100 protein-coding genes, 4 tRNA genes and 1 pseudogene are annotated in these 113,693 nt (G+C 73.1%); 53 read left to right on the top strand and 52 right to left on the bottom strand.

Going from position 1 to position 113,693, the window contains the following annotated elements; genetic code table 11:
- Positions 1–27 precede the first annotated feature (27 nt).
- Both recO and ABT092_RS01765 read left to right on the top strand, forming a co-directional pair.
- Positions 28–777: a DNA repair protein RecO gene (recO, locus tag ABT092_RS01770; RefSeq protein ID WP_351238624.1), complete on the top strand. Its 750-nt coding sequence runs from the start codon at positions 28–30 to the stop codon at positions 775–777.
- 19 nt (positions 778–796) lie between these two features.
- Positions 797–1,627, top strand: a complete 831-nt coding sequence (locus ABT092_RS01765; protein WP_351238622.1) for an isoprenyl transferase — start codon at positions 797–799, stop codon at positions 1,625–1,627.
- Between the two features lie 36 nt (positions 1,628–1,663).
- Here ABT092_RS01765 and ABT092_RS01760 read toward each other — a convergent pair whose 3' ends face one another.
- From ABT092_RS01760 to ABT092_RS01745, 4 genes are all read right to left on the bottom strand, one after another.
- Positions 1,664–2,107, bottom strand: coding sequence for a Fur family transcriptional regulator (locus ABT092_RS01760; protein ID WP_351238620.1), 444 nt, complete (start codon positions 2,105–2,107; stop codon positions 1,664–1,666).
- Positions 2,108–2,224: 117 nt separating this feature from the next.
- Complete coding sequence (locus ABT092_RS01755) at positions 2,225–3,109, bottom strand: metal ABC transporter permease (protein ID WP_351238618.1); 885 nt, start codon at positions 3,107–3,109, stop codon at positions 2,225–2,227.
- 11 nt (positions 3,110–3,120) lie between these two features.
- Entirely contained in the window at positions 3,121–3,921 is an 801-nt protein-coding gene (locus tag ABT092_RS01750; RefSeq protein ID WP_351238616.1) for a metal ABC transporter ATP-binding protein, read from the bottom strand.
- The gene (locus ABT092_RS01745) at positions 3,918–4,976 is read right to left on the bottom strand and encodes a metal ABC transporter substrate-binding protein (RefSeq protein WP_351238614.1); all 1,059 of its coding nucleotides are present in this window, start codon (positions 4,974–4,976) and stop codon (positions 3,918–3,920) included. The genes ABT092_RS01750 and ABT092_RS01745 overlap by 4 nt, the downstream gene beginning before the upstream one ends.
- Positions 4,977–5,264: 288 nt before the next feature.
- Between ABT092_RS01745 and ABT092_RS01740 the strand changes: the two genes are divergently transcribed.
- Positions 5,265–6,647: a glycine--tRNA ligase gene (locus ABT092_RS01740; protein ID WP_351238612.1), complete on the top strand. Its 1,383-nt coding sequence runs from the start codon at positions 5,265–5,267 to the stop codon at positions 6,645–6,647.
- Between the two features lie 221 nt (positions 6,648–6,868).
- Here the strand turns inward: ABT092_RS01740 and ABT092_RS01735 are convergent, their stop codons facing one another.
- Positions 6,869–7,591 carry a polysaccharide deacetylase family protein gene (locus ABT092_RS01735; RefSeq protein ID WP_351238610.1) on the bottom strand — a complete coding sequence of 241 codons (723 nt, stop codon included), beginning with the start codon at positions 7,589–7,591 and terminating at the stop codon, positions 6,869–6,871.
- Between the two features lie 363 nt (positions 7,592–7,954).
- Between ABT092_RS01735 and ABT092_RS01730 the strand changes: the two genes are divergently transcribed.
- Positions 7,955–8,251 (top strand): hypothetical protein, encoded by a 297-nt coding sequence (locus ABT092_RS01730; RefSeq protein ID WP_351238608.1) that lies wholly within the window; start codon positions 7,955–7,957, stop codon positions 8,249–8,251.
- A 154-nt stretch (positions 8,252–8,405) separates the two neighbouring features.
- Positions 8,406–9,566 (top strand): tRNA dihydrouridine synthase DusB, encoded by a 1,161-nt coding sequence (gene dusB / locus ABT092_RS01725; RefSeq protein WP_351238606.1) that lies wholly within the window; start codon positions 8,406–8,408, stop codon positions 9,564–9,566.
- A gap of 15 nt (positions 9,567–9,581) precedes the next feature.
- Here dusB and ABT092_RS01720 read toward each other — a convergent pair whose 3' ends face one another.
- Positions 9,582–11,519, bottom strand: a complete 1,938-nt coding sequence (locus ABT092_RS01720; RefSeq protein ID WP_351238805.1) for an amylo-alpha-1,6-glucosidase — start codon at positions 11,517–11,519, stop codon at positions 9,582–9,584.
- A gap of 435 nt (positions 11,520–11,954) precedes the next feature.
- Here ABT092_RS01720 and ABT092_RS01715 point away from each other — a divergent pair, with 435 nt between their 5' ends.
- The 4 genes from ABT092_RS01715 (at position 11,955) to ABT092_RS01700 (ending at position 18,363) form a co-directional block, all read left to right on the top strand.
- Positions 11,955–13,316 (top strand): cytochrome P450, encoded by a 1,362-nt coding sequence (locus tag ABT092_RS01715; protein ID WP_351238604.1) that lies wholly within the window; start codon positions 11,955–11,957, stop codon positions 13,314–13,316.
- Positions 13,317–13,719: 403 nt separating this feature from the next.
- Positions 13,720–16,440, top strand: a complete 2,721-nt coding sequence (ppdK, locus tag ABT092_RS01710; protein WP_351238602.1) for a pyruvate, phosphate dikinase — start codon at positions 13,720–13,722, stop codon at positions 16,438–16,440.
- Between the two features lie 151 nt (positions 16,441–16,591).
- Entirely contained in the window at positions 16,592–17,545 is a 954-nt protein-coding gene (locus ABT092_RS01705) for an oxidoreductase (protein WP_351238600.1), read from the top strand.
- A gap of 158 nt (positions 17,546–17,703) precedes the next feature.
- Positions 17,704–18,363: a hypothetical protein gene (locus ABT092_RS01700; protein WP_351238598.1), complete on the top strand. Its 660-nt coding sequence runs from the start codon at positions 17,704–17,706 to the stop codon at positions 18,361–18,363.
- A gap of 38 nt (positions 18,364–18,401) precedes the next feature.
- Here the strand turns inward: ABT092_RS01700 and ABT092_RS01695 are convergent, their stop codons facing one another.
- A complete protein-coding gene (locus ABT092_RS01695) occupies positions 18,402–19,064 on the bottom strand; it encodes a class F sortase (protein WP_351238596.1) in 663 nt (220 codons plus the stop codon).
- Between the two features lie 115 nt (positions 19,065–19,179).
- Positions 19,180–19,704 carry a GVDTG sorting domain-containing protein gene (locus ABT092_RS01690; protein ID WP_351238594.1) on the bottom strand — a complete coding sequence of 175 codons (525 nt, stop codon included), beginning with the start codon at positions 19,702–19,704 and terminating at the stop codon, positions 19,180–19,182.
- Positions 19,705–20,051: 347 nt separating this feature from the next.
- On the opposite strand from ABT092_RS01690, the gene ABT092_RS01685 reads away from it, so the two are divergent.
- The 6 genes and pseudogenes from ABT092_RS01685 (at position 20,052) to ABT092_RS01660 (ending at position 27,349) form a co-directional block, all read left to right on the top strand.
- Positions 20,052–20,669 carry an NADPH-dependent FMN reductase gene (locus ABT092_RS01685; RefSeq protein WP_351238592.1) on the top strand — a complete coding sequence of 206 codons (618 nt, stop codon included), beginning with the start codon at positions 20,052–20,054 and terminating at the stop codon, positions 20,667–20,669.
- A gap of 88 nt (positions 20,670–20,757) precedes the next feature.
- Entirely contained in the window at positions 20,758–21,204 is a 447-nt protein-coding gene (locus ABT092_RS01680) for a gamma-glutamylcyclotransferase family protein (RefSeq protein WP_351238590.1), read from the top strand.
- Positions 21,205–21,249: 45 nt separating this feature from the next.
- Positions 21,250–22,575, top strand: a complete 1,326-nt coding sequence (locus tag ABT092_RS01675; RefSeq protein WP_351238588.1) for a deoxyguanosinetriphosphate triphosphohydrolase — start codon at positions 21,250–21,252, stop codon at positions 22,573–22,575.
- Between the two features lie 212 nt (positions 22,576–22,787).
- Entirely contained in the window at positions 22,788–24,062 is a 1,275-nt protein-coding gene (locus tag ABT092_RS01670; protein ID WP_351238586.1) for an NAD(P)/FAD-dependent oxidoreductase, read from the top strand.
- A 91-nt stretch (positions 24,063–24,153) separates the two neighbouring features.
- The gene (gene dnaG / locus ABT092_RS01665) at positions 24,154–26,064 is read left to right on the top strand and encodes a DNA primase (RefSeq protein ID WP_351238584.1); all 1,911 of its coding nucleotides are present in this window, start codon (positions 24,154–24,156) and stop codon (positions 26,062–26,064) included.
- Between the two features lie 105 nt (positions 26,065–26,169).
- Positions 26,170–27,349, top strand: a pseudogene (locus tag ABT092_RS01660) (RNA polymerase sigma factor).
- A gap of 57 nt (positions 27,350–27,406) precedes the next feature.
- On the opposite strand, the gene ABT092_RS01655 reads toward ABT092_RS01660, so the two are convergent.
- Positions 27,407–28,774, bottom strand: coding sequence for an esterase-like activity of phytase family protein (locus ABT092_RS01655; RefSeq protein ID WP_351238582.1), 1,368 nt, complete (start codon positions 28,772–28,774; stop codon positions 27,407–27,409).
- Between the two features lie 307 nt (positions 28,775–29,081).
- A complete protein-coding gene (locus ABT092_RS01650; protein WP_351238580.1) occupies positions 29,082–30,788 on the bottom strand; it encodes an NAD-dependent epimerase/dehydratase family protein in 1,707 nt (568 codons plus the stop codon).
- A gap of 234 nt (positions 30,789–31,022) precedes the next feature.
- Here ABT092_RS01650 and ABT092_RS01645 point away from each other — a divergent pair, with 234 nt between their 5' ends.
- On the top strand, positions 31,023–32,132 hold the full coding sequence (locus ABT092_RS01645) for an NAD-dependent epimerase/dehydratase family protein (RefSeq protein WP_351238578.1): 1,110 nt from the start codon (positions 31,023–31,025) through the stop codon (positions 32,130–32,132).
- 59 nt (positions 32,133–32,191) lie between these two features.
- Complete coding sequence (locus ABT092_RS01640) at positions 32,192–33,145, top strand: GHMP family kinase ATP-binding protein (protein ID WP_351238576.1); 954 nt, start codon at positions 32,192–32,194, stop codon at positions 33,143–33,145.
- Here the strand turns inward: ABT092_RS01640 and ABT092_RS01635 are convergent.
- The 4 genes from ABT092_RS01635 to ABT092_RS01620 form a co-directional block, all read right to left on the bottom strand.
- Positions 33,127–34,227, bottom strand: a complete 1,101-nt coding sequence (locus ABT092_RS01635) for a radical SAM protein (protein WP_351238574.1) — start codon at positions 34,225–34,227, stop codon at positions 33,127–33,129. The genes ABT092_RS01640 and ABT092_RS01635 overlap by 19 nt on opposite strands.
- A 143-nt stretch (positions 34,228–34,370) precedes the next feature.
- Entirely contained in the window at positions 34,371–35,225 is an 855-nt protein-coding gene (locus ABT092_RS01630) for a carbohydrate ABC transporter permease (RefSeq protein ID WP_351238572.1), read from the bottom strand.
- A complete protein-coding gene (locus tag ABT092_RS01625; protein WP_351238570.1) occupies positions 35,222–36,205 on the bottom strand; it encodes a carbohydrate ABC transporter permease in 984 nt (327 codons plus the stop codon). Before ABT092_RS01625 ends, ABT092_RS01630 begins: the two co-directional genes overlap by 4 nt.
- A 174-nt stretch (positions 36,206–36,379) precedes the next feature.
- The gene (locus ABT092_RS01620) at positions 36,380–37,672 is read right to left on the bottom strand and encodes an extracellular solute-binding protein (protein ID WP_351238568.1); all 1,293 of its coding nucleotides are present in this window, start codon (positions 37,670–37,672) and stop codon (positions 36,380–36,382) included.
- Between the two features lie 304 nt (positions 37,673–37,976).
- Between ABT092_RS01620 and ABT092_RS01615 the strand changes: the two genes are divergently transcribed.
- Positions 37,977–39,140, top strand: a complete 1,164-nt coding sequence (locus ABT092_RS01615; protein WP_351238566.1) for a serine/threonine protein kinase — start codon at positions 37,977–37,979, stop codon at positions 39,138–39,140.
- Positions 39,141–39,143: 3 nt separating this feature from the next.
- Complete coding sequence (locus ABT092_RS01610; RefSeq protein WP_351238564.1) at positions 39,144–39,863, top strand: HAD family hydrolase; 720 nt, start codon at positions 39,144–39,146, stop codon at positions 39,861–39,863.
- Here ABT092_RS01610 and ABT092_RS01605 read toward each other — a convergent pair.
- Positions 39,860–41,356, bottom strand: coding sequence for a N,N-dimethylformamidase beta subunit family domain-containing protein (locus tag ABT092_RS01605; RefSeq protein ID WP_351238562.1), 1,497 nt, complete (start codon positions 41,354–41,356; stop codon positions 39,860–39,862). The genes ABT092_RS01610 and ABT092_RS01605 overlap by 4 nt on opposite strands.
- Before the next feature lie 205 nt (positions 41,357–41,561).
- On the opposite strand from ABT092_RS01605, the gene ABT092_RS01600 reads away from it, so the two are divergent.
- Positions 41,562–42,407 (top strand): class I SAM-dependent methyltransferase, encoded by an 846-nt coding sequence (locus ABT092_RS01600; protein ID WP_351238560.1) that lies wholly within the window; start codon positions 41,562–41,564, stop codon positions 42,405–42,407.
- A 61-nt stretch (positions 42,408–42,468) separates the two neighbouring features.
- Positions 42,469–43,236: a GNAT family N-acetyltransferase gene (locus ABT092_RS01595; RefSeq protein ID WP_351238558.1), complete on the top strand. Its 768-nt coding sequence runs from the start codon at positions 42,469–42,471 to the stop codon at positions 43,234–43,236.
- On the opposite strand, the gene ABT092_RS01590 is transcribed toward ABT092_RS01595, so the two are convergent.
- Positions 43,205–44,314, bottom strand: coding sequence for a hypothetical protein (locus tag ABT092_RS01590; protein WP_351238557.1), 1,110 nt, complete (start codon positions 44,312–44,314; stop codon positions 43,205–43,207). The two genes, ABT092_RS01595 and ABT092_RS01590, sit on opposite strands and share 32 nt — an antisense overlap.
- A 166-nt stretch (positions 44,315–44,480) precedes the next feature.
- Entirely contained in the window at positions 44,481–45,140 is a 660-nt protein-coding gene (locus ABT092_RS01585; RefSeq protein WP_351238555.1) for a TetR/AcrR family transcriptional regulator, read from the bottom strand.
- A 200-nt stretch (positions 45,141–45,340) separates the two neighbouring features.
- On the opposite strand from ABT092_RS01585, the gene ABT092_RS01580 reads away from it, so the two are divergent.
- Positions 45,341–45,703: a DoxX family protein gene (locus ABT092_RS01580; RefSeq protein ID WP_351238553.1), complete on the top strand. Its 363-nt coding sequence runs from the start codon at positions 45,341–45,343 to the stop codon at positions 45,701–45,703.
- A gap of 404 nt (positions 45,704–46,107) precedes the next feature.
- Here ABT092_RS01580 and ABT092_RS01575 read toward each other — a convergent pair.
- From ABT092_RS01575 to ABT092_RS01565, 3 genes are all read right to left on the bottom strand, one after another.
- Positions 46,108–46,181: transfer RNA gene (locus ABT092_RS01575), tRNA-Ile, on the bottom strand.
- A gap of 167 nt (positions 46,182–46,348) precedes the next feature.
- Positions 46,349–46,421 (bottom strand) — tRNA-Asn (locus ABT092_RS01570).
- 5 nt (positions 46,422–46,426) lie between these two features.
- Positions 46,427–46,499, bottom strand: a tRNA-Asn gene (locus tag ABT092_RS01565).
- A gap of 143 nt (positions 46,500–46,642) precedes the next feature.
- On the opposite strand from ABT092_RS01565, the gene ABT092_RS01560 reads away from it, so the two are divergent.
- The 4 genes from ABT092_RS01560 (at position 46,643) to ABT092_RS01545 (ending at position 52,316) form a co-directional block, all read left to right on the top strand.
- The gene (locus ABT092_RS01560; RefSeq protein ID WP_351238551.1) at positions 46,643–46,954 is read left to right on the top strand and encodes a YtxH domain-containing protein; all 312 of its coding nucleotides are present in this window, start codon (positions 46,643–46,645) and stop codon (positions 46,952–46,954) included.
- Between the two features lie 63 nt (positions 46,955–47,017).
- Positions 47,018–48,484: an FGGY family carbohydrate kinase gene (locus ABT092_RS01555; protein ID WP_351238549.1), complete on the top strand. Its 1,467-nt coding sequence runs from the start codon at positions 47,018–47,020 to the stop codon at positions 48,482–48,484.
- Between the two features lie 167 nt (positions 48,485–48,651).
- Positions 48,652–50,388: an ABC transporter ATP-binding protein gene (locus tag ABT092_RS01550; protein WP_351238547.1), complete on the top strand. Its 1,737-nt coding sequence runs from the start codon at positions 48,652–48,654 to the stop codon at positions 50,386–50,388.
- On the top strand, positions 50,388–52,316 hold the full coding sequence (locus ABT092_RS01545; RefSeq protein ID WP_351238545.1) for an ABC transporter ATP-binding protein: 1,929 nt from the start codon (positions 50,388–50,390) through the stop codon (positions 52,314–52,316). Before ABT092_RS01550 ends, ABT092_RS01545 begins: the two co-directional genes overlap by 1 nt.
- 99 nt (positions 52,317–52,415) lie before the next feature.
- Here ABT092_RS01545 and ABT092_RS01540 read toward each other — a convergent pair whose 3' ends face one another.
- From ABT092_RS01540 to ABT092_RS01510, 7 genes are all read right to left on the bottom strand, one after another.
- Positions 52,416–53,141 carry a ScbR family autoregulator-binding transcription factor gene (locus ABT092_RS01540; RefSeq protein ID WP_351238543.1) on the bottom strand — a complete coding sequence of 242 codons (726 nt, stop codon included), beginning with the start codon at positions 53,139–53,141 and terminating at the stop codon, positions 52,416–52,418.
- 160 nt (positions 53,142–53,301) lie between these two features.
- On the bottom strand, positions 53,302–54,930 hold the full coding sequence (locus tag ABT092_RS01535; protein ID WP_351238541.1) for a GAF domain-containing protein: 1,629 nt from the start codon (positions 54,928–54,930) through the stop codon (positions 53,302–53,304).
- A gap of 58 nt (positions 54,931–54,988) precedes the next feature.
- A complete protein-coding gene (locus ABT092_RS01530) occupies positions 54,989–56,032 on the bottom strand; it encodes a rod shape-determining protein (protein WP_351238539.1) in 1,044 nt (347 codons plus the stop codon).
- A gap of 192 nt (positions 56,033–56,224) precedes the next feature.
- Positions 56,225–59,284, bottom strand: coding sequence for an SAV_2336 N-terminal domain-related protein (locus ABT092_RS01525; protein WP_351238537.1), 3,060 nt, complete (start codon positions 59,282–59,284; stop codon positions 56,225–56,227).
- Entirely contained in the window at positions 59,274–60,329 is a 1,056-nt protein-coding gene (locus ABT092_RS01520; protein ID WP_351238535.1) for an AAA family ATPase, read from the bottom strand. Before ABT092_RS01520 ends, ABT092_RS01525 begins: the two co-directional genes overlap by 11 nt.
- Before the next feature lie 37 nt (positions 60,330–60,366).
- Complete coding sequence (locus ABT092_RS01515; RefSeq protein ID WP_351238533.1) at positions 60,367–62,157, bottom strand: VMAP-C domain-containing protein; 1,791 nt, start codon at positions 62,155–62,157, stop codon at positions 60,367–60,369.
- A gap of 2 nt (positions 62,158–62,159) precedes the next feature.
- A complete protein-coding gene (locus ABT092_RS01510) occupies positions 62,160–62,540 on the bottom strand; it encodes a CU044_2847 family protein (RefSeq protein WP_351238531.1) in 381 nt (126 codons plus the stop codon).
- A 270-nt stretch (positions 62,541–62,810) separates the two neighbouring features.
- On the opposite strand from ABT092_RS01510, the gene ABT092_RS01505 reads away from it, so the two are divergent.
- The 5 genes from ABT092_RS01505 (at position 62,811) to ABT092_RS01485 (ending at position 66,028) form a co-directional block, all read left to right on the top strand.
- The gene (locus ABT092_RS01505) at positions 62,811–63,152 is read left to right on the top strand and encodes an ArsR/SmtB family transcription factor (RefSeq protein WP_351238529.1); all 342 of its coding nucleotides are present in this window, start codon (positions 62,811–62,813) and stop codon (positions 63,150–63,152) included.
- A 68-nt stretch (positions 63,153–63,220) separates the two neighbouring features.
- Positions 63,221–64,843: a SulP family inorganic anion transporter gene (locus ABT092_RS01500; RefSeq protein WP_351238803.1), complete on the top strand. Its 1,623-nt coding sequence runs from the start codon at positions 63,221–63,223 to the stop codon at positions 64,841–64,843.
- On the top strand, positions 64,840–65,265 hold the full coding sequence (locus ABT092_RS01495) for an ATP-binding protein (protein WP_351238527.1): 426 nt from the start codon (positions 64,840–64,842) through the stop codon (positions 65,263–65,265). The genes ABT092_RS01500 and ABT092_RS01495 overlap by 4 nt, the downstream gene beginning before the upstream one ends.
- Before the next feature lie 53 nt (positions 65,266–65,318).
- A complete protein-coding gene (locus ABT092_RS01490; protein ID WP_351238525.1) occupies positions 65,319–65,723 on the top strand; it encodes an STAS domain-containing protein in 405 nt (134 codons plus the stop codon).
- Between the two features lie 83 nt (positions 65,724–65,806).
- Complete coding sequence (locus tag ABT092_RS01485; protein WP_351238523.1) at positions 65,807–66,028, top strand: alkylphosphonate utilization protein; 222 nt, start codon at positions 65,807–65,809, stop codon at positions 66,026–66,028.
- Between the two features lie 55 nt (positions 66,029–66,083).
- Here the strand turns inward: ABT092_RS01485 and ABT092_RS01480 are convergent, their stop codons facing one another.
- Entirely contained in the window at positions 66,084–67,547 is a 1,464-nt protein-coding gene (locus ABT092_RS01480) for an acyl-CoA synthetase (RefSeq protein WP_351238521.1), read from the bottom strand.
- A gap of 127 nt (positions 67,548–67,674) precedes the next feature.
- Positions 67,675–68,319: a hypothetical protein gene (locus tag ABT092_RS01475; protein ID WP_502968369.1), complete on the bottom strand. Its 645-nt coding sequence runs from the start codon at positions 68,317–68,319 to the stop codon at positions 67,675–67,677.
- A gap of 68 nt (positions 68,320–68,387) precedes the next feature.
- Here ABT092_RS01475 and ABT092_RS01470 point away from each other — a divergent pair, with 68 nt between their 5' ends.
- The gene (locus ABT092_RS01470) at positions 68,388–69,182 is read left to right on the top strand and encodes an EI24 domain-containing protein (RefSeq protein ID WP_351238517.1); all 795 of its coding nucleotides are present in this window, start codon (positions 68,388–68,390) and stop codon (positions 69,180–69,182) included.
- A 58-nt stretch (positions 69,183–69,240) separates the two neighbouring features.
- On the opposite strand, the gene ABT092_RS01465 is transcribed toward ABT092_RS01470, so the two are convergent.
- Both ABT092_RS01465 and tnpA read right to left on the bottom strand, forming a co-directional pair.
- Positions 69,241–70,506 carry a pyroglutamyl-peptidase I gene (locus ABT092_RS01465; protein WP_351238515.1) on the bottom strand — a complete coding sequence of 422 codons (1,266 nt, stop codon included), beginning with the start codon at positions 70,504–70,506 and terminating at the stop codon, positions 69,241–69,243.
- 204 nt (positions 70,507–70,710) lie between these two features.
- Entirely contained in the window at positions 70,711–71,127 is a 417-nt protein-coding gene (gene tnpA / locus ABT092_RS01460) for an IS200/IS605 family transposase (protein ID WP_351238513.1), read from the bottom strand.
- A 25-nt stretch (positions 71,128–71,152) separates the two neighbouring features.
- Between tnpA and ABT092_RS01455 the strand changes: the two genes are divergently transcribed.
- Positions 71,153–72,361 (top strand): RNA-guided endonuclease InsQ/TnpB family protein, encoded by a 1,209-nt coding sequence (locus ABT092_RS01455; RefSeq protein WP_351238511.1) that lies wholly within the window; start codon positions 71,153–71,155, stop codon positions 72,359–72,361.
- Between the two features lie 34 nt (positions 72,362–72,395).
- Here the strand turns inward: ABT092_RS01455 and ABT092_RS01450 are convergent, their stop codons facing one another.
- On the bottom strand, positions 72,396–73,316 hold the full coding sequence (locus ABT092_RS01450; protein ID WP_351238509.1) for an SGNH/GDSL hydrolase family protein: 921 nt from the start codon (positions 73,314–73,316) through the stop codon (positions 72,396–72,398).
- A 417-nt stretch (positions 73,317–73,733) separates the two neighbouring features.
- On the opposite strand from ABT092_RS01450, the gene ABT092_RS01445 reads away from it, so the two are divergent.
- Positions 73,734–74,228 (top strand): DUF3145 domain-containing protein, encoded by a 495-nt coding sequence (locus ABT092_RS01445; protein WP_351238507.1) that lies wholly within the window; start codon positions 73,734–73,736, stop codon positions 74,226–74,228.
- A gap of 64 nt (positions 74,229–74,292) precedes the next feature.
- On the opposite strand, the gene fabF is transcribed toward ABT092_RS01445, so the two are convergent.
- The 5 genes from fabF to fasR all read right to left on the bottom strand — a co-directional run bounded on the left by fabF (position 74,293) and on the right by fasR (position 79,233).
- Positions 74,293–75,561 (bottom strand): beta-ketoacyl-ACP synthase II, encoded by a 1,269-nt coding sequence (gene fabF / locus ABT092_RS01440; RefSeq protein WP_351238505.1) that lies wholly within the window; start codon positions 75,559–75,561, stop codon positions 74,293–74,295.
- Between the two features lie 75 nt (positions 75,562–75,636).
- Complete coding sequence (locus ABT092_RS01435; RefSeq protein ID WP_351238503.1) at positions 75,637–75,885, bottom strand: acyl carrier protein; 249 nt, start codon at positions 75,883–75,885, stop codon at positions 75,637–75,639.
- A 73-nt stretch (positions 75,886–75,958) separates the two neighbouring features.
- On the bottom strand, positions 75,959–76,960 hold the full coding sequence (locus ABT092_RS01430) for a ketoacyl-ACP synthase III (protein ID WP_351238501.1): 1,002 nt from the start codon (positions 76,958–76,960) through the stop codon (positions 75,959–75,961).
- Positions 76,961–76,991: 31 nt separating this feature from the next.
- Positions 76,992–77,972, bottom strand: a complete 981-nt coding sequence (locus ABT092_RS01425) for an ACP S-malonyltransferase (RefSeq protein WP_351238499.1) — start codon at positions 77,970–77,972, stop codon at positions 76,992–76,994.
- Between the two features lie 91 nt (positions 77,973–78,063).
- Positions 78,064–79,233, bottom strand: coding sequence for a fatty acid biosynthesis transcriptional regulator FasR (gene fasR / locus ABT092_RS01420; protein ID WP_351238801.1), 1,170 nt, complete (start codon positions 79,231–79,233; stop codon positions 78,064–78,066).
- Positions 79,234–79,589: 356 nt separating this feature from the next.
- On the opposite strand from fasR, the gene ABT092_RS01415 reads away from it, so the two are divergent.
- The gene (locus ABT092_RS01415; RefSeq protein WP_351238799.1) at positions 79,590–80,267 is read left to right on the top strand and encodes a pirin family protein; all 678 of its coding nucleotides are present in this window, start codon (positions 79,590–79,592) and stop codon (positions 80,265–80,267) included.
- 20 nt (positions 80,268–80,287) lie between these two features.
- Here ABT092_RS01415 and ABT092_RS01410 read toward each other — a convergent pair whose 3' ends face one another.
- Positions 80,288–81,127 carry a serine hydrolase domain-containing protein gene (locus tag ABT092_RS01410; protein ID WP_351238497.1) on the bottom strand — a complete coding sequence of 280 codons (840 nt, stop codon included), beginning with the start codon at positions 81,125–81,127 and terminating at the stop codon, positions 80,288–80,290.
- A 126-nt stretch (positions 81,128–81,253) separates the two neighbouring features.
- On the opposite strand from ABT092_RS01410, the gene ABT092_RS01405 reads away from it, so the two are divergent.
- Both ABT092_RS01405 and ABT092_RS01400 read left to right on the top strand, forming a co-directional pair.
- Complete coding sequence (locus ABT092_RS01405) at positions 81,254–81,745, top strand: MerR family transcriptional regulator (RefSeq protein WP_351238495.1); 492 nt, start codon at positions 81,254–81,256, stop codon at positions 81,743–81,745.
- A gap of 65 nt (positions 81,746–81,810) precedes the next feature.
- Positions 81,811–82,752 (top strand): aldo/keto reductase, encoded by a 942-nt coding sequence (locus ABT092_RS01400; protein ID WP_351238797.1) that lies wholly within the window; start codon positions 81,811–81,813, stop codon positions 82,750–82,752.
- Between the two features lie 42 nt (positions 82,753–82,794).
- On the opposite strand, the gene ABT092_RS01395 is transcribed toward ABT092_RS01400, so the two are convergent.
- Together ABT092_RS01395 and ABT092_RS01390 are read right to left on the bottom strand one after the other, a co-directional pair.
- Positions 82,795–83,661, bottom strand: coding sequence for a DUF4429 domain-containing protein (locus ABT092_RS01395; protein ID WP_351238493.1), 867 nt, complete (start codon positions 83,659–83,661; stop codon positions 82,795–82,797).
- 65 nt (positions 83,662–83,726) lie between these two features.
- Entirely contained in the window at positions 83,727–84,947 is a 1,221-nt protein-coding gene (locus ABT092_RS01390; RefSeq protein ID WP_351238491.1) for an alpha/beta hydrolase, read from the bottom strand.
- Positions 84,948–85,330: 383 nt separating this feature from the next.
- On the opposite strand from ABT092_RS01390, the gene ABT092_RS01385 reads away from it, so the two are divergent.
- Positions 85,331–85,726: a peptidase inhibitor family I36 protein gene (locus ABT092_RS01385; RefSeq protein ID WP_502968373.1), complete on the top strand. Its 396-nt coding sequence runs from the start codon at positions 85,331–85,333 to the stop codon at positions 85,724–85,726.
- Between the two features lie 122 nt (positions 85,727–85,848).
- Here ABT092_RS01385 and aceE read toward each other — a convergent pair whose 3' ends face one another.
- Positions 85,849–88,596 (bottom strand): pyruvate dehydrogenase (acetyl-transferring), homodimeric type, encoded by a 2,748-nt coding sequence (gene aceE, locus ABT092_RS01380; protein ID WP_351238487.1) that lies wholly within the window; start codon positions 88,594–88,596, stop codon positions 85,849–85,851.
- 587 nt (positions 88,597–89,183) lie between these two features.
- Here aceE and ABT092_RS01375 point away from each other — a divergent pair.
- From ABT092_RS01375 to ABT092_RS01350, 6 genes are all read left to right on the top strand, one after another.
- Entirely contained in the window at positions 89,184–89,621 is a 438-nt protein-coding gene (locus ABT092_RS01375; RefSeq protein ID WP_351238485.1) for a DUF3052 domain-containing protein, read from the top strand.
- Between the two features lie 225 nt (positions 89,622–89,846).
- Entirely contained in the window at positions 89,847–90,305 is a 459-nt protein-coding gene (locus ABT092_RS01370) for a peroxiredoxin (protein ID WP_351238483.1), read from the top strand.
- A gap of 113 nt (positions 90,306–90,418) precedes the next feature.
- On the top strand, positions 90,419–90,994 hold the full coding sequence (locus ABT092_RS01365; protein WP_351238481.1) for a TerD family protein: 576 nt from the start codon (positions 90,419–90,421) through the stop codon (positions 90,992–90,994).
- Positions 90,995–91,150: 156 nt separating this feature from the next.
- On the top strand, positions 91,151–91,726 hold the full coding sequence (locus tag ABT092_RS01360) for a TerD family protein (protein ID WP_351238479.1): 576 nt from the start codon (positions 91,151–91,153) through the stop codon (positions 91,724–91,726).
- A 73-nt stretch (positions 91,727–91,799) separates the two neighbouring features.
- Entirely contained in the window at positions 91,800–92,942 is a 1,143-nt protein-coding gene (locus ABT092_RS01355; RefSeq protein WP_351238477.1) for a DUF475 domain-containing protein, read from the top strand.
- 158 nt (positions 92,943–93,100) lie between these two features.
- Entirely contained in the window at positions 93,101–93,841 is a 741-nt protein-coding gene (locus tag ABT092_RS01350; protein ID WP_351238475.1) for a TerD family protein, read from the top strand.
- A gap of 50 nt (positions 93,842–93,891) precedes the next feature.
- Here ABT092_RS01350 and ABT092_RS01345 read toward each other — a convergent pair whose 3' ends face one another.
- Positions 93,892–94,737 carry a TerD family protein gene (locus ABT092_RS01345; RefSeq protein WP_351238473.1) on the bottom strand — a complete coding sequence of 282 codons (846 nt, stop codon included), beginning with the start codon at positions 94,735–94,737 and terminating at the stop codon, positions 93,892–93,894.
- 198 nt (positions 94,738–94,935) lie between these two features.
- On the opposite strand from ABT092_RS01345, the gene ABT092_RS01340 reads away from it, so the two are divergent.
- The 3 genes from ABT092_RS01340 to ABT092_RS01330 are packed head-to-tail and all read left to right on the top strand — an operon-like array spanning position 94,936 to position 99,516.
- Entirely contained in the window at positions 94,936–96,102 is a 1,167-nt protein-coding gene (locus ABT092_RS01340) for an HpcH/HpaI aldolase/citrate lyase family protein (protein WP_351238471.1), read from the top strand.
- A 22-nt stretch (positions 96,103–96,124) separates the two neighbouring features.
- The gene (locus ABT092_RS01335; RefSeq protein ID WP_351238469.1) at positions 96,125–98,668 is read left to right on the top strand and encodes a phosphoribosyltransferase; all 2,544 of its coding nucleotides are present in this window, start codon (positions 96,125–96,127) and stop codon (positions 98,666–98,668) included.
- On the top strand, positions 98,665–99,516 hold the full coding sequence (locus ABT092_RS01330; protein ID WP_351238467.1) for an HAD family hydrolase: 852 nt from the start codon (positions 98,665–98,667) through the stop codon (positions 99,514–99,516). The genes ABT092_RS01335 and ABT092_RS01330 overlap by 4 nt, the downstream gene beginning before the upstream one ends.
- Here ABT092_RS01330 and ABT092_RS01325 read toward each other — a convergent pair.
- Positions 99,455–100,111, bottom strand: a complete 657-nt coding sequence (locus ABT092_RS01325; protein ID WP_351238465.1) for a DedA family protein — start codon at positions 100,109–100,111, stop codon at positions 99,455–99,457. The two genes, ABT092_RS01330 and ABT092_RS01325, sit on opposite strands and share 62 nt — an antisense overlap.
- 132 nt (positions 100,112–100,243) lie before the next feature.
- On the opposite strand from ABT092_RS01325, the gene ABT092_RS01320 reads away from it, so the two are divergent.
- Together ABT092_RS01320 and ABT092_RS01315 are read left to right on the top strand one after the other, a co-directional pair.
- Positions 100,244–101,398 carry a sensor histidine kinase gene (locus ABT092_RS01320; RefSeq protein ID WP_351238463.1) on the top strand — a complete coding sequence of 385 codons (1,155 nt, stop codon included), beginning with the start codon at positions 100,244–100,246 and terminating at the stop codon, positions 101,396–101,398.
- Positions 101,389–102,033, top strand: a complete 645-nt coding sequence (locus ABT092_RS01315; RefSeq protein WP_351238461.1) for a response regulator transcription factor — start codon at positions 101,389–101,391, stop codon at positions 102,031–102,033. Before ABT092_RS01320 ends, ABT092_RS01315 begins: the two co-directional genes overlap by 10 nt.
- Before the next feature lie 43 nt (positions 102,034–102,076).
- Here ABT092_RS01315 and ABT092_RS01310 read toward each other — a convergent pair whose 3' ends face one another.
- From ABT092_RS01310 to ABT092_RS01300, 3 genes are all read right to left on the bottom strand, one after another.
- On the bottom strand, positions 102,077–102,292 hold the full coding sequence (locus ABT092_RS01310) for an FmdB family zinc ribbon protein (protein ID WP_351238459.1): 216 nt from the start codon (positions 102,290–102,292) through the stop codon (positions 102,077–102,079).
- Positions 102,293–102,422: 130 nt separating this feature from the next.
- Positions 102,423–103,928, bottom strand: coding sequence for a hypothetical protein (locus ABT092_RS01305; RefSeq protein ID WP_502968368.1), 1,506 nt, complete (start codon positions 103,926–103,928; stop codon positions 102,423–102,425).
- Between the two features lie 74 nt (positions 103,929–104,002).
- A complete protein-coding gene (locus ABT092_RS01300) occupies positions 104,003–104,785 on the bottom strand; it encodes a DUF4097 family beta strand repeat-containing protein (protein ID WP_351238457.1) in 783 nt (260 codons plus the stop codon).
- A 236-nt stretch (positions 104,786–105,021) separates the two neighbouring features.
- Here ABT092_RS01300 and ABT092_RS01295 point away from each other — a divergent pair.
- Positions 105,022–105,093, top strand: a tRNA-Val gene (locus tag ABT092_RS01295).
- A 28-nt stretch (positions 105,094–105,121) separates the two neighbouring features.
- On the opposite strand, the gene ABT092_RS01290 is transcribed toward ABT092_RS01295, so the two are convergent.
- Positions 105,122–105,508, bottom strand: coding sequence for a DUF8825 domain-containing protein (locus tag ABT092_RS01290; RefSeq protein ID WP_351238455.1), 387 nt, complete (start codon positions 105,506–105,508; stop codon positions 105,122–105,124).
- Between the two features lie 76 nt (positions 105,509–105,584).
- Between ABT092_RS01290 and ABT092_RS01285 the strand changes: the two genes are divergently transcribed.
- Complete coding sequence (locus tag ABT092_RS01285; RefSeq protein WP_351238453.1) at positions 105,585–105,830, top strand: DUF2277 family protein; 246 nt, start codon at positions 105,585–105,587, stop codon at positions 105,828–105,830.
- A gap of 75 nt (positions 105,831–105,905) precedes the next feature.
- On the opposite strand, the gene ABT092_RS01280 is transcribed toward ABT092_RS01285, so the two are convergent.
- From ABT092_RS01280 to ABT092_RS01265, 4 genes are all read right to left on the bottom strand, one after another.
- Positions 105,906–106,529: a DedA family protein gene (locus ABT092_RS01280; protein ID WP_351238451.1), complete on the bottom strand. Its 624-nt coding sequence runs from the start codon at positions 106,527–106,529 to the stop codon at positions 105,906–105,908.
- A 284-nt stretch (positions 106,530–106,813) separates the two neighbouring features.
- Entirely contained in the window at positions 106,814–107,266 is a 453-nt protein-coding gene (locus ABT092_RS01275) for a DoxX family protein (RefSeq protein WP_351238449.1), read from the bottom strand.
- A gap of 227 nt (positions 107,267–107,493) precedes the next feature.
- Positions 107,494–109,182: an alkaline phosphatase D family protein gene (locus tag ABT092_RS01270; protein ID WP_351238447.1), complete on the bottom strand. Its 1,689-nt coding sequence runs from the start codon at positions 109,180–109,182 to the stop codon at positions 107,494–107,496.
- A gap of 84 nt (positions 109,183–109,266) precedes the next feature.
- The gene (locus ABT092_RS01265) at positions 109,267–109,947 is read right to left on the bottom strand and encodes an HNH endonuclease family protein (RefSeq protein ID WP_351238445.1); all 681 of its coding nucleotides are present in this window, start codon (positions 109,945–109,947) and stop codon (positions 109,267–109,269) included.
- A 555-nt stretch (positions 109,948–110,502) separates the two neighbouring features.
- Between ABT092_RS01265 and ABT092_RS01260 the strand changes: the two genes are divergently transcribed.
- Both ABT092_RS01260 and ABT092_RS01255 read left to right on the top strand, forming a co-directional pair.
- On the top strand, positions 110,503–111,084 hold the full coding sequence (locus ABT092_RS01260) for a TMEM165/GDT1 family protein (protein WP_351238443.1): 582 nt from the start codon (positions 110,503–110,505) through the stop codon (positions 111,082–111,084).
- Positions 111,085–111,411: 327 nt separating this feature from the next.
- Positions 111,412–112,080 (top strand): HAD-IA family hydrolase, encoded by a 669-nt coding sequence (locus tag ABT092_RS01255; protein ID WP_351238441.1) that lies wholly within the window; start codon positions 111,412–111,414, stop codon positions 112,078–112,080.
- A 35-nt stretch (positions 112,081–112,115) separates the two neighbouring features.
- Here the strand turns inward: ABT092_RS01255 and ABT092_RS01250 are convergent, their stop codons facing one another.
- Positions 112,116–113,495, bottom strand: coding sequence for a peptidoglycan-binding domain-containing protein (locus ABT092_RS01250; RefSeq protein WP_351238439.1), 1,380 nt, complete (start codon positions 113,493–113,495; stop codon positions 112,116–112,118).
- Positions 113,496–113,693: the final 198 nt, after the last annotated feature.

Raw genomic sequence — 113,693 nt, 5'->3', positions numbered from 1 at the left:
GGTCCCGGGGTGCGGGAGAATGGGGCCATGAGTCTGTTCCGGGACGACGGCGTCGTGCTGCGGACCCAGAAGCTCGGTGAGGCCGACCGGATCATCACCCTTCTGACCCGCGGCCACGGCAGGGTGCGCGCCGTCGCCCGGGGAGTGCGCCGCACCAAGTCCAAGTTCGGTGCCCGACTCGAACCGTTCTCCCACGTCGACGTGCAGTTCTTCGCCCGCGGCAGCGAACTGGTGGGCCGCAGCCTCCCGCTGTGCACCCAGAGCGAGACGATCGCCCCGTACGGCGGCGGCATCGTGGCCGACTACGCCCGCTACACCGCGGGCACGGCGATGCTGGAGACCGCGGAGCGGTTCACCGACCACGAGGGGGAGCCGGCCGTCCAGCAGTACCTGCTGCTCGTCGGGGCGCTGCGGACCCTGGCGCGGGGGGAGCACGAGCCGCACCTGGTGCTGGACGCGTTCCTGCTGCGGTCGCTCGCCGTCAACGGGTACGCGCCCAGCTTCGGCGACTGCGCCCGGTGCGGCCTGCCCGGCCCGAACCGCTTCTTCTCGGTGGCGGCCGGCGGCAGCGTCTGCGGGGACTGCCGGGTGCCCGGCAGCGTCGTACCCTCGCCGCAGGCCCTGGAACTCCTCGGGGCCCTGCTCACCGGCGACTGGCCCACCGCCGACGCCTGCGAACCGCGGCACGCCCGCGAGGGCAGCGGGCTGGTGTCGGCGTATCTGCACTGGCATCTGGAGCGCGGTCTGCGCTCCCTGCGTTACGTAGAGAAGTCCTAGGTAGGAGAGACGACCCCGCATGGCACGACGTGGATTCCTCGGCCGTTCCCGGCGCGAGTACAAGACCCCCGAGCCGCACCCGTCCGGTGCCCGTCCTCCCAAGCTCCCCGGCGAGCTGGTGCCCAAGCACGTGGCGGTGGTCATGGACGGCAACGGCCGCTGGGCCAAGGACCGCGGGCTGCCGCGCACCGAGGGCCACAAGGTGGGGGAGGGCGTCGTCCTCGACGTGTTGAAGGGCTGTCTGGAGCTGGGGGTGAAGAACCTCTCGCTGTACGCCTTCTCCACCGAGAACTGGAAGCGCTCGCCGGACGAGGTCCGCTTCCTGATGAACTTCAACCGGGACGTCATCCGCCGTCGCCGGGACGAGATGGACGAACTCGGCATCCGCATCCGCTGGGTGGGCCGGATGCCGAAGATGTGGAAGTCGGTCGTCCAGGAACTCCAGATCGCCCAGGAGCAGACCCGGGACAACGACGCCATGACGCTGTACTTCTGCGTCAACTACGGCGGGCGGGCCGAGGTCGCGGACGCGGCCCAGGCCATCGCCCGGGACGTGGCCGCCGGCAAGCTGGACCCGGCGAAGGTCAACGAGAAGACCTTCGCCAAGTACCTGTACTACCCGGACATGCCGGACGTGGACCTGTTCCTGCGGCCCAGCGGCGAGCAGCGCACGTCCAACTACCTGATCTGGCAGAGCAGTTACGCCGAGATGGTGTTCCAGGACGTGTTGTGGCCGGATTTCGACCGACGTGACCTGTGGCGGGCCTGCCTGGAGTACGCCTCCCGGGACCGGCGCTTCGGCGGGGCGATCCCCAACGAGCAGCAACTCCTCACGGGCGGCGCCGGCTGAGGTGCCGGCCGGGACGGGGCGGCCCCGGCGGGCCGCTCAGTCCTTGCCCGACTCCGCACACTCGGCGCAGGTGCCGAAGACCTCCACGGTGTGGGCCACGTTGACGAAGCCGTGTTCGGTGGCGATCGTCTCGGCCCACTTCTCCACCGCGGGCCCCTCCACCTCGACGGCCTTGCCGCAGGCGCGGCAGACCAGGTGGTGGTGGTGTTCGCCGGTGGAGCACCGGCGGTAGACGGCCTCGCCCTCGGAGGTGCGCAGGACGTCGACCTCGCCGGCGTCGGCGAGGGACTGGAGCGTGCGGTAGACCGTGGTGAGGCCGACCGAGTCGCCCTTGTGCTTGAGCATGTCGTGCAGTTCCTGAGCACTGCGGAACTCGTCCACCTCTTCGAGTGCTGCCGCCACTGCCGCACGCTGGCGGGTGGACCTGCCTCGAACCGGGGCTGTCACGATGGCCTCCTCGCTGGTCTCCTGCCCGGCCATTGTGCCAGGCGCCGACCCCCCGGTGCGGAGCGACGATCGGTCGTCCGCCGTGTCCCCCGATTCCCTCCCGTTCCTCCGCGTCGCGGTGGTTTCCTCCCTGTTGGCGGCCTTCGGGCGTCAGCGCGAGGTGGGCACCGCGCACTCCAGGGTGCTGCCCTCGGCGGACGCCTCCGCGGCGGCCCGGGCCCGGGCGCGGCGCCGTGCCAAGGGGGTGGCGAGGAGGGTCAGGGCGATGAAGACGCCGATGGTGAGCAGGACGATCGTCGCGCCGGGCGGAACGTCCTGGTAGTACGAGGTCACCGTGCCGCCGAGGGCCACCGAGACCCCGATGGCGACGGCCACCGCGAAGGTCGCGGCGAAGGAGCGGGTCAACTGCTGGGCCGCGGCCACCGGCACCACCATCAGCGCGCTGACCAGCAGCAGTCCGACGACCCGCATGGCCACGGTGACCGTGACCGCGGCCGTCACCGCCGTCAACAGGTTCAGCAGCCGCACCGGCAGCCCGGTGACCCGGGCGAACTCCTCGTCCTGGCTGACCGCGAAGAGTTGCCGCCGCAGGCCGACCGTCACCAGCACCACGAACCCGGCCAGCAGGCAGATCGCCGCCACGTCCTCGGAGGAGACCGTGGACAGCGAGCCGAACAGGTAGGAGTTCAGGTTGGCGTTGGAGCCGCCGGGCGCGAGGTTGATGAACATGACGCCGCCGGCCATGCCGCCGTAGAACAGCATGGCGAGGGCGATGTCCCCGCGGGTCTTGCCGTACCAGCGGATCAGCTCCATGATCACGGCGCCGAGCACGGAGACGGCCATCGCCATCCACACCGGGGACGCCGACAGCAGGAAGCCGAGGCCGACGCCGGTCATCGCGACGTGGCCGATGCCGTCGCCCATCAGCGACTGGCGCCGCTGGACCAGGTAGATGCCCACGGCCGGGGCGATGACGCCGACGAGCACGGCGGCGAGCAGCGCCCGCTGCATGAAGGCGTAGTCGAGAATCTCCATGGCCGTCGTCCTCAGCTCAGCAGTCCCGTGCGCAGCGGCTCGGGGCCGTCCGCGTGCGGGTGTACGTGGTCGTGGCCGGGGAGCGCGTGCTGTCCCACGGCCTTGGGGGGCGGTCCGTCGTGCAGGACGCAGCCGTCCCGCAGGACGACCGCCCGGTCGATCAGGGGCTCCAGCGGGCCCAGCTCGTGCAGCACCAGCAGCACCGAGACGCCCGCCGCGACCTGCTCGCGCAGGGTGGTCGCCAGCACCTCCTGGCTGGCCAGGTCGACGCCGGCCATCGGCTCGTCCATGATCAGGAGCTCGGGTTCGGCGGCCAGGGCGCGGGCGATCAGCACCCGCTGGTGCTGGCCGCCGGAGAGCGCGTCGACGGGGTCCTTGGCCCGGTCGGTCAGGCCGACCCGGTCCAGCGCTCCGCGCACCGCGGCCCGGTCGGCGCGGCCCAGCAGCCCGAACCGGGTGCGGGCCAACCGTCCGGAGGTGACGACCTCGGTGACGGTGGCCGGGACGCCGCTGGCCGCGGTGGTGCGCTGCGGCACGTAGCCGACGCGCGCCCAGTCGCGGAAGCGGTGGCGGGGGGTGCCGAACAGTTCGACGGTGCCGTCGTCGATCGGGACCTGGCCGATGATGGTGCGCACCGCGGTGGACTTGCCGGAGCCGTTGGCCCCGAGCAGCGCCACGACCTCGCCGCGGTGGACGGAGAGGTCGATCCCGCGCAGCACCGGGCGGGAGCCCAGGGAGGCCGTCACACCGCGCAGGGCGATGACCGGGTCGTCGTGCCCTCGGGTGTCGACGTGGTCGCGTGCGGTGGTCATTTCGCCCCCAGTGCGGTCCGCAGGGCGGTCAGGTTGGCCTCCATGACCTGGAAGTAGTCCTCGCCGCGGGAGTGGTCGGTGATCCCCTCGACCGGGTCGAGGACGTCGGTGCGCAGCCCGGTGTCGGCGGCGAGGGACTTCGCGGTGCGGTCGGAGACCAGGGTCTCGTAGAAGACGGTGGTCACGCCGTCGGCCTTCGCGACCTTCTGGAGGTCCTTGATCCGGGCGCCGCTCGGCTCGGTCTCGGGGTCGAGGCCGCTGATCGACTCCTCGGTCAGCCCGTAGCGGTCGGCGAGGTAGCCGAAGGCGGAGTGCGTGGTGATGAAGACCTTGGTGCGGGTGTTGCGCAGCCCGTCGGCGAACGCCTCGTGCAGCGAGTCCAGCCGCTTCACCAGGGCCTCGGTGCGGTCGCGGTAGACGGCGGAGTGGTCGGGGTCGGCCTTCGCCAGGGCCGCGCCGACCCCTTCGGCGACCTCGGCGTAGCGCACCGGGTCCAGCCAGACGTGGGGGTCGGGGCCCTCGTGGTCGTGGGCGTGGCCGTGGTCCTCGTGGGCGTCCTCGCCCTCGGTGCCGTGCTCCTCGGCGTGTGCGTCCGGCTCGCCGTGCTCGTCGCCGTCCTGGTGGGCGTGGCCCTCCTCGCCGTGTGCGGGCTCCTTCGCGGGGGCGTCCGGGCCGGTCTTCTCCAGGTCGGTGAGGGTGGTGGCGTCGACCTTGGCGCGGGCCTCGGACTGCTCGACCGCCTCGTCCACGGCGGGCTGGAGCCCCTTCAGGTACAGGACGAGGTCGGACTCCTCCATCGCGGCCCGCTGCCGGGCGCTGACCTCCAGGTCGTGCGGTTCCTGGCCGGGCTCGGTCAGGGTGGTCAGCCGCACCCGGTCGCCGCCGATCTCCTCGACCAGGTAGCCGAGCGGGTAGAACGACGCCGTGACGTCCAGCCCGGGCCCGCCGCGGTCCTCCCCGGACGCGTCGGCGGCTCCGCAGCCGGTGAGGGCGGCGAGGCCGAGGACCGCGGTGGTCGCGACGGCGGTGCCGGGTATCAGGCGTCGTACGTTCATGACACTCATTTTCAACAAAACTGGAAACGATTGTCAATAAACCGCTCTGTCGCCCAGATCACTCGAACGAGACCTTGAGGGCGCCCGTCACCCGTGATCCACTTCCGCCCGCCCCGGGCGCCCGGCCCCCGGGACGGGACCCGGACGCCGTCCGCGGTCCGGCCGGCGGACTTTGGCATTCGGAGTTGGCCCGGTCCGTGCCTGCGCCGTAACCTTGGGCATTCGCTCGGAAGCATTCGCTTCGCGCCGTCGTCACCCGTCGTCATCCGTCGTAATGAAGAGAGCACCGTGGCCGCCGACAAGATCGACACCATCGTCAGCCTGAGCAAGCGCCGTGGCTTCGTCTACCCGTGCAGCGAGATCTACGGGGGCCAGCGCGCCGCCTGGGACTACGGGCCGCTGGGCGTCGAGCTCAAGGAGAACATCAAGCGCCAGTGGTGGCGCTACATGGTCACGTCCCGCGAGGACGTCGTCGGCATCGACTCCTCGGTGATCCTCGCCACCGAGGTCTGGGAGGCGTCGGGCCACGTCGCCACCTTCACCGACCCGCTCACCGAGTGCACCTCCTGCCACAAGCGCTTCCGCGCCGACCACCTGGAAGAGGCGTACGAGGCGAAGCACGGCCGCCTCCCCGAGAACGGCCTCACCGACGTCAACTGCCCCAACTGCGGCAACAAGGGCCAGTTCACCGAGCCCAAGCAGTTCTCCGGCCTGCTCGCCACCCACCTCGGCCCGACCCAGGACAGCGGCTCCGTCGCCTACCTGCGCCCCGAGACCGCGCAGGGCATCTTCACCAACTTCTCCCAGGTCCAGCAGACCTCGCGGCGCAAGCCCCCGTTCGGCATCGCCCAGATGGGCAAGTCCTTCCGCAACGAGATCACGCCCGGCAACTTCATCTTCCGCACCCGCGAGTTCGAGCAGATGGAGATGGAGTTCTTCGTCAAGCCGGGCGAGGACGAGCAGTGGCAGGAGTACTGGATGGAGCAGCGCTGGAACTGGTACACCGGCCTGGGCCTGCGCGAGGAGAACATGCGCTGGTACGAGCACGCGCAGGAGAAGCTCTCCCACTACTCCAAGCGCACCGCCGACATCGAGTACCGCTTCCGCTTCGGCGGCAACGAGTGGGGCGAGTTGGAGGGCGTCGCCAACCGCACCGACTACGACCTGTCCGCGCACTCCAAGGCGTCCGGCCAGGACCTGTCGTACTTCGACCAGGAGGCCGGCGAGCGCTGGACCCCCTACGTCATCGAGCCCGCCGCGGGCGTCGGCCGCACCATGCTGGCCTTCCTCCTGGACGCCTACGTCGAGGACGAAGCCCCCAACGCCAAGGGCAAGTTGGAGAAGCGCGTCGTGCTGCGCCTCGACCCGCGCCTGGCGCCGGTCAAGGTCGCCGTGCTGCCGCTGTCCCGCAACCCGGAGCTGTCGCCCAAGGCCAAGGGCCTGGCCACCGCGCTGCGCCAGCACTGGAACATCGAGTTCGACGACGCCGGCGCCATCGGCCGTCGTTACCGCCGTCAGGACGAGATCGGCACCCCGTTCTGCGTCACCGTCGACTTCGACACCCTCGACGACAACGCGGTCACCGTCCGGGAGCGCGACTCGATGAAGCAGGAGCGGGTCTCCCTCGACCAGATCGAGGGCTACCTCGCCGCCCGCCTGATCGGCTGCTGAACCCGCCGCCACCGGGCCGGGGGACCCGGCCCGGTGGCGCACCCCCGGCCCCGGCCCCGCACGCGCGGGAACCGGGGCCGGGCTCGTGTGCGCCGGCGGTGCTCAGCCGGACGTGGTGGCGCTGGCCGCCGACGTCCTCGACGATCGAGGGCGGCAGTGCGGCGGCAGCGTGACGTCTTCGCCCGGTTGAAGCCCCGCCCGGACGGTCACCGCGGATCACCTCACCAGCGCGCCGCCCGGGCGTGGAAGGTCAGGCCCGGCCACGCCTGCACCGGCTCCGCCGAGCGCACGATGCGGCCCGCGCACAGCTTGCGCGCGGCGAGCCCGTCCACGATCCGCGGGATCGCCGCCAGGGTGTTCGGCAGTCCGTCGTGGAGCAGGACGATCCCGCCCGGCCGCACGGCCAGCGCGTTCGCCACCACCGCGTCGGTGGGGATGCCGCTCCAGTCGACGGTGTCGGTCGTCCAGATGACCTCGGTCATCCCCAGCCGTGCCGCGTCCTGCCGGGTCCGGGCGTCGGTGCTGCCGAACGGCGGACGGAAGAGCCGCGGCGCCCGGCCCGTCTGCTCCCTCACCAGCCGGCTGGTGTCGCGCAGTTCCGCGAACGCGGCGGCGGCGTCCAGGGCGACCAGGTTCGGGTGCGTGTACGAGTGGTTGCCGATGTGGTGGCCCGCCGCGGCGATCCGCCCGGTGCCCTCCGGACGCTCCCGGGCCGCCGCACCGGTCACGAAGAAGGTGGCCCTGACGTCGGCGTCCCGCAGCGCCTTCAGATACGCGGGGGTGGCGGCGGTCGGACCGTCGTCGAAGGTGAGGGCCACGTAACCGGCCGAGCAGTCCCGCTCGGGGTCGTCCTCGGCCCGGGCGGTCCCGGGCAGCAACGCCACCGTCACCAGGGCGGCCAGGGCGGCACCGAGCCAGGCCCGCGGCCTGCTGTGCTTCGTCATGTCGTGCGTACCGTTCCTCTCGATCGGACGGGTCGCCGTGGTCGGGGGCGACCCCGGACCGGGTCCGGGCCCGCGCTCCTGACACGTGCCGCCCGGGGACGGACGTCCGTCCCCTCACGTGTCCGCCCCCACCACGCGGCCGGGTCCGCACGCCCGTGCGTTCCCGACCGGGTGCCATTGAACTGGAGCCGGCGGCACGGCGGTACGAGAACCGGGGATTCCGCCCGGACCCGGAGCCCCGGGGTAACTTGGCCGGTGTGACTGCCCTGGCCATCGAAGAGGTCCGCCTCACCGCCTTCAAGAGCTTCCGCGGCGAGGCGCTCCCGTTGGCGCCCCTCACCGTGCTGATCGGGCGCAACGGCAGTGCCCACGGCGCCCACCCGCGGCGAACTCCTCGCGGCCTGCGGCCCCTTGGCGCCCCTGTTCGAGCGGGGACTGCGCCCGCACCCCGAGGGTTGGCGGCTGGGCTGCCACCCCGAGGACATGATCGACTCGGACGCCCGGCTGCTCGGGGACCACGGGGAGGTCTGGTCGGCCTCCGAGTGCCCCGCGCTGCTGCTGCACACCGGCCCGGTGATCGTCTCCGCCGGCCGTCCCCGCTCGCGACCGCCTTGCGTCGGACGGCCGCGGGCCCGCCCCCGCCGCGGTACCCGCAGGTGACGCAGGAGCGACGTTCGGGCACAGCGGGTCACCGGCCCGGGGCCGTCGGCCACCCGGGTGCGGTCGCGGACCCCAGCCCGGGGACGGGACGCTCCCGCGGTGCGCGACAATGGGAGTGCCCCCGTCCCCGCACCCCTCGATGGTCGACACCGCGATGACATCCCCCGAAACCCCCGCCACCGCCCCGGCGCCCGCCCTCGCCATCGGCCCGCACCCCGTGCACCCGCCGGTGGTGCTCGCCCCCATGGCGGGCATCACCAACGCGCCCTTCCGCACGCTGTGCCGGGAGTTCAGCGGGGGCAAGGGGCTGTTCGTCAGCGAGATGATCACCACCCGGGCCCTGGTCGAGCGCAACGAGAAGACCATGCAGCTCATCCGGTTCGACGCCAGCGAGACCCCGCGCTCGCTCCAGCTGTACGGAGTGGACCCGGCGACCGTGGGCAAGGCGGTGCGGATGATCGCCGAGGAGGGCCTCGCCGACCACATCGACCTGAACTTCGGCTGCCCCGTCCCCAAGGTCACCCGCAAGGGCGGCGGCTCCGCGCTCCCGTACAAGCGGAACCTGTTGCGGTCGATCCTGCGCGAGGCGGTGACCGGGGCCGGGGACCTCCCGGTGACCATGAAGATGCGCAAGGGCATCGACGAGGACCACCTCACCTACCTGGACGCCGGCCGGATCGCCGTCGAGGAGGGGGTCACCGCGATCGCCCTGCACGGGCGGACCGCCGCCCAGCACTACGGGGGCACCGCCGACTGGGACGCGATCGCCCGGCTCAAGGAGCACGTGCCGGAGGTCCCCGTCCTCGGCAACGGCGACATCTGGTGCGCCGAGGACGCGCTGCGGATGGTCCGCGAGACGGGCTGCGACGGCGTGGTGGTGGGCCGCGGCTGTCTGGGACGGCCCTGGCTCTTCGCCGACCTCGTCGCCGCCTTCGAGGGCACCGGCGGCCCGGCCGCGCCCCCGCTGGCCGAAGTGGTGCGGGTCATGGTGCGGCACGCGACCCTGCTGGGGGAGTGGCTGGGCGACGAGGCGCGGGGCGTCATCGACTTCCGCAAGCACGTCGCCTGGTACCTGAAGGGCTTCGCGGTCGGCTCCGAGATGCGCAAGCGGCTCGCCGTCACCTCCTCGCTCGCGGAACTGGCGGAGGGACTGGCGGAACTGGACCTCGACCAGTCCTGGCCCGCGGGCGCGGACGGCCCCCGCGGGCGCACCTCCGGCAACAACCGGGTGGTGCTGCCGGAGGGCTGGCTGAAGGACCCGTACGACTGCGCCGGTGTCGGCGAGGACGCGGAACTCGACACCTCCGGCGGCTGACGGCCCGCGCCGGCCTCAGCCGGCGCGGTCGCCCACCGCGGTGAGCAGGGCCAGCGGCGTCGCCGCGGAGCGCGACTGGCGCACCCCGGAGTGCGGGTGGGGCACCGGCACCGGATGGGTGTCGCGGGGATGGCCCGACAGGACCTCGGGCACCCGGTTGCCGCCCGCCCGGGCGGCGGCCAGCACCCCGCGCGCCACCGTGCGCGCCTCCGCGTGCAGCCCGTAGCGGGCCAGCCCCAGGGCGATCACCGCGTTGTCGTGCGGCCACACCGCGCCCCGGTGCGAGGAGAGCGGGTGGTAGGCGCCCTGCCCGGCGGCGAGGGTGCGCACGCCCCAGCCGGAGAAGAAGTCCGGGGCCAGCAGCCGCCGCCCCACCGCCCGGCCGTGCTCCTCGTCCAGCAGCCCGGACCACAACAGGTGCCCGGCGTCCGAGCCGAGGGCGTCCAGCGGCTTGCCGTGCTCGTCCAGGGCGAGGGCGGGGAAGTCGTGCTCGGCCATCCAGAAGTCCCCGGGGAACCGGGTCCGCAGCGCGGTCGCGGTCCGGTTCAGCCGGGCCGCGTACGCCGGGTCGGCCCAGGCGGTGCGGGCCAGGAAGGTGGCCCTGCGCAGGGCGTCGTACGCGTAGCCCTGGGCGCCCGCGGCCCGTACCGGGCCCGTCGCGGGGGTGCCGTCCGCGCGGCAGATCGCGCCGGGGGAGTCCTTCCAGCCCCGGCCGGCGGGCCCGGACCCGTCCGCGCGGTGGACCAGGTAGCCGTGTTCGGCGAGCCCGCCGTGGTCGAGCAACCAGTCGACGGCGGCCCGGGCGTGCGGCTCCAGGCGCCGGGCGAGCGTGCGGTCCCCGGTGGTCGCGGTGTAGGCGCCGAGCAGCACCAGGAACAGCGGGGTGGCGTCCACGGAGCCGTAGCAGCGGCCGTACGGCACCTGCCCGAAGTGGGCCAACTCCCCGTGCCGTACCTCGTGCACGATCTTCCCCGGCTCGGGGGCCTCGGCGCCGGCCTGGGTCGCGGCGAGCGCGGCGAGGGTGGCGGCGGCCAGCGCCGGCAGGTGCTCCACGCTGAACAACGAGGTCAGCAGGGCGTCCCGGGCGAGCATCGCGGAGAACCACGGGACGCCCGCGGCCGGTACCCGTACGTCCTCGCCGTCCGGGCCGGTGGCCGGCACCCGGAGCACGGCCAGATCGGCGAGGCCCTGGGCGCAGACGTCCGCCAGGCCCGGCCATTCGGGACGCGGGTCGAGTCGGGTGCGCGGGGTCAACTCGTCTTGCAGAGCCCGGAGTTCGCGGATCACCTCGCCGGGTGACCCGGGTACCCGGGCGGGGTGCGGGGCCCCGTGCGGATGGGCGGTGACCCTGAGCAGCAGTTCGACGGTGCCCTCCGGGGGCAGTTCCAGCGCCCACACCAGCCGGCGGGCCCCGGTGCCGGTCTCCTCGACGGCGTCCGGAGCGGGCGTGCACACGACTTCGGTGCGGGAGGCCCACTCCCCGCGGTGGTAGTCGAAGACCACCCCGTCCCCGGTGGCCCGGCGGGCGCGCACGGCACCGGTCTTGCAGTAAGTGCGGTGGTCGTGGCGGAGTTCGAACGGGTCGGCGAAGTCGGCGTCGACGGTCAGGGCCAGGCGCACCGCGGTGGGCACCGCCCGGTTGCCCACCACCCGCAGCGACTCCACCAACCCGTGCTCCGCGACCGCCTGTTCGCGCAGCACGGTGCAGGAGGGCGGCTCTTCGAGGCCGACCCGCGGCACCAGCACGCAACGGGCGGTGTCTCCGGGTTCCACCGGCACGAGCACCCACGGCACCGCACCGTCCACGGTGAGTTGCCAGCGGCTCAGGTGCCGGGCGTCCCGGACGAACAGCCCGTCCGGGGCGTGACCGGAGTGCGTCCCGGTGATCTCACCGCCGACCCCCACGGAGACGAACGTCCCGCCGTGCACCAGGACATGGCGCGGATCGGTCAACATCGGTGACTCCTTCGTCCCGTGGTCCGGCGGGTGCGCGGGCAGGCGGAGGCGGGGCGCCGGGGCGCCCCGGTGGTGCGCCTGCCGGGCGGGGCCGGGGTGGCGACCATTTAACAGGGTGCCCCGGCCCGGCGTGACGGTTACGGCGCGCGTCACACCCACCCGGTGCGCACGCCGGCGGTCGGGTCCCCATGCGCGTCGTCCGGGAGCACGACGGTGCGCCGTGCCGGGGCTCCCGGGCTCCGCGGCGGAGCGGGCCGTTCACCTGTCCGGTGGACCTGATTGCGGGCGTGACCCGGGCGGGGGTCGGGGCGTTGGGCTCCAGAGAGTCCGGGGGAGCATCCGGGCGCTGTCGGCGCTCCGGTGTCGAGACACCGGGCAGGTGCGCATCTTCGGGCGGGACCGGGGGCCGCCGTGTGAACGGAAGGATTTCCGATGACTCGTAGTGAATCGCGACTTCTCGCCCCCGCGCCGGAAGGCAGCGGGCTTTCGGGGGTGCAGGGAGATCCGGGTCCGCCGTACGTGGGGTACGCGCTGGCCATGATGCGTGACCCGGTCAGGCTCCACCGGGACCGGATGGAGCGCTACGGCCCGGTCTCCTGGGGCAACTTCCTGGGCCGCCCCTTGGTGACCGTCCAGGGGCCGGAGGCCGCCGAGGTCGTGCTGACCAACCAGGACCGGGCGTTCGCCTCCGGCCCCGCCTGGGACTTCTTCATCGGTCCGTTCTTCGACCGGGGGCTGATGCTGCTCGACTTCGAGGAGCACCTGGCCCACCGCCGGCTGATGCAACAGGCGTTCACCCGGGAGCGGATGGTCGCCTACCTCGACCGGGTCCACGACATCGCGGAGCGCGGCATCGGTTCCTGGCAGCCGGGCCGGCAGACCCTGCTGCCGTTGTTCCGCCGGCTGGCCACGGACATGGCGATCAGCGCCTTCGTGGGGCTGGAGTTGGGCAGCGGGGAGATCCGCCGGGTGGAGCGGGCCTTCACGGAGGCGGTGCGGGCCGGGCTCGCCGTGGTCCGGGTGCCGGTGCCCGGGCTGCGCTGGAGCCGGGGCCTGAAGGCCCGCCGTCAATTGGTGGACTTCTTCGTCCGGCACATCCCGCAGAAGCGGGCGAACGGGGGCGAGGACCTGTTCGCGGCGCTGTGCACCGCCGAGACGGAGGACGGGCAGCGCTTCAGCGACTCCGAGATCGCCAACCACATGATCTTCATGCTGATGGCCGCGCACGACACCTCCACGATCACCCTGATGACCATGGCGTACCACCTGGCCCGCCACCCGGCGTGGCAGGAGCGCTGCCGCGCGGAGTCGCTGGCGCTCGGTCCGGGGGCGGCCACGACGGCGGAGTTGGACTCGCTGCGCTCGATGGACCTGGTGATGCGGGAGTCGCTGCGGCTCTGCGCGCCGGTGCCGCTGCTGCCGCGGGTGGCGGTGCGCGACACGGCGGTCCTCGGCTACCACATCCCGGCCGGGTCCCTGGTCAGCCTCACCATCCACACCAACCACCACATGCCCGAGCACTGGCCCGACCCGGAGCGCTTCGACCCGGAGCGCTTCGCGCCCGAACGGCAGTCGGAGATCACCCACCCGTACTCCTGGTTCCCGTTCGGCGGGGGCATCCACACCTGCATGGGCCGGCACTTCTCCGGCTTCCAGGCCAAGGCGGTCATGCACTGCCTGTTGCGCTCGCGCGCCTGGTCGGTGCCCGGGGACTACACCTGGACGCTCGACTTCAGCACGCTGCCGGTGCCGCGGGACGGGCTGCCCGTGACGCTGACCGCACCGGCCGACTGACCGGATCGCAGGGGCGCCTCCGGCGTGCGCGGGCGCGTCCGGATCGTGGGACGCGCGGGCCGGAGCCTACGTGATCCTCGCCACCCCTGAGTGGGTGGCTGCTCAAATGAGCGAATGCACTTCTCCAAGGGGTGGCACCGGGTGCCACCCCATTTTCCTTCGGGCGTCGAAATCAAGTGGGTTGATATCCGCTCATCTGAGCGTTCCATGGCATGTTCAGGTTTTGTTGACTTCAAGAGGTGAACGCAAGCCCCCTCGCCGCAGGCTCCGGGAAGGCTTTCGATCTCCTGGCGGAAGAGTGGTTGCGGTCGTATGACAGGCAGGTGGACGTACCCAGAAGCCTTCGATCTGGGTATGTTCCTCGCCGTCAGGGCAGCCACCGAGTCCTTGGGGAGTCGAACCCGTGTCGGAAAACAAAGCGCCTCATGTCGCGAAGTTCGTTTACGACTTCACTGAAGGCAACAAGGACCTCAAGGACCTGCTCGGCGGGAAGGGCGCAAACCTCGCCGAGATGACCAACCTCGGTCTTCCCGTACCCCCCGGGTTCACCATCACCACCGACGCCTGCAAGGTCTACCTGGAGAGCGGAACGGAGCCCGCGGCACTCCGTGACGAGGTGACCGCCCATCTGGCCGCCCTCGAAGAACGGATGGGCAAGAGACTCGGCCAGCCCGACGACCCGCTGTTGGTCTCGGTGCGCTCCGGCGCCAAGTTCTCGATGCCCGGCATGATGGACACCGTCCTCAACATCGGGCTCTTCGACGAGTCGGTGGAGGGTCTCGCGGCCCAGTCCGGCAACGAGCGGTTCGCCTGGGACTCCTACCGGCGACTCGTCCAGATGTTCGGCAAGACGGTCCTCGACGTGGACGGCGAACTGTTCGAGGAGGCGCTGGAGGAGGCCAAGGCCGCCAAGGGCGTCACCGTGGACACCGACCTCGACGCCGCCGACCTCAAGAAGCTCGTCAAGCGGTTCAAGCGGATCGTGCGCACCGAGGCCGGCCGGGAGTTCCCGCAGGACCCGCGCGAGCAGATGGACCTGGCGATCCGGGCCGTCTTCGAGTCCTGGAACGGCGACCGCGCCAAGCTCTACCGTCGCCAGGAGCGCATCCCGCACGACCTCGGCACCGCGGTCAACGTCTGCTCCATGGTCTTCGGCAACCTCGGCCCCGACTCCGGCACCGGAGTCGCCTTCACCCGCGACCCGGCCAGCGGCCAGCAGGGCGTGTACGGCGACTACCTCCAGAACGCCCAGGGCGAGGACGTCGTCGCCGGCATCCGCAACACCGTGCCGCTGGCCGAGCTGGAGAAGCTCGACAAGGACTCCTACGACCGGCTCATGCAGATCATGGAGACCCTGGAGAACCACTACAAGGACCTGTGCGACATCGAGTTCACGATCGAGCGCGGCAAGCTGTGGATGCTCCAGACCCGGGTCGGCAAGCGCACCGCCGGGGCCGCCTTCCGGATCGCCACCCAACTCCTCGACCAGGGCCTCATCGACGAGGCCGAGGCCCTCCAGCGGGTCACCGGGGCCCAGCTCGCCCAGCTGATGTTCCCCAAGTTCGACGAGGCCGCGCAGGTCGACCGGATCGCCCGGGGCATCGCCGCCTCGCCCGGCGCCGCCGTGGGCAAGGCCGTCTTCGACTCGTACACCGCCATCAAGTGGTCCCGCTCCGGCGAGCGGGTCATCCTGATCCGCCGCGAGACCAACCCCGACGACCTCGACGGCATGATCGCCGCGGAGGGCATCCTGACCTCCCGCGGCGGCAAGACCTCGCACGCCGCCGTGGTGGCCCGCGGCATGGGCAAGACCTGCGTCTGCGGCGCCGAGGAGTTGGAGGTCGACACCAAGCGGCGCCGGATGACCGCGCCCGGCGGGATCGTGGTGGAGGAGGGCGACCTGGTCTCCATCGACGGCTCCACCGGCAAGGTGTACCTCGGTGAGGTGCCCGTCGTTCCCTCGCCCGTCGTCGAGTACTTCGAGGGCCGGATGCACGCCGGCGCCGACGACGCCGACGAACTCGTCGTCGCCGTCCACCGGATCATGGCCTACGCCGACCGGGTCCGCCGGCTGCGGGTGCGCGCCAACGCCGACAACGCCGAGGACGCGCTGCGCGCCCGCCGCTTCGGCGCCCAGGGCATCGGCCTGTGCCGCACCGAGCACATGTTCCTCGGCGAGCGCCGGGAGTACGTCGAGCGGCTGATCCTCGCCGACACCGACCAGGAGCGCGAGGAGTCCCTCGCCCGGCTGCTGCCGCTCCAGGAGAGCGACTTCGTGGAGCTCTTCGAGGGGATGGACGGACTGCCCGTCACCGTCCGCCTCCTCGACCCGCCGCTGCACGAGTTCCTGCCCGACATCACGGAGCTGTCGGTACGGGTGGCGCTCGCCGAGTCCCGCCAGGACGCCAACGAGAACGACCTGCGGCTGCTCCAGGCCGTCCACCGGCTGCACGAGCAGAACCCGATGCTGGGGCTGCGCGGCGTCCGGCTCGGCCTGGTCATCCCCGGTCTGTTCGCCATGCAGGTGCGGGCCATCGCCCGGGCCGCCGCGGCCCGGCGGGAGGCCGGCGGCGACCCCCGGGTGGAGATCATGATCCCGCTGGTGGGCACCGTCCAGGAGCTGGAGATCGTCCGCGACGAGGCCCAGCAGGTCATCGCCGAGGTCGAGCGGGCCCACAACGTCGACCTCAAGCTGGCCCTCGGCACCATGATCGAGCTGCCCCGGGCCGCGCTCACCGCCGGACAGATCGCCGAGGCCGCCGAGTTCTTCTCGTTCGGCACCAACGACCTGACCCAGACCGTGTGGGGCTTCTCCCGCGACGACGTGGAGGCCAGCTTCTTCACCGCCTACCTGGAGAAGGGCATCTTCGGGGTCTCCCCGTTCGAGACCATCGACAGGGACGGCGTCGGGGCGCTGGTCCGGGACGCGGCCCGGGCGGGTCGGGCCACCCGCCCCGACCTCAAGCTGGGCGTCTGCGGCGAGCACGGCGGCGACCCGGAGTCGGTGCACTTCTTCCACGAGGTCGGCCTCGACTACGTCTCCTGCTCCCCCTTCCGCATCCCGGTGGCCCGGCTGGAGGCCGCCCGCGCCGCCAACGAGTCGGCCGGCAGCGACCACCGCTGACCGCCGACGGACCCGAGACCCCGCAGCCGCCGCCGGTCACCCTCACCGACCGGCGGCGGCTGCGGCGCACCCCGCCCGCGCCGGACGGCGCCCGCGTGGTGGACGATGGAGGGGCGGAGGTCCCGGGCCCACCTGGTGAGGAGCACACGCAATGAGCGGCTGGAGCGAGCACGACATCCCCGACCAGCGCGGTCGGACGGCGATCGTGACCGGAGCCAACAGCGGCCTCGGCCACGCCACCGCCCGGGCCCTCGCCCGGCGCGGCGCCCGGGTGGTGCTGGCCTGCCGCAGCGCCGAGCGCGGCAGGGCCGCCCGGGACCGGCTGCGGGCCGAGGTCCCGGGCGCCGATGTGGAGTTCGCCCCGTTGGACCTGGCCGACCTGGAGTCGGTGCGGGGATTCGCGGACGCCTGGCGCACGGCCGGCGACCGGCGGCTCGACCTGCTGGTCAACAACGCCGGGGTGATGGCCCTGCCGCACCGGCTCACCGCCGACGGCTTCGAGATGCAGTTCGGCGTCAACCACCTCGGCCACTTCGCCCTGACCGGGCTGTTGCTGCCGAGCCTGCTCGCCACCCCCGGCTCCCGGATCGTCACCGTCTCCAGCTTCATGCACCACACCGCGAACATCGACATCCACGACCTCAACAGCACCCGCGGGTACCGGCGGTGGACCGCGTACGGGCGGTCCAAGACCGCCAACCTGCTCTTCGTCCACGAACTCGCCCGCCGGCTCGCCGCCCGCGGCGGCCACCCGGTCGTCGCCGCCGCCCACCCCGGGTACGCCCGCACCAACCTCCAGACGGCCGCCCCGCGGATGGAGGGCCGCCGCTCCGCCGAGCGCGTCATCGAACTGGGCAACCTGCTGCTGGCGCAGAGCGCCGAAGCCGGGGCGCTGCCCACGCTGTACGCGGCCACCGCCCCCGGGGTGCGTCCCGACTCCTTCACCGGGCCCGCCGTGCTCGCCTGGCGGGGCGCCCCGGCGCCGGCCCGCCGGGCCCGCTGGACCACCGACGACCGCGCCTCCGGCCGGTTGTGGGAGGAATCCGTCCGGCTCACCGGGGTCACCTGGCCGGAGCTGGCGACGGACCCGGACACCGCCTCCTGACCGGCCGCTGACCTGGACCCGAACGGCTCCGCGGACCGGACGCCCCGGTTCCCGGGCGGTCCCGGGGTCGGCACCGTCGGCAAGGGACGGGTCAGCGAACCATCTAAACCCCGTCAATCCCGCTGACGTGACGGGGCCGTCGTTCTACCGTGCCATGCATGGGATGTGACAGAACGCCGCACGCCGACCACGCCGACGACGACCCCGACGACCCCGACTCCACGCCCCGGGGCGGCCCGCCCGCCCCTGCGGACGGGGGCCTCGCCTGGATCGCGTTCGACACCGCCGCCCCCGCCCCCACCGGGCCCCTCCGGGCCCCCGACGTCACCGTCGACCGCCGGTGGACCAGTGACCGCCGGGACGCCGTCTGTTGCGCACTCGCGCTGCTCGCCCTGGTCGGCCTGGTCGACGTCGGCAACGGCAGCCTCACCCCGGCCCGCGCCGCACTGTGGGCGCTGCTCGCCCTGCTGCTGTACGGGGTGCTGCACCCCTCGCGGGTGACCGCCGGCCCCGGCTGGCTGGCCGTGCGCGGGCTGTGGCGCACCCGGCGGGTCGCCACCGACCTGCTGGTCTCGGTCCGCCACGGCGACGGCCTGCAACCCCGGCTGGTGCTGCGGGACGCCCTCGGCAACCGCCTGGAGGTCGACCCCAAGGTCCTCAGCGACAACCCGCTGATCTGGCACCGGTTGGACACCGGAGCCCGTCACGCCCGCGCCAACGGACTGCTGCGCACCGGCACCACCGTCCTCCAGGGGATGGGGAAGCAGTGGGACGCCACCGAGGCCCGCGCCGTGTTCGAGGTGTCCCACCTGGACTGAGGTCCGCCCGCCGGGTCCGACCCCACACGGACCCGGACTCACCGGCCGCCCGTCAACCGGGCGAAGACCACCACGTTCCCCGCGTACCCGGTCCGCTTCGAGTACGGTCCGCCGCAGGTGATCACCCGGAGCTCGGGGCCGGGCGCCGGACCGTACACCCGCTCGTCCGGGAATTCCTCGCCCGGGTGCACCTCGACGGCGGTGACGGTGAAGACGGCCACCGACCCGTCCCGCCGGTCCACCTCGATCCGCTGTCCGCGGGTCAGCGCACCGAGGCGGTAGAACACCGCCGGCCCGTCCGCGTTGTCGACGTGCCCCGCGACGACGGCCGTGCCCCGTTCCCCCGGAGTGGTCCCGGCCTCGTACCAGCCCGCGAGCTCCGGCCGGTCGGGCGGGGGGACGTCCAGGCTGCCGCCCGCGGTCAACCGCAGGCCCATCAGGGGGGCGTCCACCCCGATCGCCGGGATGCGGATGCGGTCGGGAGGCGACGGGGCGAGCGCCGGGGCGCCCTCGGAATCCTGCGCGCCCCCGGGGCGGGCCGCGGCGGACTGGGCGTCGGACGGCTGCGGCGGCAGCCGCGGGGCGCCCGTGTCGTGCAGCAGCCAGACGCCCAGGCACAGGAACAGCGCCGTGCCGCCGGCTATCGCCGCGTCGCCGCACCGCCGCGCCGGAGTGCGCCGCGGCTGGCCCGGTGTGCGCATGACGTCCCCCTCGGGTCGTGGAGCCGGTTCCCGCTGCCTCCTCCGGCCCCGGCGAGGAGCCGCGGGACCGGAGGAGGAGCGGATGGCGGTACCGGTGGACAGCGGAGGTTGTCCGTCAGATCCCGTCGCCTCTCGCCCGGCGATGCAGGAGCCAGGTACCGCCCGCGGCGGCGACGGCCAGCGCCGCCACGCCCGCCGCGGTCTGGACGGGGTCGGGGCCCAAGGCGCCGCCGACCCCCGTGTTCACGTGCCCCCGCGGGTGCGCGGGCACCGCCTCGGCCGCCGCCCCGTCCAGGACGACCGCCAGGTCAGCCACCGGGCTGCTGCCGTCCGCGCAGCGCACCGCGATCTCGTAGGTGCCCGGGTGGGCCCCGGGGGGCACCGTGAACCGGCCCACCGCGGGACCCCCGGCGGTCTCGGGGGCCAGCGCGAAGGACCCCGCGCCCACCGCACTGGCGTCGCCCACCGCGGCGCCGCCCGTGCCGCACCCGTCCGAGCGCAGCACCACCGGGTCGCCGGGCACCGCCGTGGCCGGCGACACGGTCGTGCCCGGCCCGTCGCCGCCGGCGGCGGGGCCGGCGGCGAGGCCCACCAGGGCGACGGCGAACACGGCGGCGCTCAGCGGGCGGGCAGTGCGCATGGATCGCTCCTCGGCCGGGCGTGCCCGGCGGCCCCCAAGTGCCGCGGTTTCGGTCACGTCCTCGCACCACGAGGGAACGGCCTCCCGCCCCGCCCCGCCTCCCGGCGCCCCGCGGCGGATACCGGCGAACGGTGGACCGTCCCCCTGTGCGCGCGGGCGTTGCAGCAGGTCATGGCGGTGCCGACGGAAAGTTCCACGGGGCGGGTGAGGGGGCCGACGAACGGGTGACCCCGCCCGTGGGAGGAGCCCCCGTCCGTGGTCCGGCGGGCGGGCGCAGTGGCCGGTTCGCCCGCCCGGTCGGCAGCCTGCTTGACCTCAACATTGGTCGAGGTAACAGGGTCTGACGCATGACCACAGACCCGAGATCCTCCGGCACCACCCCGCCCCCGCAGCCGCTGCGGATCGCGGTGATCCTCGGCAGCAACCGGGAGGGCCGCTTCGGCCCGGTCGTCGCCCGGTGGCTGCTGGGCGAGATCGCGCCGCGCCCCGAACTCCACGCCGACCTGGTGGACGTCGCCGCCGTCGACCTGCCCACCGCGCTGACCGGCCGGCCGACCCCGCAGCAGGGCGCCGAACTCGCCAAGGTCGGCCCCGTACTGGCCGCCGCCGACGCCTTCGTGGTGGTCACCCCCGAGTACAACCACTCCTACCCGGCACCCCTGAAGAACCTCATCGACTGGCACCACGCCGAGTGGCACGCCAAGCCGGTCGCCTTCGTCTCCTACGGCGGAGTCTCCGGGGGGCTGCGCGCCGTGGAGCACCTGCGCCAGGTCTTCGCCGAACTGCACGCCGTCACCGTCCGCGACACCGTCTCCTTCGCCCACGCCCACGACCGCTTCGACGACACCGGCCGGCTCCGGGACCCCGCCGCGGCCGGTGGCGCCGCGAAGACCCTGCTCGACCAGCTGACCTGGTGGGCCCGGGCCCTGCGGGACGGCAGGGCGGAGCACCCCTACCGCACCTGATCGCCTTCCGCCCGGCCCCGCCTCCTTGGCACCATCGCCAAAGGCGGGGCCGGCCGGCCCCGCACCACCCGAGAGGACGGCCGTCCCGATGCCCAGCGCCCACCCCGCCGCCCTGCCGTTCTTCGTGTACGGCACCCTGCGCCCCGGCGGCACCTACCACGACAGCCACCTGCGGGACGCCCTCGCCACCGTCGTCCCGGCCCGGCTGCCGGCCGCCGCCCTCCACGACGGCCCCGGCTACCCGTACGCGGTCGCCGCCCCGCCGCCCGCCGAGGTCCTCGGCGACCTGGTCACCGTCCGCCCCGCCGACCACGACGCCCTGCTCGCCTCCCTCGACGCACTGGAGGAGTACGCCGGCCCGGGCGACGCCCGCAACGAGTACGAGCGGGTGGTGCGCGAGGTGCTGACCCCCGACGGCACCGCCGTACCGGCCTGGGTCTACCTCGCGGCGCCCCGGGTGGCCGACCGCCTGCGCCGGTCCGGCACCCCGATCGCCGGCGGCGACTGGCTCGCCCACGCCCCCGCCCCCGGCTGACCCGCCCGCCGCCCGGTCCCGGACCGGCCGACTACTGTCGGGGCCATGGCACGCACCCCCCGCCCCGAGTCCGACGCGCCGCCGCCCTACGACACGGCCGACACCGCCCGGTGGGCGGTCGAGCCCGACAAACGGCCGGGCCGCACCGCGTTCCAGCGGGACCGTGCCCGCGTCCTGCACTCCGCCGCGCTGCGCCGGCTGGCGGGCAAGACCCAGGTGGTCACCCCCGGCACCCGCAGCCCCGCCTGGGACCCCAGCCCGCGCACCCGGCTCACCCACTCCCTGGAGTGCGCCCAGGTCGGCCGGGAACTGGGGGCCGCCCTGGGCTGCGACCCCGACCTGGTGGAGACGGCCTGCCTCTCCCACGACATGGGACACCCCCCGTTCGGCCACAACGGCGAGCAGGCCCTCAACGAGGTGGCCGCCGACTGGGGAGGTTTCGAGGGCAACGCCCAGTCGCTGCGGCTGCTCACCCGCATCGAACCCAAGCGCTTCGCGGCCCCGCCCGGCTCCGCCCCCGGCACCGAGCCGGTCAGCGTGGGCCTCAACCTGACCCGGGCCGCGCTCGACGCCGCCACCAAGTACCCCTGGCCGCGCGGCGCCCACCCCACCGACCCGGCGTCCCCCAAGTTCGGGGTCTACGAGGACGACCGCCCCGTCTTCGACTGGGTCCGCCAGGGCGTCCCCGAGGGCCGCACCTGCTTCGAGGCGCAGGTCATGGACTGGTCCGACGACGTCGCCTACTCCGTCCACGACCTGGAGGACGGGCTGCACGCCGGCCACGTCGACCCCACCGCGCTGCACGCCGAGCCCGAACGCCGGGACGTCTTCGCGGTGGCGCTCGCCCGCTACGCCCCCGCCGGTACCGACCCGGAAGAACTCGCCGCGGCGCTGGACCGGCTGCTCGCCCAGGAGTGGTGGCCGCACGGCTACGACGGCACCGCCCGCGCCCAGGCCGGGTTGAAGGACGCCACCAGCCAGCTCATCGGCCGCTTCTGCCTGGCCGCCGAGCACGCCACCCGCGCCCGGTGGGACCCCGGGCACACCGGAGTGCGGCTCACCCGCTACGCCGCCGAACTGGTGGTCCCCCGGGAAGCTGCCCTGGAGTGCGCGGTCCTCAAGGCCGTCGCCGACCGGTACGTGATGCAGCGGGCCGAGCAGGAGCTCATCCGGGCCGAGCAACGGGTGGTGGTCGCCGAACTCGCCGAGGCACTGGTGCGGCGCGCCCCGTTCGGGCTCGACCCGCAGTTCCGCCCGCTCTTCGAGACGGCCGCCGACGACCGGGCCCGGGGGCGGGTGATCGTCGACCAGATCGCCTCGCTCACCGACGCCTCCGCCGCCGCCCTGCACACCCGACTGACCGCCCGCTGACCGTACGGATTCGGCCACGGAAACCGTGGCGCCCCCGGACCGGACGGCCCCGGCCCGGGACCGGTGCGCGGGGCGGGCACCGCCGTGTGCGGAGCGTCCGCCGCCGCCACGGGGCGTGACAGGGCTGGCCTGATCGGGTCAGTCCCTCTTCCCGCTGCCCGCCGGGTGCGGGACGCTCACCCTGGCGGAAAAGGCTCACGAGGAGGCATCACGTGGTTGACGCGGATCAGACGTTCGTCATCGTCGGCGGAGGGCTCACCGGCGCCAAGGCCGCCGAGACCCTACGGGCCGAGGGCTACTCCGGCCGGGTCATCCTGATCGGTGACGAACGCGACCATCCCTACGAGCGCCCGTCGCTGTCCAAGGACTACCTGCTCGGCAAGGCGGAGCGCGACAGCCTCTTCGTGCACCCCCCGGGCTGGTACGCGCAGCACGACGTGGAGCTGCACCTCGGGCAGACCGTCGAGTCGATCGACCGGGAGGCCGGCACGGTCCGGCTCGGCGACGGCACCTCGATCGCGTACGACAAGCTGCTGCTGGCCACCGGCGCGGAACCGCGCCGGCTGGACGTGCCCGGCACCCATCTGGTGGGGGTGCACCACCTGCGGCGGCTGGCGCACAGCGAGCGGCTGCGCCAGGTGCTGACCAACCTCGGCCGGGAGAACGGCCACCTGGTGATCGCGGGCGCCGGCTGGATCGGCCTGGAGGTCGCGGCGGCGGCCCGCAGCTACGGGGCGGAGGTCACGGTGGTGCACCGGGGCCCCACGCCCCTGCACGGGGTCCTCGGCCCGGAGCTCGGCCAGCTCTTCACGGACCTGCACCGCGAGCACGGGGTGCGGTTCCACTTCGGGGCGACCCTCACCGAGATCGTCGGCCAGGACGGCATGGTGCTGGCCGCCCGCACCGACGACGGCGAGGAGCACCCCGCGCACGACGTGCTCGCCGCGATCGGAGCCGCCCCGCGCACCGCACTGGCGCAGGCCGCCGGCCTGGAACTGGTCGACCCGGCCGAAGGCGGTGGCGTCGCCGTGGACGCGGCGCTGCGCACCTCCGACCCGGACGTGTACGCGGCGGGGGACATCGCCTCCGTGCACCATCCGCTCTTCGACCGCCGCATCCGGGTGGAGCACTGGGCGAACGCCCTGAACGGCGGCCCGGCCGCGGCCCGCGCGATGCTCGGCCGGGAGGTCGCCTACGACCGGCTGCCCTACTTCTACTCCGACCAGTACGACGTGGGCCTGGAGTACTCCGGCTGGGCCCCGCCCGGCTCCTACGACCAGGTGGTGATCCGCGGGGATGCGGGCAAGCGCGAGTTCATCGCCTTCTGGCTGGCCGGGGGCCGGGTGCTGGCGGGCATGAACGTCAACGTGTGGGACGTCACCGCACCGGTGCAGGACCTGATCCGGTCCGCCGCCCCGGTGGACACCGAGGCCCTGGCCGACCCGTCCGTCCCCCTGGAGTCACTGGTCACCGCGCCGGTGGAGTGACCGGCCCCGTCGTGGTGCCGCGGGGGCCCCGGCCCCGTCCGCGGCACCACGCGGCGTCCGGGCGTCCGCGGGCCGCCGTAGAATCGCGGACGTGGCAGGCAGGATCAACGACGAGGACGTGAAGGCGGTACGGGACGCGGTCCCGATCGACGCCGTCGTGTCCGAGTACCTCCAGCTGCGCAACGCCGGGGGCGGCAACCTGAAGGGCCTGTGCCCCTTCCACGACGAGAAGTCCCCCTCGTTCCAGGTCAGTCCCGCCAAGGGGCTGTTCCACTGCTTCGGCTGCCAGGAGGGCGGCGACACCATCACGTTCGTGATGAAGGTCGACCACCTCTCCTTCTCCGAGGCCGTCGAGCGGCTGGCGGGCACCGCCGGCATCACCCTCCGCTACGAGCAGGGCGGGTACAACCCGACCCACCAGCGCGGTGAGCGCATCCGGCTGGTCGAGGCGCACAAGGTCGCCGCCGGCTACTACGCCGAACAGCTCGACGCGAGCCCGGAGGCGGAGATCGGCCGGAAGTTCCTCGCCGAACGCGGCTTCGACCAGGACGCGGCCCGGCACTTCGGCGTCGGCTACAGCCCCGCCGGCTGGGACCACCTGACCCGCTTCCTGCGGGGCAAGGGCTTCAGCGACAAGGAGCTCCTGCTCTCCGGACTGGCCCAGGAGGGGCGCCGGGGCGGGCCGATCGACCGGTTCCGCGGCCGGCTCATGTGGCCCATCCGGGACATCTCAGGCGAAGTGGTGGGATTCGGTGCCCGCAAGCTCCGCGAGGACGACAACGGTCCCAAGTACCTGAACACCCCCGAGACGGCGATCTACCGCAAGTCCCAGGTCCTCTACGGGATCGACCTCGCCAAGAAGGACATCGCCAAGGCCAGCCGGGCCGTCGTCGTCGAGGGCTACACCGACGTCATGGCCTGCCACCTCGCCGGCGTCACCACCGCCATCGCCACCTGCGGCACCGCCTTCGGCGGCGACCACATCAAGATCCTGCGCCGACTGCTGATGGACAACGGCTCCGCCCGGGTGATCTTCACCTTCGACGGGGACGCCGCCGGGCAGAAGGCCGCGCTGCGCGCCTTCGAGGACGACCAGAAGTTCGCCGCCGAGACCTACATCGCCATCGCCCCGGACGGCATGGACCCCTGTGACCTGAGGCTCGCCAAGGGCGACGAGGCGGTGGCCGACCTGGCGCAGCCGCGCACCCCGCTGTTCGAGTTCGCCCTGCGGCAGATCGTCGCCCGCTACGACCTCGACACCCCGGCCGGGCGCGCCGCCGCGCTGGACGAGGCCGCCCCGGTCGTCGCCCGGATCAAGAACAGCGCCTCCCAGCACGAGGTGGCCGTCCAGCTCGCCGGTCTGGTCGGCATCCTCGACACCCAGTTCGTGGTCAAGCGGGTGGGCCAGCTCGCCCGGTGGGCCCGGGACCGCGGCGGTCAGGGGCCCGGCCCAGGGCCGGACCGCGGCCGGCCGCCCGTCGCCGAGAACCCGGCCGCCCGTCGTCCGCAGGGCCCGGCCCTCAACCTGCGCAACCCGGTGCACGCCACCGAACGCGAGTTGCTCAAGCTCGCCCTCCAACGGCCCGAGCTGGTCTCCCCGGCCTTCGACGCCTACGGCGTCGACGAGTTCACCGCCGAGCCCTACGCCGCCGTCCGCGAGACGATCACCGAGGCGGGCGGCGCGGAACAGGGCGTCCGGGACGCCCAGGCGTACCTGGTGCGGGTGCGGGAAGCGGCCCCCGACGACCGGATCCGCGCCATGGTCACCGAACTCGCCGTCGAGGCGATCATGCGCCGCACCGTGGACGAGGTCTACGCGGGCGAGCAGTTGGTGGCCGTGCGCCGCCGCGCCGTCGAACGCCGGGTGCGGGACATCCAGTCCGCGCTCACCCGACTCGGCACCGGGGGCGACGCGGCCCACCTGGCCGCCGTCCAGAACGAGTTGTGGGTCCTCCAGCAGTACGACCAGTCACTGCGCGAGCAGGGCGCGGGCGCCCTGTAGCGGCCCTGCCGAGGGCCGGGAGTGACCACGCGGTCACCCCTCGAACGCAGAAAGTCCCCGCACGCCCCTCGTGGCGACGGTGTGTCGTACAGCACACTGGGAGCGGTGCCTGAGTCCCCGGAGCGCGGCCGACCCCACCCCGAGGTCACCTCGGACCCTCACCCCCGCGGTCGTGCTCCCCGCGTACGGAGCGGACAGCGGCGCGGCCGCTTCCCGCCGGTCCCGTCGTCCCGCTGCCGCCCGTCCCGCAGCGAACCCCCTGGAGGTCGCCGCCGTGCAGACCCGGACCCCGTCCCCGGCAGGCTCCGTCGCGGGCCCGCTCCCCGCCGTTCCCGCGCAGGGCCGCCGCCCGCGCCGCGCCGCGCCGTCCGGCGGCACCCCGCCCGACCTGTTCCGCCAGTACCTGCGGGAGATCGGCCGGACCCCGCTGCTCAGCGCCGCCGACGAGGTCGAACTCGCCCGCCGCATCGAGGCCGGGCTGCTCGCCGAGGAGAAGCTGAACACCACCCCCGACCTGGACTCCCGGCTCGCCGGCGACCTCGACCGGCTGGTCGTGCTGGGACGCGCCGCCAAACGGCAGCTGATCGAGGCCAACCTGCGGCTCGTGGTCTCCGTCGCCAAGCGGTACATGGGCCGTGGACTGACCATGCTCGACCTGGTCCAGGAGGGCAACCTCGGGCTGATCAGGGCCGTCGAGAAGTTCGACTACGTCCGCGGGTTCAAGTTCTCCACCTACGCCACCTGGTGGATCCGCCAGGCGATGTCCCGCGCCCTGGCCGACCAGGCCCGCACCATCCGGGTCCCGGTCCACGTCGTGGAACTCATCAACCGGGTGGTGCGGGTCCAGCGGCGCATCCTCCAGGAACGCGGCTACGACCCCGCCCCCGAGGAGATCGGCGCCCAACTCGGCCTCTCCGCGGAGCGGGTGGGCGAGATGCTGCGGCTGGCCCAGGAGCCGATGTCCCTGCACGCCCCGGTCGGCGAGGAGGACGACGTCGCCTTCGGCGACCTCATCGAGGACCGCGACGCCACCTCCCCCGTCGAATCGGTGGCCTTCCTCCTGCTGCGCGAGCACCTGGACGCCGTGCTCTCCACCCTCGGCGACCGGGAGCGCGAGGTGGTCCAGCTCCGCTACGGCCTCGCCGGTGCCCGCCCCCGCACCCTGGAGGAGATCGGCCAGCTCTTCGGCGTCACCCGGGAGCGCATCCGCCAGATCGAGGCGAAGACCCTGCGCAAGCTCCGAGAGCACGCCTTCGCCGGTCAGCTCCGCGGCTATCTGGACTGAATGCGCCGGTGCGCCCGCCCCCTCGGGGGAACGGGCGCACCGGGGGGCGGGGCTCACTCAACGGCGGAGCGCCTGCGGCAGTTTGATGTGCGTGATCTTGGTGTTCAGCCCGCTGTCCCGCAGCCGACCGTTCTGGTCGAAGGCGTCGGGGCCGTCCGACATGCCGAAGTCGTTGTCGTTGATCACCGCGAGGGTGTCGCGGCCGACCAGGGCGACGCCCTCGACCTTCCCCGGCACCCCGGGGATCTTGCCGAGGTCCACCACGAGCCGCTTGTCCAGCACGTCGACCCCGGCGCCCGCGAGGTCCTCGGTCTGCTCGTAGCTGGGGGAGGTCTTCACCTCGTCCCAGCGGCTGTCCAGGATGCCCTCGTCCTTCGGCAGCGTCACCCGGTGCAGACGGGCCGTGCGGTCGGTGCGCTCCTGCACCAGCACGCTGTGGGCGCCCACCGGGACCAGCGCGGACACCTTCAGCTCCGACTGGTCGGTCTCCGCCGGGTCCACCTCGTTCACCGGGTCCACCCGGTAGGCGTACTCGCCGGTCACCTCGCCCTCCTCGGGCGAGAAGCGCAGCAGCCGGAGGTTGCGGGACGCCTCGCCGGCGGCCTTGTCGGGGACCAGCAGCGGGCTCTGCACCGCGATCACCAGATCCCCGCCGGGGAGCACGGTCAACGCCTCGAAGCCCCGGTTCTGCTTGCGGTTCAGCAGGATCGACGGCAGCGCCTCGACCACCGGGTAGTCGGCGCCCTGCAACGTCAGCCCCTCGGGCACGTAGCGGGTGAGCACCTCGCCCCGGGCGGAGACGTGGATCAGCGAGGGGCTGTACTCGTCGACCAGCCAGAACGTCCCGTCGGCGGCCCTGGCCATGCCCTCGGTGTCGAGCCCGTTCGGGTTCACCTCCAGCGCGTTCTGCGCGTTGTAGTCGAACGGGGCCTCGTCGCGCGAGAGTTGGTTGGGCAGCCCGGTCACCGGCTTGCCGGACCGGGTGGTGATCGGGACGGACCCGAGCACCCGCACCCGCTCGCCCTCCACCTTCACCCGGACGATCGCCGGGTTGAAGCCCGGCACGGCGAAGGTGCGCCGCTTCTTCCCGTTCACCGCGATCTGCCCGTTGGGCCCGCGGTCGGTGAGCGCCCAGAACTCGCCGGGCCGGTCCGCCGGGTACAGGTCGCTGCCGATGCCCAGGTTCACCCCCCGGTCGTTGTCGACCGAGCCGGGGAACAGCCCGTTGCTGAACTCGGCGAGCGGTATCTCGTCCAGCACCGCGGACCCGGTGACCACGGGCTCCTGCGCCCGCTTCTCGGTCTCGTCACCGGGCAGGACGCTGGTGGCCGTCGCGGTGAAGGCCAGACCGCCGGCGAGGGCGAGCGGCAGACCGAGGGTGAGCGTGATGCGCAAGGGGCGCGCGAGGCGCGAGCGGGGGGACATCGGGGCCTCCTGGCGGGGGGACACAGGACCGAACGGCGGGCCGGTCGCGCACGACCGGCCCGGATGGAGCCCTGACTCTGCCGCACGCCCCCGGGCTCCGGGCGGGGTTCCCGCGATGACGGCCGAACCTCACCCCTCTCGTCAACGGCCTTCCCGGGCGTGCACTCACGTTTCACCTGGGAGGCCACGGCCGGCGCGCCCCCTTATCTACGCGCATAGTTGGCTGGAATGCACGGGCCATGGACATGGGCTCGTCCCCCGGCGCGCCGTGCGCGCCGCGCACCGGAGGGACGCCGGCCGGATCCGGTCACTCCCCGGCGAGCGCCAACCCCTCGTAGGCCAGCCACTGCATGAAGGTGTGCAGACCGTGGTGGAGGGGCATCCCGGGGCGCCAGTCGGCGAGCCGGGGCGCCCGCGGGGCGCCGTCCGGCGCGGGGGGCGCCGCGGTCGGGGCCGCGACCGTCTCGATGCCCACCGGGCGGACCGCGGCCTGCACCGCCAGGGCCAGGTCGCGGGCGGGGACCGGGGTGTCCTCGGGGAGCTCCAGCACCCCGGCCGCCGGGCGCCGGGCCAGCACCCGGCTGATCGCCCCGACCAGGTCGGAGGTGTGCAGCGGGCGCAGCGGGCGGCCGGGCGGCTCGGTGAGGACCACGGGGCGGCTGCGCAGCGCGCTCCACACCATGCGGCCGATCGGGGTGTCGCGGGCGCAGCCCGGCCCGTACAGGTCGCCGGTGCGCAGGGTCACCGGCGGGCCGACGGGTCCGTGCACCACCACGGCCGGGTCCGCCGGCCGCCCCAGCGGGCGCAGGTCGACCAGGTGGCCGCGGGCGGGGAGCCGTTCGCCGCCACCGGGGCGGAGGACCACCCGGTGGCCCCGGTCCGCGAGTCCGCGCACCACGTGTTCGCCCAGCGGGCTGGCCGCCCCCAGCACGGCGACCGGGCGTCCCGTCCGCACCGGGGCGGACCGGGACCCCTCGGCCGCGGCCAGGCCCGCGTCGAGCCCCGCCCCGGCGATCTCGGCCAGTCCCGCCCGGAGTTCGAGGATGCGCTCCTCGTCCTGGTGGTGGCTGGTCCCGCCGGGGCCGAGGGTGGCGAGGGCCTCGGCGGTGGCCGCCGTCCGGGACGCGTCGGCGCCCCGGCCCTCGGTGCGGTGGACGAATCCCATGGTGAAGGCGGTGAGCCAGGTCTCCTGGGCGGCCCCGGGGTCCGGGGCTTTGGTCAACTCGATGTTGGCCGATTTGTATCTGGCGATGTCCACGCCTTGTCCGGAGAGGTAGTCGGCGCATTCCAGATGGAGCCACCGCTGTGGTCCGGGGCCCGTCATCCGCACCACGCACTGGGCCTTGCCGTGTTTGAAGAAGGGCACCACCCCCGGGGATTCCAAAGCGGTCGTTTCGTCCACCACGGGGTCGTCGGGAAGGAAGCACACCGCGCGTCTGGGGCCGCGGAAGGCATTGCCGGAAATGCTGCCCCGGTCGTCGTGCTCCACCAGGTTCGGCACCGACACGTAGGCCGGCGTCCCGCGGGTCCGCAGGTACTGCTGCATGAGGATGTCGTCGGGCCACGCGTCCAGTCGCCGCCTGCCGTACGCCACGTACCCGGCGGCCACCGCGCGCGGCAGGACCAGCGCCACGCAGGGCACGTACTCGTTGACCCCGCGCACCCAACGGGCCCCGGACAGCGCGCCCAGGCGCACCGCACCGCCGTTGCGGGAGTCCCAGAGCGCGAACAGGGCGAGGGCCGCGTCCGGCCGCTGCTCCACGGCCCGTCGGACCCGTGCGAAGAACCCCTCGGACAGGATCATGTCGTCCTGCACGACGAGTTGGTGGGTGGCGCCCTCCTCGATCGACGACCACGCCGCGAGGGCGGTGCGCAACACCGACGGCCGGCCGCCGGGATCGGGGTCCATCACCACGCGCAGGGCACCCGGCGGTGCCGAGCGGGCCAGCGCCTCGGCGGCGGGCAGCCGCTTGGGATGGGTCATCACCACGCTGCTGATGCGGTAACGCGTCACAGGTCCTCCGTGCTCTGGTGCTCCACCGGAAGGTCGAATTCCGCCGGAGGGCGCCGATTCCTCGGGCCGGCCCGCGGCCCGTGCCCGTCCGGTGGCACTGGCGAATTTCGGAAATTAAGAAGGAATCTTCGACGTCTCCAGAAGTGCCGAAAAGGCCCCCTGGTTCTGGCCGATGATGATCGTTCATGCTGTCTGCGCGTGCTTTCCATACGTATCACCGATAGAGGAGTCCGTATGACCGTGAAGACCGATGACGAGGCCATTGCCTCCGGCGTTTCGGGGTCTTCTCGACTGGAGAAACTGCGGGGCTCCCGCATCGTGGTGACCGGTGGCGGGGGACTGGTGGGCAGCCGGTTGACCGCGCTGTTGCGCAGGGCCGAGGCCGAGGTGGTCGTCCTGGACCGGATGGACGCCTACCCGGGGGCCACCCACGAACTGTTCGGTGCCGGCCGCACCGCCTCGCGCCTGGTGGTGGGGGACGTCCGGGACCGGGAGGCGGTGCGCGGGGTGCTGCGCGGCGCCGAGTTCGTGGTCCACGCCGCCGCCTACGCCGACGTGGCCGCCTGCACCCGCAGACCGGACGTCGCCTTCAAGGCCAACAACGAGGGCACCGAGGTCGTCCTGGAGGAGGCCGCCGCCGCGGGGGTGCGCCGGCTGGTGCTGATCTCCTCCGCCGCCGTCTACGGCAACGGGGTGGCGCCCGCGGGCGGCGCGGACGGGCCGCAGGTCTTCCACGAGGACCAGCCCCCGCACCCGCTGTCCGTCTACGCCAACTCCAAGCTCTGGGCGGAGCACCAGACCCGGTTGCTGCTCGGCGCCGCGGGCGTCGAGCACGCGATCCTGCGCTACTTCTCCGTCTACGGCGACCCCCAGGTGGTGAAGCCGGGCAGCCATTCCTGGATGGTCGCCTGGCTGGCGCTGCACGCCCGGCTGGGACTGCCGATGCGGCTCAACGGCGGCGGGGTGCAGGTGCGCGACCTGGTGCACGTCGACGACATCGCGATGGCCACCGCGCTCGCCCTGGTGGAGGACGGGGTCGTGGGGGAGACCGTCAACGTGGGCTCCGGGGTGCCGACCTCGGTGCGCGAGGTGGGCGAGTTGATCGCCCCGCACTACCCCGGCGCCGAGTTCGTCACCACGCCCCGCCCGGCCGACGACCCGCTCGGCGGGTACGCGGCCATCGACCGGATGCGCGAGCTGATGCGCTGGCAGCCCGGGATCTCCGTCCCCCAGGGCGTGGACCGCTACGTGCACTGGCTGAACGCCACCCCCGAGGCGCTGCCGGAGTGGCTGGTCGAGAAGGCCGCCCGGGAGGGGCGCGGGGAAGGGCCGCGGACCGCGTGACCCCGCCCGGCGGCCCCGGACGGGGTCCCGCGGCGCACCCCGGGGGGACGACGCGCGCGGTGCGCGCGGAGGTGCCCTGCCGGGCCTGCCTCTCCGGGGAGGACCTGGACTGGCTGGGCGGCCGGTCGGTGAGCCTGGCGCTGGCGTTGCCCACCGTGGTGGAGACGGTGCCGGGTCCGCCCGCACCGTCCGGCTCGGGCTGGCCCCACGAGGTCTGGGAGTACCTGCGCGGGGAGTTCCCGCACTTCGGGCCCCGACCGCCCGCGGTGCGGGTGCACAGCGAGGCCCCCGCCGCGAGCGGGCTGTCCTCGTCCACCGCCCTGATCGTGGCGCTGATGCGGGCCTACGTCGAGGCGTGCGCCCCCGCGGCGCAGGTCCCGACCGCGACCCTGACCCGATGGGCGTACCGCTTTGAGTTCGCCCGCTTCAACGGGGGCGGGATGGACCAGGTGGCCGTCATCGAGGGCGGCGCGCTGCTGTTGGAGGGCCGACCCACCGGGCTGCCCCTGATCCGCGGGCGCACCGACTTCCCCGAGGAGTGGACGGTGCTGGTGGTGGACTCGGCGACCCGCAAGGACACCGGGGACCACATCGCGGTGGTGCGCTCCCAAGTGGCCGATCGGGATCCGGCGTTGGCCCGCTACCTGAAGGAGGCGGACCGGGCGTCCGCGCAGGCGTGGGCGGCGATCGGCCGCCGGGACCTGGAGGGGCTGACCCTCGCCATGGACCGCGCCCACGTCACCATGCGCGACCGGCAACGGATGTCCACGCCGGTGCTGGAGGACCTGCGGGACACGGCGTTCGCGGCGGCCGGGCTGCGGTTGAAGCTGAGCGGCGCCGGCGGCGGGGGGTCCCTCGTGGGGGTGTGCCCCGCCGTCGAGGCCGAGGAGGTGGCCGCCGCGGTGCGGCGGGCGATCGGGGGCCGGCACCCCGCGGCCCGGGTGGTTCCCACCCGGGCCGCGGGGCCGGTCGCCGGTCCCGCGGACCGGAAGCCTCAGATGAACGGGTCGTAGTCCGGCCCGAGTTCGGGCGTCACCGCTCCCTCCGCGATCTTCTCCAGTTCGAGGTTGGAGCGGTGGCGCGCGCAGTGGAAGCGGCAGTCCCGGGTGGGGTCGATGATGCCCCGGTCGGAGTTCTCCCAGATGTCGGGGAGCCGTTCGGTGACCGCGTCGCCGATCTTCGCCTGCGAGTTGCCCCGGTGGTAGGAGCAGACGTAGACGCCGGACGGGGTGATCAGGGTCCGCAACTCCGCCACCTGGCAACGGTGGTAGTCCTTGGGCTGGATCGCCCCGACCCGGCTGCGCAGCGAGGTCAGCGTGGAGGAGTTGATGACCTCGAAGGAGTCGCCGGCCCAGTGCCGTTCCGCCTCGGCCAACTGGTCGTCCACCGAGCGGAGCAGGTCCTCGGAGACCTGGATGACGTGGTGGCCGTCGTCGAACATGGCCTTGGTCTCGAAGTAGTCGCAGCCGATGTCGTGGGCGAGCCCGGCGGCCTCCAGCACCTCGTGGTGGTTGCTGATCACGGTGCCGTCCGGTTCCCGGCGGGTCATCACCAGGAAGGAGTAGCCGAGGGCGCCCTTCTTCGCCTCGGCCAGCAGCCGCATGTTCCCGGTCACCTTGTCGAAGACGCTGCGGCCCTTGCGGTCGGGCCGGAACTTCCGGTAGGTGTCCGAGGTGCCGGCGTCCATGGAGACCCGCACCCAGGAGGCGTACTCGGCCAACTCGTCCAGGTTCTGCTTGATCATCGTGCCGTTGGTGACGACCCCGATGGCGATCCCGGCCCCGCCGAGCATCCGCAGCACCTGACGGGTGCCCCGGTGGGCGAGCGGTTCGCCGCCGCCGATGAGGACGACCCCGCGGACCGACATGGATATCAGCTCCTCGGCCAGTTCGGCGAGGCGCTCGGGGGTGAACCGTCCCTGGTTCAGGAGCTTGCCGCTGATGCACTCGGGGCAGGCGAGGTCGCAGAACGTCGTCGGGTCCAGGTCCACCACCAGTGGCCCGGTGGTGCGTCTGCCCGCCGCGGCGTCCAGCACCCGCGGCCAGCCGGACGGCTGGTACAGCTTGGACACCAGGTCAAGACGGTCGAACGTCACAGAGTTCTCCTGCTGGTCAAGAGGGCGTGCCACCGCCGCGGCACCCTGCCCTCGGTCGTTCCCCCGGGGGCGTCGACGCCCCCGAAGCCCGGTCGTGGTCCGGGCGTACCCCCGCCGGCGACGGCGGGGGCGGTCCCATGTGGTCAGCCCTTGACGGCCCCCACGGTCAGTCCGGCCGCCACCCGACGCTGGACGATCATGAAGAACACGACCACGGGCAGGGCGGTGAGCGTGGCCCCCGCCATCAGGGCGCCGTAGTCGGTGCCGAAGCTGGTCTGGAACGAGACGAGCCAGATGGAGACGGTCTGCTTGTCGTTGCTGGACAGCAGCACGTACGCCAACACGTACTCGTTCCACGCCTGCACCAGGGCGTAGATGGAGGTGGCGACCAGACCGGGCGCGAGCAGCGGCAGCGTCACCCGGCGGAAGGCCCCGGCCCGGGTGCAGCCGTCGACCATCGCCGCCTCCTCCAACTCCACGGGAATGCCGCCGACGAACCCCCGCAGCAGCCAGACGGTGAACGGCAGCATGAAGACGAGGTAGGTGAGGACCACCCCGACCAGGCTGTCGGTCAACCCGGCGTCACTGAGCAACAGGTACAGCGGGATGATCAGCCCGGCCAGCGGGACCATCTGCACGGAGAGGATCACCAGCACGAAGGCCCGGCGGCCGGTGAACGAGAACCGGGCCACCGCGTAGGCCGCGGCCACCCCGATCAGCAGGGAGACCACCACCGTGCCGACGCCGACCAGTGCGCTGGCCCGCACGCTCGACCAGAAGGTGTCGGAGGCCATGGCCCGGCGGAAGTTCTCCAGGGTGGGTTCGAGGGTCCAGAAGTGCGGTGGATCGCTCCGGATCTCCGAGGCCGGCCGGAAGGCGGTCAGCAGCATCCAGTACAGGGGGAAGGCCATCAGCGCGCAGAACAGCAGTCCGAGCGCGTCGGCCCGCCAGGAGCGCCGCCTACGGGCGTCGCGCGGGGCGGCGGGGGCGGGGGTCAATCTGTCTCTCCCATCCGGACGAGTTGACGGACGTAGACGACCGCCCCGACGAGCAGCAACAGGACCGTGACGACCGCGATGGCCGCCCCGGTGCTGTAGCGGTTGACGGCGAACGACTCGATGAACGAGTGCACGCCGAGCAGGTAGTACTCCTTCTCCGGCTGGCCGGTGCGCATCAGCCAGATCTGGTTGAACACCCCGAAGCTCCAGATCGCGTTCAGCGTGGTCACCACCACGAACGCCGGCTTGATCACGGGCAGCACGATGTGCCGGAGCACCTGGGTACGGCCGGCGCCGTCGCAGGTGGCCGCCTCCTCCAACTCCGGCGGCACCTGGGTGAGGGCGGCCTGGAGGGTGATCGCCGCGAAGGGCAGCGAGCCCCAGACGACCACCGCGACCACCACGGCGAAGCCCTCCCACGGGTTCTCGAACCAGTTGTGCTTGCTGAAGTCCAGCCCGGGCAGGAGGCCGAGCAGCCAGTTGACGACGCCGTAGTCGGCGTCCACCAGCCAGCGGAAGACCGCGGCGGCCACCATGACGGGCATGGCCCACACCGCGACCAGCACGCCGGCCATGAGCAGCCGCACCCAGGGCGAGACCCGGCGGGTGAGCAGGGCCACGCCCAGGGCGAGGCCCATGGTGAGGACGGTGGTGACGGCGGTGAAGAGCGCGGTGCGCCCGACGACCCGCCAGAAGAACCCGTCCGTGGCGATGGTGCGGTACTGCTCCAGGCCGACCCAGGGCGGTTCCGTGCCGGCGAACAGCTCCTGCCGGGTCATGTCCTGGAAGGACAGCAGCACCAGTTCGATCAGGGGATAGCCGAGGACGGCGGCGAGCGCCAGCACCGTCGGGGCGATCAGGAGGTAGGGCACCAGCCGCCGTGACAGGGGCCGGGCTCGCCGCCGGCCCGTCTTCCCGGTGGGCGCCGGGACGACGGGCTGGGAGACGGCGAGGGAGTCCGGTGGGTCTGCGGTCACCATGCGGGAACTCCTCGGATCGTCGCCCGCGGCGCGCCCGGCGCACGCGACCGACGGGGTGGGTGGGGGAGGGGTGGGGGGTTGCCGATGTGGGTGAGTGGGGTGAGTGGGGTGTGATCCGGTGGTGGGACCGCGGATCGGCAGGAGGAACGGAACGCCGGTGGGGTGTGGGGGCGGTCAGTTCTCGTTGATCAGCTTGTCGATCTCGCGGTCGGCGTCCTCGGTCGCCTGCTCCACCGTCTTCTTCCCGGTGGCGATGGACTGGAGCATCGAGGGGAGGATGTTGGACTTCTCCACCGCGGTCCAGCCGGGGGCGAGCGGGGTCACCCAACCGCGTTCGGCGGCCCGTGCGGAGGGGCCGTTGATGCCGTCCGCGGGCACCTCCCGCAGTTGCACGGTGTTGTTCGGCAGCGTCTGGGCCTTGATCAACTGCTGCTGGGAGCCGTGGTCCGTGAACAGCTTGATCCAGTCCCGGGCGAGTTCCTGCTTGCCGGACTTGACCGGGACGGCCAGCAGGGAGCCGCCGAGGAACGGGGGCAGCAGCTTGCCGGAGGGGCCCGGGAAGGCGAAGGTGTCGAACTTGCCGCGCAGTGCGGGGTTGCCGCCGCTGCGCGGGTCGGCGGCGGCGTTCGCCTCCCAGGTGTTGCCGTAGAACATGGCGACCTTGCCCTGCCCCACGACGCCCGGCTCGTCGCCGTTGTCCTTGGAGCGGTCACCCACGTAGTAGTCGTCGATCAGCTTCTTCCAGGTGGTGAGCCCGGCCCGGGAGGCGGGCAGCGAGAGGGCGCCCTTCCACCGGCCGTCCTCCTGCACGGCCATCTCGCCGCCGGCGTCCTTCACCCAGGCCATGGCCGCGTGGGGGTAGCGGCCCGGCATGTGGAAGGTGGAGAAGTTCTTGTCCTCGGCGCCGTACTCGGCCTTCACCTTGTCGAGGACCGACAGCAGTTCGGGGTAGGTGCGCGGCGGGCTCGTCACGCCCACCTTCTTCAGGATATCCGTCCGGTAGATGCCGACTTTCGCCCCCGCGTAGTAGGGCACGCAGTAGTTCTTCCCGTTGTGTTGACACGCATCGGCCAGTGCCGGAAGCCAATCTTCCGAATGGTCGAAATCCTTCTTCTCCAACGGGGAGAATGCGCCGTTGATGATGTAGTTGGTGGTTTCGCTGTTGCCCATTTCCACCACATCGGGCACCTCGCGGCCGGCGAGGGCCGCGTCGATCTTCTGGTTCTTGCTGGGCCACTGCTGGTACTGGACCTTGACCTCGGTGCCCGGGTGCAGCTCCGCGAACCGCTTGTTGGTGCCGGCGACCAGATCGGGCCAGCTCTCCCGGGCGTCGATGGTCAGCCAGACGGTCAGGGCGCCGCCTTTGCCCCCGCCGTCCGAGGAGTCGTCCGCGCCGCACCCGGCCAGGGTGGCGAGCACGGCGACCGATCCGAGAGTCGAGGTGAAGCGGCGTAAGCGCCGGGTCATGGATCTCTGCCTTTCGATGACTGGTTGAACCGGGCTGCTATCTACCCAGCGAAGCCCCGCAAACTACTGCTGGGGCGCTTTTTGGCCAGGATGCGGAGGTGGATTATGGAACATTGTTGTTTTGGATTGGCCCCGGCCCGCACGGGCCCGGTGTCCGGCCGATGCGGCGGCACCACCGGATCGGCCGTTTCTGATTGACGCAAAACACTACGATGCCCCTCTTGGGCGCCCTTGACGGTGACGCAACTCCTGACCCATTTTTCTCCGGGTGTCTCCAGCGTTCCCCTATCGAAAGGTGTTACCCGTGGTGAACCACGATGCGACCGCAGGCGATTCGGACTCCCGACCCGTGCGGGTCAACTCCTGGAACGGCTGGGACCCCCTGCGCCACGTGATCGTCGGACGGGCCGACGCCGCGGTGGTCCAGGCCCCCGAGCCCGCGGTGCGCCGGGACTTCCCCGAGGACGGCTTCCCCCTCGGCACCTACGGCACCATGCCGGCCGACATGATGGCCGAGGCCAACGAACAGCTCGACAACTTCGCCGGGATGCTCCGCAAGCGGGGCGTACGGGTGGACCGGCCCACCCCCTTGGACTTCAACCAGAAGGTCTCCACCCCCGACTGGGAGCAGGAGACCATGTCGGGCTGCATGCCGCCCCGCGACCTGCTGCTGACGGTCGGCAGCGAGGTACTGGAAGCCACCATGTCCTACCGCAGCCGCTGGTTCGAGTACCTCTGCTACCGGCCGATCCTCCAGGACCTCTTCCGGTCCGACCCCCGGATGCGCTGGGAGGCCGCCCCCAAGCCCCGCCTCACCGACGCCAGTTACCACACCGACTTCTGGGACACCTACCACGAGCTGCCCACCGAGGTGCAGTTGGCCAAGGTCCGCGACTACGACCTGGTGCTCACCGAGGAGGAGCCGCTGTTCGACGCGGCCGACATCGCCCGCATGGGCAAGGACCTCTTCGTCCAGTTGTCCTTCGTCACCAACCGCAGCGGCTACGACTGGCTCAAGCGGCACTTCCCCGACCACCGGGTGCACGCGGTGACCTCCACCAACACCCACCCCCTGCACATCGACGCCACCTGGGTGCCGCTGCGTCCCGGGCTGGTGCTGCACTGCGGCGAGCGGCTGGCCGACCCCGAGCTGATGGAGTTCTACCGGCTGAACGACTGGGAGGTCATCGAGGCGGTGCAGCCGGCGAGTTGGGACCACCCGCCGAAGCTCTCCTTCTGCAGCCCCTGGCTCGCCGGGAACATGCTCAACCTGGACCAGAACACCCTGTGCATCGAGGAGAAGGAGGTCGCCCTCTCCGAGCAGTTGGCCGGCTACGGCTTCGAGATCGTCCCGGTGCCGTTCCGCGCGGTCGGCCCCTTCGGCGGTGGACTGCACTGCGCCACCGTCGACATCGAGCGCGAGGGCGACTGCCAGGACTACTTCCCCGTCCGGCACGGACGGTACTGAGCCGTGGCCACGGCTCCCCGCCCCGCGGAGGCGGTGATCTTCGACTTCTACGGCACGTTGGTCCGGCTGGTGGACCCCCTGCCGCCCAGCCACGCCTCGGTGTTCCACCGGCTCGGGCTCGACGCGCACGTCGAGGCGTGGGGCGACCAGTGGGCGACCGGGCCGGCGGACGGCGAGGACCACCGCGTCCACTCGGTCGGCGAACGGGAGTACCTGGCCTGGGAGGTGGACCGGCTCCGCCGTCGGGCCCTGGAGTGCGGGGTGCCCGAGGAGGCGGCCGGCCCGTTGGCGGCGGAGCTGGACCGGGCCAACAAGGCCCTGCACCTGGAGCTCTTCGAGGACGTCAAGGCCGTGCTCGCGCAGTTGCGCGAGCACGGCCGCACGGTCGCCCTCTGCTCCAACTGGTACTGGGACCTCGATCGCGCGGTCGCCGGGTGCGGGCTCACGGACCTGGTGGACGCCGCCGTCACCTCGGCCCGGGTGGGGGTGCGCAAACCGCACCCCCGGATCTACCGGGCGGCGCTCGACGCCTGCGGAGTCGCACCCGAACGCGCCCTGTTCGTCGGGGACATGTGGGAGGTCGACGTCGAGGGGCCGCTGGCCCAGGGCATCCGCGCGGTGCACCTGCGGCGCCCCGACCGGGCGGTGGACGGGATCGCCCCGCCGCTGCCCGACCGGGCGCACCGCATCGCCTCGTTGGAGGAACTCGGCGCGCTCCTCTAGGTCCCCTTCCGGACCGGGGCGGGGCCGAGGTCCTGGCCCCGGCGCGAGAGCCGGTCGATCACGTTGCGGGTCACCCGCACCACACCCGCGTCCTCCTCCCGGCCGCAGACCACGGGCCAGTCGACGGTACCGGCGGTGAAGACCGTGCCGCCGCCCTCCGTCGTGTGCACGCCCATGGTCGCGGCCCGGGGGCTGGTGATCGCCGGCTCCCGCTCCGGGCAGTTCCAGTGGCTCCACTTGAAGCGGTGGAGGTCGTCGTTCACGGGGTCCAGCAGGTAGATGCCGAGGATCAGGAAGGAGTCGGGCGTGCCGTCCACCCCGCTGGCCCGGGCCACCCCGTGCTCGTCGCGGACGAAGGCCGCGCCGTCGCACTCGTACCCGATCAGCGCGGTGCCCGCGCCGAGCCGGTCGGCCGGCGAGCCGTCACGGCCGTCCCGCAGCCCGGTGCCCTCGAACACCCAGTGGTCGGCGTGCTGCACGGTGTACCCCTCGGTCGGCCGGTCGCCCGGCCAGTCCCCGGGCCACATGCCGCCGTTGCGGAAGCTCACCCCGGTCATCGCGTTCTCCGGCCGCCCCACCCCGTCCGGCGGGGCGGCCCACCACAGGTCGGTGGCGGGCAGGTGCGGATACACCCCGTCGACGTGGTGGTCGGTGTCCGAGACGAAGGCGGTGCCCTCGTCCGTGACGTGGATGCGCCACCAGCAGGTGTTGGCGCTGAGGAACGCCACGTTCCCCCCGCCGGCGAGGTGCGCGGCCACGTGGTCGCGCATCGCGGCGCTCCAGTACTCGTCGTGCCCGACGCTCAACAACAGGTCGTAGGAGGAGAGGAGTTCGGGATCCTCGTGCAGATCGAGGTCGGTGCAGTACTCCACCGCGTAGCCGCAGCGCTCCAACCAGGCGATGAAGGGGGCGTCCCAGTGGGCCAGGTCGATGACCCCGCCCGGCCGGTGCAGGCTGACCTTGTGCCCGCGCGGCCGGTGCGCGTCCCCCTCCTGGTGGACCGGGCTGTCGTAGAGGCTGGAGTCACGGGGGAGGCCCTCGCCGTCCGAGCGGTTGTAGGCGTGCCGGGTGAAGGTGGACTTCTTGTAGAGGACGCGCCCGTGCCGCCCCGGCTGCCGGGGTCGGACCACGAAGAACTCGCGCGAGAACCCCTCGACGTCCCCGTCCCCGAGCAAGGGCACCCCGGCCGCCCGCTGTGCGTCCCCCTCCACCAGGTGCGCCAGGTAGACGCCCGGCCGCCACTGCTCGGGCACCGGGAACGCGAAGTGCGGCAACTCCCAGTCCACGTCCGGCGCGGCGTGCCCCGCCACGCCGTCCGGGTGCGCCGGCGGCGCCTTGAAGACCCCCCGCCGGGGCTCGGACTCGCCGAGGTATTCGAGTTCCCGGCCCAGTCGGTAGAAGCGGACCCGGAACTCCTCGGCATCGGTCGACACGCGGAGGTCGAGAACCTCCCCCGCGGTCACGCTCTCCCGATCCACATAGCCCTCGATCATCGGCCCTCCCAGTACCGTCGATCGCCGTTTTTCCCACGACGAGAGGCCCGATGCTAGAAGCTGTTTCCCGGTACAACAAATCATCGGAGGAGATCGGCCTTTCTCGCACTGATTCCAGCCAGGCGGATACCGCGAAGAATGAGACGGCAAGAAGTCGGGTAGCGCGGCACGAACGGAACGGCGTGCTGTGCGGAAAGGGAAAATAATGACAAAGGAATTGCGGGTGCGCGAACTCGTCCTGGGGATCGAGGGGCTGGCCCTGCTGCGCGGCGCCCTCGACGCCGACGACGCCTTCCTCGACGCCCGGCTCGCGGAGATCAGGAAGTTCGCCGCCGAGGGGGACGACGGCATGCCCGGCGCCGGCGCCCGGGTCAGCGAGTTGGACGAGGCGGCCGGCTACGCCTCCTGGGCCAAGCTGTACGACTCCCTGCCCAGCTCCTACCTGGAGGTCGAGGAACCGATCGTGCACCGGCTCCTGGACGCGGGCCCGGTCGGCACCGCCCTGGACGCCGCCTGCGGGACCGGCCGCACCACCGTCGCCCTGACCAGCCGCGGTTACCGCACCATCGGCGTCGACCAGTCCCCGCAGATGGTGGAGCAGGCCCGCCGCAAGGCCCCGGAGGCCGAGTTCCGCCTCGGCCGGCTGGAGCAGCTGCCGGTGGACGACGCCAGCGTGGACCTCGCGGTCTCCACCCTCGCCCTCACCCATCAGCCCGCCCTCGGCCCCGCGGTCGCCGAACTCGCCCGGGTGGTGCGCCCCGGCGGGCGCGTGATCGTCACCGATCTGCACCCCTTCGTGATCACCCTCCAGGGCCAGTGCCTGTTCGTGCACGGGGACGACCACCTCGCCTTCGTCCGCAACCACGTGCACCTGCCGGGCCGGTACATCGAGGCGTTCTCCGCCGCGGGCCTCACCGTTCGCGCCTGCTACGAACCCGTCTTCAACGGACGGCTTTCCCCCGGTGGTTACGAGGAGTTCGTCGAGGACGCCGCCCGGGCCGCCTGGGAAGGAATTCCCATCGTCATCGTCTGGGAGGCCGTCAAGGCGTGACGGAATGCAATGCACGTGCACGGGTGCGGAGAACGCATCGGGACAGGGAAAGGGAAACACCGTGAAAGCCGTTCTGTACAACGAGCGCCCGGAACTCTGGGACCGCATCACCGAAGAGTTCACCGGAATCATCCCCGAATACAACCTGCACGGCGACATCGGGGCCGAGGGCTTCTGGAACCGCCTCTTCGACGACTTCGGCGACCACCAGTTCCTGCTGTACGACGAGGCGGACGACGCGATCCTCGGAACCGGCCGCTCACTGCCCCGCCCCTGGGACGGCACCCCCGAGGGCCTCGGCACCGGGCTCGACGCCTCCATCCGGGACGCCTTCGCCGCCCGCGACGCGGGCACCGAGCCCACCGCGCTGTGCGCGCTCGGCGTCGAAGTGGCCCCCGCCCATCAGGGCAGGAACCTGTCGAAGGCGCTGCTCCAGCAGATGATCGAGATGGCCCGCCGGGACGGACTGCGGCACGTCATCGTCCCGGTGCGGCCCATCTGGAAGCACCGCTACCCGCTCGTCCCCACCGAGCGCTACGCCCGGTGGACCCGGGACGACGGCGAGCCCTTCGACCCCTGGGTGCGCACCCAGGTGCGGCTCGGTGGTCGGATCACCGCCACTGCGGAGGAGTCCTCCCTGATCAGCGGCACGGTCGCCGAGTGGGAGTCCTGGACCGGGATGGAGTTCCCGGAGAGCGACGCCTACGTCTTCCCGGAGGGGCTCAGCACCCTCCGGGTCGACCGCGAGCAGGACCGGGCCGCCTACTGGGAGCCCGCCGTCTGGGTCACCTACGACCTCAGCCCTCCAGGAGCGACTCCCCGCAGCTGACGGCGGTCCAGGCGTACGCGGACAACAGCTCCGCGTACGCCGGGGTCACCTCCGGCCGGCGCTCGGGCGACAGCCCGGCCGGGCCCGCCGTGGACACCGCCGCCCGACGCAGCCGGTCGGCGCCCGGTGTGCCGCCCCGCTGCGCCCCCGCCGGGGCGTGCCGCCGGGCGGCCACCTCCGCCTGCCGGCCGAGCAGCAGGCAGTGGATCCAGAACTCGTCGGCGAAGGGCTCCCCGAAGGCTTCGGCCACCCGCACCGCCTGCGCCGCCGGCCGCCGCCGGCGCACCGCGTCCCACACCTGCCCCTCGGTCAGTTCACCGGTCAGCGGCAGGGCCTCCCGCCAGGTGTAGTGGTGGCGCGGCTGCGGTTCGTGCTCCTGCCCGGGCAAGCGGATGTAGCCCTCGCCGTACCGCATGTACGGCACCCACGGCAGTTCCTCCAGCACCCACCCCCGGTACAGGAACGGCCGGGCGTCCTCGGCGGAGGCGGGACAGACCGCGAGGCGGATGCCCTGGGCGGCGTGCCCGTTGATGCTGCTGGTGCCGGTGTGCTCGGTGACGGTGGGCACCGCCAACAGTGCGCTGCGCCGCCCCCCGGTCCGCAGGAACGTGCACATCACCTCGTCGTCGTGGCGCTCGGCGGAAGCCTCCGCGTACTGCCGGAACTCCTCGGCCACCTCCACCGGGAGGCTGACGGCGAGCGTCGGGGTGAACTCCTCCGGCACCGCGCGCACCCAGCCGGCCCCGGCCAGCGCGGCCAGTCGGGTCGCCCCGCCGTTGCGGGCGTGCCAGTTGGTGTAGAAGGCGAGGGCGTCCTCGGGGAACCGGTCGGCGCAGTGGGCCACCAGGTCGATCATGTCGTCGGGCGCGGCCACGTCGTCCTGGATCATGAACTGGTGGGTGGCGCCCTCGGCCACCCGCGACCAGGCCACCAGCGCTGTCCGCAGGGCCGACGGCGGCCCTTCCGGGTCGGGGTCCAGGGCCAGGGAACCGAGGCCCAGCCGGGTCACCATGTCCTCCGCCTGGGCCCGGCGGACCGGGTGGGTCATCACGGCCGAACTGACGCGTGCGGTGGGCATCGAGGGGCTCCTTCAGCCGAACGACCGGGAATGACGTCTCGCTGATCATGGCCAGCACCCACCCGGAATCCCCGCGGAGCGGGGGCGACGGCCGAAAACGGCCGCTCAGTGACGCGATGCGGTGGCCCGTCCCGGGCTCCCGAACCCGCCCTCCCGTCGAGGCGGCTCAGCCCCGGGGCAGGCACCCGTACAGGAAGGCGCGGACCCCGGTGACCGCGACCGCCTCCGCCTCGGCCTCGGGCAGCGGGTCCGTGCCCGCCTTGCCGTGGGCCCCGGCGGGGGTGATCAGGGCCACGAAGTGCTGGGCCGCGCGTGCGGGGTCGGGAACGTCCAGGAGCCCGCGCCCGGCGAGCCGGGTCAGATGGGCGGCGAGCGCCCCCTGCACCCGCCGGGGGCCCGCCTGCTGCCAGCTGCCGTGGAGGTCCTCGGGAACGCTCTCGCCCTCGGTGGTGAGCCGGGTGACCATCGTGCAGTGCTCGGCGAACTCCGGCCCCGGCCGCACCCAGTCCTTGGCCAGGGCCACCAGGCCGCCCTCCACCTCGGCGGTGCTGGTCGCGCCCCCGAGGTGGCGCTCGATCAGCGCCTCGTGGGCGGTGGCCACCTGCTCGGAGCTGTCGAGCAGCACGGTGGCGAAGAGCCGTTCCTTGTTCTCGAAGTGGTTGTAGATGGTGCGGGTGGACACCCCGGCCTCGGCGGCGATCACGTCGATGCTGGCCCCCTGGTAGCCGATCCGGCCGAACACCTGCCGAGCGGCCCGCACGATCGCGTTCCGTTTCTCCGGGAACCCCTTGTGCGGTGCGCCCCGCCCCGCGTCCGCCCTGGTCATGGCGGTACCTCCTGAGTGATTGCAGGCATCGTTTTACTTAGTGCAATGCACGTTGTACTTTACCTGGGTGGGAGAAACGCGGCGGACCGCCCGCGCGACCGTGCCGGGTGTCCGTGCACCCGCACCCGCACCACTGCCGCCGGCCCGCTGTCGTGCCGGCCGCCGGCCCGGGGCGCGCTCCCCCTCCACACCCTCACCCCTTGGAGAAGACCGTGTTCGTTTCCTACGTCGTCCTCGCCGTCCTGGTGTCGCTGCTGCTGGTGTTCTCGGGCCGCGGCATGCTGGTCGGCGACAAGAACATCGTGGAGACCATGGAACGCGTCGGCGTGCCCAGACGCTCCTACACCGTGCTGGCGCTGCTGAAGTTCGCCGGCGCCCTGGGCCTGCTCGCCGGCATCGCCTACCGGCCGCTGGGCATCGCCGCCGCCGTGGGCCTGGTGCTCTACTTCCTCGGCGCCGTCGTCGCCCACCTGCGGGCCGACGACCTCAAGGGCGCCCCCTCGCCCTTCGTCCTGGCCGTGGTCTCGGCCATCCCCCTGGTGCTGGGCCTCGCCACGGCGTGACCTGCCGGGCCTTCGGCCCGGACCGTCGCCCGGGGCCCTGCGACCGGACCCGGCCCGTCAGATCTGCGAGAGCGCGGAGGGACGGTGCCGGGCAGGGGCGGCGGAGCGCCGGGCCGCACCCGGTCTCGGTGGCGGCCGATGGGGTCGTTGTGCTTGTTGGCTACGGCTACGAGCCCCTGACGGGCCATCCGCCACGTAGAGCGGAGTCTTCAATGTGCCCGAGAGGCGGAGGCGGGGCCGCAGGGTCAGGCAAGAGACCACCCTTGCCGACACCCTGAGCGGAAGCCGTCACTCCGCCGCGTGCCGGCCGCCCTCGCCGCTGCACGGTCCGGAGGTGACCGGCGGGCTGCCGTTCGGGCTCGACCCGTCCGCGTCTGAACGATTCTGCTCGTGCGGGACGAGAGTGGGGCGGGTGGGACTCGAACCCACGGCCGACGGATTATGAGTCCGCTGCTCTAACCGGCTGAGCTACCGCCCCCTTACGGCGCGTCGCGCGCCGATGCGCGCGCCGTCTGCCGCAGCATAGCCGCTCATACGATCTCCTGCCTCGGCTGGTCGGCCCTGCTGACCATGGAGACCCCGGACGCGCCCGGACGGTTCCACCGGACACGAAAAAGGACCCCTGGGAGGGGTCCTTCTCGGCTGCTCCCCCGACTGGACTCGAACCAGTAACCTGCCGGTTAACAGCCGGCTGCTCTGCCAATTGAGCTACGGAGGATCGAGCTCCCCCGACTGGACTCGAACCAGTAACCTGCCGGTTAACAGCCGGCTGCTCTGCCAATTGAGCTACGGAGGATTGCCTCGTTGCATCGAACGCACCTGCCCCGGTGGTCACCAGGGGGCGTCCGTTCGCTGCGACACATACATTAGCGCAAGCAGGGGGGTGCTCCGCCAATCGGTGCCCCGCGATCCACACCGACGCAAGGGAAGGGTGGCTCCATGCGCTACCGGCTCACATTCGTCGCCGGGCTGGCCCTCGGATACGTCCTGGGTACCAGGGCCGGACGGGAGCGGTACGAGCAGTTGAAGAAGTCCGTCCGGCAGTTCGCCGAGAACCCCGCGGTCCGCAACGCCGCCGAGTCCGCCGCGCAGCAGGGTCGGGAGGTGGCGGGCAAGGCGCTGCACTCGGTGTCCGAGCGCGCCCAGGGCCGGGTGCCGGACGCGGTCGCCGACCGGGTCAGGGCGCTGCGCGAGCGGGGCCGCGGCGGTCCCGAGGCGTCCGACGACGGCTGGGGCACCAGCAACACCTGAGCCCGCCGGACTCCGCCCGGGGTGTGGTGCGGCACACACCCGAACGTGGTGCAGAATTCCCGCATGGGGATAGTCGCCGGTCTGGACAGCACGCCCGACTCCACGCGCATCGTGGTCTGTGACACCGACACGGGTGCCGTGATCAGGCAGGGATACGCCTCCCACCCGCTGGAGGGGGCGCACGGGGGAGCGGGGGAGGGCGGACGCCCCAGCGACGTGGACCCGCAGGCGTGGTTGCTCTCCCTCGGGGAGGCCGCGGGCGGCGGGGTCCTCGAAGGCGTCGAGGCCATCGGGGTCTCCGCCCAGCAGAACGCGCTGGTGCCGCTCGACCAGCAGGGCGCCACCGTGCGCCCCGCCCTGGTCGGCGCCGACCGCCGCACCCAGATCGCCGCCGCCGACCTCGTCGACGCCTTCGGCGGGCGCGAGGCGTGGGCCCGGACGGTCGGGTGCGTCCCGCAGCCCGCGAACCCGGTCAGCAAGCTCCGGTGGCTCGCCGCCCAGGAGCCCGAGGCCGCCCAGCGGGTGGCCCTGGTGCTCCAGGCCCACGACTGGCTGGTCTGGCAGCTCCTCGGCCGCCCGCTGCGCCGCACCACCGACCGGGGCGGCGCCTCCGGCACCGGGTACTGGTCGGCCGCGACCGGTGCCTACCGGCCGGACCTGGTGGAGTTGGCGCTCGGCCGACACGCCGAACTGCCCGAGGTGCTGGGGCCCGCCGAGGCCGCCGGCACCACCCCGGAGGGCCTGCTGATCTCCGCGGGGACCGGGTCCACCATGGCCGCCGCCTTCGGCCTCGGCATCGGCCTGGGCGACGCCGTGGTGTCGCTCGGCGCCTCCGGCTCGGTGATGGCCGTGCACCGGGAGGCCCTGGTCGACCCCAGCGGCATGATCACCTCCCTCGCCGACGCCACCGGCATGCACCTGCCGGTGGTGCACACCCTGAACGCGGTCCGCGCGCTGCGCGGCACCGCCGAGATGCTCGGCCTGCCCGACCTGGAATCGCTGTCCGACCTGGCCCTGAAGTCCACGCCGGGCGCGCACGGACTGGTGCTGCTGCCCTATCTGGAGGGGGAGCGGACCCCGCACCTGCCGCACACCGCCGGCACCCTCGCCGGGCTGCGCCGGGAGGCGATGAAGCCCGAGCACCTGGCCCGGGCCGCGGTCGAGGGGATGCTGAGCGGGCTCGCCGACGCCCTCGACGTGCTGCGCGGTCGCGGGGTGGAGGTGCGCCGGGTGTTCCTGCTGGGTGCCGCCGCCGACCTGCCCGCCGTCCAGGCCGCCGCGCCCTCGCTGTTCGGCGCGCAGATCGTGGTGCCGCACCCCGCCGAGTACGCGGCGCTGGGCGCGGCGCGCCAGGCCGCGTGGGCCTTGGGCGTCTCCCGCGGCACGCTGGACCCGCACACCCCGCCCGCCTGGTCCGGGGCGACCGGTCAGGTCCACGAGCCGGGCGAGGAGCTGGCCGTGGGGCAGGCCGTGCGACAGCAGTACGCGGCGGTGCGGGAGCAGATCCATCCCGGGGCGTTCGGCGGCTGATCCGTCCCCGTCCCCGGGGGTCCTGGGGCGCCCGGAACCCGCTGTTGGCTTAATCCGCTGGGGTAACGGGGGGTGGTGGGTGGACGATGGGGTGAGATGTGCCGACCGGCGGACCCGGCCACCGGCCGCCCCCGCCCCTACCGCCTCCCAGTGAGCGAGACCCGCGCGTGCTCATACGACTGTTGAGGGCCCACCTGGGCCCGTACCGCAAACCCATCGCCGCCCTCGTGGCGCTCCAGTTCCTCCAGACCTGCGCCTCCCTGTACCTGCCCACGATGAACGCCGACATCATCGACAAGGGCGTGGTGCGGGGCGACACCGGTTTCATCATGAGCTTCGGCGGATTGATGATCGCCGTCACCCTGGTGCAGGTCGTCTGCAACATAGGCGCCGTCTACCTCGGTGCCCGCACCGCGTCCGCCCTGGGGCGTGACGTGCGGGGCGCCGTCTTCGACCAGGTGCAGTCCTTCTCCGCGCGGGAGGTCGGTCACTTCGGGGCGCCGACGTTGATCACCCGGACCACGAACGACGTCCAGCAGGTGCAGATGCTGGTGCTGATGGCGTTCACCCTGATGGTCTCCGCGCCGATCATGTGCGTCGGTGCGATCGTGATGGCGCTCGGCCAGGACGTGACGCTCTCCACGGTGCTGGTCGCCGTGGTCCCCGTCCTCGGCATCAGCGTGACGATGATCGTGGTCAAGCTGCGGCCCCTGTTCCGGTCCATGCAGGTGCGCCTGGACACCGTGAACCGGCTGCTGCGCGAGCAGATCACCGGCAACCGGGTGATCCGGGCGTTCGTCCGCGACGGCTACGAGCAGGGACGGTTCCGGGTCGCCAACGACGAGCTGACCGCGATCTCCCTGGGCACCGGCCGGATCCTCGCGTTCATGTTCCCGCTGGTGATGACGGTGGTGAACGTCTCCTCGGTCGCCGTCGTTTGGTTCGGGGCGCAGCGCATCGAGAGCGGGGACATGGAGATCGGCGCCCTGACGGCGTTCCTCGCCTATCTGATGCAGATCGTCATGTCGGTCATGATGGCCACCTACATGTTCATGATGGTGCCGCGCGCCGAGGTGTGCGCCGAGCGCATCCAGGAGGTCCTGGGCACCGAGTCCAGCGTGGTCCCGCCGGCCGCCGCCGTCCGCGAGCTGCGCTCCCACGGCCACCTGGAGCTGCGGGAGGCCGGCTTCCGCTACCCGGGCGCCGAGGAGCCCGTCCTCAAGGGCATCGACCTGGTGGCCCGACCGGGCGAGACCACCGCCGTGATCGGGTCCACCGGCAGCGGCAAGACCACCCTGCTGGGGCTGGTGCCCCGGCTGTTCGACGTCACCGAGGGCGCCGTCCTGGTCGACGGGGTGGACGTGCGCGACCTCGACCCCAAGCTGCTGGCCCGCACCGTCGGCCTGGTGCCGCAGAAGCCGTACCTGTTCGCCGGGACCGTCGCCACCAACCTGCGCTACGGCAACCCGGACGCCACCGACGAGGAGCTGTGGCACGCCTTGGACGTCGCCCAGGCCCGCGGCTTCGTCGAGTCCCAGCTCGACGGCGGCCTGGACGCGCCGATCTCCCAGGGCGGCACCAACGTCTCCGGCGGCCAGCGCCAGCGGCTCGCCATCGCCCGCACCCTGGTCCAGCGGCCCGAGATCTACCTCTTCGACGACTCGTTCTCCGCCCTCGACTACGCCACCGACGCAGCGCTGCGGGCCGCGCTCGCCGAGGAGACCGCGAACGCCACCGTCGTGATCGTGGCGCAGCGGGTGGCCACCATCCGGGACGCCGACCGGATCCTCGTCCTCGACGAGGGACACGTCGTCGGGGTGGGACGCCACGACGACCTGATGCGGGACAACGAGACCTACCGGGAGATCGTGCTCTCCCAGCTCACGGAAGCGGAGGCGGCCTGATGGCGGGGCCCGCGGGACGGATGATGGCCGGTGGCGGACCCGACCACCACTCCATGGACTTCAAGGGCTCCGGCAAGCGCCTGCTGGGCCGCTTCGGACCCGAACGACTGACCCTGTACGCGATGGTGGGCTGCGCCGTGATCAGCGTCGCCGTGTCGGTGCTGGGGCCGAAGATCCTCGGCATCGCGACGGACCTGATCTTCGCCGGGGCGGTGGGCGAGCGGATGCCCGCCGGCCAGAGCAAGGAGGAGGCCCTCGCCCGGCTGCGGGACGACGGCCAGGGCGGCATCGCCGACGTGCTCTCCACGGTGGACTTCACCCCCGGCGAGGGCATCGACTTCGGGGCCGTGGGCACCGTGCTCGGCTTCGCGCTCGCCACCTTCGTCGTCGGCGGCCTGCTGATGCTGGTCGCCACCCGCCTCGGCAACCGGGCCATCAACCGCACGGTCGGCCGGATGCGCCGCGACGTGCAGCTGAAGCTCGCCCGGCTGCCGCTGTCGTACTTCGACCGGCGCCAGCGCGGCGAGGTGCTGAGCCGGGCCACCAACGACCTCGACAACATCGGCCAGACCCTCCAGCAGAGCCTGGGGCAGCTCGTCAACTCGCTGCTGACCATCATCGGCGTGCTGATCATGATGTTCTGGATCTCGCCGCTGCTCGCCCTGGTGGCGCTGGTCACCGTCCCGCTGTCGTTCCTGATCGCCACGCGGGTCGGCAAGCGCTCCCAGCCCCAGTTCGTCCAGCAGTGGCGGGCCACCGGGACCCTGAGCGCCCACGTGGAGGAGATGTACACCGGGCACGGACTGGTCAAGGTCTTCGGCCGGCAGGAGGAGTCCGCCCGGAAGTTCGCCGAGGAGAACGAGGCCCTCTACCGGGCGGGGTTCCGCGCCCAGTTCACCAGCGGGCTGATGCAGCCGCTGATGTTCTTCGTGTCCAACCTCAACTACGTCCTCGTCGCGGTCGTCGGCGGGCTGCGGGTCGCCTCCGGGGCGTTGTCCATCGGGGACGTGCAGGCGTTCGTCCAGTACTCCCGGCAGTTCTCCATGCCGCTCACCCAGGTGGCGTCCATGGCCAACCTGGTCCAGTCCGGGGTGGCCTCCGCCGAGCGGGTCTTCGAACTCCTCGACGCCCCCGAGCAGACCCCCGACCCGGAGCGGCCCGAACGCCCCGAACGGAGCACCGGGCGGGTCGCCCTGGAGCACGTGTCGTTCCGCTACAGCGAGGACAAGCCGCTCATCGAGGACCTGTCGCTCACCGTGGAGCCGGGCCAGACGGTCGCCATCGTCGGTCCGACCGGCGCCGGCAAGACCACGCTCGTCAACCTGCTGATGCGGTTCTACGAGGTCACCGGCGGGCGCATCACCGTCGACGGGGTCGACATCGCCCGGATGTCCCGCGACGAGCTCCGCGCCGGGATCGGCATGGTCCTCCAGGACACCTGGCTGTTCGGCGGCACCATCGCCGACAACATCGCCTACGGGGCGTCCCGGGAGGTGACCCGGGAGGAGATCGAGGAGGCGGCCAAGGCCGCCCACGCCGACCGGTTCATCCGCACCCTGCCCGAGGGCTACGACACCGTCATCGACGACGAGGGCACCGGGGTCAGCGCGGGCGAGAAGCAACTCATCACCATCGCCCGGGCGTTCCTGTCCGAGCCGGTGATCCTCGTCCTCGACGAGGCGACCAGCTCGGTGGACACCCGTACCGAGGTCCTGATCCAGAAGGCGATGGCCCGCCTCTCCCGGGACCGCACCTCGTTCGTCATCGCCCACCGGCTCTCCACGATCCGGGACGCGGACACCATCCTGGTGATGGAGGACGGCGCCATCGTCGAACAGGGCACCCACGAGAAGCTGTTGCTCACCCGGGGCGCCTACGCCCGGCTGTACGCCGCGCAGTTCGCCCAGGCCGTCGCGGAGGTCGACTGACCCCGCCGCGTCCCGCCCCCGGGGGCGGGCGCGAGGGGGCGGACGGGCCACCGTCGTCCGGCGCTGAGCGGTCCGGCCCGCACCGGCGGGCCGGACCGCTCAGCCCGCGGCGACGGGGACCTTGCGCCGCGGGCTCGGCACGCCCTCGACACCGGTCACGGTGCCGTCGGGGAGGGGCACCGGCAGCACGGTCAGCAGCCGCTCCGCCCGATCGGGGGCCAGGTCCAGGGTCGACAGCAGCGCCGGCACCGCGATGCTCGGCAGCACGTGCTGGAGGAGCACGATGACCCGGCGGGTGAGATCGGCCCGCTCGCACAGCACGTGCGACATGCCCTGGATGCCGGAGAACGCCCCGGCCATCAGCTCGGCCGTGTCCTCGGGCACCACGTGCGGCAGCAACTCGCCGCGCGCCTCGGCCTCCCTCAACACCAGGCCGATGCGGTCGATCCACGCCTGGTACGGGGTGCCCCGCAGCGGCGCCGGGTCCACCGTCGCCTCCCGCCGCTGGTCCATCGCCAGCCCCATGCTGGCCCGGGTCAGCGGATCGTGCAGCAACCGGTGGGCGAACAGCAGCCCGTGGTCCACGAGTTCCTGGAGCTTGGTGCGCTGCGGAGGCAGTTCGTTGAGGTCGAGTTGGGCCGATACCACGCCCAGCGCGAGCTCCTCCTTCGACGCGAAGTGGAAGTACAGCGCACCCTTGGTGACCCCGGCCCGTTGCAGGATCTCGGTGATCGTCGCTGAACTGTACCCACGTTCGTCGAAGACGGCCGCTGCCGCCAGCAGAATGGACTCGCGCGTCTGGATCGCCCGTGCCTGTCGTGCCATGGAGTCAGGTTCCTGCTTCCCCGTCAGGGCGTGTGCGCCGCCTTCGGCCACGCCGACACGGACAGAAAACCGGACAGCCCATCTGTTGTCGAGGGCAATGAGAGACCCCTCATCGGTCCCTCATCGTCGGCGCGCCGCCTCGCGCCGCCCGGACGCCGCCTCACAGCGGAGAGTGCCAGGTCACCGGGGTCGTCCCCGGAACGCGGCCGTCCGAGGCCGTCGGCGCTCCGTCGTCGACGGTCAACCGGACCCCGGGGCGCCCGTCCGCCAGGTGCACCGCGGCGTCGACGGTGACCGCTATCCGACTCACCCCCGCCCGGGCGGTCGCCGCGCCGAGCGCCCGGCGCAGCGCGGCCACCAGGTGCCCCGCCACCGGATCGCCCACCAGGGCGTCGACCGGACCCACGAACCGCACCGAGGGCGCGAAGCCGCAGACCGCCGCCGCGTGCCCGGTCTCCCGCAGCACCCTGCCGCGCAGGGTCGCCGGGGCGTCGGTCGGCGGCTGCTGGAGGGCGACGATCGCGGTCCGCACCTCCTGCACGGTGGCGTCGAGTTCGTCGACCGCCCGCGCCAACCGGCCGTGCACCTCCGGCGGATCGCCGGACCCGCCCTCCCGGGAGGAGCGCTCCGCGCGCCGCTGGGTGGACTCCAACATCAGCCCGGTCGCGAACAGCCGCTGCACCACCAGGTCGTGCAGGTCCCGGGCGATCCGGTCGCGGTCCTCGTACACGGCGAGCCGTTCCCGTCGCGCCTGCGCGTCCGCCAGGACCAGCGCCAGGGCCGCGTGCGCCGCGAACTGGGAGGCCATCAGCCGTTCCGCGGGGGTGTAGGGGCGGGCGCCCCGGTGCCGGGGCAGCGCCAGGGTGCCGATCGGCCGCCCGCCCGAGGTGAGGGGCAGCAGCATCACCGGCCCGAAGTGCGCCGCAGCCGGACCGCCGTGCGGATCCCCGACCGGGTCGGGCACGCACACCGACTCCCCGGCGAGCAGCCGGCCGAGGACCGGACTGTCCGCCGGCACCGCGGCGCCCGCGAGGACCTCCATCCCGGCGGGCCCCACCAGCCCGGGCGGGCCGGCCGCCGCCACCACCTCCAGCCCGCCGTCCGGGCCCTGTTGGAGGATCACCCCGGCCGCCGCGCCGGCCAGCACCCGGGCGCGCTCGGCGACCGTCTCCAGGGCGTGGGCCGCGGTGCCGCCGGCGAGGAGGGCGGTGGTCACGGCCGCGGCGCCCTCGATCCAGCGTTCGCGCTGGCGGGCCGTCTCGTACAGCCGGGCGTTGCCGATGGCGATGCCCGCCTGGGCGGCGAGCACCCGCAGCAGTTGGGTGTCCTCCTCAGTGAAGGCCCCGGTCCGCTTCTCGGTGAGGTACAGGTTGCCGAAGACCTCGTGGCCGACGTGGATCGGCACCCCGAGGAAGGAGCGCATCGGCGGGTGCCCGGGCGGCAGGCCGTGCGCCCGGGGGTCGGCGGTGAGGTCGGCTATCCGCAGCGGCCGGGGGTCGTCGATGACCGTCCCGATCAGCCCGGTGTGGCCGTCCGGCAACCGCCCCAGGCGGGCCCGCCGTCCGGCGGAGAGCCCCGTGGTGTACAGCTCGGTGAGACGGGGCCCCGGCCCGCCCGTCAGGTCCAGGACGCCCAGCGCCCCGTAGCGGGCGTCGGTCAACTCGGCGGCGCGGGTGACCACGCGTTGCAGGGTGGTCGACAGGTCGAGATCGGTGCCGATCTCCAACACCGCGTCCAGCAGCGGCGGTAGCCGTGGTGGGTGCGTCGCCGCACGGTCGTCTTCGCTCACCCGTCCAGCATGCCAACTCCGGGGCCGTGGTCGGCACCCGACCGCGGGGGCGGACGGATCAGGCCGACAGCGGATCGAGCACCATCGGCCGGACCCTGCCCTCCAGCATCGCGCCCAGACCGAGGATCGCGCACACGTCGGGGCGTTCGGCGATGGTCACCGGCATCCCGGTGGCGTCCCGCAGCATCTGGTCGAGGCCCGGCAGCAGGGCGCTCCCGCCGACCATCGTGACGCCCCGGTCCGCGAGGTCGGCCACCAGGTCCGGCGGGCAGTCCCGCAGCACCTTGCCGATGCCGTCGAGCACCGCCGTGAGCGGGGTGTGGATGGCCTCCCGCACGGCCGCGGTGTCCACCTGCACCGAGCGGGCCAGCCCGGTCGCCACGTCCCGGCCGTGGATCTCGGTGGAGGTGGGGCCGTCCGGGGTCAACCCGTTGCCCGACAGGGCGAGTTGCAGGGGGCGCACCGACTGGGAGGGCAGCATCAGCTCGTGCCGGTGGCGCAGGTGCTGCACGATGGCGTGGTCGATGGCCTCGCCGCCGACCTTGATCCGTTCCGCGGTCACAATCGACCCCAGCGACAACACGGCGACCTGGGTGGTGGCGGCACCGCACACCAGGATCATCGTCGCCTCGGCCCGCTCCACCGGCAGCCCGCACCCCACCGCGGCGGCGACCAGGGTGTCCACCAGCTCCACCCGGCGGGCCCCGAGCCCCACCAGCGTCTCCACCGCGGCCCGTTGTGCCAGCGGGTCGGCCTCGTGCGGGGTGCAGGCGGCGGCCCGCAGCCACGGCTTGCGGCGCAGCGCGCGGCGCAGCTTCTCGCCGAGCAGGTGCCGCAGCATCCGCTGGGCCATCTCGACGTCCACCACCGAGCCGCCCGACACGGGGCGGACCACCCGGATGTAGCCGGGGGTGCGGCCGGTCATCCGCTCGGCGAACTCCCCGACCGCGATCAGCGAGCCGGTACGGGTGTTGACGGCCGCCGCGCTCGGCTGGTCGACGGCCAGGCCCACGCCCTTGACGAACACCCGGGTCCGGGCGGCCCCCAGGTCCACCGCGATGTGGCACCGGCGCAACTGGTCCAGGCTGACGTGGGCGTTCATCGTGTTCCTCCCGAGTCCGCGGGCCGTCCGGCGGGGCCCGCACGGCGGTCCTCCCTCCGATCGTGGGTGCGGCCGGGGGACGGCGCTCGGCGGGCTGGGCCGCGCGGGGGGCCGCCGGACGGGTGGCGGCGGCGGGTGCCGCCGCGCCGGTGCGCGGCGGCCCGGACCGGTGGTGCTACGCACCCCCCGGGGTCAGTCCGGTCCCCGGTAGCGCTCGGTCAGCTCCTCGTCGGGCCGGCCGCCCGCGGCGAGCAGGTCCCGGTACGCCTGCCGGGCCTCGGCGGTGCGGCCGGCCCGGTCCAGGGCGGTCAGGTGCAGCCGGCGGAAGCCCACGTGCCGGGGGTGCTCCGCCACCAGCCCGGACAGTTCGTCCACGGCGACGGTGAACCGGCCCTGCTCCAGGTCGGTCTCGGAGCGTATCTCCCACAGCCGCAGTCGCAGCACGCCCAGCCGGTCCCGGGCTGCCTCGGCGGCCGGACCGGGCACCCCCGCCAGGGGTGTGCCGGACCAGAGGGCGAGCGCGGCGCGGGCGGCCTCGTGGGCGCCCGCGGAATCGGCCCGCAGCCGTTCCGCCTTCGCCGCCAGCCGTTCGAACTCGTGCACGTCGGCCCGGTCGGCGCTGGTGTGCAGCGCGTACCCGTCGGGCAGCACGGCGAGCCGACCGGGCCCGAGCGCCCGGCGCAGTCCGGCGGCGTGCGCGGCGAGCCGCCCGCGCGGGTCCGGGGGGCCCTCCCCGGGCCGCCACAGGCCCGCGGAGAGTTCGGCGTGGCCGACCGGGCGGCCGGGGCGCAGCAGCAGCGCGCACAGCAGCGCGGTCCGCTCCGGCGGGCCGAGGTCCAGGGGGTCCGGCGGGGGCGCGTCGGGCCACGCGGCCCACCAGGGCAGATCGGTCCGCCCGACCCGCACCGGCCCCATCGCGCGGTACTGGAAGTACTGCTCGGACGAGGGCCGCAGGCGGTAGGAGCGCAGTCCGCCCAGCCAGGCGAGGACCGCGTGGCGTTCGGCCCGCGGGCCGTCCCGCAGGGCCGCCAGCGCACCGGCGGTCAGCACCCGCACGTCCGGGGGGAGCCGGGTGAGGAGCTCCGCGCGGGGCTCGGGGCCGCCGTCCGGGGACATCAGCAGGGCCAGCAGGGCGGCGAACCGGCGCAGGTCCTCGGCGCGCCGGTCCCCGCCGGAGGCGGTGCCGAGCGCGAAGCCGGTCAGTTTGGGGGTGCCGTCGGGCAGCACCACGACGCAGTGCGGGCCGATCGCCCCGTGCACCAGGTCCCGTTCGCCCAGCTGGGTCAGGGCGCTGGCGAGGCCGCGGGCGACCGAGGTGGTCAGCCGGGAGGGCAGCAGGAATCCACTGGGGGCCGCGAGCACGTCCAGCGCCAGCCCGTCGAGGTGTTCCAGCACGGCGTACGGGACGGTGCCGTGGGTGCCGGAGTCGAGCACCCGCACGATGCTCGGGTGCCACAGTTCGCCGAGCGAGCGGACGGTCCGCTCGAACTCCTGGCGGTCACCGGCGGCGCAGGGCTGGACCACCACGTCCTGGCCGGTCCGCCGGTCGTGCGCCCGCCACAGGGCGCCGCCGCCGGGGCGCAGCGGGTGGCGCAGTCGGTAGCGGTCGCCCACGGTCACCCCGGCGCGGAACGGCGGGCCGTCCGGGTGGGGGGCGTACCGCAGGGTGTCCGGGCCCACCACGGTGACCGGCCCCGTCCCGGAGGCGTCCGCGGCTCCGGTCCCGGGCGGCCCGGGCAGCCGCGCCTCGGCGCTCACCCCGCCCGGTGCGGTGCCCGCGCGGTCGTCGATCAGTGCGCCGACCCGGGCGAGCAGGGCCCGGGTCCGCAGTCGGCCGGAGCGGGGCAGCGAACGGGCCAGCACCTCGCGCACCCCGGGCCGGAAGGCGTAGCCGTCGACGGGGGCGCCGTCACCGCTGAGCATGCCGCTGAGGATGACCTCGGCCAGGTGCTGGGGCTGCGGGTCGGCTTCCAGGGCGGCGTGCACCAGCCGCATGACCGGCAGTCGGGGGGTGCCGAGCGCCAGGTGGCCGGCGAGTCGGAACGCCTGGGCCGAGGCGGTGGCCCGGAACCGGGCGACGAGTTCCTCCGGGGGCAGGGCCGCCGCGTCGTCGCGGGGCGGGCCGTCCGCGGTGGTGGGCAGCGGCCGGCCGGCCACGCCGGCCACCGCGCCGGGGAACCGGCCGCCGCCGGGGTCGGCGACCAGTGCGGACCAGTGGGCGAGCCAGCGGGGCGCCACCTCCAGCACCGGCAGCGGCACCGTCGACGGGGCGGGCCGGGCGATCGGGTCGTAGGGGGCGAAGGCGAGCGCCGTGTTGGGGGCGGCGGCGGTGGGCGCCGACAGCAGTCCCGCCGCCGGGCTCAGTGCGGTGGACCGCCACAACCGCTCGGGCAGCGGTTGGAGCACCGCGACCGGCATCCGTCGCAGCCAGCGCCCCAGGGTGCGGTACCAGCGTTCGCCCGCCGGGCCCGACCACCACGGGGGGCCGGTGCAGTCGCTGACCAGCAGGGTCACGGTGCGGCCGTCCGCGGGCACCGGCACCGGGGTGCGGCCCGGGCCGCCGACCCGGCCGTCCGGGTCCAGCCGGTACGCCTCCACCGTGCGGAACACCCCGGACCGGGTGAGCGCGGTGCGCAGGTCGCGGACCAGCGGGCGCCACACCGGCATGGTCGGTCCGGCGTCGTGCACCAGGTGTAGTCGCAGCCAGCGTTCCCGGGCCGGTCGCAGCACCGGCAGCCACTGCCCCGGGGCGTCGGCGAACCGGGCGATGCGTTCGGCGGTGGCCGTCTCGTCGAGTTCGTGTCCGTGCGGGGCGGCCACCCGCCGGGCCAGGGGGCGCAACGCCCGCTGGAGCGGTAGCGGATGGGGGAGCATCGGGGGCGCGACCGCGCGCAGCGGCAGCCGGGTGACGGGGGCCGGCGCGGCCCGGGCGGGCGGCTCCTCGGGCACGGGCAGCGGGCGGGCGGGCGCTTCGGGGGCCGCCGTCCCCGCCGGCTCGGGGGGCCGGTCGGGAGCGGGCGACAGGTGCAGCGGGACGCCTGGTTCGACGGGCGGCAGGGGCGTCCCGCCGGGTCCGTCGGCGCGGACCGGGGCGGTGTCGGGGACGGCCGGGGGCGCGGCGACCGGGTCCGGCTGGGCGTGGCGGGCGAGCCACAGCAGTTCGGCGAGTTCGGTGGGGGTGGGGGCGGCGCCCCGGGCGGCGGCGGTCAGCACGGCGGCGAGCCGGGCGACGCCGCCGGGTTCAGCGCTCATCGTCGTCCGCCCCGGGCCCGTTGCCCAGGTACGGCATCAGCCGGGCGGCGAGCGCGTCCCGGGAGGCTCCGGTCAGCCCGGCGGCCCCGGTCAGGTAGATGGCGTTCAGCAGTTGGTCCGTGGCCAGTTCCCCCGCGTCCGATCGGCCCAGGAAGGTGGCGATCAGGCCGCGCGCGTAGTCGTCGGGGGCGCCGAGGTGGGCCCGGACGATCCGTTCGAGCCGGTCGCCGTCCGGCCGGCGCAGGCGCAGCGAGACGCAGCGGCGCAGGAACGCGGGCGGGAACTCCCGTTCGCCGTTGCTGGTCAGCACCACGAAGGGGAACGAGCGGCAGCGGACGGCACCGCCCCGGACGGTCACCCGTTCCGCGTCCCCGTCGACCATCACCCGGGCGCGGGGGGTGTGCCGGGCCGCCCGGACCAGTTCGGGGATCTCGTAGCGGCCCTCCTCCAGGACGTTCAGCAGGTCGTTGGGGAGGTCGAGGTCGCTCTTGTCGATCTCGTCGATGAGCAGGGCCCGGGGCCTGCGGTAGGGGAGCAGCGCGGTGCCGAGCGGGCCGAGCCGCAGGTGGTCCTGGAGCGCCTCGTCGCCGTCCGCGTCGGGGGAGCCGTCCGGGGGGTCCTCGGACGAGGGGGCCGCCGTGCGCACCGCGGCGGACCGGGCCGCGTGGAGCCGGGCCAGCGGGTCGTAGCGGTACAGGCCGTCCTGGAGGGTGGCGCGGCTGGTGATGTTCCACCGCAGCACCGGGCCGAGCCGCAGTTCCCGGGCGACGGCGTAGGCGAGCGAGGACTTGCCGCTGCCGGGCGGGCCGGTCACCAGCAGCGGACGCCGCAGGAACAGCGCGGCGTTGACGAGGTCCACGGCCTCCGGGGTCGCCTGGTAGGTGCGGGCCCGGTGCGCCAGGTCGGGGGAGCCGGCCTCCTCGTCCCCGGCGGGGGGTTCCAGCGGGGGCCCGCCGTCGAAGGCGCGCCACGGTGGTGGTGCGGGCAGGGCGTCGACGTGGTCGTGCGGCGCTGCCGTGCCGGTGTAGACGGGCCACTGGGACATGACCGGACTCTCCTCGGGTGGTCGGTCGGGACGCGGGTCAGCGGACGGGCGAGGCGGCGTGCCCCGGGGGCTCGGGGAAGTGCCGGGGGTCCTCCCACAGCAGGCTCAGGTCCCGGGCCCAGTGGGCGGAGCGGTCGGCGCAGAGGTACGCGTCCCTGCGCAGCGCGCGCACCCGGTGCGGGATCTCCTCGGGGGGCAGGTCGGCCAGGTGCGTGCGGAGCCGGTCGAGGAACTCCCCGCCGGGACACGGCTCCCCGGTCCCGTGGCCGCCGGCGCAGCCGGTGCGCGGCCACAGCATCACCGGGACCGAGCCGTTCAGCCCGGCGGTGAACAGCCGCCTCATCCGGGGCGAGGTGGGCGGTGCGGTGAACGCCATGACGTGGCCCTCGTCGAACAGCCGCACCGTCAACCTGCCCTGGTCCTCGGTGCTGCCGCACTCCACCCGCACCAGGTCGGCGGGGACCGGCCCGTCCCGGGCCGCGCGTTCGTCCAGCAGCCGCCACTTGCGCAGCAGCGCGTGTTGCAGGGAGCCCTGTCGCCGCCGTTCCCGGTCCATCACGACCACCGGGTACAGACAGCCGAGCGGGCTGGGGTCGTCGGGGCCGCGCGGCCACTGCGCGACCGGTTCGTTCAGGGAGCCGCGCGGCAGGACGAAGGCGATCAGCACGCGTGCCTCGTGGGGGAGTTCGTGGAAGGCCGCGTCGACGAGTTCGGTGACGTACCGGGGCAGCGCCCGTTTGTCGAGGGTGCGGGAACCGAGGAGCCTGCGGTGCCCGTTGCGGTAGGTCGACACCTCGGCGAGGAACCGCCGTCCGCCGGAGCCGCTGCGTTCGAGTTCCACCACGATCGGGGTCCAGTCGGACACCGGACGGGCCGGCGCCACCGGGGCGTCGGGGAACCCGGCCCACCGGCGCAGGGCGTACCGCAGGGCCGGTTCGGCGACGAAGTCGGCGAGGCGGCCGGCGAACCGGGCCGGCGCCGCCGGGTCCGCCACCTCGAACAGCAGGTACCACAGGACCTGCCACAGCGACCGGAATCCGCCCGGCGGCAGCGGCGGCCCGGTCACCGGGTCCACCGACTCGGTGTAGAGCCGGTCCGGGACGCACTCCGCCCCGGACCGTTCCGCCTCGGCCACCAGCCGCCGCAGTCCGGCCCGGTCCGGGCCGGTCAGCCCCGGGGTGGGGATCAGGTCCGCGAGCGGCGGCCAGTGGCGGGCGAGCACCGCGGCCGGCAGCATCCGCGCGCCGCGCGCCCCGGACCCGCCGTCCGCCGAGGTGACCATGCCGACCGCGCGCCCGCCGCCCGCGAGGACGACGGCGGCCCCGCTGAACCCGGGGGAGACCGGCCGGCCGTGCCCGCTCCACGCCTCCAACTGCACCCACTCGTCCCGGATGCGCTGGGCGGCGGCGACCCGGTACTCCGCGAGGGCGCCCTCGTCGTAGTGCACCGGGAAGCCGTACAGCAGCAGCCGGGGCGGCGGCTCCTCGTAGCCCTCCTCGGGCGCGGCGAACTCGACCGGGGCCAGCGGCACCTCGTGCGGCAACTCCAGCACCGCCAGGTCCCCGGGGTCCAGGTCGCCGCCGCCCCACCCGCTGTCACTGACGGTCCGGGCGGTGATCGGCCCCAGCCCAGCGGCCTGCGGGAAGGTCACCGTCACCGGGGCCTCGGCCCGCTCCCGCACCACGTGGGCACAGGTCAGCACGGTGCGCGCGGTGACCAGGAACCCGGCGCCGACCTCCCGCCCGCAATCCACCCGGGCGTGCCAGGCGGCCGTGGGCCGGGTCGCGGTGGAGGCGCCCGGACCGGACCGCGGCAGCGGCGCGCCCACGGTCAGGTCCCGGGTCCCGCGGCCGGCCCGGCGGCGGGACCGTCCGGCGCCGCGGCCCCGGTGTCCCGGGGCGCCCAGGACAGCCGGACGAGCAGGTGCCCCTCGGCCCCGCCCCTGACGATCACGGCACCCGTCTCGGCGGTCAGCTTCACCCCGAACTCGATCTCCACGGAGTCCGGGGCGAGGCTCCCGTCCCGGAACACCCGCAGCGCCGCCGAGGCGGCCGCCCCGGCCCCCGCCAGGGACGCCTCGAAGGTGCGGGCGACCTGTTCCGGCCCCCGGTCGCCCCGGCCCACCGGCCGGGCACCGGTCCCGCCCCGCGGGTCCACCGAGACCAGGACGCGTGCGCCCTCCTCGGTCCTGAACTCCACCAACTCGTCCATGCAACCCCCGTGGTGCCGCTGTCCGTTCACGTGCCGTGCCGCGGTCCGATTCTTCACGACGGCCCGCACCGCTGTCAGCGGAAACCGGGGGAACGACCGGCGCACCGGCGCGTGGCTGACTTGCGGAATTGCAAAGTTTTGCAACTCGCTCCATCATGGGAGGCCGTCGCGCCCTCCCGTGGGGGCACGGCGGCCGTGCGCACGGGACGACGGCACCGGCCGCCCCGTCCGACGGGGCCGCGAGGGGGAACGAGGGAGGGGAACGCGACGATGCCCGTACCGCTGTACCAGGCCAAGGCGGAGTTCTTCCGGATGCTGGGGCACCCCGTGCGCATCCGGGTCCTGGAACTGCTCCAGGACGGCCCGAAGGCGGTGCGCGACCTGCTCGCCGACATCGCCGTCGAGCCGGCCGCGCTCTCCCAACAGCTCGCGGTGCTGCGCCGCTCCGGCATCGTCACCTCCACCCGCGAGGGCTCCACCGTGGTCTACGAACTCTCCGGCGGGGACGTGGCAGAACTGATGCGCGCGGCCCGCCGCATCCTCACCGTGATGCTCGCCGGACAGCACGAACTCCTCGTCGAGCTGCGCCAGGCCGAGGTGTCCGGCCCGTGACCGGCTCCCTCGCCCGCGCCACGGCCCGGCTGCGCGCCCTGCTGCCCGGCCGCACCGACCTGACCTCGATGCGGCGGGCCCCCCGCCGGGACCTGCTGGCCGGGCTGACCGTGGCCGTCGTCGCCCTGCCGCTCGCCCTCGGCTTCGGGGTCTCCTCCGGTCTCGGCGCCGAGGCCGGACTCGCCACGGCCGTGGTCGCGGGGGCCCTGGCCGCCCTCTTCGGCGGCTCCCGCCTCCAGGTCACCGGGCCGACCGGGGCGATGACCGTGGTCCTGGTGCCCATCGTCGCCGAGCACGGCACCGGGGGCGTGCTGACGGTCGGCGTGCTCGCCGGCGTGTTGCTGCTGGGCCTGGCCGCGGCCCGCGCCGGCCGTTGGATGGCCTACGTGCCGGCGCCGGTGGTCGAGGGCTTCACCCTGGGCATCGCCCTGGTGATCGGCCTCCAACAGGTGCCGGGCGCGCTGGGCGTGCCGGTGCCGGAGGGCGACGGGGTCCTGGTCGTGGCCTGGCACGCGCTGCGCGCGTTCGTCAGCGAGCCCGCCCCGGCCGCCGTCGCCCTCGCCCTCGCGGTGGCCGCGCTGATGCTGCTCGGGGCGAGGCTGCGGCCCGCCGTCCCGTTCTCGATCGTGGCGGTGGTCGCCGCCACCGCGGTGGCCCACCTCGGCCACCTGGACGTCGCCACCATCGGCGCGCTCCCGGCGGGCCTGCCCGCCCCCTCCCTCGGCTTCCTCGACCCGGCGGACGTCCCCGGGCTGCTCGCCCCCGCCGTCGCGGTCGCCGCCCTGGCCGCCCTGGAGTCCCTGCTCTCCGCGCAGGTCGCCGACGGGATGACCACCGGGCCCCGGCACGACCCGGACCGCGAGCTCTTCGGGCAGGGCCTCGCCAACCTGGCCGCCCCGCTGTTCGGCGGCGTCCCCGCGACCGGCGCCATCGCCCGGACCGCGGTCAACGTCCGCTCCGGCGCCGTCTCCCGGCTGGCCGCCCTCACCCACGCCGCGGTCCTCGCGGTGATCGTGTTCGCCGCGGCCCCGCTCGTCTCCCGCATCCCGTTGGCGGCGCTCGCCGGCGTGCTGCTCGCCACCGCCGTCCGCATGGTCGAGGTCGGCGCCTTGCGCGCGATGGCCCGCGCCACCCGCTCGGACGCGGTGGTCCTGGTGCTCACCGCCGTCGCCACCGTGGTCCTGGACCTGGTGTACGCGGTGGTCATCGGCCTGTTGGTGGCGGGCGCCCTGGCCCTGCGCGCGGTCGCCACCCAGACCCGGCTGGACCGGCTCGACCTCCCCCCGGCCCCGGACGGCGCCGGCCGCCTCGGCGAGGACCTCGTCACCTACCGCATAGACGGCCCGGTGTTCTTCGCCGGTGCCCACCGCGTCCTGCGCGAACTGTCCGCGGTGGACGACGCCCGGGTGGTGATCCTGCGGCTGTCCCGGGTCACCGCGCTCGACGCGACCGGCGCCCTGGCGCTCAAGGACGCCGTGGCGGAACTGGAGCGGCGGGGCGTCGTGGTGCTGGCCTCCGGCATACGCCCCGGCCAGCGCAAGGCCCTGGACTCGGTGGGCCTGCTGGACGCGCTGCGCCGATCGGGGCGGGAGTACGCCACCGCGCCGGAGGCCGTCGCCGGGGCCCGGGCCCACCTGGAACGCGTCGGAGCGCCCGGCTCCGGGCAGCCCGCCGAGCGGGCCGCGCGGTGAGGCCCGCCGACGCCCCGCTCCCGCTGCGGCACGTGCTGACCCTGCCCACCGAGGGGGCCGCGGTGCGACTGGCCCGGGAGACCGCGGAGCTGGTCCTGGCGGAGTGGGGCGTACCGCGCCACCACCCGAGCGTGGGCCCCGCCCTGCTGATCCTGTCGGAACTGGTCACCAACAGCGTCCGGCACGCAGCCGCGCTGTCGGAAACGGTCACCGTCGTCTACACGGCCGGTCGGGGCACCTTCGCCTTCGCCGTGGGCGACCGGCATCCGTACCAGCCGTCCCTGTACGGCACGCACGCCACCGGTCAGGGCACGGGTCTCGCCACCGTCGTCGAACTCACCCTGTCCCTGGGCGGTACCGCGGTCGTCCGCGGCGACCGCGACGGCCGCGGCAAGAGCATCTGGATCACCCTGCCCCTGTGAGCCGCCGAGAGCCGGACGGCTCCCGGAACCTCCGTAACCTCAGGAAGTACGACATGACGATCGAGTGGCGCTACACCACCCGGCCCGGCCTCGGGGTGCTGTCCCTGGCCGGCTACCTCGGCACCGAGGCCATCGGCCGGTTCACCGGGGCGATCGGCTGGGTGCGGGCCCGCGGCAGCGGACCCGTGATCCTGGACCTGACCCAGCTGCGCGGCTGGTCCGCCGACGGGCAGCTCGCGGTCTCCGAGGCCGCCCGGCGGCTGGCCGCCGAGGGCCGGCCCCTGCACCTGGCCGCCATCCCCGCGGACGGGTCCCTCGTCCCCGCGGACGGCCACCCCGCCACCACCGTCCACGGCGACCTGGCCAGCGCGCTCGCCGCCCACGGCGCCACCGGGACCGCGCAGCGGCAGTGGCGCAGCGACGCATGGCCCGCGACCCCCGGACCCCGGACCCGCTGACACGTGCCGGCGGCCTCCCCCGGACACCACCGCACCACCGCAGCGCACAACGACGAACAACGACGAGCACCAAGGAACGGAACATGAACGACATCGTGGTCAAGGACAGCAACGGCACCCCGCTCTCGGACGGCGACTCCGTCACCCTGATCAAGAACCTCAAGGTCAAGGGAACCTCGGAGACCCTCAAGCGCGGCACCCTGGTCAAGAACATCCGCCTCACCTCCCGACCGGGCGAGGTCGAGTGCAACACCAAGAAGGTCAAGGGCCTCGTCCTCAAGACGGAGTTCCTCAAGAAGGCGTGACCCCCGCCGGTGGGCGGGGCCGGTGGAGGCGGCCCTCCCCGGCCCCCGCCCGCCGTCAGCCGCCCTGCGGCAGCGCCCGCTTCAGGACCTTGCCCATGTCGTTGCGCGGCAGCGCCGGGAGGTAGCGCACCACCCGGGGGCGCTTGTGCGGGGCCAGCCACCCGGACACGTGGTCCGCCAACTCCCGCTCCGCGGGCGGCGCGGCCGGGTCGACGGCGACCACCCAGGCGACGATCCGCTCCCCGAGGTCCGCGTCGGGCTCCCCGGTGACCGCGGCCTCCCGCACCCCCGGGTGCTCCAGCAGCGCGTTCTCGATCTCACCGGCACCGATCTTGTAGCCGCCGCTCTTGATCAGGTCGGTCGCCCGGCGGCCCACGATCCGCACGCAGCCGTCCCCGTCCAGCACCGCCATGTCCCCGGTGCGGAACCAGCCCCCCTCGGCGAACGCCCCGGCCGTCGCGTCCGGCCGGTTCAGGTACCCGCTGAACAGGGTCGCCCCCCGCACCTGCACCTCCCCGACCGCCTCCGGACCGTGCGCGGTCAGCTCGGCCCCCGACTCGTCCACCAGCCGCACCCCCACCCCGGCCAGCGGCGGCCCCACGGTCCCGGTCCGCGGCTCCCCGTCCGCCCGCACCGCGGTGGTGATCAACGTCTCGGTCATGCCGTACCGCTCCACCACCCGCCGACCGGTCGCGGCCGCGATCCGCTCGTGGTCCCGCAGCGGCAGCGCCGCCGAGCCGGACACCAGCAGCCGCGCCCCCGCCAGGGCCCGCACCAGCTCCGGGGCGTCCGGCAGCGCCTGCGCCAGCCGGTGGTACATCGTCGGCACCCCGAACAGCACGGTGCCGCCCGCCGTCAGCTCCCGGGCCACCCCCTCGACGCCGAACCGGCCCAGGTGGCGCAGCTCGCCGCCGAGCCGCAGCGGACCCAGCACGCCCAGCACCAGACCGTGCACGTGGAACAGCGGCAAGCCGTGCACCAGGACGTCGTCCGCCGTCCACGCCCAGGCGTCGGCCAGGCCGTCCAGCGTCGCGGCGATCGCCCGGCGCGGCAGCACCGCGCCCTTGGGCGCCCCGGTGGTGCCGGAGGTGTAGATCACCAGCGCCGGCGCCTCCGGGTCCGCGGGCACCGGACGGGCGGTGGCGTCCGCCGCGGCCGGCGGCGCCACCTCGACCTCGCAGCGCGGCACGTCCCGCAGCGCCGCGGGCAGCTCGACGCCCGGGGCCACCAGCACCCGGCGCGGCGCACTGTCGGCGAGGACGTGGGCCAACTCCTTCTCCCCGGAGCTGGGGTTCAACGGCACCACCGGGACCCCCGCGAGCAGCGCCCCCACCACGCCGACCGCGGTCTCCAGCGAGGGCGTCGCCCACACCGCGATCCGCTCGTCCCCGGCGATCCGCTCCCCGACCCGCGCCGCGGCCCGGGCCAGCTCGCCGTAGGTCAGTCCCTGCGCGCCAAAGGACAGCGCGGGGCGCCTCGCACGGTCGGGGTCCGCCAACGGCGGGAACAGGTCGGTCACGGTCGTTCCTCCTCCACTCGGGCACGCCCGGATCGGTACGGCTCGCGGGTCCGGGCGGGGCGCCTGCGTGCGCCCCGCCCCCAGCCTGCCCCCTCGGCGGCGGCGCACGACCACCGGGACCCACGAGCTACCCCGGGCCGCTGGTGCTCCGCTGCAACAGCCCGTGGGTGAACTCCGCGGTGCACGGCCGGGGCGCGCCGGTCGCGTCCGGAGCGGTGAAGGCGAGGCCCCAGCGGGTGGGGGCGGTGCCCTGGAGCGGCCGGGCCGGGGCGAAGGCCCGGGCCACCTCGTCCACCGTGCAGGACCACGGCACCAGGTCCTCGGCCGTCCGCAGGGCGGGGGCCGGCGCCCCGGGCGCCCGGACCAGCCAGGCGTTCCACACCGCGCCGCCGGGCCCGGCCAGCACCTCGAACCGCAGCCCGGGCCAGAGCGGCAAGGGCCAGGTCAACGCCTCGCACCGCACGTCCCCCAGGAGCCGGGCGGCCCGACCCTCCGGCACGCCGAGCACCGACCGGTAGCGGCCGACCGACTCCCGGCCGCGCGGTGCACGCACCAGCGCCTGCCAACGCCGGTTGGCCTCCCGCATGTCGGCGGCCGACACCCCCAGCTCCCGTCGGGCGTCGGCCACCAGCTCCGGCTGGTGGTCGGCCATGCGGCGCAGCAGCACGAGCTGGAGGTCCAGCGGACCCAGGGGCGCGGAGGGCAACGAGGGGGAACGGGGCACGCCCCCATCGTGCCGCACGCCCGCCGCCCCCGCCCCGGGCCGTGACATGTCGACGCCCCCGTCACAGTCCGCCACGCCCGACGGCACCGGCCGGAGCTGCGGGTAGGGTTCCCGGCATGCGCGATCTCGGGGTGGGTTTCCGGTACATGATGAGTGGGCAGCGCTGGGTCGCCGCCCACGGCAAGGCGTTCGGGTTCGGCCTGATCCCGGGGCTGGTCACGCTCGTCCTCTACCTCGGGGCGCTGGTGGCCCTCCTGATGTGGGGCGGTGACCTCGTCGGGTGGGCGACCCCGTTCGCCGACGACTGGTCCTCGCCCTGGCTCGGCCTCTTCCGCGGCTTCCTCACGGTGCTGCTGTTCGCGCTCGCGCTGCTGCTGGCCGTCATCACCTTCACCGCCGTCACCCTGCTCCTCGGGCAACCCTTCTACGAGGAACTCTCCGCCCAGGTCGACCGGGACGTCTCGCCCGACGGCACCGCGCCCGAGTCCGGGTTGCCGCTCTGGAAGGACCTGTGGATCTCCGGTCGGGACAGCCTGCGCATCCTGGTCCGGGCCACCCTCTGGAGCCTGTTGCTCTTCGTCCTCGGCTTCGTTCCGTTCCTCGGCCAGACCGTGGTGCCGGTGATCGGGTTCGTCGTCACCGGCTTCTTCCTCACCGAGGAGTTGACCTCGGTGGCGCTCCAGCGCCGCGGGGTCGAACTGCGCGACCGGCTGCGGCTGTTGCGGGCCCGCCGCCGGCTGGTCTGGGGCTTCGGCACCCCGCTGGCCGTCGCCTTCCTGGTGCCCTTCGTGGCGGTCTTCCTGATGCCCGGCGCGGTCGCCGGCGCCACCCTGATGGCCCGCGACCTGATGGGCGAGGAACTCGCCACCGGGCCGGCCCCCGCCCCCGCCCCGGCCACGACCGAGGCGTGACCACGCCCCGCCGGCCCCGGTGCGGACGGATCCCGTCCGCACCGGGGCCGGCGGTGGGTCAACGGGCGGCGGACACCGCCACCGAGAGCACGGCGCGCACCTGGTCGACGATGTCCTGCCGGTTGCGCTGGAACTCCGGATCGGTGACCGTCCCGGTCGCCGGGTCGGTGTTGCCCGCGCCGAACCGCAGCACCGGGGTGTGCAGGTGCCCCGCCGGAAGCGACGCCGGACCGAACCGGTCCCGCAGCAGGGTCGCCCGGTAGGCGATCTCGTTCGACAGGTAGTCCCCGCCACCGCCGGCCCGTGCCGTGGAGCCGGACGTCGGCCCGTCCACCCGGTCGACGGGGGCGGTGGCCCCCGCCGGTACCTCCGTCACGCCCCGGTTGTCCCGCACCGGGAACCGCCCCGTGGACGCCGCGACGATCGCCGCCGCCGGCAGGGTGCTGGACGTCCACTGCGGGCCCGGGCCCTCCGCGACCGGCACCTGTTCCCGCTGCGAGAGGTTCTCGTTGTCCGGGAACCCGCCGCGCCAGGCTCCGTTGGTCCGCTCCACGTCGAAGCGGTCCGGCCGGCCCTGGCTCACCGTCGTCAGCAGGTCCACCCGGTCGAGGTGGGGCCGCAAGGTCCGTTCCACCTCGCCGTCGGTGAAGTCCTGCCACCGCACCGGGAACACCGCCGTCTCGATCCGGGCCAACCCGCGCGGGGTGCGGACCACCGTGCCGTCCAGGGCGAGGGCCGCGGCGCCCGAGGGGTTGCCGATCCGCACGTCCCGGTCGAGGGTGAACGGGTCGAAGCCGGTCATCAGGATGCGCAAGGGCTCCCCGCGCTCCGGACGCGCGGAACGGTCGAAGCGGATGGCGTCCTGCCCCCGGGAGGTGGTCTCCAAGGCATCCGACAGCCGTGCCCGACCCCGCTCGTCCACCGTGAAGTCGGGCTCCCAGAGCCGTAGTTCACGAGCCATCGCCAGCCGGGCCCAGTACAGCGGACGGTCGTCGCCCCGGCTCAGGTCCCCACGCAGCGGCCCTCGGCCCTGCGCCCGGTCCACGGCCCGCTCCCACAGGCGCGCCCCGTGCCGCTCCACCACCCGGCGCGCCTGCCGGTGGGACTCCGTGCGCGCCAGGGCCCGGGCGAAGGAGGGCGCCACCGCGTCGAACCCGGACCGCCGCAGGATCTCCTGCGGCGCCGCCCGCCCGAGGCGCTGCTCCTCCACCGAGGGCGGGGCGGCGGGCGCCGCCTCGGCGAGGGCGGGCGCGGGGGCGAGGGCGAGCGCCAGTGCGGTGGCCAGGGCGAGCGCACCGGTGAGTACCGGAGCCGGAACGGGCATGGGGGAACCTCCGTTGCCTGTGGGGTGGAGGCAGTATCCCGGGAACCGCGCGGTCCCCGCCAGGGGCGTCGGCGCCCGGGGCCGGCCGGCGCTACCGGGACTATGTGCAGTGCACTGGGCTTCAGCCTGGTGGTGAAGCGAGTCTGAGGACTGCTCTGGCCTGGGCTGTGTGCATGGATCCGCGCTGTTGACCTCGGCCCGGGGTTAGAGCGGCTGGTTTTGCTGCTCGATGTACTGCTTCACGGTGCTGAGCGGGGCGCCGTCGACGGAACCGGCGAAGTACGAGCCGGACCACAGGCGCTGTGCCCGCCAGTAGTGGTGGACCAGGTCGGGGAACTCCTTGCGGAGCCTGCGCGAGGACACGCCCTTGAGGGAGTTCACCAGCTTGGACACGGCGACCTTCGGCGGGAAGTTCACGAGCAGGTGGACGTGGTTGGCCCCGCCGTTGAAATCCACCAGCTCGGCCTCGAAGTCCTCGCACACCGCCCGCATGATCTCCTCGCACCTCGTCAGGTGTCGATCGGCGAAGACCTCATGCCGGTACTTCGTCACGAAAACCAAGTGGACATGCATGCGGAAGACACAGTGACGGCCAGCACGAACGTTCTCATCAATGCCCATAAACCAATTGGGTACCATGATCCGAGTGCAGCTTCGGTACAGCTTCCGCCTGTACCCGAGTGCCAGTCAGCGCAGCGCATTGGCGAGGGCGTTCGGGTGTGTGCGGGTGGTCTACAACGACGCCCTCCGCGCTCGGGAGACCGCCCGCAGCGAAGGCATGCCGTTCCCGAAGACCGGGGACCTGTCGAAGCGGCTCATCACCGAGGCGAAGAACACCCCGGAGCGGGCGTGGCTCGGCGAGGTCTCGGCGGTGATCCTCCAGCAGTCCCTTCGCGACCTGGACACCGCGTACCGGAACTTCTTCGACGGCCTGAAGGGCAAGCGCCCCCGCATGGGCGCACCCCGGTACAAGTCCAGGCGGGACAACCGGCAGTCGATCCGCTTCACCGCCAACGCGGCGTGGCGGATCACTCCGGGCGGGAAGCTGCGCCTGCCGAAGATCGGCGACCTGCCGGTGAAGTGGTCCCGCTCCCTGCCGTCCGCCCCGACCACCGTGACCGTGGTCAAGGACGCGGCCGGCCGGTACTTCGCGAGCTTCGTCGTCGAGACCGGCCCGGAGGAAGTCCTCCCCGAGACCACACCCGAGGTGGGCATCGATCTCGGGCTCGGGCACTTCGCCGTCCTCTCCGACGGCACGAAAGTCGACAGCCCGCGCTTCCTGCGCCGCGCCGAGAAGCGCCTGAAGAAAGCCCAGCGCACCCTCTTCCGCAAGGAGAAGGGCTCCAGCAACCGGAACAAGGCACGGATCAAGGTCGCCCGCGCACACGCGAAGGTGGCCGACGCGCGCCGCGAGTTCCACCACCAGCTCTCCACGAGGCTGATCCGCGAGAACCAAGCGATCGCCGTGGAGGACCTGGCGGTGAAGGGACTCGCCCGCACGCGCCTGGCCAAGTCCGTGCACGACGCCGGATGGTCGGCGTTCGTCGGAATGCTGGAGTACAAGGCCGCACGGTACGGGCGCACCTTCGTGAAGATCGGCCGGTTCGAGCCGACGTCCCAGGTGTGCTCACGGTGCGGCGTCAAGGACGGCCCCAAGCCGCTGAACGTCCGCGTATGGACGTGCGGGGCGTGCGGGGCCGTCCTGGACCGGGACGTGAACGCGGCGGTCAACGTCGCCAAGGCGGCCGGACTGGCCGTGTCAGCCTGTGGAGCGCAGGTAAGACCGGGACTCCTCCCGGCACGGCGCAGCGAAACAGGAACCCACCCGACACCACAGCCTTCAACGGCGCGGTAGGCGGGAACCGCCGTCCTTCAGGACGGCGAGGACGTCAATCCGTGGTCACCGCGCGGTAGGCCAGCTCCGCCAGTCGAGACTGCCCCTCCTTGCTCGGGTGGAACCAGTCCCACTCGCTCAGCTGGTCCTTCTGGAACCGGAAGTCGAACACGGCCCCGTCGTCGTGCCGGCACCGCAGGTCCTCGGCGCAGACCTCCCTGAGCACCCGGTTGTACGCCACGACCCGTTCCTGCACGGCGGTCCGCCGGGCGACGGCCTTCCCGTCGACCGCGTCCGCGTCCTTCAACATGGAGGGGCAGACGCCCAACTTCCACACCTGGCTGCCCAGCGGGTGGTCCCGTCCGGTGGACCACAGCCGCTTCAGGTCCGGCACGCTCGCCACGAACACCTGGGTCTTCGGCGACTGCCGCCGCAGCGTCCGCATGGCCTGTTCGAAGTCGGCCCGGAAGTCCGCCACCGGGGTCATCGCGCGCACTGAGGAGCGGCAGGCGTCGTTCGCCCCGGCCAGCACCGTCACCAACTCGGGTCGGTGCGCCCCGGCCCGGTGCATCTGTTCCGGCAGGTCCACCATCCGGGCGCCGGTCCTGGCGTAGTTCCAACTGCGTTCGGTGGCGCCGGTCGGCCCGAGCAGCCGGTCGGCGAGGCTGCGCACCTCCCGGTCGGTGCCGGTCGCCCAGGAGGCTTCCGGACAGTCCGTCAGCACCGAGCAGGCGTCGAAGCCGCGGGTGATGGAGTCGCCCACGGCCGCCAGTGACTGCGGACTGGTGTCCCAGACCCGTTTCGGCCGCGGAGCGGGGCTCTCGCCCCGCTCCGCGGCGCCCGCCGCGGTGTCGTCCCCGCCGACGGCCTCGCACCCGCTCAGCGCCACGACCGCGGCCAGCGCGGCGGCCCCGGTCGCCACGGCGGTCCGTGCACGTCGACCGGTCGGCTCCGAACGGTGTGTGCGGCTACGCATTCCGGCTCCCCTCTGTCGCCTTCCACGACGTCCCTGCGCCCCCGGAGGTTGAGCCCGGGCCTGTCGCGCCGGGCGGGACCCGGGCCGGCCGGCGCCGCGCCCGCGTTCCGCGAGGGCGTCCCCGCGGGTGAAAGCGCGGGGCGCACGGTCGCCGGGACCGACGGTACGTCACACTCCGCGCCCCGGCGCACGGTAGCCTCGGGCCCGTGGCGCCCGTCATCGCCGCACCGGCGGAGACGGGGCGGGACCACCCGCCCAGGGGCACCACTCCGGTGTGGTATCCGGTAAATTACCGGACGTCACATATGTCAGTTTTCGAGCTTCTCAGGCGTTGCCCACGTCCAACGAACAACCGCTCGGCACGGGTGCGAATCCGTCGAACCCAAGGCACCCCCTCGCCCCACCCTGGAGGTCCCGGTGACGACACGTGGAGTCCTGTACGTGCACTCCGCACCGCGTGCGCTCTGCCCGCACGTCGAGTGGGCAGTGGCGGGCGTCCTCGGGACGCGCGTCAACCTCGACTGGATCAGGCAGCCGGCCGCCCCGGGCGCCTGGCGCACCGAGTTCTCCTGGAAGGGCGGGGCGGGCACCGCGTCCCAGCTCGCCTCTGCCCTGCGCGGCTGGGACCTCCTGCGCTTCGAGGTCACCGCCGAACCCAGCGCCACCGCCGAGGGCGAGCGCTACAGCTCCACCCCCCACCTCGGGATCTTCCACGCGGTGACCGGCGTCCACGGCGACATCCTCGTTCCCGAGGACCGACTGCGCGCCGCGCTCGCCCGCTCCCAGCGCGGCGAGAGCTCCCTGGAGACCGAGATCGCCCGGCTCCTCGGCAAGCCCTGGGACGACGAGCTCGAACCCTTCCGCCACGCCGGCGAGGGTGCCCCCGTCCGCTGGCTCCACCAGGTCGTCTGAACCGTCCCGGACGCGAGTGGGGCCCCGCCGGTACCGGCGGGGCCCCACTCGTCGTGCCGGGGAACTACTGCGCGGCCGACCGGAACGCCAGCACCACGTTGTGGCCGCCGAAGCCGAAGGAGTCGTTCAGCGCCGCGATCGTGCCGGAGGGCAGCGCCCGGGCCTCGCCGCGGACCACGTCCGCGTCCACCTCGGGGTCGAGCTCGTCCAGGTTGATCGTCGGCGGGGCGATGCGGTGGTGCAGCGCCAGCACCAGCGCCACGGTCTCCACGCCGCCCGCGCCACCGAGCAGGTGGCCCGTCATCGACTTCGTCGCCGAGATCGCCATGTGGTCGACGTCCTCGCCGAAGACCTGGCGCAGGGCCTTCACCTCCGCCACGTCGCCCTGCGGCGTCGAGGTGGCGTGCGCGTTCACGTGGGCGATCTCCGACGGCTTCAGGTCCGTCGAGTCCAACAGGTGCTTCAGGGCCCGCGCGATGCCGTTGCCGGACGGCTCCGGCTGCGTGATGTGGTGGGCGTCCGCGGAGATGCCCTGACCGAGGGCCTCCGCGTAGATCCGGGCGCCCCGGGCCCGCGCGTGCTCCGCGGACTCCAGGACGATCACGCCCGCGCCCTCGCCCATCACGAAGCCGTTGCGGCCCGTGTCGTAGGGGCGCGAGGCGCCGGTCGGGTCGTCGTTGTTCTTCGACATCGCCATCATGTTGCCGAACGCCACGATCGGCAGCGGGTGGATCGCCGCCTCCGTGCCGCCGGCCACCACGACGTCGGCGCGCCCGGTACGGATCATTTCGATGGCGTACCCGATGGCCTCCGCGCCCGAGGCGCACGCCGACACCGGGGTGTGCACCCCGGCCCGCGCGCCCAACTCGATGCCCACGTTCGCGGCGGGCGAGTTCGGCATCAGCATCGGCACCGTGTGCGGCGACACCCGGCGCACGCCCTTCTCCTTCAGCACGTCGTACTGGTCGAGGAGGGTCGTCACACCGCCGATCCCGGACGCGATCACCGCACCGAGCCGGTCGGGGTCCACCGCCGGGTCCTCACCGGCCCGCGCCGTGTACCCGGCGTCCCGCCACGCCTCCTGGGCGGCGATCAGCGCGAACTGTGCCGACCGGTCCAGCTTGCGGGCCTGCGGGCGGGGCAGTACCTCGCCCGGCTCCACGGCGACCCGGGCGGCGATCCGGACCGGCAGGTCCGTCGCCCACTCCTCGGTCAGCAGCCTGACCCCGGAACGGCCGTTGACCAGGCCGTCCCAGGTGGATGCCACGTCGCCACCCAGCGGTGTGGTTGCGCCGATACCGGTGACGACCACGGTGCGATTGGTCGAGTTCACAGGAATTCCTTCTCCACGGTTACGAGGGATTCAGCGGCGCCACCGCCGGGCGGCGGCAGGCATGACAGGGCTTGATCAGCCCTGGTGCTTCAGGATGTACGCGGTCGCGTCACCGACCGTCTTGAGGTTCTTGACGTCCTCGTCGGGGATCTTCACGTCGAAGCGCTCCTCGGCGGCGACGACGACCTCGACCATGGACAGCGAGTCGACGTCCAGGTCATCGGTGAAGGACTTGTCCAGCTGGACGTCCTCGGCGGGGATGCCGGCGATCTCGTTCACGATGTCGGCGAGACCCGCGACGATCTCTTCCTGAGTGGCGGCCATGTGGCGCTCCTTCTTCATCACTAACCAAAAGGGGACGGCGATCCGGACGGACCCGAAGGCCCGGCACGGACACCTAGGGGAGGGTAACGACCGTGGCGGCGTACACGAGACCCGCCCCGAATCCGATGACGAGCGCGGTGTCACCGCTCTTCGCCTCGCCGGACGCCAGGAGCCGCTCCATCGCGAGCGGGATCGAGGCGGCCGAGGTGTTGCCGGTGGTCTCCACATCGCGGGCGACCGTCACGTGTTCCGGCAGTTTGAGTGTCTTCACCATCGAATCGATGATCCGCATGTTCGCCTGGTGCGGAATGAAGACGTCCAAATCGTCCGCGGTGATCCCGGCCGCGTCCAGCGCCTGCTGGGCGACCTTCGCCATCTCGAACACGGCCCAGCGGAACACCGCCTGGCCTTCCTGGGCGATCGCGGGGAACTTCTCGACCGTGCCGTCACGGTAGTCCGTCCACGGCACCGTCTGCTTGATGGTCTCCGACTTGTCGCCCTCGGAACCCCACACGGTGGGCCCGATCGCGGGTTCCGTCGACGGCCCCACGACCACCGCGCCGGCGCCGTCGCCGAACAGGAAGGCGGTCGCCCGGTCCGTCAGGTCGGTCAGGTCGCTCAACCGCTCCACGCCGATCACCAGGACGTACTCGGCGCTCCCGTCCACGACCATGCCGCGGGCCAGCGTCAGTCCGTACCCGAACCCGGCGCAGCCCGCCGAGATGTCGAACGCGGCGGCCTTGTCGGTGCCGATGCGGTCCGCGATCTCGGTCGCCACCGCCGGGGTCTGCTTGAAGTGCGACACCGTCGACACCACGACCGCGCCGATCTGCTCCGGGGTGATCCCGGCGGCGGCGATGGCCTTGCCGCCGGCCTCCAGGGACATCGCCGCGACGGTCTCCTGGTCGTCGGCCCAGTGGCGGGACGCGATCCCGGACCGGGAGCGGATCCACTCGTCCGACGAGTCGATCGTCTCCAGGATCACCTCGTTGGGCACCACCCGCGTCGGGCGGTAGCCCCCGACCCCGAGAATGCGCGCGTACGCGGCTCCCCGACCGGTCTTGATCTTCGCCATGCTCTTCGAACTCTCCTTCCCGGGTCCGGACTCAGGCCGTCTGCCCGGCGTGCTCGGCGATCAGCTCACGAGCGGCGTCGAGTTCGGCGGGGGTCTTCAGCGCCAAGGTCCGCACCCCGGGCAGGGCCCGCTTGGCGATGCCCGTCAGCGTGCCGCCCGGGCACAGCTCCACCAGGGCGGTCGCCCCGCGCGCGGCGAAGGTCTCCATGCACAGGTCCCAGCGCACCGGGTTCGCCACCTGGCCCACCAGCCGGTCCAGCACCTCCGCGCCCGAGACGACCGCCTGGCCGTCCTTGTTCGACACGTAGGCGATCGCGGGGTCGGCCGGCGACAGCTTCCGCGCGGCCTCCCGGAGGGCGTCCACCGCCGGGGCCATGTGCCGGGTGTGGAACGCGCCCGCCACCTTCAGGGGCACCACGCGGCGCACGCCCTCGGGCTTCTCCTCCGCCAGCGCGGTCAGCTGCTCCGCGGTGCCGGCCGCGACGATCTGACCCGCGCCGTTCACGTTCGCCGGGGTCAGCCCCAGTCGCTCCAGGTGCGGCAGCACGGTCTCCGCCTCGCCGCCGAGCAGCGCCGCCATCCCGGTCCGGGTCGCCGCGGCGGCCTCGGCCATCGCGAGCCCGCGGGTCCGCACCAGGCGCAGGGCGGCCACCGGGGACAGCACCCCCGCGAGCGCGGCGGCGGTGATCTCACCCACGCTGTGACCCGCGACGACGTCCGCCGTCAGGCCCGCGAGGGCGACGCCGTCCGGGGCGTCGGGGGAGTCGGCGGCCAGGGCCTCGGGGCCCGCCAGGGCCAGCGCGGCCAGCAGGCCGGCGGCCACCAGCAGCGGCTGCGCCACCGCGGTGTCACGGATGGCGTCCTCGTCGGCCTCGGTGCCGTAGTGCAGCAGGTCGAGGTCGATGGCCTGCGACCAGGCCGCCACGCGATCGGCGGCGCCGGGCAGGTCGAGCCAGGGAGCGAGGAAGCCGGGCGTCTGTGCGCCTTGGCCGGGAGCTACGAGTACGAGCACACTCACACTCTCTCTTGTGGGTGGCCTGGGCCGCCCGTGGGGACAAGGACGAAGAACCGAAGGGGGAATTGTAGGCACTCAACAAGACCGCCTAAGACGGGACATCTCCGTCCGCGAGCCGGCCGAGGATCAGCGCGATACGCAGAGTGAACGCCGAACGCACGTCGGAGGGTGACCAGCCGGTGACGTCAGTCACACGTCGGAGCCGGTAGCGCACGGTGTTCGGGTGGACGAAGAGCATCCGCGCCGCACCCTCCAGGCTGCTGGCCTGCTCCAGATACACGCTCAGCGTTTCCAGCAGGGCCGACCCGGCCTCCTCCAGCGGTCTGTAGATCTCCTCCACCAGCTGCTCACGCGCCGAAGGGTCGGACGCGATGGCCCGCTCCGGCAGGAGGTCGTCGGCCAGCACCGGGCGCGGGGCGTCCTGCCACGCACCGCACGCCCGCAGCCCCGCCGCCGCGGCCTGCGCCGACCGGGTCGCCGCCAACAGGTCCGGGACGATCGGCCCCGCCACCACCGGCCCCGCGGCGAACGGTCCGATCAGCGCCTTCGCCACCTGCAAGGGGTTGTCGCTGCCGCCCGCGATCACCACCAGCCGGTCCCCGAGCACCCCCGTCAGCACCTGGAGCTTGGCGTGCCGGGCCGCCCGCCGGATCGCCTCCACGGTCAGCTCGTTGTCCCCCTCCGGTGCCGTCCCCAGCACCACGCAGACGTGCTCGGGCGCGTTCCAGCCCAGCGCCGCCGCCCGGCTGACCGCCCCCTCGTCCGCCTCGCCGGACAGGACCGCGTTCACCACCAGGGACTCCAGCCGGGCGTCCCACGCGCCCCGCGCCTCCGCCGCCTGTGCGTACACCTGCGCCGTGGCGAAGGCGATCTCCCGCGCGTACACCAGCAGCGCCTCGCGCAGCACCGACTCGTCGCCGGGCGCCGCGACCTCGTCGATCGCGGACTCCATGACCTCGATCGTGGTCCGCACCATCTCCACGGTCTGCCGCAGGGTGATCGCCCGGGTCAGCTCGCGCGGCGCCGTGCCGAACACGTCCGTCGAGATCGCCTGCGGAGCGTCCGGGCGGCGGAACCACTCGGTGAACGCGGCGATGCCGGCCTGGGCGACCAGACCGATCCAGGAACGGTTCTCCGGCGGCATGGCCCGGTACCAGGGCAGCGTCTCGTCCATCCGGGCGATGGCCTGCGCGGCGAGGCTCCCGGAGGACTTCTCCAGCCGGCGCAGGGTGCCGGCGTGCGAATGCGGCGCATGCACCGGCGGGCGCCCCCGATCGGCCGGCTCACCGGCGGCGCCGTGGTCCGCGGAGGAACGGCGCGCCGGGTGCTCGGCGGCGTCGGGCCAGTCGGAGTCCGCCGTGGGCCCGCCGCGCCCGTCGGACGGTGGCACGCCGGGGCCACCCGGGTTCGCCCCCCGGGACGAGCCGGGGACGGGAGTGCGCGCTGCGCCGTGATCTGCGGGATCGGTCTTGCCGACTTCGGGTTCGGACACGGGACAAGACTGCCTCATCCGCGCGCCCGGACGAATCGGCGGGGCGGTCCCGACGGGTTCCGGTGCGGAACCGGCGCACCGGGCGGACCGCCCCCGGGGACGGCGACTACGGTGGACGCGTGATCGACGTGCGCCGCGCCGCAGAGCGCTACCCCGGAGGCGACCCGACGGCGGGCATCGAGTCCCGGCACGCCTTCTCCTTCGGGCCCCACTACGACCCGGACAACCTGCGCTTCGGCGCCGTCATCGCCTGCAACGAGGAGCGCCTCGCCCCCGGCGCCGGCTTCGACGAGCACCCGCACAGCCACACCGAGATCGTCACCTGGGTCGTCGAGGGCGAACTCACCCACCGCGACTCCACGGGCCGCACCACCCGCGTCCGGGCGGGGGACGTCCAACGCCTGAGCTCCGCGGGCGGCGTGCGGCACGTGGAGCGCAACGACGGCCCGGACCCGCTGGTCTTCGTCCAGATGTGGCTGGCCCCGCTGACGCCCGGCGGCGAACCGCGCTACGAGGTGGTCCGCGCCCTCCCGGACACCGAGGCGTACCCGGTCCCCGAAGCCGGCGCGCTGCTGCACGTCCAGCGGCTCGCCACCGGTGAGCGCCGTCCGCTGCCCACCGGCGCGCACGCCTACGCGCACGTGGTGCGCGGCAGGCTGGCCCTGCACCCGGCCGTCGACGGGGACCCGGCGCCGCTGGGCCCGGGCGACGCGGTCCGACTCACCGACGTCGAGGGGGCCGCCCTGGTGGCCCTCGCCCCGGCCGAGGTCCTGATCTGGGAGATGGCCGCCCGGAGCTGACCCCCGAGCCCCGGACCGGCTCAGAGCTCGGCGAGCACCGCGTCCGTGAGCTGCGGCCACGCCTGGACCGCCCAGGGCCCGAACGCCCGGTCGGCGAGCGCGACGCAGGCCGCTCCGGTGCCCCGGCCGTCGGCCCACCGGGCCTCCGGGTCCACCCACAGGAACGTGCCCGCCTGTCCGAAGTGCCCGACGGTGCGCGGTGAGGACGTGCTCCCGGTCCAGTGCGGGGACTTGGCGTCCCGGATCTCGAACCCGAGGCCCCAGTCGTTCGGGCTCTGGTGGCCGTACCCCGGCAGCACGCCCTTGGTCCCCGGGTACTGCACGGTGATCGCCTCCGCCACCGTCCGCGGGTCGAGCAGCCGCGGCGCCTGCACCTCGGCGGCGAACCGCACCAGGTCCTCGACGGTCGACACCCCGTCCTTCGCGGCCGAGCCGCCGCCGACCAGGGCGGTGCCCACCATCCCCAACGGCTCCAGCACCGCCTGCCGCAGGTACTCCTCGAAGGGCATCTCGGTGGCCTCGGCCACGTGGTCGGCCAGCACCTCGAACCCGGCGTTCGAGTACAGCCGGCGCGTCCCGGGCTCCGCCATCACCTTGTGCTCGTCGAAGGCGAGCCCGCTGGTGTGCGCCAGCAGGTGCCGCACCGTCGCGCCCGCCGGACCCGCCGGCCCGTCCAACTCCAGCGCGCCCTCCTCGTAGGCCACGAGCGCCGCGTACGCCGTCAGCGGCTTGGTCACCGAGGCCAGGGCGAACCGTCGCCCGGTGTCCCCGAAGGCCCCGGCCAGCTCCCCGTTCGACCGCACCACGGCACCCGCGGCGGCCGGCACCGGCCACCCTTCCATCAACCCAAGGCTCTGCATCCTCGGAGCGTAGTTGCCGGGCGGCGGCGGTCGGCGGCCCGGGTGCCCGGAGCGGCGCGGGCCCGTGCGGAGCGCCGGCCCGGAACGCTTGCTTGGAGTGCACTCCAGGCCCCTAGGTTGGGAGCCATGACGGTGACGGACACGGTGCCCCCGGCAGCCCCGACGACCTCGGACGACCCCACGGTCCCCGCCGCCCTCGACGCGTGCGCCGCCCCGCCCGGCGCGCACCCGCGACCGGACGGACAGGACCGGTACACCATCGGCGAAGTGGTCGCCCACACCGGGCTGAGCGCCCACACCCTGCGCTGGTACGAGCGCATCGGGCTGATGCCGCACATCGACCGTTCGCACACCGGTCAGCGCCGGTACCGCAACCGGGACCTGGACTGGCTGGACCTGGTCGGCAAGCTCCGCCTCACGGGCATGCCGGTCGCCGACATGGTCCGCTTCTCGGAGCTGGTCCGCAGCGGCGACCACACCTTCCCGGAGCGGCAGCGGCTCCTGGAGGCCACCCGCCGGGAGGTCCTCTCCCGCATCGCCGAACTGCGGGGCACCCTCGCCGTCCTCGACCACAAGATCGACTTCTATGCCAACGCCTCCGGAGGGAACCCCCGTTGACCCGTCCCACTCACGTCCGCCTCGGTGCCGACGGCCCCCTGGTCGGTGCGCAGGGCCTCGGCTGCATGGGCATGAGCTTCGCCTACGGTCCGACCGACGAGGCCGAGGCCCGCGCCACCCTGGAACGCGCCCGGGAACTCGGCGTCACCCTGTACGACACGGCCGACCTGTACGGCGCGGGGGCCAACGAGCGCTTCCTCGCCCCCTTCCTCAAGGCCCACCGCGACGAGGTCGTCATCGCCACCAAGTGCGCCCTGTCCGTCGACCCCGACGATCCCACCCGGCGCTCGATCAGCAACGACCCCGCCTACATCCGCGCCTGTGCGGACGCCAGCCTCCGCCGACTGGGCACCGACCGCATCGACCTGTACTACCTGCACCGGCGGGACCCCGCGGTGCCGATCGAGGAGTCGGTGGGCGCCATGGCCGATCTCGTCCGGGCGGGCAAGGTCGGCCACCTCGGGCTGAGCGAGGTCACCGGCTCCGAGCTGCGGGCGGCCCACGCCGTCCATCCGATCGCCGCCCTCCAGTCCGAGTGGTCCCTCTTCAGCCGGGACGTCGAACGGGGCGTCGTGCCGGCGGCGGCCGACCTGGGGATCGCCGTGGTGCCCTACTCCCCCCTCGGCCGCGGCTTCCTCACCGGCGCCTTCACCAGCGCCGAGAAGGACCTCGGTCCGCAGGACTTCCGTCGGGAGCAGCCCCGCTTCACCGGGGCCAACGCCACCGCCAACGCCGCCCTCCTGGAGCCGGTGCGCGCCGTCGCCGAGGCCCGCGGGGCCACCCCCGGCCAGGTCGCCCTCGCCTGGGTCCACCAGCGGGGCGAGGTCCACGGCCTGCCGGTCGTCCCGCTGCCCGGCACCCGAGCCCGTCACCGGGTCGAGGAGAACGTGGCCGCGGCGGGCCTGACCCTGACCGCGGAGGAACTGTCGCTCCTCGATCCCCTCGCCGCCCGGGTCTCCGGCGACCGGTACGCCGACATGAGCTTCACCTCGGCCGGGCGGGAATAGGGTTGCTGCCGGGCGGCCGTCCCGGTCGGCGGGGCCGCGGGCTCAGAGCTCGGCGAGCAACTCGGCCTTCTTGGAGAGGAACTCGTCGTCGGTGACGAGCCCGGCCCGGTGCAACTCGCCGAGGTGACGGATCCGGTCGGCGATGTCGGCCGGATCCCGTCGACCGCCCGGGGGTTGCGGGGCCCCGGTCGCACCGGCCGGGCCGGTCGAGCGGACCGCCGCCAACACCGAGGCGGCGAACGGCAACGACTCGTGCACCGGCCCGTAGCCCAGGCCGAACACCAGGGCGCCGGGGTCCTGGTCGGCCTGGGCCGGTGGCTGCGGGACGTCGCGGCGCAGCAACCGGAGGTGGCCTTCGAAGAGTTCGGGGGAGCGCCACTCCACGCCGCTGAGGTCGGCGACCGGGAACCGCTGGTCGCCCGCCTTCCACTTGGTGGAGGAGGCCCCCGTCCAGGACCAGCGGTAGAACACGGTGCTCCCGTCGAAGGTCGCCTTGCCGTCGTACGCCTTGAAGCTGAGGGGGGCTTCGGGGGGTTCCACGAGGTGGTGGTCGAGGGGCTCCTCGGCGGTGCCGTGCGCGAGGAGGGGCCGCAACTCGTCGGCGTAGTACTCGGCGAGGGCGGCCCGTTCCGCAGGCAGCACCAGGCGGTAGGGGTCGGACCCCTCCCTCAACTGCCCGGCGGCCGCGTCCATCAGCGGGTCGGCGCCGGGCCGGGGCACCGCGTGCAACACGACCGTGCCGCGCTTGCCCGGTGACAACGCGACGGCGGAGATCGCTTCGTGGGGGACCCGGCGCTCACCGAGTGCCTGGAAGAGCTTGGGCGTGCGTATCCCCCGTTCGAAGCGGATGTGCACGGAGTCGGACGCGAACTCCCAAGCGGCGTGAAATCCGGCCAGTACATCACCCATGCGGCTCATCGTATGCGGCGGGGCCGACATCGTCCCGCCCGCTACCGGGGGAGTTCTCCCCCCTGCTACGCGTGTTGGTCCGCCCCGGCGGAGTCCAGGCCACTCCTGCACCCGTCGTCCCCGTCGGCGCACTCCAGCCCGAGGTAGGCGCCGACGCCGATCTCCGCGAGGTTGCTCAGGCTGCCGGTGCCCGGCTCGAAGTAGCCGGTGTGGCCGTTCGCGCCGTTCGCCGACAGCAACCGCGCCCCGAAGGCGGGGGAGACCGGGTCGGCGCCGTGTCCGATGCCGCCGACTTCGAGGTGCGGCACCCCTTCGATCCAGTCGTCCCCGTCGCGCATCGCCCAGATGCGGGCACGCGTGCGCAGTTGGGAGGCGTGGCCGGCGCGCATGCCCGGGCTGCCCGCGACGGCGATGTCCGTCACCCGGGAGGGCAGCGAGGGCGCGGCGATGCCGCAGAGCACGGAGCCGTAGCTGTGGCAGTAGAGGGCGACGCGGGCCCGGTCCGGGAGCCCGCGGAGCATGGCGTTGAGCCGCACGGCGCCGTGCCGGGCGCGTATCCCGGTCGCGGCCTCGACGCCGAGGCCATCGGGTGCGGTGTAGTCGGCCCAGGCGATCACCGCCGTGCGCGTCGCGGGGCTCGCCGAGCGCTCCGCGCGGTACAGGGCGCGGGCCATGCCCAGGGGCGTGGAGTGCGCGCGGCGGGCGCTCTCGAAGGAGCCCAGGGTGGTGTCCACCCCGGGCACGACGACGGAGACGCGCCGTGCGCGTGCCAGGTCGCCGAGGACTTCCGCGATCCGTCCGCTTCCGGTCGGGTCGAAGGCGAGGATGTGCCGGTCGGGCCGGGTGAGGGCGCGGTAGCGCTGCATGCGCAGCTCCGCCTGGCGTTGCCCTTCGGGGGACAGCCGGTCGTCGTGCACCCGTCGGGATTCCGCCCGTCGGGCCGCGTCGAGCGAGGTCCGGTTGGCCCGGTAGCGCAGGGCGAGCGGGGCGCCGTTCATGTTGCCGATCACCAGCGGATGGCGCCGGGCGAGCCGGGTAAGCTGCCCGGGTTCGAGGGAGGCGAAGAACCGGGTCAGCCGGTCCGGGGCGGTCAGCGGGTCGGGCAGCGGGCGACCTTCCAGACGGTCCTCGCCCCAGGCCGCGAGGGCGACCTTGAGGGGCGCGCCGCCGTCGCGCCGGTGGTGGACCGCGGTCCAGCCGGTGGTCGCCAACATGATGAAGACCACGCCGAGGGCGATCAGCGCGCGCCAGACGCCGAGCGTGGGGGAGGGGTCGAAGGAAGTCACTGCGGGACACCCTAGGAGACCCCCGCACCCGGCTGTGCATTGCGTGACGGGAATCACGTTTCCGGACGGAGAAAGGGTGAACGGAGGCAGCGGTGCTCATTCCGTCGGGGTGGGCGGGAGCGGCCGCGCACCCCCGTGACCGGGGACTTCGGGCGGACGGGCGTCCTGCGACGGCAGGTGCGGACGACAAGTGCGGACGGGTGGTCCGGCGGGGGCCGCGGGTGGCCCCTCACGCCCGGGCCGCCCGATGGGTGCCGGTCCGTCGGGGGATTTCCCCCATCAGTGTGGCCGCCCCCCGGAGCGCTTCCTTCCGCTCGCGGCGAGCGGCGACAGTTGCACCAAGTGATCAGTCCGACACGGGGGTTGCCACCATGCGTTCCGTCCTGCGCACCACCATCGTCCTCGCGACCGCCGGCGCGGCCCTCCTCCTCGGTCCGGCGCCGGCGGGAATCGCCACGGTGCCGGGCGCCGGGCAGGCCCCGCGGGCGGAGCCCGTGCTGGGCCGCTGCGGCCCCGGGGAGCTGTGCCTGTGGTCGAAACCCGACTTCAAGGGCACCCGACTCGGTTACGAACTCTCCGAAGTCGACATCGAGAGCTGTACCCCGCTGCCCTCGGGCCGCTCCGCACAGGCCCTCGCCAACCGGTTGGGCCGTCCGGTCACCACCTACCAGTCCGCCACCTGCGCCGAGACCGGGGAGTTCGACACCTACCCCGGCGACGGCACCTGGACCCCGCGCTCGCCCCATCGCATCAGGGCGTTCAAGGTGTGGGAGAACTGAACCTCGCCGGCCCCCTGGGGACCGTGCCGCCCGCGGCCCGAGGGCGCGGCGGGGGCGGACCGCACTTCCCGCCCGCCCCCGCCGCTCCCGTCCGTCCGGTACGCCTCCGCGTGCCGGTCGGGTCAGGCGTCGCCCCCGGCCGTGCCCGGGTCCGCGGCGGCCACGTCCCACAGCCGGTAGCGGTCGATCGCCTGCCGCGGTGCCGAGCGGTCGACCTTGCCCTCCTTCGCCAGCTCCGTGAGGACGGCCACCACGATCGAAGGGGCGTCGATGTGGAAGTAGCGCCGTGCCGCGCCCCGGGTGTCGGCGAAGCCGAAGCCGTCCGCCCCCAGCGACTGGTACGTACCGGGAACCCAACGGGCGATCTGATCGGGGACCGACCGCATCCAGTCGGAGACCGCCACGAACGGTCCTTCAGCGCCCGAGAACTTCTGCGTCACATAGGGCACCCGGGGCTCCTCCTCGGGGTGGAGCAGATTGTGCCGCTCCGCCTCGACCGCCTCGCGCCGCAGCTCGTTCCAGGAGGTCGCGGACCACACGTCCGCCCTCACGTCCCATTCCTCGGCGAGGACGCGCTGGGCTTCCAGGGCCCAGGGCACGGCCACGCCGGAGGCCAGGACCTGGGCGGGCACGGTGCCGCGGTCACCGGCCTTCAGCCGGTACACGCCCTTGAGGATGCCCTCGACGTCGACGCCCTCGGGTTCGGCCGGGTGCTGGATCGGCTCGTTGTAGACGGTGAGGTAGTAGAAGACGTCCTCGCCTGGGGCGCCGTCCGCGGTCCGTCCGTACATCCGTCGCAGGCCCTCCTGCACGATGTGCGCGATCTCGTAGGCGTAGGCGGGGTCATAGGCCACACAGGCCGGATTGGTGGAGGCGAGCAACTGGGAGTGGCCGTCCGCGTGCTGGAGCCCCTCCCCGGTCAGGGTGGTCCGACCGGCAGTGGCCCCCAGAACGAATCCGCGGGCCAACTGATCAGCCATCTGCCAGAACTGGTCGCCGGTGCGCTGGAAACCGAACATCGAGTAGAAGACGTAGACCGGGATGAGCGGCTCGCCGTGCGTGGCGTACGCCGATCCCGCTGCGATCAGCGAGGCCGTGCAGCCCGCTTCGGAGATGCCGTCGTGCAACATCTGCCCGGTCGGCGACTCCTTGTAGGCGAGCAGCAGGTCCCGGTCGACCGACTCGTACTGTTGGCCGAGCGGGTTGTAGATCTTCGCGCTCGGGAAGAACGAGTCCATACCGAACGTGCGGTACTCGTCCGGGGCGATCAGGACGAACCGCCGCCCGATCTCCTTGTCCCGCATCAGGTCCTTGAGCAGGCGCACGAAGGCCATGGTGGTCGCGATCGACTGCTGACCGGAGCCCTTCTTGACGCTCGCGTAGGCGCCGTCGCCCGGGAGGGCCAGCGGTGCGGCCCGCACCACCCGCGTCGGCACGTAACCGCCCAGGGCGCGGCGGCGGTCGTGCATGTACTGGATCTCCTCCGAGTCGCGGCCCGGGTGGTAGTAAGGCGGCAGTCCCTCGTCCAGTTGGCGGTCGGTGATCGGCAGGCGCAGCCGGTCCCGGAATCCCTTCAGGTCGTCCACGGTCAGCTTCTTCATCTGGTGGGTGGCGTTGCGACCCTCGAAGTTGGGGCCCAGCGTCCACCCCTTGACCGTCTGCGCGAGGATCACCGTGGGCTGCCCCTGGTGCGCCTTCGCCGCGGAGAACGCGGCGAAGATCTTCCGGTGGTCGTGCCCGCCGCGCCCCAGGTGCAGGACCTGATCGTCCGTCATGTCGGCCACCATGGCGCGCAGTCGGTGGTCGTCACCGAAGAAGTGCTCCCGGATGTAGGCGCCGGTCTCGGTCGCGTAGGTCTGGAACTGTCCGTCCGGAGTGGTGTTCAACCGGTTCACCAGGACGCCGTCCCGGTCCTGGGCGAGCAGCGGGTCCCAGGACCGGTCCCACACGAGCTTGACGACGTTCCAGCCGGCCCCGCGGAACTGGGACTCCAGCTCCTGGATGATCTTGCCGTTGCCGCGGACCGGCCCGTCCAGCCGTTGCAGGTTGCAGTTGACGACGAAGGTCAGGTTGTCCAGGCCCTCGCGGGCGGCGATGGACAGCTGCCCCAGGGACTCCGGCTCGTCCATCTCGCCGTCGCCGAGGAAGGCCCACACGTGCGAGGAGGAGGTGTCCGCGATGCCCCGGGCGGCCAGGTACCGGTTCATCCTGGCCTGGAAGATGGCGCCCAGGGGGCCGAGCCCCATGGAGACCGTCGGGAACTCCCAGAAGTCCGGCATCAGCCGTGGGTGCGGATAGCTGGACAGCCCGTCCGGGGCCTTGGACTTCTCCTGGCGGAAGGCGTCGAGCTGGCGCTCGGAGAGCCGGTCGAGGAGGTAGGCCCGGGCGTAGATGCCCGGGGAGGCGTGCCCCTGGAAGAAGATCTGGTCCCCGCCGTGGCCCTCGTCCTTGCCGCGGAAGAAGTGGTTGAAGCCCACGTCGTAGAGCGACGCCGAGGAGGCGAAGGTCGCGATGTGCCCGCCGACCCCGATGCCGGGACGCTGGGCGCGCGACACCATGACGGCGGCGTTCCAGCGGGTGGCGTTGAGGATCTTGCGTTCGATTTCCTCGTTGCCGGGGAAGAACGGCTCGTCCCGGGTGGCGATGGTGTTCACGTAGTCGGTGCTGCGCATCTCGGGCACGGCCACGCGCTTCTCGCGGGCGCGTTCGATCAGTCGGAGCATCAGGTAGCGGGCCCGCTCGCGACCCCGCGCGTCGATGGCGGCGTCGAGCGAGTCGAGCCACTCCTGGGTCTCTTCGGGGTCGAAATCGGGGACCTGGCTCGGAAGGCCGCCAATGATGATCGGGTTGCGATCGAATCCGGAAGCCACGCTGTTCCTTCACTGTTCGGTGGCACGGTCGTGGGCCTTGCCACTGCTGGTGTGTGCACCGTTTCCCATCGTGTACCGCAGGGTGGGAAACGTCATCCGTACCGAGGGGTAACCAGGTACTCGATACGGCAGATGGGGCGGTGTGGTCCAAAACGGAACGATACGCCCCTTGCCGTCCCGGGTGACGGCCCGGTCGCCCCGTGTGCTAGGACCGTGCGCTCGGTCGTCGGGTGCGTCCGAGCGGGTGGGTGAGGGGCTGACGGATCGCGCGTCGGAGCCCTCGCCGCGGGGGCTTTCCCCCGGTCCGTCGCCGGTCCCTCGGGGTGTCCGGCGGCGGGCGGGGATTTCTTCCCCGCCCCGTACGTGTTCGCGAAACGGTCGAATAGGGCAGACTGTCGTGGTGTGTGTCACTGAATGCCGCGATTTCGTGCCAGGAGTTGCGGTGACCCGGTCGGGAACGTCACCGTTTCGGCGGTCTCGACGGCCGGGTACTTGCGCGATCCGCCCCGCACGTGTGGACTACGGCCAACGCCCCGCGCTGGCGCGAGGGCGACAGACGACATTCGAACATGATCAGGAGGCAAACGGTGAGCGCGACCGCGGACCACGCGGAGGAGCGGACGAACCCTGCCGCCAGGCTGGGGTTCCAGCCCGGGCAGGTGGTCCAGGAGATCGGCTACGACGACGACGCCGATCAGGAACTCCGCGAGGCCATTGAGGAGACCATCGGCGCCGATCTCGTCGACGAGGATTACGAGGACGTCGCCGATGTCGTCGTGCTGTGGTTCCGCGAGGACGACGGCGATCTGACGGACGCGCTGGTCGATGCCATCGGGCTGATCGACGAGGGCGGCCAGTTGTGGCTGCTGACGCCCAAGACCGGCCGGGACGGCTACGTCGAACCGAGCGACATCAACGAGTCGGCGCAGACCGCTGGTCTCTCCCAGACCAAGAGCATCAGCGTGGCCAAGGACTGGACCGGCAGCCGCCTGGTCACCCCGAAGGCCGCAGCCAAGAAGCGCTGACCGCCCGCCCCGTGGGAACCACGTCCCACGGGGCCGGTGGGCCTCCCGCGCGTCTGCGCCCCCGTCGACGGGCCGCCGTCTCGCGCACCGCACGCGCGCGGCTCCCCGCGCGCCCGTCCGGGCCGTCGCCCGTCCCTCCCGCGCCCGCTGGCCGGTCCACCCCCTTCCGCTGCGTAGGGTGGGTGGAACACCACCCGAACAGCCCCGTGAAGGGAATGCGTGACCATGACGATCGCGGTCGGTACCGAGGCCCCGGACTTCGAGCTCAAGAACCAGCACGGCGAGACCGTGCGACTCTCCGACTTCCGCGGCGAGAAGAACGTCGTCCTGCTCTTCTACCCCTTCGCCTTCACCGGCGTCTGCACGGGCGAGCTGTGCGCGCTGCGCGACGAACTGCCCACGTTCGTGAACGACGGGGTCCAACTGCTGGCGGTCTCCAACGACGCCCCCTTCAGCCTCCGGGTCTTCGCCGAGCAGGAGGGCCTCGACTACCCCCTGCTGTCGGACTTCTGGCCGCACGGCGAGGCGTCGCGCGCGTACGGCGTCTTCGACGAGACCAAGGGCTGCGCCCTCCGCGGCACCTTCGTCATCGACAAGGCGGGCATCGTGCGCTGGACCGTCGTGAACGGCCTCCCCGACGCCCGGGACCTCAACGACTACGTCAAGGCCCTCGACGCCCTCTGAGTTCTTCGGGCCCAACCACTGCGGAGCGTGGGAACCCGTCACTAGGATCGGAGCGTTGATCCGATACCAGAGCACGACGGGGCTCCCCGCCCCTGACACCATTGGGAGGACTTGTGGGAGTCAGCCTCAGCAAGGGCGGCAACGTATCGCTGACCAAGGAGGCGCCCGGCCTCACCGCGGTCGTGATCGGTCTGGGCTGGGACGTCCGCACCACGACCGGTACGGACTTCGACCTGGACGCCAGTGCCATCCTGACGAACGCGGAGGGCAAGGTCACCAGCGACCAGAACTTCGTCTTCTTCAACAACCTGAAGAGCCCTGACGGTTCGGTGGAACACACCGGCGACAACCTCACCGGCGAGGGCGAGGGCGACGACGAGCAGATCAAGGTGAACCTGGCCGGGGTGCCCGTGGACGTCACGCGGGTCGTCTTCCCGGTGTCCATCTACGACGCCGAGAGCCGGCAGCAGTCCTTCGGGCAGGTGCGCAACGCGTTCATCCGCGTGGTGAACCAGGCGAACAACCAGGAGATCGCCCGTTACGACCTCTCCGAGGACGCCTCCACCGAGACCGCGATGGTCTTCGGCGAGCTGTACCGCCACGGGGCCGAATGGAAGTTCCGCGCCATCGGCCAGGGCTACGCCTCCGGCCTGCGCGGCATCGCGCAGGACTTCGGCGTCAACGTCTGAGCCACGGTCCGGGCGTCCGGTGCCGCAGCCGTCAGTCGGTGCGGCACCGGACGCGTCCCGACTGCACACCCCCGCCGGGGGCACGGGGGCGTGGCGCCGCCGTGGGTCCGGTCCGCCCCCGGGACGACGTCGCACTACCTCGGGGAGGAAAAGATCATGGGTGTCACGCTGTCCAAGGGGGGCAACGTCTCCCTGTCCAAGGCCGCACCGAACCTCACGCGGATCGTGGTGGGTCTCGGCTGGGACGCGCGTTCCACCACGGGAGCCCCCTTCGACCTCGACGCCAGCGCCCTGCTGTGCAGCTCCGGCCGTGTCCTGGGCGACGAGTGGTTCGTGTTCTACAACAACCTCACCAGCCCCGACGGTTCGGTGGAGCACACCGGCGACAACCTCACCGGCGACGGTGACGGCGACGACGAGTCCCTGGTCGTGGACCTCTCCCTGGTCCCGGCGGGCTGCGACAAGATCGTCTTTCCGGTCTCCATCCACGAGGCGGACGCCCGGGCACAGGCGTTCGGCCAGGTCGCCAATGCGTTCATTCGGATCGTCAACCAGGCGGACGGCCGGGAGCTGGCCCGTTACGACCTCTCCGAGGACGCCTCCACCGAGACCGCGATGATCTTCGGCGAGGTCTACCGCTACGGAGGCGAGTGGAAGTTCCGCGCGGTGGGGCAGGGCTATGCGTCGGGCCTGCGCGGCATCGCCCTAGACTTCGGGGTCAATGTGTCGTGAAACTGGGCCCGGCGCGGGGTGCCCCCTGCCGGACCCCTATCGGGGGGACCCCCGTGACAGGGATGGGTAGCCAGTGATTCTGAAAACCTTCGGCTGGTCGTTCGCGGTCACCGCGCTCGGTTTGGTCGCGGCGTTGCTCTACGGGGGGTGGGTCGGCTTCAGCCTCGTGGCGATGCTCTCCATCATGGAGATCTCGCTCTCCTTCGACAACGCCGTGGTCAACGCCGGAATCCTGAAGAAGATGAACGCGTTCTGGCAGCGCATCTTCCTCACCATCGGCATCCTGATCGCCGTGTTCGGCATGCGGCTCGTGTTCCCGGTCGTCATCGTCGCGGTGAGTGCCGGTCTCGGGCCGATCGAGGCGGTCGACCTCGCGCTCAACGACAAGGACCGCTACCAGGAACTCGTCACTGACGCCCATGCCTCTATCGCGGCCTTCGGCGGCATGTTCCTGCTCATGATCTTCCTCGACTTCGTCTTCGAGGACCGGGACATCAAGTGGCTGCGCTGGATCGAGCGTCCGCTCGCCAGGCTCGGCAAGGTCGAGATGCTGTCGGTGTGCATCGCCCTGATCGCCCTCCTCCTCAGCGCGGTCTTCCTCGCCCCCGAGGCGCACCAGCACGGCGGCACCCACGCGGACAAGACGGAGACGGTGCTCCTCTCCGGCATCGCCGGCCTGATCACCTACCTGGTGGTGGGCGGGTTGTCCGGGTTCTTCGAGGGACGGCTGGAGGAGCAGGAGGAACGCGAGCACGAGGCGGAGGAAGCGGCCAAGCGCAGCGGAAAGCCGGTGGTGCTGCTGGCCGGCAAGGCCGCCTTCTTCATGTTCCTCTACCTGGAGGTCCTGGACGCGTCGTTCTCCTTCGACGGTGTGATCGGCGCCTTCGCGATCACCAACGACATCGTCCTCATGGCGATCGGCCTCGGTGTCGGCGCGATGTACGTGCGTTCCATCACCGTCTACCTGGTGCGCCAGGGCACCCTGGACGACTACGTCTACCTGGAGCACGGTGCGCACTACGCGATCGGCGCGCTCGCCACGATCCTGCTGATCACCATCCGCTACGAGATCCACGAGGTGATCACCGGACTCGTGGGCGTGTTCCTGATCGGTTGGTCGTTCTGGTCCTCGGTCCGCCGCAACCGGGCCCTCGCCGCGGCCGGGGGCGCGGGGGACGGGTCGGGCAACAAGCCCGAGGTGTCATCCGGAGTGTGAGTCAGCCGACATGACCGGTTCCGGTGTGTGGCCGGGCCCGTCGTGAGGAACGCTTTCAGAGGGCGGTCACGGGACACTTCCTGTGGCCGCCCCGCTGTAGGTAGGAAGCCCCGGCATTCAGGGCCGGGGTAGAGGACTCAGGGCATTGGGGGGCTTACATGTCCTTCTGGGACGATTTGTGGCGGGGAAAGTCGGCGAATTTCGATTCCGGCATCTCCGCGTCCAACTCCATCGAACTCACCAAGCGGAACCCCGCGGTTTCGCTCACCAAACAAGGAGCCGCCACCGGAAACCTACGCGTCAACCTGTCGTGGCGGATGCGGAGCTCCGACATCGGGGGCCGCCGGGACCAGGGAGGACTCCTGCGCAGCCCGCTCAAGATGTTCAAGCCGGAGGCCGTCCAGGCACACACCCAGAGCATGGTCAACGTCGACCTCGACCTCGGCTGCCTGTACGAGCTGGCGGACGGGACCAAGGGCGTCGTCCAACCGCTCGGTGACCTCCTGGGCGACCTCAACGGCGCTCCGTACGTCAAGCTGAGCGGCGACGACCGGTTCGGCTCCGGCTCGGGCGAGACGCTGTTCGTCAACCTCGACCAGCGCGATGCCATCAAGCGGTTGCTGATCTTCGTCTACATCTACGACCAGACGCCCGCCTTCGACCGCACCCACGCCCTGGTCACCCTCTATCCGAGCAGTGGCCCCCGCATCGAGATCAGCCTCGACGAGCGGGCTCCCGAGGCGCGCTCCTGCGCGGTGTTCTCCCTGGAGAACGTCAAGGGCCAGCTGATCGTCCGGCGCGAGGTGAAGTTCGTGTACGGCTTCCAGGCCGAACTCGACCGCCTGTTCGGCTGGGGCCTCCAGTGGGGCCGCGGGTACAAGTCGCAGGCCAGCCGCTGAACCCGCACCCTCCACCCGCTCCGGACGGACGACGGGTCCGTTGCGCGGGGTCAGCGGGGCTGGAACTGGGGGCCCTGCGGAGGGAGTGCGAAGTTCGGATCCGGGGCCGCGGCCACCGGTTGGGGGTAGCCGTAGGCGGGCTGCCGGGCATCGTCGGACGCGGCCGGCGAGGCGTGCGGGTAACCGTATCCGGGCTGGGCGGCGGGCGGCGGGGGATAGCCGTACCCGGGCGAGGCCGCCGGCCCGGCGGTGGGGAGCGCACTCGGGGGCGCCGCATCGGTCCCCGAGACGGACCCGGGGGGCGGCCCGGGGACCGTCGGGAAGGACCGTTCGGGCTCCGGATCGGTCGACTCCGACTCGTCCACCGAAATCCCGAAGTCGGTGGCCAGGCCGACCAGGCCGTTCGAGTAGCCGTCGCCGACCGCCCGGAACTTCCACCCGTCCCCGCGCCGGTACAGCTCGCCGCAGATCAGAGCCGTCTCGGCACCCGTTTCGGGGGTGATGTCGAAGTACGCCAGGGGCTCCTCGCCCGCGGCCGTCGCATCGTGCACCTGGATGCGCAACGCCTGCACCTGGCTGAACGGGACGTCATCCGCCGAGGCCACCAGCAGCACCCGGTGGACTTCCTCGGGGAGTCCGGCCAGATCGGTCTGGATCGTGTCGGTCAGCCCGTGGGTGGCGCGTTTCTTGCCCAGTCGCCACACCGCCCCCGAAGGGTGGCGCGGCTGGTTGTAGAAGACGAAGTCCTCGTCGGAGCGCACGCGGCCGTCGGCGCCGAGCAGCAGCGCCGAGACGTCGACGTCCGGGACGAACTGTGCCGAGGCCCAGTGCAGCACGGCACGCACCGCCGTGGCTTCCAGCGGGACGTTCGACCCCTTCAGCATCGCGTGCGTCATACGGCCATCCTGCCTTCCCGATCACCGCCAGGACAATGCGGGCGCCGTGTGGTAATGGACGGGTCGGGCGGGTCAGGCGCGGATGTGACATGCGTCGGATATCAGGATTTCATGGGGCAAGGGAACCCCTGACGCAGGTTTCTACGTACTATTACCGGCCACATTGCGTCGGACCACTCCGGCAACACGGGGAGACTCATGCGTCATTTCGGGCACATAGCCCCGCAGGTGCGACAGCGCCTCTTCCACCGGGAGCCGTGCGACTTCACCGCCGACTCTCCCGCCCGCATGCTCGCCGTCGCCCTCGGAGCCACCCTGTACAGCCCCGCCAACCGGCCGACGCTCGCGGAGGACATCCGCAAGCAGGCGAAACGTGGCGTGATCTCCATGGTGGTGTGCTTGGAGGACTCGATAGAGGACTCCGAAGTCCTCCAGGCGGAGGAGAACGTCGTCCGCCAGTTCGCGGAACTGGCAGCCGGCCCGGTCGGTGACCTTCCGTTGCTGTTCGTCCGCGTGCGCACTCCGGAGCAGATACCCGACCTCGTGCGACGACTGGGTGCGTCCGCGACGTTGCTGTCCGGATTCGTCCTTCCGAAGTTCACCGAGGAACGGGGTGTTCCGTTCCTGGAGGCGCTCACCGCCACCGAGGGCACCTCGGGGCGCCGACTGTTCGCGATGCCGGTCCTGGAGTCACCGGAGCTGCTGCACCTGGAGAGCCGCCGCGAGACGCTGGACGGCATCGCCCGCACCGTCGACAAGTACCGGGACCGCGTGCTCGCGCTGCGCCTCGGCGTCACCGACTTCTGCTCGGCGTACGGGTTGCGCAGACCGCCCGACATGACGGCGTACGACGTGCAGATCGTGGCCTCCGTGATCGCGGACGTGGTCAACCTGCTCGGCCGGTCCGACGGCACGGGCTTCACCGTCACCGGCCCGGTCTGGGAGTACTTCCGACTCCAGGAACGCATGTTCAAGCCCCAACTGCGCCGGAGCCCCTTCCTCGCCGGCCGCGCTGACGAACTGCGCCAGGAACTGATCGAGCACGACCTCGACGGGCTGCTCCGGGAGATCGAGTTGGACCGTGCCAACGGTCTGCTGGGCAAGACCTGCATCCACCCCTCCCACGTCCTCCCGGTGCACGCGCTCTCGGTGGTCAGTCATGAGGAGTACAGCGACGCACGGGACATCCTGCGACCCGAACGGGACGGCGGCGGAGTGATGCGCTCCGCCTACACGAACAAGATGAACGAGGTGAAGCCGCACCGCGCCTGGGCCGAGCGGACCCTGCAACGCGCCGAGGTCTTCGGTGTCGCGGGCGAGGACGTCGGCTTCGTGGAGTTGCTCGCCGCCGGGCTCTCCGGCTGATCGCAAGGACGGCAAGGACGGAATGAACGACGCGGTGTGGACGGGGACGTGGGTCGCCCGACGGCTCGGGGTGGAGTTGGCGGGGCCCGAGGGGAGGGCCGCGGACGGCGGCGACCGGCTTCGAGAGCTCCTGGGCCTCGCGTTGCGCCGCAACCCGAAGCGCGCCCATCTGCTGGTGTCGAACGTGCTCGGCAAGCACGTGCCCCGCTCGCCGGCGATCGTCTACCGGCACGGGTACGAGCTCGGCTGTCGGGTACGCGACCTGCTGGGCGACGAACTGGCCCGGCAGGCGGTGGTCCTCGGCTACGCGGAGACCGCCACCGGGCTCGGCCACTGCGTCGCGGACGGCCTCGAAACGGCCCCCTACCTGCACTCGACGCGCCGCCCGGTGGCGGGCGTGGAGCCGGTCGCCGGCTTCGAGGAGGCCCATTCCCATGCGACGAGCCACCTGATCCTGCCCGAAGACCCCGCCCTGCTCGCGGGCGACGGCCCGCTGGTGCTGGTCGACGACGAGTTCTCCACCGGCAACACCGTCCTCAACACCATCCGTGCCGTCCACGCCCGCTTCCCCCGCGGGCGCTACGTCATCGTCGCCCTCATCGACATGCGCTCCCCGCAGGACCGCACCCGGCTGGACGCCTTCGCCCGGGAGATCGGGGCACGGATCGACCTGGTGGCCACGGCCTCGGGCACGGTGCGGTTGCCCGCGGGCGTCCTGGAGAGGGGACGCTCCCTGGTCGCCCGGTACGAGGCCGAGGCCCCCGCGGACGGGTCGCCCGCGGCCACGGCGCAAGGGCCGGCGGCACCCCGCACCGCGGCCGTGGTGCGGGTCGACCCGGGGTGGCCCGCCGGGCTGCCGGACGGAGGCCGGCACGGGTTCTCCCCGGCCCACCGCGTCCGCCTGGAAGCGGTCCTCGGCGTGGCTGCCGCCCGACTGGCCGAGCAACTGCTCGGCGAGAACGGCATCAGCCCGGCGCAACCCGCCGCCGGAGCCCTCCCACGCGTCCTCGTCCTGGGCTTCGAGGAGCTGATGTACGCCCCCCTGCGGATCGCCACCGCCCTGGAGGACCACCTCCGCGGCACCGCCGACGTCCGCTACTCCACGACCACCCGCTCCCCGGTCCTCGCGGTCGACGACCCGGGCTACGCGATCCGCAGCCGACTCGTCTTCCCCGCGCACGACGACCCCGATGACGGACCCGGCGACCGCTACGCCTACAACGTCGCCGGCGCGGGGTTCGACGCCGTCGTCCTGGTGGTCGACTCGGTGGCCGACACACCCGAACTCCACGCCCCCGGGGGGCTGCTGGCCCAACTCGCCCGACACGCCCCCCGGCTGCTGCTCGCCGTCGTGCCCTCCTACGTGCCGGGCCCCGTGCCCGAACGTCCAGAAGAAAGGCCCTCCTTGCTCCCCGATCCGCTGCGCGGCCCCGCCTTCTCCTCGTACGCCGCCGAGGACGTCGGCTGGTTGCTCCAGGACCTGTCCGCCGTCACGCTGGAGGCACCGACCGAGGAACGCGAGGAGGCGATCCAGGCCGGCGGCGCCCACTACGCCGAGTCCCTGCCGGTGGAGTACCAACCGAGCCCGCAGTACCAGCAGTTGTTCCACGAGGCCCTGGACGCCTCGGCGCAGCGGATCGCCCGGGCCGTCGGCACCGTCACCGAACTGGTCCTCGCCGAGCGCTCCCCGCGTCCCGTGCTGGTCTCGCTCGCCCGTGCGGGGACCCCGGTGGGCATCCTCATGCGCCGTTGGGCCCGGCACCGGTACGACATCGACCTCCCGCACTACTCCGTGTCCATCGTGCGGGGCCGGGGCATCGATCAGAACGCGCTGCGGTGGCTGGCGGCGCACCACGACCCCGCCGACGTCGTCTTCGTGGACGGGTGGACGGGGAAGGGAGCCATCACCCGCGAACTCGCCCAGGCCCTCAAGGACTTCCAGGAGCGCACCGGAATCCACGGCTTCAACCCCGAGATCGCGGTGCTCGCCGACCCGGGTGCGTGCGTGCGGACCTACGGCACCCGGGAGGACTACCTGATCCCCTCCGCCTGCCTCAACTCCACCGTCTCCGGACTGGTCTCCCGCACGGTCCTCAGGGCCGACCTCGTCGGCCCTGAGGACTACCACGGGGCCAAGCACTACCGGGAACTCGCCGACTCCGACGTCTCCCACGACTTCCTCCAGCAGATCGTCACCTGCTTCCCCGACGTGGGCGACGCGGTCGACCGCCAGGTCAAGGAGATGCTCACGACGGACCGGGTGCCCACCTGGGAGGGATGGACGGCGGTCGAGCGGATCAGCGAGGAGTACGGAATCCGGGACGTCAACCTGGTGAAGCCCGGGGTGGGCGAGACCACCCGGGTCCTGCTGCGCCGAGTGCCCTGGAAGGTCCTCGTCCGGCGCGGCGCCGGCACCGACCTGGAGCACGTGCGGCTCCTCGCCGCCCAACGCGGTGTTCCCGTCGAGGAGGTCGACCACCTTCCCTACAGTTGCGTCGGACTCATCCACCCCCGGTACACCCGAGGCGCCACCGGCGCCGACGGCACGGCGGTGAACGCCCGGTGACCACCGCACCCCGTACCGACCGGGACGAGCCGCGCACCGTCCTGGTCGCCAGCGACCTCGACCGCACCCTGATCTACTCGGCGGCGGCCCTCGGCCTCAACGTGCCGGACGCCGAGGCGCCCCGGCTGCTGTGCGTCGAGGTGTACCAGAGCAAGCCGCTGTCCTACCTCACCGAGACCGCGGCCAACCTCCTGGCCGAACTGGCCCGCACCACTCATTTCGTCCCCACCACGACCCGCACCCTGGAGCAGTACCGCCGCATCCACCTCCCCGGACCCGCGCCCCGCCATGCGATCTGCGCCAATGGGGGGCAGATCCTGGTGGACGGGGTCCCCGACCCCGCCTGGCAGCGGCACGTCGTCGGCCGGATCACCGCGGAGTGCGCTCCGTTGGAGGAGATCGGGGACCACCTACGGCGCACCGCCGACCCGAGGTGGCTGCTCAAGGAACGCACGGCGGACGACTTCTTCGCCTATCTGGTGGTCGAACGGTCACTGCTGCCCGAGCAGTGGGTCAAGGACCTCGCGCTCTGGTCCGAGGAGCGGGGCTGGACCGTCTCGCTCCAGGGGCGCAAGGTCTACGTGGTGCCCCGCCCCCTCACCAAGAGCGCCGCGCTGCGCGAGGTCCTGCGTCGAACCGGTGCCGCGCACACCCTCGCGGCCGGGGACTCGCTACTCGATGCCGACCTGCTGCTGGCCGCGGACCAGGCGTGGCGGCCGAGCCACGGCGAGCTTGCCGACGAAGAGTGGCGCGCCCCCCACCTCACGGTCCTTCCGCAGAAGGGTGCTATTGCCGGCGAGCAGATCGTGAAGAGCCTTGTCCGCGCCGCTGCCCTGGCCCGGGCTTGAACATCCGCACGCCGATGAAGAGGAGCACGGCGCAGACGGCCAGCACGAGGACCACCTTGGAGTACGCCGACACATAGCCCGTGACCTCCGTCCAGTTCTCGCCCAGCAGGTACCCGGCGAGGACGAAGATGGTGTTCCAGATCGCGCTGCCCACGGTTGTGAGCATCAGGAACATGGGCAGCGACATGCGCTCGATGCCCGCGGGTATGGAGATCAAGCTCCGGAAGATGGGGATCATCCGCCCGAAGAACACGGCCTTCGTGCCGTGGCGGTGGAACCACGCCTCCGTCTTCTCGATGTCCGCCACCTTCACCAACGGAAGCTTGGCGGCTATCGCGATCATGCGGTCACGGCCGAGTGCCGCACCGATGCCGTACAGCGCGAGGGCGCCCACGACGGAACCGGCCGTGGTCCACAGGAGGGCGGCGTAGAGGTTCATCTGCCCGGTGCTCGCCGCGAAGCCGGCGAGGGGCAGGATCACCTCACTGGGCAGGGGAGGGAACAGGTTCTCCAGCGCGATGGCCAGACCGGCGCCCGGTGCGCCGAGCTGGTCCATCAGACCGTTGATCCATTGCGGAGCGCTGCTTTCGATCATGATTCCACCGTAGAAAGTTCGAGCTGAATGCACACTGAAGCCGCCCACACGCTTTCGGTGGTGCACGCCACAGGTGAGAAGTGCGGTTTTCCGCAATGCGCCGCTGCCCCACGGTTGATTACTGTGAGCGACGTGAACACAGCGGTACGCGGCGGGCTGAGGCTCGTCACCGGACTCGTCCTCGGCGCATGCACGGCGATCGCCGAGTTGATCTTCGTGTTGCTCGCCGGATTGCTCCTCGCTTCTGTACGGGTCTGGCCCCGAGGCCGACACGCCGTGTTACGGCCCGTGCGGAAAGTGGGGCGATGGCTGGTGGCGAGGGAACGCGCAAGGCTCGCGACCTTCCACCGCATACGTCTGCCTCCACTGTACGGGGGTCCCGAGAACGATGATCGCGCGCTGCGCTATCTTGCCCTCCGCTGGCCCCTCGGGCTGCTCGGCGGCGGCGCGCTCGGATGCCTGCTGGTCGGCATCGGGACCGAGGTCTTCGTCATGTTCGGCTGGCTGGTCAGGGAGGTCCGACACCCCGAGGACCTGGCGCTCACCGCCCTGGGGGGACTCCTCCTGTCGTTCCTCGCCGTCCAGGGCGTGCTGGGGGCCGCCACCTGGGAGGCCGGACTCGCCACGCGCCTGCTCGCTCCTCCCCAGCAGGAGGAGGAACTGCTGCGGCGGATCGAGGAGCTCTTCACCAGCCGCACCGGAATGGTCGACGCCGTCCACGACGAACGCCGCCGCATCGAACGGGACCTGCACGACGGCGTCCAGCAACGACTGGTCGCCCTGGGCATGCTGTTGGGCCGGGCACGGCGCAGCGACGACCCCCACCGCACGAGCGTCCTGCTCCGACAGGCGCACGAGGAGAGCCAACGAGCTCTCGTGGACCTCCGGGAGGTGGCCTGGCGCGTGTATCCGGCTGCACTGGACGAGGCCGGGCTCGAAGCGGCGCTCAGCACCGTCGTGGACCGGGCGCCGATCCCCGTGCTGGTGAGCCACTACGTGATGCGCCCGTTGCCCAGGGCGGTCGCCGCCGTCGCGTACTTCGTGGTGGCCGAGACGGTCACCAATACGATCAAGCATGCGGAGGCGACCAAGATAGCGGTCACGGTCGAGGAGATGGAGGGGGTCCTGTACGTGCGGATCGAGGACAACGGCAAGGGGGGTGCGACTCCGGAAGGCAGCGGTCTGGTGGGGCTGGCCCGCCGGGTCGCCGCGCTGGACGGAAGCTTCACCGTGCGCAGTCCGTCCGGTGGACCCACGGAGATCATCGCGGAGTTGCCGTGCGCCTGATGATCGCGGAGGACTCGATCCTGTTGAGGGAAGGGCTGGTCCGACTGCTCAGGGACGAGGGCCACGAGGTACTGGCGGCGGTGGGCACCGCGGAAGCCCTGATGGAGGCCCTGGCGGACCAGCGCCCGGACGTGGTGGTGGCCGACGTGAGGATGCCGCCGACCCACACGGACGAGGGTCTACGGGCAGCGCTGGGGATTCGGGAGCGTTGGCCGACCGTGGGGGTGCTCGTGCTGTCCCAGTACGTCGAGGGGCGCTACGCCCGGCAGTTGCTGTCCGGGCAACCGGAAGGCGTGGGCTACCTCCTCAAGGACCGCGTGGTGCAGGTGGACGAGTTCCTGGACGCCTTGGAGCGGGTGGCCGCCGGCCGGGCGGCCTTCGACCCGGAGGTGGTGCGACAGTTGTTGGGCGGCAGTTCCCACGGCGATCAACTCGCCAGACTGACCGTCCGGGAGCGCGAGGTCCTGGCCGAGATGGCACAGGGGCACGGCAACGGATCCATCGCCGGTCGACTGCACATCTCGCGGAGCGGGGTCGAGAAGCACATCAACGCGATCTTCGACAAACTGGAACTCCCGGGAGGCGCCGGGTACTCGCGGCGGGTGCTGGCCGTGCTCCGGTACCTGGGCACGTGATGCACGGGTGGGCACTCCGGCGATGCGTTCGGCGGGGGAGCCTTCAGCCGCAGCAACCGCCCCCGCAGCAGCCACCGCCGGAGGCGGGGCCGCGAGCCGGTGCGGCCCCCGCGGTCCCGGCGACGGAGACCGTGGACAGCAGCTTCACCGTGTCGTCGTGGCCCGTCGGACAGGGCGCGGGGGCGGCGGACTCGGCCATGGGGCGACTCAGTTCGAAGATGTCGCCGCAGGTCCGGCAGCGGTACTCGTAGCGAGGCATGGCATCAGATTAGCGGCCCGGCGCAAGCCCGCGGGTGCTGCGGCCCCGGCAGGCGTCCGCGGGCGGGGCCGGTGAGAGGAACGGCGGAACGGATGGACAGGGAACAAGGGCCCCAGGAGGAGCGGGGAGGTCAGGAGCCAGTGCCGCGTTCGCCGCGGATGAGGGACACCACGGCGGCCACCTGCTGACGAACGGCCTCGGTCTCGGTCAGGAAGTGCCAGTAGTCAGGGTGACGCCCCTGGAGGGTGCCGATGGCCCGTTCCAGCCGCTCCACCGCCGTGTCCAGTGGACGGGCGTGACGGGGGTCGGGCGTGTGGCGTCCGGCCATGGCCAGGCGTTGGGCGTCGCGAATGGCGAAGCGGGTGCGTTCGATCTCGCCCTCGGGGTTCTCCGCCACCGCGTTCAGCATCCGAAGGCGGTTGCCTGCGGCGGAGATCGCTTCGTCGGTGGCATTGAGCAGGGCACGGGCGGTGGACAGGAGGGAGGCGGCATCGGGCCAGCGCTGCGCGTCGCGGGCGGTCTGGGCCTCGGCGAGCTTGAGTTCGGCCTGTCGGAGATCGGTGGTTGCCCGGTCGGGGACCTGTTGGAGGTCCTGCCAACAGGCAGCGGCGAAGCGGCGACGCAGTTCGCTGAGAACGGGGTCGACCTGTTCGGACCGGGTGGTGAGTGCTTGGGCGCGGGTACGGAGGGAGACGAGGCGGCGATCGATCTCGGCGGCCCGTTCCGGAAGCCGTTCGGCTTCGGAACGCACCGCTTCGGCATCCCGGGCGACGTGCTCGGCGCGGTGCAGGGTCTCCGGAACCCCGTGCCGTCCGGCTCCCTGGTTGAGCTTGGTCAACTCCGGGGCGAGGGCTGCGAGCCGCGCCGCGAGGTCATCGGCCTTGAGGCCGGAGGAGCGAGTGGCGTCCAGGGCGGTCGTCGCGGCCAGCAGGGCCTGGCGGGCCCTCTCCACGGACGGCGCCAGCCGGGCGAGTTGGGTCTCGGCCTTGTCCAGGAGGGGGCCGAGGCCCGCGGAGAAGCGGTCGAGGTCCGACTTGACCGCGACGAGGGCGTCCTTCGCGCGGGTGAGTTCGGCTCGTGCCTGGGCGGCGCTCGACGCCTCCAGGTCGTCGCGGTCGAGGTCGTGGGCGTCGACCGCGGCGATGTACTGGTGGCTGACGTCGTCGATGCGTTGGCCGAGCGCACCGAAGTCGGAGACGGCACGCCGGGCGGCGGGCGAGTCGTCGACGGCGGTGATGGTCTCTATGGAGATGCGCAGATCGCGCTGGGCGGAGTCGAGGTCGTAGAACGCCGCGGCGGCAGCGTCCTTGGCGGCCTGGGCCTGGGCGCGCTGGCCCTCGGCGCGCCCGCCGAACCACCGTCGGGTGCTGCCGCCGTTGAAGGCCGCCGGGAGGGTTGCCAGGGCGAAGCCGAGCAGGGAGAAGGACAGGGAGAGGGGGAACGCGAGCCGGCCGAGGGCGCTCTCGGCGCGTGAGCGGTGTCCCCCTGGCCGCGGCCGCCCGGCCGTGCCCCGGGCGGGAGCCGCCTCCGGGGACGGGCGGGCGCGCCTGAGGGGGGTCGCCGCGGTGAAGACGTGGGGGGTGATCCGTGTCGGTGATGTCGTCGGTGTGTACGGCCGTTCTGGTGTCGCCGTCACGTTCCTCTCCCGTGCTGTGGTCCGCCGTGCCCGGTGCCATTCTCCCACCTGGTACGGACGCGCACACGGGGCGTTCAGTTCGCGTGCCGGACCGTGACGCTGCCGTTGCCGCTCCGGGCGGAGACGGAGTGCCGGCTCCGTTCGTCACGGGGAACGCTGACGGTGACGCTGCCGTCGCCGCTCCTGGCCTCCACCCGGTAGCGGGTGGCCTCGTGCTCGCCGCGGGGCAGGGCGATCGTGACGGAACCGTCGCTGCTCCGGGCGGCGACCCGTCCCGGAACGGCCGCGAGGGAGAGGCGCAGCGAACCGTCGTCGGTGCGCGCCGTGACCCGGCGTGAGCGCACCCCCTCGGCGCTGATGCTGCCGTCGCTGCTGCGCAGGGTGAGGGCGCCGCTGGTGTCGTGCACCCGGACGGACCCGCTCCGCGTCGTGATGTCGAGGGGAGAGCGGAAGCCGGATGCCCGCACCGAACCGTCGCCGTTGCGCACGGTGACGGAGGTGTCGCGGGGCACTTCGATGCGGTGTTTGAGGTCGCAGACGGCGATGAAGCCGGAGCAGTCGTGGCGCAGGGTGAGTTGGTCGTTCTGCATGCGCCAGCTGAAGGTGGGCGAGGAGCCGATCAGTTTGCGTCCTTGGAACCAGCGGGTGACGCGGACCTCCTCGTGGTCCGCGGGGACGAGTTCGAGGGCGGAGCCGTCCGAGTCGACGGTCAGGGTCGTGCCGGGCAGGGCGAAGGACCGCCGGTCGGGGGTGGAGTCCTCCTCGGCGTCGGACGAGCAGCCGACGAGGGCCAGCAGGGCCGCCCCCGCGGTGACGAGGAGCAGGGTGCGGCGCGGTCGGCTCGGGCGTGCGGTCATGGAAGGTCCCCCCGGTGGTGGTCCGCTGCGGCCCGGCCCGTCCGGTGCCCACGGGGGCACTGCGGCTGGTCAAGGGTGGTCGGGGCGTCGTGCGGAGCGTGGTACGACCGTAGGGCGCGACGGCCCTCGGCGGCATCGGGGTCGCACCCCGAACCGGGGTGGGGATAACCCCAGTCCGCGGGGGCGCACGGGTGTGTGGGGCGGAGGGGAAGCAGGGTAGGCTGTCGATTCATTCCGGGCGCGTAGCTCAGTGGTAGAGCGCTGCCCTTACAAGGCAGATGTCGGCGGTTCGAAACCGTCCGCGCCCACCGGAGCCGTCTTCGCCGAAGCCTCGGATCACCTGTTGTCAGGGGGTCCGGGGCTTTCTTGCGTGCCCGTCCCGCCGGTCGGGGAGGGCGACGTGCCCCCGGTGTGCTTCAGGGCCGAGCGGGCGTCGGACCGGTTGCCGACGGCGACGTCGGTCCAGTGGTGGTGACACGTGACGAAGACGGCGAGTTCGTGCTCGCGTGCGCGCAGCGCCTCCACCTGGTCCTGCTCCTCGGGGCTCCAGCCGGGGGAGGCGGTGCGTTCGACCCGACGCCAGCCGGCGTCGTCGGTGAACCCGTCGAGGGGCTCCACCGACCAGGGCAGGCGCTTCAGCAGGGCGATGAGTTCCGCGCGCACCCGGTGCAGCTCCTCCTGGCCGGCCAGGAGGTCGCTCGGGAAGTCATAGGTCGCAGCCACCCGTCGATAGTACGCCTGTTCGAATTTTTCGAGCGAGTCCTTTCCGGGAGGCGCCCGGTCGCGGGACACTGGTGGCATGTGCCGCAGCATCAAGACGCTCCGTCCGCCCGTCCTGCCCGAGGAGGCCACCGAGGAGGAGGTCCGGGCCGCCGCCCTTCAGTACGTGCGGAAGGTCTCCGGCTTCCGGGCCCCGGCGGCCCACAACCGCGAGGTGTTCGACGCCGCGGTGGAGGCCGTCGCCGCGGCCACCGCCGAACTCCTGGCCGGACTGGAGGTGCGGGGCGCGGGTCGGAAGCAGCCCGCCCCGGCGGAGGCTTCCTAGGGATCCGGCTTCCGCGGTCCCGTCCCGTTCGGGGCGGACCCGGTGCGCCACCCTGTGGGGCGCGGTGCCGGAGCCTCAGGAGGCGCTGGTGGGGGCCGGGCGGCGCATCAGGTAACCGGCGCCGGCGCCCGCGGCGAAGAGGGCCAGCAGGGACACCCCGGCCGCCAGCCAGGTGGCGCCCAGCCACTGGGCGCCGACGTAGCCGAGGCCGACGCTGTAGGCGGCCCAGACCACCCCGGCCAGGGCCGACCAGGGCAGGAAGTCGCGGCTGCGGCGCTGCGCGGCGCCCGCGCCGAGCGAGACGAGGGACCGGCCGGCCGGGGCGAAGCGGGCGATGACCACCAGGGCACCCCCGCCGCGCGCCAGCGCGGAGCCCAGCCGGGCCTGGGCGGAGGTGAGCCGTCGGGAGCGGGCGATGGCCCGGTCGAACCGGGCGCCACCCCTCCGGGCCAGTCGGTAGGCGCAGAAGTCACCGAGGACCGATGCGGTCGCGGCGCACAGCAGCAGCGCCAGGATGTCCGGTACGTCGTGCGGGACCTGGCCGGTCGCCGCCCCGGTGCCGGCCGCGGCGGCGGTGGCCGCGGTGATCACGAGGACGCCGCTGGGCAGCAGGGGGAGGAAGACGTCGAGGAGCACCGAGATGGCGACGACGACGTAGATCCATGGGCTCGCGGTCAGTGAGCCCATACTCTCCAGCACCGAATCTCCCCCGGGTCGGCATCGCGATGCCGCGGTGTCGCGTGGTGTGCGGCAGGGGCGGCGCTAGGTGACAGCCATACAGCGTACGCCGGGATTCGCGCCTGTGATCCACCGGGGGTTCACCTGTTCTCCACGGTCGGGGCGGGGAGGGTGGGGGAGTTTGACAGGAATCGCCCCGCCTCGGGGCGCGAGCCGGAACGCCCCGGGGGCTTCCGGAGCACGCCCCGTGCTCCGGAAGCCCCCGGGGGAGGGCCGGTCGGCTGGTGCGCGGACCGGCGTCGGGCTCAGACGGGGGCGGCAGCGGACTCCTGCCGGGAGGAACCCCCCGCGTTCCGCGACCGCGAGGCGAACAACTGGTCGAGGCCGAACGCGCCGGAGCCGGTGAAGACCAGGAGCAGGAAGGCCCAGCAGAACATGGCCGAGGACTCGCCGCTGTTCTGGAGGGGCCAGAGGGCCTCTGGCTGGTGGACCTTGAAGTAGGCGTACGCCATCGAGCCGGAGCATATGAACGCGGCGGCGCGGGTGCCCAGGCCGATCATGACCAACCCGCCGCCGACCAACTGGATGACGGCGGCGTACCAGCCGGGCCATTCGCCCGCGGGAACGGTGCCGCCGCCGTGGGCGCCGCCCAGGACGCCGAAGAGGGACGCGGCGCCGTGACAGGCGAAGAGCAGGCCGACGACGATGCGGAACAGGCCGAGTGCATAGGGCTGGGCGTTGTTGAGACGGCCAGTCATGGGGGGACTCTCCTTCGGTGTGGTGTGGGGACGTAACCGAGTGGGGCCACAGGTTAGGTTGACCTTCTGAGTACTTGCAAGTTCAACATTTGGCCAAGTATCGCTCTCGAAGGTGGCTCACTCCCATGGGAGATGCACCGTCAGGCGAGGTCTCCTGGTGGGGAATCGCAGGTCGGAGAGGTGCAGGCGTCGCCGACGGGCCGCGGAACGCGGGCCTTTGGCGGCCGTCAGGGGGTGAGCGAGGAATCCCAGGTCGTGTCCAGGCGGGGCTCGCCGTCCGCGCCGGCCCGCGCCCGGTCGAGCCGTAGGCGCGAACCCCGTCCGTGCAGGGTCAGGGTCATCAGGTGGTTGCCGAACCACGGTCCGCCCCGCCGGGTCCATGCCGTCGTGCGCCGGCCGCTGCGCCCGTGGGCCCCGAGGAGCCGCCCGAGGACCCGGGCCAGCCGGCTCCAGCCGAACCGGAAGGCGACCACGAAGTGCGCGGGCACGGAGTTGTGCAGGGGGGAGCAGGTCAGTTGGAGGACCCGGGCGGCGGGGGGCGGGCCCGCCGGCCAGCGGGTGGGCTCCGCGACGTACGCGTGGTGGACGTCTCCCGACAGCACGTACACCGAGGCCGGCGCCCCGGGGCCGGCGCCCGCCTCGGCGACCAGCCCGGTCAGCCAGTCGAACGACTCCGGGAAGGCCGCCCAGTGTTCGAGGTCGGCACCGCGCCGCAGGCGCTCGCCGATCCGTGCCCACCGGGCGCCCCGCTCGCCCCGGCACAGCGCCGCGCTCCACACCTCGCCGTCGTGGACGAGCGGGGGGAGCAGCCACGGCAGGGAGGTGCCGATCAGCAGGTGGTCGTAGCTGCCGGGGGCGTCCAGGGCCTGTTCGCGCAGCCAGTGGGCCTCCTCGGGGGCGAGCATCGCGCGGTGCTGCTCGTCGAGGACGCGGGCCGCGCGGGTGTCGGCGATCAACACCCGCACCCGGCCGAAGTCCCGGCGGTAGCTCCACCGCACCCGTGTCGGGTGCGCGTCCGCCGCGACGGCGAAGGCCCGGAGGGCTCCGGTGCCGTCCGGCGTCGCCCGGACCCGGGCGTACACCTCGTCGCGGTCGAGGGCGTCCGGGGGGAGGTTGCCGAGGTGCTGGTACACCCAGTACGACATCAGCCCGCTGAGGATGCGCTCCCGCCACCAGGGGGTGGCCCTGATGTCGGCGAGCCAGGAGGCGCTGGTGTTCCAGTCGTCGATCACGTCGTGGTCGTCGAAGACCATGCAGGACGGCACGGTGGAGAGCAGCCAGCGGACCGCGGGGTCCAACCAGGACTCGTAGTAGAGGCGGGTGTACTCCTCGTACTCCGTCACCTGTGCGCCGGGCGGTTCGTCCAGGTCGCGGCGGGTGGCCAGCCAGCGTCGGGTCGCCGGGGAGACCTCGTCCGCGTACACCTGGTCGCCCAGCAGGAGCAGGACGTCCGGGCGGGGAGCCTCGGGGTCGGCGACGAGGCGGGCGGCGAGGGCGGCGAGGGCGTCGGGTCCGACGGGGTCCGTCCCGTCGGGGGTCGCCGCGGCCCAGCGGCAGGAGCCGAAGGCCACCCGGACGGGTGGGTCCGCCGGCCGGTCGGCAGCGGTGCGCCCCCGCGCGGCGGGCGCGGGGGCGCGGATCTCCGGGGGCGGGAACCGGGCGACCCCGTCGGTCGTGGGCGGCCAGACCGGGGTGCCGTCCAGGAACACCTCGTACCCGGTGGCGGTTCCGGCGGTGAGCCCCCGCACCGTGACCAGTGCGTAGTGGTGACCGGAGACCTGGAACGTCGGGGCCCGGCCGCCCGCCCCGTCGGCGCACCGCACCTCGACGGTGCAGGGCAGGCCGGTCTCGACCCACACGGTCGCCGCCGCTTCGTCGACGTACCTCAGCAGCGGTCCCAAGCGGAGTACCGTCACCGTGATCACTCTCCTCGTCCGTCCGGCTCCGTACGGTACGGAACGCCGAACGGGGAGGCGCCCGGTTCCGCCGCGGGGCGCCGGTCAGCAGGAGTCGAGGAGGTCCGCGAGCGCGGACTTCTCCGCCGGGTCGACGTCGAGCGCGTAGTGCTCCTTCACCTGCACCCACATCCGTGCGTACAGGCAGTGGTAGGAGGCGCGGGGCGGCAGCCACTCGGCCGGGTCCTTGTCGCCCTTGGCCTGGTTGACGTTGTCGGTGACCGCGATCAACTGGGGGCGGACCAGGTCGTTGGCGAAGCCCTTGCGGGCGCTGGTGGTCCAGTCGTCCGCGCCCGACCGCCACGCCTCGGAGAGCGGGACGACGTGGTCGATGTCGAGGTCGGAGGCGGCGGTCCAGACGGCGCCGTCGTAGGCGGACGTCCAGGTTCCGGAGACGGCCGCGCAGGCGGCGTTCTGCACGACGTCGGTGCCGTCCCGTTCGAGGACGACCTCCCGGGTGTTGCAGGTGCCGGAGACGGTGCTCCAGTGCGGGAACTTGGACCGGCTGTAGCCGGCCGACGAACCCTCGGGGGCCACCGTGAGCCGGGCCAGGTAGGTGCGGGCGGTGGCCGCGCTGACCGGAGTGGGCGGTGCGGCCTGGGCCGCCGGACCGGTGAGCGCGGCGAGCAGGGACAGGCCCGTCGTCAGCGCGAGGAGCGTCCCCCGGCGGTGACGGTGACGGCGACGGGCGGGCGGGTGGGCGGCGGGGGCCGGGCCACGGGGCATGGGGTCTCCCTGGGCGTCGTGGGGCGGGAGGCGCGGAACGGAGGGGTCCGTCCGGGCCGGGCGTCCGACGTGCGGAACACGGGCGCACAGGGAACAGGGTTGCGGCATGGCCACGTCACATCAAGGGAGATAACGGAGGCTCATGTTCCGGAATGGGGCGCAGAGTTGCGAACCGGCGGGAACCGGGAGGACGCACCTCCTGCTCCTCCTCCGCGGCGCTTCGCCGTGCGCCACCGCATGCCCTCGTGCGCCGTCGTGGAGGAACGGGCCGCACCGCGCGCCGGTGGACACCGCCCCCGCCGGCGCCGCTCGGCGTGGCCGTCGAGCGGCTCGCGTACCATGGGGGCAGCAGAAGGGGAGTAGCTCTTCGCCGGACCGTCGACACACTGCTCAGCTCGTCTGAGCCGGCGCCCGGAGGCAGGACCGCGAGGTCCGGCCAGCGAGACCTTCGGCCAGTAGTGTTCCGCGTGCGCATCCGTGCACGCGTCAGCGCTGCCGTGCCGAGGTGTCGATCGCAGTGACTCTCGGTGGGGTGGCCCGACCGATTGAGGAACCTTGATCAGCATCAGCGTGACGGCGCTCGTCTTCGGCGTCGTCTTCCTGGCCGAGTTGCCGGACAAGACCGCGCTCGCCGGCCTCGTGCTCGGTACGCGCTACCGCGCCTCGTACGTGTTCGCCGGGGTCGCCGCGGCCTTCGCCGTCCACGTGGCCCTCGCCGTCGCCGCCGGCAGCGTCCTGACCCTGCTGCCCGAGCGGCTGCTCAGCGCCATCACCGGTGTGCTCTTCCTCGGGGGCGCGGCGGTGCTCGCCTTCAAGAAGGGGGACGGGGACGAGGAGGTGCGCCAGCCCGAGGACCAGAGCTTCTGGAAGGTCGCCGGCACCGGGTTCATGCTCATCCTGGTCGCCGAGTTCGGCGACCTCACCCAGATCATGACCGCCAACCTCGCCGCCCGCTACGACGACCCGCTGTCCGTGGGGCTCGGGGCCGTGCTCGCGCTCTGGGCGGTGGCCGGGCTCGGCATCGTCGGCGGCAAGGCGCTGATGAAGCGGGTGCCGCTGCGGCTGATCACCAAGGTGGCCGCCCTGTTGATGTTGGGGCTCGGCGTCTGGAGCCTGTACGAGGCGGTGGCCGGCTGAGGTGCCCGAGGGGTCGGGGTGGTGGCGTGATGGCCGATTGTTTTGTACCGTGTTGAAACAAAGTGGTTCCCGCTCGCCCTCCCTGACCAGCGGGCGGGGCCACCTTGGCAGCGCACGGCCCCGCGCAGCGCACGGCCCCGCCCGTCCGCCGACCCGGCACGTCCGCCCGGTCGAGCCCGACCGGGGCGTCCCCGGCCGCGCACCGGCCGCGCACCGGCCACCGGCGGCAGCCCGCCGGTCGTCCGCAGCCGGCCCGGTCGTCCTGCGTCCCCCGTACGGGGTCCGATCCCCGTGCACCACCCTCACCCCCACCCTTGGAGCACGCCGATGTCGGACACCGTCGTACTGACCGCCCGGGCCCTGCTGCTGGACATGGACGGCACCCTCGTGAACTCCGACGCGGTGGTGGAACGCTGCTGGCGGCGCTGGGCCGCGCGGCACGGACTCGACGCCGACACGGTCATGCAGGTGGTCCACGGACGTCAGGGGTACGCGTCGATGGCGCTGCTGCTACCCGAGCGGTCCATGGCCGAGAACCACGCGGACAACGACCGGATGCTCGCCGAGGAGACCGCCGACCTCGACGGGGTGGTGCCGGTGCCGGGCGCGGCGGACTTCCTCTCCTCCCTGGTCTCCCTGGGAGCCCCGCACGCCCTGGTGACCTCCGCCACCCGGGAACTGGCCGCCGCCCGGATGGGCGCGGCCGGGCTCGCCCTGCCCCGGGTCCGGGTGACCGCCGAGAACGTGGGCGCCAGCAAGCCGGACCCCGAGGGCTTCCTCAAGGGCGCCGCCGAACTCGGGGTGCCGGCCGCGGACTGCGTGGTCTTCGAGGACTCGGCGGCCGGTGTCGCGGCGGGGCTCGCCGCCGGGATGCGCGTGGTCGGCATCGGCCCCCGGGCGGCGGTGCACGGCCCCACGGTCCAGATCGACGACCTCACCCGGATCCGGGTCGAGGTCGCGGCGGACGGCGCCCTCCGGCTGGTCCTCGTCCCGTAACGGCCGCGGGCGACCGACCGCGGGCCGCCGACGCGTCAGTCGTCGCCCCTGCCGCCCCGGTCCTCGCCGCGGGCCGAGGTCTCGGCCTCCAGCACGCCGCGGGACACCGGTCCGTACGTCCCGCGGGGCTCCGGTATCCCCCGGGCTATCTGGTAGCGGGTCAGGGCCTGCGCCACCTCCGAGTTGAAGACGCCGTCGCGCGAACCGGTGTAGAGGCGCATCTGCCACAGCCGCTGTTGGAGGTCCTGCACCGCGGGTCCCCGGTCGCCGACGCGCAGGACCCCGCCGGGGGCGGGCCGGGCGGGGTCTGCGGGCCGGGAAGCGGAGCCGGACGTGGGCGGTGCGGAGGGCTCGGAGGCGCTCGGCGAGGAGGACTTCCCGCCCGGCGGTTTCGACGGGCTGGTGGTGGTCCCCGGGGTGCGCGGTGCGGCGGTGGTGGGCGGCGCGCCCGCCGAGGGCGGCACCTTCCCGGGCGTGCTCTTCGACGCGCCCGACGTCGGCGCCCGCTGCTCCTCGGTGGGGTCCTCGCCGCCGGGCTGAGAGGTGTCCGGGACGGTGGTGTCGATGTCCGGGAGCGCCTTGTCGTGCTGGGGCTTCTCGTAGCTGAACACCCCGCTGGCGACCACCCCGATGCTCACCGCGGCCACCGCCAGGCCCGAGGTGGCGATGAGGGCGAGCCGCCGCCGGCGGGACCCGGAGTCGGGTTCGATGCGGTCCAGCCGGTCCACCGGGTCCTGCTGCACCGGCCGCTGCCGGGGCGTCTCGGCGGGCACCGGGTACGGGGGGCGGGTGTCCTCGGCGGGGTGCACCGAACGCGGCCGGGTCGCCGGGCGGGGCTCGGCCGCCCGAACCCGGTCGCCCGTCAGGTCCGGGCCGGTGAACTGCTCGCCGGGGGCCGTGCCCGGCCCGCCCTGCGCCCCCGCCCAGGCGTGCGGTGCCGCGACCCCGGGCTGCGGGCCCGGGACCACGGCGGAGGGTGGCGGCGCTCCGGGCGCGGGGGGCTGCGCCCCGGCGGGTTCCCGGTGCGGCGGCATCGGGCCCGGGGGCGTCAGAGGGCCCGGGCCGGCTCCGGTCACCCGGGGCAGCGGACGGGTGGGGGAGTCCGCGGCCGGCGCGGGGGGCGTGCCGGGCTGCGGCCCCGCGGGGTCACCCGAATCCGCCTGGCCCAGGTACGGGCGCACCTGGACCCGGGCGAACTGGCCGGTGTGGTCGGTGGGTTCCGCGTGGCGGGCGGGGTGCTCCGGGTGCGGCGCGGCCCCCGGGTACGACGGGTCGGACGGGTGGGCCGGGGCGGTGTGGCCGGCGACCGGGTCGGTGCCGTGGACGGGCCCCCCGGTCCACGCGGCACAGCCGCAGCCGCCGGGTGCGCCCGCGCCCGCAGGCGCTCCGCACCGCGGACATGTCTGTCGGTTCACCGTCTGGGTCCCCTCCCCATTGTCTGAAGGCGATTATGCAGACAACCGGAGGGCGCTGCAGGCACTGACTCCCCATGTCCCCGACAAGTCTGGGGCGGTCCGTCCGGCTTGTCGCCGCGGGGGGGGGCGGGGGCGCGGCGGGGGGGGCGGGGGGGGCGGCCGCGCGCGCGGGCGGGGGGGGGGGGCCGGCGCCGGCGC

The sequence above is a fragment of the Streptomyces sp. NPDC002490 genome, assembly GCF_040296045.1.
Lineage (GTDB): Bacteria > Actinomycetota > Actinomycetes > Streptomycetales > Streptomycetaceae > Streptomyces.
This window is presented reverse-complemented; position numbering and strand designations above follow the sequence as displayed.

Excerpts from the sequence above, each read along its gene's own strand:
- ABT092_RS01620 (WP_351238568.1), bottom strand. The coding sequence starts at position 37,672 with ATGACCCGGCGCTTACGCCGCTTCACCTCGACTCTCGGATCGGTCGCC.
- ABT092_RS01300 (WP_351238457.1), bottom strand. The coding sequence starts at position 104,785 with ATGACCGCACGCCCGAGCCGACCGCGCCGCACCCTGCTCCTCGTCACC.
- ABT092_RS01435 (WP_351238503.1), bottom strand. The coding sequence starts at position 75,885 with ATGGCCGCCACTCAGGAAGAGATCGTCGCGGGTCTCGCCGACATCGTG.
- ABT092_RS01500 (WP_351238803.1), top strand. The coding sequence starts at position 63,221 with ATGCGGCGGGCCCCCCGCCGGGACCTGCTGGCCGGGCTGACCGTGGCC.
- ABT092_RS01600 (WP_351238560.1), top strand. The coding sequence starts at position 41,562 with ATGACAAAGGAATTGCGGGTGCGCGAACTCGTCCTGGGGATCGAGGGG.
- ABT092_RS01490 (WP_351238525.1), top strand. The coding sequence starts at position 65,319 with ATGACGATCGAGTGGCGCTACACCACCCGGCCCGGCCTCGGGGTGCTG.
- ABT092_RS01750 (WP_351238616.1), bottom strand. The coding sequence starts at position 3,921 with ATGACCACCGCACGCGACCACGTCGACACCCGAGGGCACGACGACCCG.
- ABT092_RS01400 (WP_351238797.1), top strand. The coding sequence starts at position 81,811 with ATGGGCATGAGCTTCGCCTACGGTCCGACCGACGAGGCCGAGGCCCGC.
- ABT092_RS01585 (WP_351238555.1), bottom strand. The coding sequence starts at position 45,140 with ATGACCAGGGCGGACGCGGGGCGGGGCGCACCGCACAAGGGGTTCCCG.
- ABT092_RS01395 (WP_351238493.1), bottom strand. The coding sequence starts at position 83,661 with ATGGGTGATGTACTGGCCGGATTTCACGCCGCTTGGGAGTTCGCGTCC.
- ABT092_RS01560 (WP_351238551.1), top strand. The coding sequence starts at position 46,643 with ATGCGCTACCGGCTCACATTCGTCGCCGGGCTGGCCCTCGGATACGTC.
- ABT092_RS01510 (WP_351238531.1), bottom strand. The coding sequence starts at position 62,540 with ATGGACGAGTTGGTGGAGTTCAGGACCGAGGAGGGCGCACGCGTCCTG.
- ABT092_RS01360 (WP_351238479.1), top strand. The coding sequence starts at position 91,151 with ATGGGTGTCACGCTGTCCAAGGGGGGCAACGTCTCCCTGTCCAAGGCC.
- ABT092_RS01690 (WP_351238594.1), bottom strand. The coding sequence starts at position 19,704 with ATGCGCACTGCCCGCCCGCTGAGCGCCGCCGTGTTCGCCGTCGCCCTG.
- ABT092_RS01285 (WP_351238453.1), top strand. The coding sequence starts at position 105,585 with ATGTGCCGCAGCATCAAGACGCTCCGTCCGCCCGTCCTGCCCGAGGAG.
- ABT092_RS01590 (WP_351238557.1), bottom strand. The coding sequence starts at position 44,314 with ATGCCCACCGCACGCGTCAGTTCGGCCGTGATGACCCACCCGGTCCGC.
- ABT092_RS01430 (WP_351238501.1), bottom strand. The coding sequence starts at position 76,960 with ATGGCGAAGATCAAGACCGGTCGGGGAGCCGCGTACGCGCGCATTCTC.
- ABT092_RS01310 (WP_351238459.1), bottom strand. The coding sequence starts at position 102,292 with ATGCCTCGCTACGAGTACCGCTGCCGGACCTGCGGCGACATCTTCGAA.
- ABT092_RS01475 (WP_502968369.1), bottom strand. The coding sequence starts at position 68,319 with ATGTCACGGCCCGGGGCGGGGGCGGCGGGCGTGCGGCACGATGGGGGC.
- ABT092_RS01540 (WP_351238543.1), bottom strand. The coding sequence starts at position 53,141 with ATGGCACGACAGGCACGGGCGATCCAGACGCGCGAGTCCATTCTGCTG.
- tnpA (WP_351238513.1), bottom strand. The coding sequence starts at position 71,127 with ATGGGCATTGATGAGAACGTTCGTGCTGGCCGTCACTGTGTCTTCCGC.
- ABT092_RS01530 (WP_351238539.1), bottom strand. The coding sequence starts at position 56,032 with ATGAACGCCCACGTCAGCCTGGACCAGTTGCGCCGGTGCCACATCGCG.
- ABT092_RS01485 (WP_351238523.1), top strand. The coding sequence starts at position 65,807 with ATGAACGACATCGTGGTCAAGGACAGCAACGGCACCCCGCTCTCGGAC.
- ABT092_RS01255 (WP_351238441.1), top strand. The coding sequence starts at position 111,412 with ATGTCGGACACCGTCGTACTGACCGCCCGGGCCCTGCTGCTGGACATG.
- ABT092_RS01405 (WP_351238495.1), top strand. The coding sequence starts at position 81,254 with ATGACGGTGACGGACACGGTGCCCCCGGCAGCCCCGACGACCTCGGAC.
- ABT092_RS01350 (WP_351238475.1), top strand. The coding sequence starts at position 93,101 with ATGTCCTTCTGGGACGATTTGTGGCGGGGAAAGTCGGCGAATTTCGAT.
- ABT092_RS01470 (WP_351238517.1), top strand. The coding sequence starts at position 68,388 with ATGCGCGATCTCGGGGTGGGTTTCCGGTACATGATGAGTGGGCAGCGC.
- ABT092_RS01745 (WP_351238614.1), bottom strand. The coding sequence starts at position 4,976 with ATGAACGTACGACGCCTGATACCCGGCACCGCCGTCGCGACCACCGCG.
- ABT092_RS01525 (WP_351238537.1), bottom strand. The coding sequence starts at position 59,284 with ATGAGCGCTGAACCCGGCGGCGTCGCCCGGCTCGCCGCCGTGCTGACC.
- ABT092_RS01735 (WP_351238610.1), bottom strand. The coding sequence starts at position 7,591 with ATGACGAAGCACAGCAGGCCGCGGGCCTGGCTCGGTGCCGCCCTGGCC.
- ABT092_RS01760 (WP_351238620.1), bottom strand. The coding sequence starts at position 2,107 with ATGGCCGGGCAGGAGACCAGCGAGGAGGCCATCGTGACAGCCCCGGTT.
- ABT092_RS01275 (WP_351238449.1), bottom strand. The coding sequence starts at position 107,266 with ATGACTGGCCGTCTCAACAACGCCCAGCCCTATGCACTCGGCCTGTTC.
- ABT092_RS01265 (WP_351238445.1), bottom strand. The coding sequence starts at position 109,947 with ATGCCCCGTGGCCCGGCCCCCGCCGCCCACCCGCCCGCCCGTCGCCGT.
- recO (WP_351238624.1), top strand. The coding sequence starts at position 28 with ATGAGTCTGTTCCGGGACGACGGCGTCGTGCTGCGGACCCAGAAGCTC.
- ABT092_RS01340 (WP_351238471.1), top strand. The coding sequence starts at position 94,936 with ATGCGTCATTTCGGGCACATAGCCCCGCAGGTGCGACAGCGCCTCTTC.
- ABT092_RS01655 (WP_351238582.1), bottom strand. The coding sequence starts at position 28,774 with ATGTCCCCCCGCTCGCGCCTCGCGCGCCCCTTGCGCATCACGCTCACC.
- ABT092_RS01625 (WP_351238570.1), bottom strand. The coding sequence starts at position 36,205 with ATGGTGACCGCAGACCCACCGGACTCCCTCGCCGTCTCCCAGCCCGTC.
- ABT092_RS01465 (WP_351238515.1), bottom strand. The coding sequence starts at position 70,506 with ATGCCCGTTCCGGCTCCGGTACTCACCGGTGCGCTCGCCCTGGCCACC.
- ABT092_RS01345 (WP_351238473.1), bottom strand. The coding sequence starts at position 94,737 with ATGACGCACGCGATGCTGAAGGGGTCGAACGTCCCGCTGGAAGCCACG.
- ABT092_RS01695 (WP_351238596.1), bottom strand. The coding sequence starts at position 19,064 with ATGCGCACACCGGGCCAGCCGCGGCGCACTCCGGCGCGGCGGTGCGGC.
- ABT092_RS01545 (WP_351238545.1), top strand. The coding sequence starts at position 50,388 with ATGGCGGGGCCCGCGGGACGGATGATGGCCGGTGGCGGACCCGACCAC.
- ABT092_RS01605 (WP_351238562.1), bottom strand. The coding sequence starts at position 41,356 with ATGATCGAGGGCTATGTGGATCGGGAGAGCGTGACCGCGGGGGAGGTT.
- ABT092_RS01325 (WP_351238465.1), bottom strand. The coding sequence starts at position 100,111 with ATGATCGAAAGCAGCGCTCCGCAATGGATCAACGGTCTGATGGACCAG.
- dusB (WP_351238606.1), top strand. The coding sequence starts at position 8,406 with ATGACATCCCCCGAAACCCCCGCCACCGCCCCGGCGCCCGCCCTCGCC.
- ABT092_RS01555 (WP_351238549.1), top strand. The coding sequence starts at position 47,018 with ATGGGGATAGTCGCCGGTCTGGACAGCACGCCCGACTCCACGCGCATC.
- ABT092_RS01450 (WP_351238509.1), bottom strand. The coding sequence starts at position 73,316 with ATGCGTAGCCGCACACACCGTTCGGAGCCGACCGGTCGACGTGCACGG.
- ABT092_RS01335 (WP_351238469.1), top strand. The coding sequence starts at position 96,125 with ATGAACGACGCGGTGTGGACGGGGACGTGGGTCGCCCGACGGCTCGGG.
- ABT092_RS01705 (WP_351238600.1), top strand. The coding sequence starts at position 16,592 with ATGAGCGGCTGGAGCGAGCACGACATCCCCGACCAGCGCGGTCGGACG.
- ABT092_RS01700 (WP_351238598.1), top strand. The coding sequence starts at position 17,704 with ATGGGATGTGACAGAACGCCGCACGCCGACCACGCCGACGACGACCCC.
- ABT092_RS01370 (WP_351238483.1), top strand. The coding sequence starts at position 89,847 with ATGACGATCGCGGTCGGTACCGAGGCCCCGGACTTCGAGCTCAAGAAC.
- ABT092_RS01755 (WP_351238618.1), bottom strand. The coding sequence starts at position 3,109 with ATGGAGATTCTCGACTACGCCTTCATGCAGCGGGCGCTGCTCGCCGCC.
- ABT092_RS01685 (WP_351238592.1), top strand. The coding sequence starts at position 20,052 with ATGACCACAGACCCGAGATCCTCCGGCACCACCCCGCCCCCGCAGCCG.
- ABT092_RS01505 (WP_351238529.1), top strand. The coding sequence starts at position 62,811 with ATGCCCGTACCGCTGTACCAGGCCAAGGCGGAGTTCTTCCGGATGCTG.
- ABT092_RS01715 (WP_351238604.1), top strand. The coding sequence starts at position 11,955 with ATGACTCGTAGTGAATCGCGACTTCTCGCCCCCGCGCCGGAAGGCAGC.
- ABT092_RS01765 (WP_351238622.1), top strand. The coding sequence starts at position 797 with ATGGCACGACGTGGATTCCTCGGCCGTTCCCGGCGCGAGTACAAGACC.
- ABT092_RS01410 (WP_351238497.1), bottom strand. The coding sequence starts at position 81,127 with ATGCAGAGCCTTGGGTTGATGGAAGGGTGGCCGGTGCCGGCCGCCGCG.
- ABT092_RS01680 (WP_351238590.1), top strand. The coding sequence starts at position 20,758 with ATGCCCAGCGCCCACCCCGCCGCCCTGCCGTTCTTCGTGTACGGCACC.
- ABT092_RS01675 (WP_351238588.1), top strand. The coding sequence starts at position 21,250 with ATGGCACGCACCCCCCGCCCCGAGTCCGACGCGCCGCCGCCCTACGAC.
- ABT092_RS01520 (WP_351238535.1), bottom strand. The coding sequence starts at position 60,329 with ATGTCCCAGTGGCCCGTCTACACCGGCACGGCAGCGCCGCACGACCAC.
- ABT092_RS01645 (WP_351238578.1), top strand. The coding sequence starts at position 31,023 with ATGACCGTGAAGACCGATGACGAGGCCATTGCCTCCGGCGTTTCGGGG.